The organism is Citrobacter sp. GW821-FHT07H02 (genome assembly GCF_059418505.1).
On the sequence record NZ_JBWKPZ010000002.1, the window covers coordinates 171,658 to 287,000 of the forward strand.

General features: G+C 53.9%; 97 protein-coding genes, 1 tRNA gene, 1 other RNA gene and 1 pseudogene (1 of these 100 running past the window's edge). 55 read left to right on the forward strand and 45 right to left on the reverse strand.

Translation table 11 applies throughout. The features are described 5' to 3' along the window. The 4 genes from xylR to xylF all read right to left on the reverse strand — a co-directional run. Nucleotides 1-541, reverse strand: the 5' portion of a protein-coding gene (gene xylR / locus AC07NP_RS03970) for a D-xylose utilization transcriptional activator XylR (protein WP_494659640.1). It extends 638 nt beyond the left edge of the window; the window shows 541 of its 1,179 coding nt (coding positions 1-541); it begins with the start codon at nt 539-541; its stop codon lies off the left edge, out of view. Between the two features lie 81 nt (nt 542-622). After that, on the reverse strand, nt 623-1,804 hold the full coding sequence (gene xylH / locus AC07NP_RS03975) for a xylose ABC transporter permease XylH (RefSeq protein ID WP_494659641.1): 1,182 nt from the start codon (nt 1,802-1,804) through the stop codon (nt 623-625). Beyond that, the gene (locus AC07NP_RS03980; RefSeq protein WP_494659642.1) at nt 1,782-3,323 is read right to left on the reverse strand and encodes a xylose ABC transporter ATP-binding protein; all 1,542 of its coding nucleotides are present in this window, start codon (nt 3,321-3,323) and stop codon (nt 1,782-1,784) included. Before AC07NP_RS03980 ends, xylH begins: the two co-directional genes overlap by 23 nt. A gap of 101 nt (nt 3,324-3,424) precedes the next feature. After that, nucleotides 3,425-4,417, reverse strand: coding sequence for a D-xylose ABC transporter substrate-binding protein (gene xylF / locus AC07NP_RS03985; protein WP_203361189.1), 993 nt, complete (start codon nt 4,415-4,417; stop codon nt 3,425-3,427). A 370-nt stretch (nt 4,418-4,787) separates the two neighbouring features. Between xylF and xylA the strand changes: the two genes are divergently transcribed. The 3 genes from xylA to AC07NP_RS04000 all read left to right on the forward strand — a co-directional run bounded on the left by xylA (nt 4,788) and on the right by AC07NP_RS04000 (nt 8,167). Next, entirely contained in the window at nt 4,788-6,110 is a 1,323-nt protein-coding gene (gene xylA, locus AC07NP_RS03990) for a xylose isomerase (protein WP_203359615.1), read from the forward strand. Between the two features lie 74 nt (nt 6,111-6,184). Next, nucleotides 6,185-7,639, forward strand: a complete 1,455-nt coding sequence (gene xylB, locus AC07NP_RS03995; RefSeq protein ID WP_494659643.1) for a xylulokinase — start codon at nt 6,185-6,187, stop codon at nt 7,637-7,639. 174 nt (nt 7,640-7,813) lie between these two features. Then, nucleotides 7,814-8,167 carry a YiaA/YiaB family inner membrane protein gene (locus AC07NP_RS04000; RefSeq protein WP_494659644.1) on the forward strand — a complete coding sequence of 118 codons (354 nt, stop codon included), beginning with the start codon at nt 7,814-7,816 and terminating at the stop codon, nt 8,165-8,167. A gap of 24 nt (nt 8,168-8,191) precedes the next feature. Here AC07NP_RS04000 and AC07NP_RS04005 read toward each other — a convergent pair whose 3' ends face one another. Continuing rightward, on the reverse strand, nt 8,192-9,187 hold the full coding sequence (locus tag AC07NP_RS04005; RefSeq protein WP_494659645.1) for an acyltransferase: 996 nt from the start codon (nt 9,185-9,187) through the stop codon (nt 8,192-8,194). Between the two features lie 178 nt (nt 9,188-9,365). Here AC07NP_RS04005 and AC07NP_RS04010 point away from each other — a divergent pair, with 178 nt between their 5' ends. The 3 genes from AC07NP_RS04010 to glyS all read left to right on the forward strand — a co-directional run bounded on the left by AC07NP_RS04010 (nt 9,366) and on the right by glyS (nt 12,754). Then, complete coding sequence (locus AC07NP_RS04010; protein WP_494659646.1) at nt 9,366-9,668, forward strand: YsaB family lipoprotein; 303 nt, start codon at nt 9,366-9,368, stop codon at nt 9,666-9,668. 95 nt (nt 9,669-9,763) lie between these two features. After that, nucleotides 9,764-10,675, forward strand: coding sequence for a glycine--tRNA ligase subunit alpha (gene glyQ, locus AC07NP_RS04015; protein WP_006817708.1), 912 nt, complete (start codon nt 9,764-9,766; stop codon nt 10,673-10,675). Nucleotides 10,676-10,684: 9 nt separating this feature from the next. Further along, nucleotides 10,685-12,754: a glycine--tRNA ligase subunit beta gene (glyS, locus tag AC07NP_RS04020; protein ID WP_494659647.1), complete on the forward strand. Its 2,070-nt coding sequence runs from the start codon at nt 10,685-10,687 to the stop codon at nt 12,752-12,754. Nucleotides 12,755-12,811: 57 nt separating this feature from the next. Here glyS and cueP read toward each other — a convergent pair whose 3' ends face one another. From cueP to AC07NP_RS04035, 3 genes are all read right to left on the reverse strand, one after another. Continuing rightward, a complete protein-coding gene (cueP, locus tag AC07NP_RS04025; RefSeq protein WP_203359621.1) occupies nt 12,812-13,351 on the reverse strand; it encodes a copper-binding periplasmic metallochaperone CueP in 540 nt (179 codons plus the stop codon). 173 nt (nt 13,352-13,524) lie between these two features. After that, nucleotides 13,525-13,737 (reverse strand): transcription antiterminator/RNA stability regulator CspE, encoded by a 213-nt coding sequence (cspE, locus tag AC07NP_RS04030; protein ID WP_004126446.1) that lies wholly within the window; start codon nt 13,735-13,737, stop codon nt 13,525-13,527. Between the two features lie 278 nt (nt 13,738-14,015). Next, entirely contained in the window at nt 14,016-14,306 is a 291-nt protein-coding gene (locus tag AC07NP_RS04035; RefSeq protein WP_494659648.1) for an HTH-type transcriptional regulator, read from the reverse strand. A gap of 427 nt (nt 14,307-14,733) precedes the next feature. Here AC07NP_RS04035 and AC07NP_RS04040 point away from each other — a divergent pair, with 427 nt between their 5' ends. Further along, complete coding sequence (locus AC07NP_RS04040) at nt 14,734-15,444, forward strand: DUF3053 domain-containing protein (protein ID WP_494659649.1); 711 nt, start codon at nt 14,734-14,736, stop codon at nt 15,442-15,444. Nucleotides 15,445-15,522: 78 nt separating this feature from the next. On the opposite strand, the gene ghrB is transcribed toward AC07NP_RS04040, so the two are convergent. The 3 genes and pseudogenes from ghrB to AC07NP_RS04055 form a co-directional block, all read right to left on the reverse strand. After that, on the reverse strand, nt 15,523-16,497 hold the full coding sequence (ghrB, locus tag AC07NP_RS04045) for a glyoxylate/hydroxypyruvate reductase GhrB (RefSeq protein WP_494659650.1): 975 nt from the start codon (nt 16,495-16,497) through the stop codon (nt 15,523-15,525). A gap of 22 nt (nt 16,498-16,519) precedes the next feature. Beyond that, nucleotides 16,520-16,633: pseudogene (locus AC07NP_RS04050) on the reverse strand (hypothetical protein); the annotation flags it as partial. Between the two features lie 200 nt (nt 16,634-16,833). After that, entirely contained in the window at nt 16,834-17,496 is a 663-nt protein-coding gene (locus AC07NP_RS04055) for an OmpA family lipoprotein (protein ID WP_203359625.1), read from the reverse strand. 157 nt (nt 17,497-17,653) lie between these two features. Here AC07NP_RS04055 and AC07NP_RS04060 point away from each other — a divergent pair, with 157 nt between their 5' ends. Beyond that, complete coding sequence (locus AC07NP_RS04060; RefSeq protein ID WP_494659651.1) at nt 17,654-19,987, forward strand: molybdopterin guanine dinucleotide-containing S/N-oxide reductase; 2,334 nt, start codon at nt 17,654-17,656, stop codon at nt 19,985-19,987. Here AC07NP_RS04060 and AC07NP_RS04065 read toward each other — a convergent pair. Then, nucleotides 19,956-20,396, reverse strand: coding sequence for an N-acetyltransferase (locus AC07NP_RS04065; RefSeq protein ID WP_494659652.1), 441 nt, complete (start codon nt 20,394-20,396; stop codon nt 19,956-19,958). The two genes, AC07NP_RS04060 and AC07NP_RS04065, sit on opposite strands and share 32 nt — an antisense overlap. Continuing rightward, nucleotides 20,374-20,955: a DNA-3-methyladenine glycosylase I gene (gene tag / locus AC07NP_RS04070; protein WP_203359628.1), complete on the reverse strand. Its 582-nt coding sequence runs from the start codon at nt 20,953-20,955 to the stop codon at nt 20,374-20,376. The genes AC07NP_RS04065 and tag overlap by 23 nt, the downstream gene beginning before the upstream one ends. A 156-nt stretch (nt 20,956-21,111) precedes the next feature. Here tag and AC07NP_RS04075 point away from each other — a divergent pair, with 156 nt between their 5' ends. The 11 genes from AC07NP_RS04075 to AC07NP_RS04125 all read left to right on the forward strand — a co-directional run bounded on the left by AC07NP_RS04075 (nt 21,112) and on the right by AC07NP_RS04125 (nt 33,409). Next, a complete protein-coding gene (locus AC07NP_RS04075) occupies nt 21,112-21,816 on the forward strand; it encodes an autotransporter domain-containing protein (protein ID WP_494659653.1) in 705 nt (234 codons plus the stop codon). 253 nt (nt 21,817-22,069) lie between these two features. Beyond that, nucleotides 22,070-23,272 (forward strand): L-lactate MFS transporter, encoded by a 1,203-nt coding sequence (locus tag AC07NP_RS04080; RefSeq protein WP_192614153.1) that lies wholly within the window; start codon nt 22,070-22,072, stop codon nt 23,270-23,272. Nucleotides 23,273-23,549: 277 nt separating this feature from the next. Beyond that, the gene (gene eptB, locus AC07NP_RS04085) at nt 23,550-25,241 is read left to right on the forward strand and encodes a kdo(2)-lipid A phosphoethanolamine 7''-transferase (protein ID WP_494659654.1); all 1,692 of its coding nucleotides are present in this window, start codon (nt 23,550-23,552) and stop codon (nt 25,239-25,241) included. Between the two features lie 91 nt (nt 25,242-25,332). Further along, nucleotides 25,333-25,409, forward strand: a tRNA-Pro gene (locus AC07NP_RS04090). Between the two features lie 32 nt (nt 25,410-25,441). Continuing rightward, a non-coding RNA gene (locus tag AC07NP_RS04095) (RtT sRNA) lies at nt 25,442-25,574 on the forward strand. Nucleotides 25,575-26,318: 744 nt separating this feature from the next. Continuing rightward, nucleotides 26,319-27,926, forward strand: coding sequence for a dipeptide ABC transporter periplasmic-binding protein DppA (gene dppA / locus AC07NP_RS04100; RefSeq protein ID WP_494659655.1), 1,608 nt, complete (start codon nt 26,319-26,321; stop codon nt 27,924-27,926). 161 nt (nt 27,927-28,087) lie between these two features. Beyond that, a complete protein-coding gene (gene dppB, locus AC07NP_RS04105) occupies nt 28,088-29,107 on the forward strand; it encodes a dipeptide ABC transporter permease DppB (RefSeq protein WP_192614156.1) in 1,020 nt (339 codons plus the stop codon). Nucleotides 29,108-29,116: 9 nt separating this feature from the next. Further along, on the forward strand, nt 29,117-30,019 hold the full coding sequence (gene dppC, locus AC07NP_RS04110; RefSeq protein WP_494659656.1) for a dipeptide ABC transporter permease DppC: 903 nt from the start codon (nt 29,117-29,119) through the stop codon (nt 30,017-30,019). Between the two features lie 10 nt (nt 30,020-30,029). Then, complete coding sequence (gene dppD, locus AC07NP_RS04115) at nt 30,030-31,013, forward strand: dipeptide ABC transporter ATP-binding protein (RefSeq protein WP_494659657.1); 984 nt, start codon at nt 30,030-30,032, stop codon at nt 31,011-31,013. After that, on the forward strand, nt 31,010-32,014 hold the full coding sequence (gene dppF, locus AC07NP_RS04120; RefSeq protein WP_494659658.1) for a dipeptide ABC transporter ATP-binding subunit DppF: 1,005 nt from the start codon (nt 31,010-31,012) through the stop codon (nt 32,012-32,014). The genes dppD and dppF overlap by 4 nt, the downstream gene beginning before the upstream one ends. Nucleotides 32,015-32,194: 180 nt before the next feature. Continuing rightward, on the forward strand, nt 32,195-33,409 hold the full coding sequence (locus AC07NP_RS04125; protein WP_494659659.1) for a sigma-54 interaction domain-containing protein: 1,215 nt from the start codon (nt 32,195-32,197) through the stop codon (nt 33,407-33,409). A gap of 42 nt (nt 33,410-33,451) precedes the next feature. Here the strand turns inward: AC07NP_RS04125 and AC07NP_RS04130 are convergent, their stop codons facing one another. Then, nucleotides 33,452-34,750, reverse strand: coding sequence for an aromatic amino acid transport family protein (locus tag AC07NP_RS04130; protein ID WP_494659660.1), 1,299 nt, complete (start codon nt 34,748-34,750; stop codon nt 33,452-33,454). Between the two features lie 129 nt (nt 34,751-34,879). Next, nucleotides 34,880-36,076 carry a methionine gamma-lyase gene (gene megL, locus AC07NP_RS04135; protein WP_494659661.1) on the reverse strand — a complete coding sequence of 399 codons (1,197 nt, stop codon included), beginning with the start codon at nt 36,074-36,076 and terminating at the stop codon, nt 34,880-34,882. 435 nt (nt 36,077-36,511) lie between these two features. Between megL and AC07NP_RS04140 the strand changes: the two genes are divergently transcribed. Continuing rightward, entirely contained in the window at nt 36,512-36,619 is a 108-nt protein-coding gene (locus AC07NP_RS04140; RefSeq protein ID WP_494659662.1) for a type I toxin-antitoxin system toxin Ldr family protein, read from the forward strand. Nucleotides 36,620-36,701: 82 nt separating this feature from the next. Here AC07NP_RS04140 and bcsG read toward each other — a convergent pair whose 3' ends face one another. From bcsG to bcsE, 3 genes are read right to left on the reverse strand one after another with little or no spacing between them, the layout of a single operon-like run. Then, a complete protein-coding gene (gene bcsG / locus AC07NP_RS04145) occupies nt 36,702-38,381 on the reverse strand; it encodes a cellulose biosynthesis protein BcsG (RefSeq protein WP_494659663.1) in 1,680 nt (559 codons plus the stop codon). Further along, on the reverse strand, nt 38,378-38,569 hold the full coding sequence (gene bcsF, locus AC07NP_RS04150; RefSeq protein WP_192614165.1) for a cellulose biosynthesis protein BcsF: 192 nt from the start codon (nt 38,567-38,569) through the stop codon (nt 38,378-38,380). The genes bcsG and bcsF overlap by 4 nt, the downstream gene beginning before the upstream one ends. Then, a complete protein-coding gene (bcsE, locus tag AC07NP_RS04155; RefSeq protein ID WP_494659664.1) occupies nt 38,566-40,125 on the reverse strand; it encodes a cellulose biosynthesis c-di-GMP-binding protein BcsE in 1,560 nt (519 codons plus the stop codon). The genes bcsF and bcsE overlap by 4 nt, the downstream gene beginning before the upstream one ends. A 289-nt stretch (nt 40,126-40,414) precedes the next feature. Between bcsE and bcsR the strand changes: the two genes are divergently transcribed. The 9 genes from bcsR (at nt 40,415) to AC07NP_RS04200 (ending at nt 56,173) form a co-directional block, all read left to right on the forward strand. Continuing rightward, nucleotides 40,415-40,603 carry a cellulose biosynthesis protein BcsR gene (bcsR, locus tag AC07NP_RS04160; protein ID WP_162382606.1) on the forward strand — a complete coding sequence of 63 codons (189 nt, stop codon included), beginning with the start codon at nt 40,415-40,417 and terminating at the stop codon, nt 40,601-40,603. Between the two features lie 11 nt (nt 40,604-40,614). Then, nucleotides 40,615-41,367: a cellulose biosynthesis protein BcsQ gene (gene bcsQ, locus AC07NP_RS04165; protein WP_494659665.1), complete on the forward strand. Its 753-nt coding sequence runs from the start codon at nt 40,615-40,617 to the stop codon at nt 41,365-41,367. Next, on the forward strand, nt 41,364-43,982 hold the full coding sequence (gene bcsA / locus AC07NP_RS04170) for a UDP-forming cellulose synthase catalytic subunit (protein ID WP_494659666.1): 2,619 nt from the start codon (nt 41,364-41,366) through the stop codon (nt 43,980-43,982). Before bcsQ ends, bcsA begins: the two co-directional genes overlap by 4 nt. Nucleotides 43,983-43,992: 10 nt before the next feature. After that, nucleotides 43,993-46,344, forward strand: a complete 2,352-nt coding sequence (gene bcsB, locus AC07NP_RS04175; RefSeq protein WP_494659667.1) for a cellulose biosynthesis cyclic di-GMP-binding regulatory protein BcsB — start codon at nt 43,993-43,995, stop codon at nt 46,342-46,344. Nucleotides 46,345-46,350: 6 nt separating this feature from the next. Continuing rightward, nucleotides 46,351-47,457 (forward strand): cellulose synthase complex periplasmic endoglucanase BcsZ, encoded by a 1,107-nt coding sequence (gene bcsZ / locus AC07NP_RS04180; protein ID WP_494659668.1) that lies wholly within the window; start codon nt 46,351-46,353, stop codon nt 47,455-47,457. Next, nucleotides 47,439-50,921, forward strand: a complete 3,483-nt coding sequence (gene bcsC, locus AC07NP_RS04185) for a cellulose synthase complex outer membrane protein BcsC (RefSeq protein WP_494659669.1) — start codon at nt 47,439-47,441, stop codon at nt 50,919-50,921. Before bcsZ ends, bcsC begins: the two co-directional genes overlap by 19 nt. 81 nt (nt 50,922-51,002) lie before the next feature. After that, entirely contained in the window at nt 51,003-53,009 is a 2,007-nt protein-coding gene (gene hmsP, locus AC07NP_RS04190; protein ID WP_494659670.1) for a biofilm formation regulator HmsP, read from the forward strand. A 157-nt stretch (nt 53,010-53,166) separates the two neighbouring features. Then, nucleotides 53,167-54,453 (forward strand): dicarboxylate/amino acid:cation symporter, encoded by a 1,287-nt coding sequence (locus AC07NP_RS04195; RefSeq protein WP_203359647.1) that lies wholly within the window; start codon nt 53,167-53,169, stop codon nt 54,451-54,453. 223 nt (nt 54,454-54,676) lie between these two features. Further along, nucleotides 54,677-56,173: a M16 family metallopeptidase gene (locus AC07NP_RS04200; protein ID WP_494659671.1), complete on the forward strand. Its 1,497-nt coding sequence runs from the start codon at nt 54,677-54,679 to the stop codon at nt 56,171-56,173. Between the two features lie 97 nt (nt 56,174-56,270). On the opposite strand, the gene kdgK is transcribed toward AC07NP_RS04200, so the two are convergent. Continuing rightward, nucleotides 56,271-57,200: a 2-dehydro-3-deoxygluconokinase gene (gene kdgK, locus AC07NP_RS04205; protein WP_203359649.1), complete on the reverse strand. Its 930-nt coding sequence runs from the start codon at nt 57,198-57,200 to the stop codon at nt 56,271-56,273. 232 nt (nt 57,201-57,432) lie between these two features. Between kdgK and pdeH the strand changes: the two genes are divergently transcribed. The 3 genes from pdeH (at nt 57,433) to AC07NP_RS04220 (ending at nt 61,500) form a co-directional block, all read left to right on the forward strand. Beyond that, complete coding sequence (gene pdeH, locus AC07NP_RS04210) at nt 57,433-58,200, forward strand: cyclic-guanylate-specific phosphodiesterase (RefSeq protein ID WP_494659672.1); 768 nt, start codon at nt 57,433-57,435, stop codon at nt 58,198-58,200. A gap of 121 nt (nt 58,201-58,321) precedes the next feature. Further along, nucleotides 58,322-60,370: an AsmA family protein gene (locus tag AC07NP_RS04215; RefSeq protein ID WP_494659673.1), complete on the forward strand. Its 2,049-nt coding sequence runs from the start codon at nt 58,322-58,324 to the stop codon at nt 60,368-60,370. Nucleotides 60,371-60,903: 533 nt separating this feature from the next. Further along, entirely contained in the window at nt 60,904-61,500 is a 597-nt protein-coding gene (locus AC07NP_RS04220) for a hypothetical protein (RefSeq protein ID WP_203359652.1), read from the forward strand. Nucleotides 61,501-61,567: 67 nt separating this feature from the next. Here AC07NP_RS04220 and AC07NP_RS04225 read toward each other — a convergent pair whose 3' ends face one another. The 3 genes from AC07NP_RS04225 to AC07NP_RS04235 form a co-directional block, all read right to left on the reverse strand. Then, nucleotides 61,568-62,890 carry an MFS transporter gene (locus AC07NP_RS04225; RefSeq protein WP_203359653.1) on the reverse strand — a complete coding sequence of 441 codons (1,323 nt, stop codon included), beginning with the start codon at nt 62,888-62,890 and terminating at the stop codon, nt 61,568-61,570. Between the two features lie 273 nt (nt 62,891-63,163). Further along, a complete protein-coding gene (yhjD, locus tag AC07NP_RS04230) occupies nt 63,164-64,192 on the reverse strand; it encodes an inner membrane protein YhjD (protein ID WP_494659674.1) in 1,029 nt (342 codons plus the stop codon). Nucleotides 64,193-64,272: 80 nt separating this feature from the next. Further along, nucleotides 64,273-65,172 carry a LysR family transcriptional regulator gene (locus tag AC07NP_RS04235; protein ID WP_494659675.1) on the reverse strand — a complete coding sequence of 300 codons (900 nt, stop codon included), beginning with the start codon at nt 65,170-65,172 and terminating at the stop codon, nt 64,273-64,275. A gap of 119 nt (nt 65,173-65,291) precedes the next feature. Between AC07NP_RS04235 and AC07NP_RS04240 the strand changes: the two genes are divergently transcribed. After that, nucleotides 65,292-66,050 carry an SDR family NAD(P)-dependent oxidoreductase gene (locus AC07NP_RS04240; protein WP_494659676.1) on the forward strand — a complete coding sequence of 253 codons (759 nt, stop codon included), beginning with the start codon at nt 65,292-65,294 and terminating at the stop codon, nt 66,048-66,050. Between the two features lie 63 nt (nt 66,051-66,113). Here AC07NP_RS04240 and AC07NP_RS04245 read toward each other — a convergent pair whose 3' ends face one another. Then, entirely contained in the window at nt 66,114-66,641 is a 528-nt protein-coding gene (locus AC07NP_RS04245; RefSeq protein ID WP_494659677.1) for a GNAT family N-acetyltransferase, read from the reverse strand. Nucleotides 66,642-66,905: 264 nt separating this feature from the next. On the opposite strand from AC07NP_RS04245, the gene AC07NP_RS04250 reads away from it, so the two are divergent. After that, nucleotides 66,906-68,492 (forward strand): STY4199 family HEPN domain-containing protein, encoded by a 1,587-nt coding sequence (locus AC07NP_RS04250; RefSeq protein WP_494659678.1) that lies wholly within the window; start codon nt 66,906-66,908, stop codon nt 68,490-68,492. 9 nt (nt 68,493-68,501) lie between these two features. Here AC07NP_RS04250 and AC07NP_RS04255 read toward each other — a convergent pair whose 3' ends face one another. The 3 genes from AC07NP_RS04255 to AC07NP_RS04265 all read right to left on the reverse strand — a co-directional run bounded on the left by AC07NP_RS04255 (nt 68,502) and on the right by AC07NP_RS04265 (nt 72,694). Further along, a complete protein-coding gene (locus tag AC07NP_RS04255; RefSeq protein WP_494659679.1) occupies nt 68,502-70,151 on the reverse strand; it encodes an alpha,alpha-trehalase in 1,650 nt (549 codons plus the stop codon). 276 nt (nt 70,152-70,427) lie between these two features. Then, the gene (gene gorA, locus AC07NP_RS04260) at nt 70,428-71,780 is read right to left on the reverse strand and encodes a glutathione-disulfide reductase (RefSeq protein WP_301700358.1); all 1,353 of its coding nucleotides are present in this window, start codon (nt 71,778-71,780) and stop codon (nt 70,428-70,430) included. Between the two features lie 71 nt (nt 71,781-71,851). Beyond that, nucleotides 71,852-72,694: a 23S rRNA (adenine(2030)-N(6))-methyltransferase RlmJ gene (locus AC07NP_RS04265; RefSeq protein ID WP_494659680.1), complete on the reverse strand. Its 843-nt coding sequence runs from the start codon at nt 72,692-72,694 to the stop codon at nt 71,852-71,854. Between the two features lie 292 nt (nt 72,695-72,986). On the opposite strand from AC07NP_RS04265, the gene prlC reads away from it, so the two are divergent. Then, nucleotides 72,987-75,029: an oligopeptidase A gene (gene prlC / locus AC07NP_RS04270; protein WP_494659681.1), complete on the forward strand. Its 2,043-nt coding sequence runs from the start codon at nt 72,987-72,989 to the stop codon at nt 75,027-75,029. 7 nt (nt 75,030-75,036) lie between these two features. Then, complete coding sequence (rsmJ, locus tag AC07NP_RS04275; protein WP_494659682.1) at nt 75,037-75,789, forward strand: 16S rRNA (guanine(1516)-N(2))-methyltransferase RsmJ; 753 nt, start codon at nt 75,037-75,039, stop codon at nt 75,787-75,789. Nucleotides 75,790-75,944: 155 nt separating this feature from the next. Here the strand turns inward: rsmJ and AC07NP_RS04280 are convergent, their stop codons facing one another. Continuing rightward, nucleotides 75,945-77,147, reverse strand: a complete 1,203-nt coding sequence (locus AC07NP_RS04280) for an NAD(P)/FAD-dependent oxidoreductase (protein ID WP_494659683.1) — start codon at nt 77,145-77,147, stop codon at nt 75,945-75,947. A gap of 219 nt (nt 77,148-77,366) precedes the next feature. Here AC07NP_RS04280 and AC07NP_RS04285 point away from each other — a divergent pair, with 219 nt between their 5' ends. Further along, nucleotides 77,367-77,870 carry an RrF2 family transcriptional regulator gene (locus tag AC07NP_RS04285; protein ID WP_494659684.1) on the forward strand — a complete coding sequence of 168 codons (504 nt, stop codon included), beginning with the start codon at nt 77,367-77,369 and terminating at the stop codon, nt 77,868-77,870. A gap of 35 nt (nt 77,871-77,905) precedes the next feature. Here AC07NP_RS04285 and dtpB read toward each other — a convergent pair whose 3' ends face one another. Together dtpB and uspA are read right to left on the reverse strand one after the other, a co-directional pair. Beyond that, nucleotides 77,906-79,378, reverse strand: coding sequence for a dipeptide/tripeptide permease DtpB (gene dtpB / locus AC07NP_RS04290; protein WP_494659685.1), 1,473 nt, complete (start codon nt 79,376-79,378; stop codon nt 77,906-77,908). 280 nt (nt 79,379-79,658) lie between these two features. Next, a complete protein-coding gene (gene uspA / locus AC07NP_RS04295; protein ID WP_125400568.1) occupies nt 79,659-80,093 on the reverse strand; it encodes a universal stress protein UspA in 435 nt (144 codons plus the stop codon). 391 nt (nt 80,094-80,484) lie between these two features. Between uspA and uspB the strand changes: the two genes are divergently transcribed. After that, a complete protein-coding gene (gene uspB / locus AC07NP_RS04300) occupies nt 80,485-80,820 on the forward strand; it encodes a universal stress protein UspB (RefSeq protein WP_162383686.1) in 336 nt (111 codons plus the stop codon). Between the two features lie 76 nt (nt 80,821-80,896). Here uspB and pitA read toward each other — a convergent pair whose 3' ends face one another. Further along, entirely contained in the window at nt 80,897-82,393 is a 1,497-nt protein-coding gene (pitA, locus tag AC07NP_RS04305; RefSeq protein WP_203359667.1) for an inorganic phosphate transporter PitA, read from the reverse strand. A gap of 230 nt (nt 82,394-82,623) precedes the next feature. Between pitA and AC07NP_RS04310 the strand changes: the two genes are divergently transcribed. The 8 genes from AC07NP_RS04310 to AC07NP_RS04345 all read left to right on the forward strand — a co-directional run bounded on the left by AC07NP_RS04310 (nt 82,624) and on the right by AC07NP_RS04345 (nt 92,440). After that, nucleotides 82,624-83,823: a BaiN/RdsA family NAD(P)/FAD-dependent oxidoreductase gene (locus AC07NP_RS04310; RefSeq protein WP_494659686.1), complete on the forward strand. Its 1,200-nt coding sequence runs from the start codon at nt 82,624-82,626 to the stop codon at nt 83,821-83,823. A gap of 264 nt (nt 83,824-84,087) precedes the next feature. Next, complete coding sequence (locus AC07NP_RS04315; RefSeq protein WP_494659687.1) at nt 84,088-85,563, forward strand: MFS transporter; 1,476 nt, start codon at nt 84,088-84,090, stop codon at nt 85,561-85,563. Continuing rightward, complete coding sequence (locus AC07NP_RS04320; protein ID WP_494659688.1) at nt 85,560-87,104, forward strand: FGGY family carbohydrate kinase; 1,545 nt, start codon at nt 85,560-85,562, stop codon at nt 87,102-87,104. The genes AC07NP_RS04315 and AC07NP_RS04320 overlap by 4 nt, the downstream gene beginning before the upstream one ends. Beyond that, nucleotides 87,101-88,780: a glycerol-3-phosphate dehydrogenase/oxidase gene (locus tag AC07NP_RS04325; RefSeq protein WP_494659689.1), complete on the forward strand. Its 1,680-nt coding sequence runs from the start codon at nt 87,101-87,103 to the stop codon at nt 88,778-88,780. Before AC07NP_RS04320 ends, AC07NP_RS04325 begins: the two co-directional genes overlap by 4 nt. Beyond that, entirely contained in the window at nt 88,777-90,333 is a 1,557-nt protein-coding gene (locus AC07NP_RS04330; protein ID WP_494659690.1) for an FAD-binding oxidoreductase, read from the forward strand. Before AC07NP_RS04325 ends, AC07NP_RS04330 begins: the two co-directional genes overlap by 4 nt. Next, nucleotides 90,333-90,908, forward strand: coding sequence for a glycerol-3-phosphate responsive antiterminator (locus tag AC07NP_RS04335; protein ID WP_203359673.1), 576 nt, complete (start codon nt 90,333-90,335; stop codon nt 90,906-90,908). Before AC07NP_RS04330 ends, AC07NP_RS04335 begins: the two co-directional genes overlap by 1 nt. 17 nt (nt 90,909-90,925) lie before the next feature. After that, entirely contained in the window at nt 90,926-91,240 is a 315-nt protein-coding gene (locus AC07NP_RS04340) for a putative quinol monooxygenase (protein WP_494659691.1), read from the forward strand. Between the two features lie 33 nt (nt 91,241-91,273). After that, entirely contained in the window at nt 91,274-92,440 is a 1,167-nt protein-coding gene (locus AC07NP_RS04345; RefSeq protein ID WP_494659692.1) for an iron-containing alcohol dehydrogenase, read from the forward strand. Nucleotides 92,441-92,480: 40 nt separating this feature from the next. Here AC07NP_RS04345 and nikR read toward each other — a convergent pair whose 3' ends face one another. The 8 genes from nikR to AC07NP_RS04385 all read right to left on the reverse strand — a co-directional run bounded on the left by nikR (nt 92,481) and on the right by AC07NP_RS04385 (nt 99,675). Continuing rightward, the gene (gene nikR, locus AC07NP_RS04350; RefSeq protein WP_203359676.1) at nt 92,481-92,882 is read right to left on the reverse strand and encodes a nickel-responsive transcriptional regulator NikR; all 402 of its coding nucleotides are present in this window, start codon (nt 92,880-92,882) and stop codon (nt 92,481-92,483) included. Nucleotides 92,883-92,897: 15 nt separating this feature from the next. Beyond that, on the reverse strand, nt 92,898-93,695 hold the full coding sequence (gene nikE, locus AC07NP_RS04355) for a nickel import ATP-binding protein NikE (RefSeq protein WP_203359677.1): 798 nt from the start codon (nt 93,693-93,695) through the stop codon (nt 92,898-92,900). Further along, on the reverse strand, nt 93,692-94,456 hold the full coding sequence (gene nikD / locus AC07NP_RS04360) for a nickel import ATP-binding protein NikD (RefSeq protein ID WP_494659693.1): 765 nt from the start codon (nt 94,454-94,456) through the stop codon (nt 93,692-93,694). Before nikD ends, nikE begins: the two co-directional genes overlap by 4 nt. After that, nucleotides 94,456-95,289: a nickel ABC transporter permease subunit NikC gene (gene nikC, locus AC07NP_RS04365; protein WP_494659694.1), complete on the reverse strand. Its 834-nt coding sequence runs from the start codon at nt 95,287-95,289 to the stop codon at nt 94,456-94,458. Before nikC ends, nikD begins: the two co-directional genes overlap by 1 nt. Further along, nucleotides 95,286-96,230, reverse strand: coding sequence for a nickel ABC transporter permease subunit NikB (gene nikB, locus AC07NP_RS04370; RefSeq protein WP_276293581.1), 945 nt, complete (start codon nt 96,228-96,230; stop codon nt 95,286-95,288). The genes nikC and nikB overlap by 4 nt, the downstream gene beginning before the upstream one ends. Continuing rightward, nucleotides 96,230-97,804, reverse strand: coding sequence for a nickel ABC transporter substrate-binding protein (nikA, locus tag AC07NP_RS04375; RefSeq protein ID WP_494659770.1), 1,575 nt, complete (start codon nt 97,802-97,804; stop codon nt 96,230-96,232). The genes nikB and nikA overlap by 1 nt, the downstream gene beginning before the upstream one ends. Nucleotides 97,805-97,983: 179 nt before the next feature. Then, entirely contained in the window at nt 97,984-98,571 is a 588-nt protein-coding gene (gene acpT / locus AC07NP_RS04380; RefSeq protein WP_494659695.1) for a 4'-phosphopantetheinyl transferase AcpT, read from the reverse strand. Nucleotides 98,572-98,625: 54 nt separating this feature from the next. Next, nucleotides 98,626-99,675, reverse strand: a complete 1,050-nt coding sequence (locus tag AC07NP_RS04385) for an AI-2E family transporter (protein ID WP_494659696.1) — start codon at nt 99,673-99,675, stop codon at nt 98,626-98,628. A gap of 91 nt (nt 99,676-99,766) precedes the next feature. On the opposite strand from AC07NP_RS04385, the gene AC07NP_RS04390 reads away from it, so the two are divergent. Then, entirely contained in the window at nt 99,767-101,026 is a 1,260-nt protein-coding gene (locus AC07NP_RS04390) for an MFS transporter (protein ID WP_494659697.1), read from the forward strand. A 3-nt stretch (nt 101,027-101,029) separates the two neighbouring features. Here the strand turns inward: AC07NP_RS04390 and AC07NP_RS04395 are convergent, their stop codons facing one another. Together AC07NP_RS04395 and AC07NP_RS04400 are read right to left on the reverse strand one after the other, a co-directional pair. Continuing rightward, nucleotides 101,030-101,587, reverse strand: a complete 558-nt coding sequence (locus tag AC07NP_RS04395) for a DcrB family lipoprotein (RefSeq protein ID WP_192614221.1) — start codon at nt 101,585-101,587, stop codon at nt 101,030-101,032. Between the two features lie 72 nt (nt 101,588-101,659). After that, the gene (locus tag AC07NP_RS04400; RefSeq protein ID WP_192614222.1) at nt 101,660-102,325 is read right to left on the reverse strand and encodes a 7-cyano-7-deazaguanine/7-aminomethyl-7-deazaguanine transporter; all 666 of its coding nucleotides are present in this window, start codon (nt 102,323-102,325) and stop codon (nt 101,660-101,662) included. Nucleotides 102,326-102,559: 234 nt separating this feature from the next. Here AC07NP_RS04400 and tusA point away from each other — a divergent pair, with 234 nt between their 5' ends. Continuing rightward, a complete protein-coding gene (tusA, locus tag AC07NP_RS04405; RefSeq protein ID WP_162380688.1) occupies nt 102,560-102,805 on the forward strand; it encodes a sulfurtransferase TusA in 246 nt (81 codons plus the stop codon). Between the two features lie 103 nt (nt 102,806-102,908). Here the strand turns inward: tusA and zntA are convergent, their stop codons facing one another. Both zntA and AC07NP_RS04415 read right to left on the reverse strand, forming a co-directional pair. Continuing rightward, nucleotides 102,909-105,110, reverse strand: coding sequence for a Zn(II)/Cd(II)/Pb(II) translocating P-type ATPase ZntA (gene zntA / locus AC07NP_RS04410; RefSeq protein ID WP_494659698.1), 2,202 nt, complete (start codon nt 105,108-105,110; stop codon nt 102,909-102,911). A gap of 76 nt (nt 105,111-105,186) precedes the next feature. Next, nucleotides 105,187-105,813: a lysoplasmalogenase gene (locus AC07NP_RS04415; RefSeq protein WP_192614224.1), complete on the reverse strand. Its 627-nt coding sequence runs from the start codon at nt 105,811-105,813 to the stop codon at nt 105,187-105,189. 141 nt (nt 105,814-105,954) lie between these two features. Between AC07NP_RS04415 and AC07NP_RS04420 the strand changes: the two genes are divergently transcribed. Then, the gene (locus tag AC07NP_RS04420) at nt 105,955-106,323 is read left to right on the forward strand and encodes a DUF2500 domain-containing protein (RefSeq protein ID WP_301700399.1); all 369 of its coding nucleotides are present in this window, start codon (nt 105,955-105,957) and stop codon (nt 106,321-106,323) included. Nucleotides 106,324-106,347: 24 nt separating this feature from the next. Here the strand turns inward: AC07NP_RS04420 and AC07NP_RS04425 are convergent, their stop codons facing one another. After that, nucleotides 106,348-106,623, reverse strand: coding sequence for a DUF1145 family protein (locus AC07NP_RS04425; RefSeq protein WP_192614226.1), 276 nt, complete (start codon nt 106,621-106,623; stop codon nt 106,348-106,350). A 10-nt stretch (nt 106,624-106,633) separates the two neighbouring features. Further along, entirely contained in the window at nt 106,634-107,209 is a 576-nt protein-coding gene (rsmD, locus tag AC07NP_RS04430) for a 16S rRNA (guanine(966)-N(2))-methyltransferase (protein WP_494659699.1), read from the reverse strand. Nucleotides 107,210-107,359: 150 nt separating this feature from the next. Between rsmD and ftsY the strand changes: the two genes are divergently transcribed. The 6 genes from ftsY to AC07NP_RS04460 all read left to right on the forward strand — a co-directional run bounded on the left by ftsY (nt 107,360) and on the right by AC07NP_RS04460 (nt 114,480). After that, on the forward strand, nt 107,360-108,946 hold the full coding sequence (gene ftsY / locus AC07NP_RS04435) for a signal recognition particle-docking protein FtsY (protein WP_494659771.1): 1,587 nt from the start codon (nt 107,360-107,362) through the stop codon (nt 108,944-108,946). 2 nt (nt 108,947-108,948) lie between these two features. Continuing rightward, nucleotides 108,949-109,617, forward strand: a complete 669-nt coding sequence (gene ftsE, locus AC07NP_RS04440) for a cell division ATP-binding protein FtsE (protein WP_192614228.1) — start codon at nt 108,949-108,951, stop codon at nt 109,615-109,617. Continuing rightward, nucleotides 109,610-110,668: a permease-like cell division protein FtsX gene (gene ftsX, locus AC07NP_RS04445; protein ID WP_203359690.1), complete on the forward strand. Its 1,059-nt coding sequence runs from the start codon at nt 109,610-109,612 to the stop codon at nt 110,666-110,668. Before ftsE ends, ftsX begins: the two co-directional genes overlap by 8 nt. 252 nt (nt 110,669-110,920) lie before the next feature. After that, nucleotides 110,921-111,775, forward strand: a complete 855-nt coding sequence (rpoH, locus tag AC07NP_RS04450) for an RNA polymerase sigma factor RpoH (RefSeq protein WP_045448525.1) — start codon at nt 110,921-110,923, stop codon at nt 111,773-111,775. A gap of 129 nt (nt 111,776-111,904) precedes the next feature. Then, the gene (locus AC07NP_RS04455; protein ID WP_494659700.1) at nt 111,905-113,170 is read left to right on the forward strand and encodes a 4-aminobutyrate--2-oxoglutarate transaminase; all 1,266 of its coding nucleotides are present in this window, start codon (nt 111,905-111,907) and stop codon (nt 113,168-113,170) included. Nucleotides 113,171-113,376: 206 nt separating this feature from the next. Continuing rightward, the gene (locus AC07NP_RS04460; protein WP_494659701.1) at nt 113,377-114,480 is read left to right on the forward strand and encodes a branched-chain amino acid ABC transporter substrate-binding protein; all 1,104 of its coding nucleotides are present in this window, start codon (nt 113,377-113,379) and stop codon (nt 114,478-114,480) included. Nucleotides 114,481-114,565: 85 nt separating this feature from the next. Here the strand turns inward: AC07NP_RS04460 and panM are convergent, their stop codons facing one another. After that, nucleotides 114,566-114,949: an aspartate 1-decarboxylase autocleavage activator PanM gene (panM, locus tag AC07NP_RS04465; protein WP_494659772.1), complete on the reverse strand. Its 384-nt coding sequence runs from the start codon at nt 114,947-114,949 to the stop codon at nt 114,566-114,568. Nucleotides 114,950-115,343 lie beyond the last annotated feature (394 nt).

Below are 115,343 nucleotides of genomic sequence, written 5' to 3' on the forward strand. Positions count from 1 at the left end.
GGGTTTGCAGCCAGTCCGCCAGGCGATTTTGCGCGTGCTGCCAGTTTTCTGGCGCTGTCTCCAGCCCCTGATAGACCACGCCGCGGTATTTCTCTTCCGCCACTAACTGACAAAACGCGTATTCACGTTCTGCTGCCCAGCGTTTACCGCTGGAGGCGGGCAGGCCATAGAAGGCAAAGCGGTTAATCCCTTTTTCTTTCAGGTGCAGAAAGGCGCTTTCCACCAATGCGAAGTTATCCGTGGCGACGTAATGGACCGGAGGGTAATGTTCAGGAAGATGGTAGGAACCGCCGACGCCGACGATGGGAACGTCAACGTCAGCAAGCAGACGGGCAATCTCATCGTCGTCGTAGTCGGCGATGACGCCATCTCCCAGCCACTCTTTGATGTTATCAATCCGGGCACGAAAGTCTTCTTCAATAAAGATATCCCACTCGGATTGCGACGCTTGCAAATATTCACCGACACCTTCGACGACCTGACGGTCGTAAGCTTTGTTGGCGTTAAATAACAGCGTGATACGATGACGTTTATCAAACATGGTTCTTTTCCTGCTGAATCATGCATAAAAACAATGCCGGTAGATATTTACCGGCATTGAAACTTCCCCATTTTCTTACATTCAGGCACGGCGTTTGGTTGCTGAGTCCATCCATACTGCCAGCAACAGAATCGCTCCCTTCACGATATACTGCCAGAAAGTGGGAACATCCATCATACTCATTCCATTGTCGAGAGAGGCCATAATAAATGCACCCATAACGGCACCGGCGACACTCCCAATACCGCCCGCCAGACTGGTTCCCCCAATCACACACGCGGCAATCGCATCCAATTCCGCAATATTCCCGGCGGAAGGGGAGCCCGCGCCAAGTCGTGAACTGAGGATCAGTCCGGCAATCGCCACCATCAGGCCATTAATGGCGAAGACTGCGAGCTTGGTACGCTCGACGTTAATGCCAGACAGACGTGCGGCTTCGATATTGCCGCCGATGGCGTAAATGCGGCGACCAAAGGCGGTGCGCGTTGCCATAAACATGCCACCGAGCAACAACAGCGTCAGCAACAGCACCGGCGTCGGGACACCGCGATAATCATTCAGCAGCCAGATCGCGCCTAATACGATAATGGCCGTCAACGCCTGGCGACCGACAACCGACGTCGGGACGGGAGATTCAAGACCTAACGCCTGACGGCGCATACGCCCACGCCATTGCCAGCCGATAAACGCCATTAACCCGAGTGCGCCGATGATAAAGCCAGTACCATCAGACAAGTAACTTTGGCCAATCTGCGACATGGCGGCGCTGGTGGGTGAGACGGTTGTGCCGTTGGTGATCCCGATGAGAATACCGCGGAAAGCCAGCATGCCGGCAAGCGTCACAATAAACGAAGGGACTTTGCGGTAGGAGACCCACCATCCGTTCCAGGTGCCGAGAAGCAAACCCAGAGCCAGCGTGACGATCACCGTCAGCGGTAATGGCCACCCGAGCCAGACATCGCAGATTGCCGCGACGCCGCCCAATAAGCCCATCATCGAGCCGACCGAGAGATCGATTTCGGCGGAGATAATCACGAACACCATACCGACTGCCAGGATACCCGTGATCGCGGTTTGCCGCAGCAGGTTAGAGACGTTACGGGCGCTCAGATAGGCGCCCTCTGTGGTCCACGTGAAAAACAACATGATAACGATAATCGCCGCAATCATGACGAAGACTTGTAAATTAAGCGATTTGATTCCGGGGAAGCCGCCTGCCCGTGGGGCCGCAAGTTTCGCTTCAGACGGGGTGTTTTTCGACATGCTGTTCGCTCCTCAATGCGGCTTCCATGACCTGCTCCTGAGTCAGGTTATGATTCACCAGGTTAGCTTTCAGTTTTCCTTCATGCATCACCAGGATGCGATCGCTCAGTCCGAGCACTTCGGGTAATTCGGAAGAGATGACAATGACGGCGATACCTTGCTGCACAAGCTGGTTAATAAGCTTGTAGATTTCATATTTAGCGCCGATATCAATTCCCCGCGTGGGTTCATCAAGGATGAGAATGCGGGGATTTAACAGGAGACAACGTGCCAGAATCGCTTTTTGCTGATTGCCCCCGCTCAAACGACCAATGGCCAGATCGGGAGAGGAGGTTTTGACTTTGAGCTGCTGGAGAGATTCCAGAATGCATTTTTGTTCAGCGGCATCATCGAGATGGCTCAGTGTCCCGGTAAAGGTATCGAGGGCCGCCAGCGTGATGTTTTTTCCCACCGCCATCACGGGAACAATGCCGTCTCTTTTACGGTCTTCGGGAACCATGGCAATACCCTGAGCAATGGCTTGCTGGCAGTTACGAATATCTACCGGCTTGCCCTCAATGAATATTTTCCCCTCCCAACGGCCTGGCCAGACGCCAAACAGACACTGAACGGCTTCGGTACGCCCGGCTCCAACGAGTCCGGCAATGCCCAGAATTTCACCGCGCTTAAGGGAAAAGGAAATATCGTTAACCCGCTTAATATGGCGGTTCACGGGATGCCAGGCGGTGAGGTGCTCAACCCGTAAAATCTCCTCTCCCATTGTGTGCGGTTCACTGGGATAGAGCGCGGTTAGCTCACGACCGACCATCATGGTGATAATATCGTCTTCACTCATGCCAGTGGCATCACGGGTGCCAATATGCTGACCATCGCGAATAACGCAAATCGTATCCGAAATGGCTTTAACCTCATTGAGTTTGTGTGAAATGTAAATGCAGGCAATATCATGCTGTTGCAGATCGCGAATGATATTCAGCAGGATGGCGGTTTCCTGCTCGGTGAGTGAGGCCGTGGGTTCATCCAGAATGAGCAGGCGGACCTGTTTGTTCAGCGCCTTGGCGATTTCGACCAGTTGCTGTTGTCCCAAACCTAAATCACCGACTCGTGTATCGGGCGAAATGGACAAACTGACCTGTTCTAATAATTTTTGGCAACGCAGCGTCATCATGTCGTAATCCAACAGGCCATGACGCGTGATTTCGCTGCCAAGAAATATATTTTCCAGAACCGTCAGATGTTTAACCAGGGCTAATTCCTGGTGAATAATGGCAATACCTTTGCGTTCGGTGTCGCGAATATGGTTGGCCTGAATGGTTTCTCCCGCAAAAATGATCTCGCCTTCGTAAGACCCGTGCGGATAAATACCGCACAGCACCTTCATTAATGTCGATTTCCCGGAACCATTCTCGCCGCATAATGAAACGATTTCGCCAGCATTGACCCTGAGGCTCACGTTATCAACTGCCTTCACGACGCCGAATGTCTTGGTAATGCTCTTCATTTCAAGTAGATATGGCATAACTGCTCCACATAAGCCAATGAGAGAACCCTGCGTGTATACCTGTCGTTATTGTGCTGCAACGTCGGTATCGCCCTCTGATGGTTCAGAGGGCGTAACGCTTAAAGCTCGCTTTTCTTGTGGAACCCGTCTTTGATGACCGTTTCGGTAATATTGTCTTTGTTCACATCAATAGGTGTAAGGAGTCGGGAAGGGACATCTTTCAAACCATTGTTCAGCGTGGTATCTGCCTTGGGCTGTTGATCATTCCCCAATTCGACAGCGATTTCCGCAGCAGTGTTGGCGAGCAGGGTGATCGGTTTATACACCGTCATCGTTTGCGTTCCCGCCATAATGCGTTTGATACCGGCAAGGTCCGCATCCTGCCCGGAAATAGCGACTTTTCCTGATAAACCTTGCGCACTTAACGCCTGAACCGCACCGCCCGCCGTTGCGTCATTTGAGGCGACGACAGCATCAATTTTGTTATTGTTGGCGGTCAACGCATTTTCCATAATCTTCAACGCATTTTCAGGCAACCAGCCGTCAACCCATTGATCGCCGACGACCTTAATTTTGCCTTCGTCAATATACGGTTTTAATACTTTCATTTGCCCGGCGCGGAACAGTTTTGCATTATTATCGACAGGTGATCCTCCCATCAGAAAATAATTTCCCTGGGGTACAATATTGACCAGTGATTGAGCCTGTAATTCGCCTACTTTTTCATTATCAAAAGAGATATAAAAATCGATATCGGCATCGTTGATCATGCGGTCATAAGCCAGGACTTTTATCCCTTCTTGTTTCGCCTCTTTGATGACGTTGCTTAAGACTTGTCCGTTGTAAGGAATTATCACGAGGACGTCTACGCCACGGTTGATCATGTTTTCAATCTGCGACATTTGGGTTTCTTCATTCCCATTTGCAGACTGTACAAATACTTTTGCACCGAGCGATTCCGCTTTGCTGACGAAAATATCGCGATCTTTCTGCCAGCGCTCCAGGCGGAGATCATCAATCGCCATACCGATTTTAACTTCTTTGGCATGACCCGCGACGCTGGTGAGTAAAAGGGATGTGCAGACAGTCAGTAAAATATTTTTTATCTTCATCTTCATAATCGTGATGCCTTTTGTAGGAGAGGACGGCAGTAAAAGTAACAATCACAGCGTAAGACGTAGCAGATTTTTAACAGTTAATGCACGGAAGGCAATTATAGATTTTTATCTTCCGATTACGATTTTTGGTTTATTTCGTAATTTATGACCGGGATCTTATTTTAAATGAATTAGCGATTAACTTGCATTTAAGTTTGATATGTAACGTTTTTTTGATTGTTTGACTTTTATTTTGCGAAGTGGCGCACACTTGTGAATTATCTCAATGGCAGTGTGAAATAACATAATTGAGCAATGGTCAGGGAGTGCCCAATATTACGACATTATCAATCACCCGCCGCATTACCTGATTATGGAGTTCATTATGCAAGCCTATTTTGACCAGCTTGATCGTGTTCGTTATGAAGGCACCAAATCGACTAATCCATTAGCATTTCGTCACTATAATCCGGACGAAATCGTGTTGGGCAAACGCATGGAAGATCATTTGCGTTTTGCGGCGTGCTACTGGCATACCTTCTGTTGGAATGGCGCCGATATGTTTGGCGTTGGGTCGTTTAATCGTCCATGGCAGCAACCTGGCGACGCGATTGAACTTGCGAAGCGCAAGGCTGATGTCGCGTTTGAATTCTTCCACAAACTGAATGTGCCGTATTACTGTTTCCACGATGTGGATGTCTCACCTGAAGGCGCTTCGTTACAAGAGTACAAAAATAACTTTGCGCAAATGGTTGATGTTCTGGCGCAAAAGCAAGACCAGAGCGGCGTGAAGCTGTTGTGGGGGACGGCGAACTGCTTTACCAATCCTCGTTACGGCGCGGGCGCAGCCACTAACCCCGACCCGGAAGTCTTTAGTTGGGCAGCAACCCAGGTGGTGACGGCAATGGATGCCACCCATAAATTGGGTGGGGAAAACTACGTACTGTGGGGCGGTCGTGAAGGCTACGAAACCCTGCTGAATACCGACCTGCGGCAGGAGCGCGAGCAAATTGGTCGCTTTATGCAGATGGTGGTTGAGCATAAACACAAAATTGGCTTCCAGGGCACGCTGCTGATCGAACCCAAACCGCAGGAACCCACTAAACACCAGTATGACTATGATGTTGCTACCGTCTACGGCTTCCTCAAACAGTTCGGTTTGGAAAAAGAGATCAAAGTTAACATTGAAGCTAACCATGCCACGCTGGCGGGACACTCTTTCCATCATGAAATTGCCTCTGCTATCGCGCTGGGTATTTTTGGTTCCGTCGATGCCAACCGTGGTGATGCGCAACTGGGTTGGGATACCGATCAGTTCCCGATCAGCGTGGAAGAAAATGCACTGGTGATGTATGAGATCCTGAAAGCGGGCGGCTTTACCACTGGCGGCCTGAATTTTGACGCCAAAGTGCGTCGTCAGAGCACCGATAAATACGATCTGTTCTACGGCCACATTGGCGCAATGGACACCATGGCGCTGTCGCTGAAGGTGGCGGCGCGTATGCTTGAAGACGGTGAACTGGATAAACGCGTGGCGAAACGTTATGCCGGATGGAATGGCGAGCTGGGTCAGCAAATCCTGAAAGGTCAGTTATCACTCAGTGAGCTGTCGCAGTATGCTGAACAACGTAATCTGGCGCCGGTTCATCAGAGCGGCCATCAGGAGTTGCTGGAAAATCTGGTGAATCAATATCTGTTCGACAAGTAACCGGCTTCATTAGCTGCCCGTAAGCCCGGTAAGCGAGAACGCCACCGGGCATTTCTTTTAAAGGAATCATCGCTATGTATATCGGGATTGATCTGGGTACCTCCGGTGTGAAGGCCATTCTGGTGAATGAGCAAGGGGAGGTCGTTGCCTCACAAACAGAGGCGCTTACCGTCTCCCGGCCTCATCCATTATGGTCGGAGCAGGATCCTGAACAGTGGTGGCAGGCGACCGATCGTGCGGTAAAAGCGTTGAGTCAGCAGCACACCTTGAGCGGCGTGAAAGCCGTGGGTATCGCGGGACAGATGCATGGTGCCACGTTACTTGATAAACAACAGAAAGTATTACGCCCGGCGATTCTGTGGAATGACGGTCGCTGCGGCGAAGAGTGTGTATTACTTGAAAAACAAGTGCCAGCATCGCGCACCATTACCGGCAACCTGATGATGCCTGGTTTTACCGCGCCTAAAGTATTGTGGGTTCAACGCCACGAGCCGGAGATTTTTCGTCAGGTCGCCAGCGTGTTGCTGCCGAAAGATTATCTGCGACTGCGGATGACCGGTGAGTTTGGCAGCGATATGTCTGATGCTGCGGGTACGATGTGGCTGGATGTGGCGAAGCGTGACTGGAGTGACGTCATGCTTGAAGCGTGTGGGCTGACCCGTGCGCATATGCCCGCTTTATACGAAGGGAGCGATATCACCGGTACGCTGTTGCCAGAAGTGGCGCAGTCATGGGGGATGTCTGCGGTGCCCGTTGTGGCAGGCGGAGGCGATAACGCAGCCGGTGCTGTTGGCGTCGGGATGATGAATGCCGATCAGGCGATGCTCTCCCTGGGCACATCCGGCGTGTATTTTGCGGTGAGCGACGGCTTTCTCAGCAGACCCGAAAGCGCAGTACACAGTTTTTGCCATGCGCTGCCCGGACGCTGGCATTTAATGTCCGTCATGCTGAGCGCCGCCTCTTGCCTGGACTGGGCGGCAAAATTAACCGGGATGGCAAATGTTCCTGCGCTGATCGCCGCTGCGCAACAGGCGGACGATAACGTCGAACCTGTCTGGTTCTTGCCCTATCTTTCCGGTGAGCGTACGCCACACAACAATCCGCAGGCTAAGGGGGTGTTCTTTGGTCTGACGCATCAGCATGGCCCGGCAGAGTTGGCGCGGGCGGTACTGGAAGGTGTCGGTTACGCGTTGGCCGATGGCATGGATGCGGTACATGCGTGTGGCGTGCAACCCAGCAGCATTACGTTGATTGGCGGCGGTGCCCGCAGTGAATACTGGCGGCAGATGCTCTCTGATATCAGTGGATTGCAATTAGATTATCGCACCGGTGGCGATGTGGGACCGGCACTAGGGGCGGCGCGTCTGGCACAAATTGCAGTGAATCCCGAAAAACCGTTATCCGATTTGCTGCCGCAGCTCCCGTTGGAACAGGCGCATTATCCGGATGCACAGCGCCATGCGCGCTATCAACAGCAGCGTGACACTTTCCGCCGCCTCTATCAGCAACTCTTGCCGCTGATGTCTTAACCCGCAATCCCTTTCGGTTCGTGTCGGAAGGGATTCGCCATATCTATTAATTCATTGAATATATATAGAAATTAATATGTATGTTTTCTGATTTTCACGGTATGGCCACGCCATCGTCTTTCTCATCTCTATTTCTTGCCTTAATGTGAATCACCAAAGCATAAGGAGAGTGATATGGACGATAACATTGTGCGCAGGAAGCGGGCAGTGGGGTTACTACTGCTGGTCTGTGGAGCGCTGGTCTATCTGGCAGGACTATGGCCTGTTTGCCAAACGTTGTGCCAAAAAGGCTATTTTTTGGGCGTTATCGTCATGATGGGCTTTCCTGTGCTGATTCATTATGATCAGACCGACAGCGAACGTCTGCTTACTCACTGCAAATATTTGTTATTGTTTGGTTCGGGAATGCTGTTCGTTGGGTTATGGAATATTGAGTTGTCACCGGTGATGAAAGTGACCTGCCTGTTGGCGGTGGGAGTGTGTCTGTATGGCACGGACATGTACGCGTCATATTGTGAAAGTGAATGATGGCCGAAGCCATCATTTGTCAGCTTAGCTGACCAGCCTGCGCGTATCCACTCGCTGCAATAGCATGGAAAGTAGCAAGCTCCCTGCCAGCGTGATACTGAAAATCCAGACGATATCCAGCGGCGGCCACTGTTTCATTTCAATCCCATTGGTGCGCAACGCATGGATAATGAGCGCGTGGAATCCATAAATGCCGAGTGAATGACGCGAGATCAGCCCCAGAACCGGAACGGTTTGTTTATTCAACGTATTCTTGACCAGCGTCAGCAGCGACATCGCGAAAACAAACACCGCAGGTCCGCAATAGACATACCAGGTATCGGCAAAATTTCCTCGCCAGCGAAGTTCATACAACGTGCCGCGAGAAATCACCACCACGGCAGTAATACAAAGCAGCGCGCTTATTACGGTGAGCGCTTTTTTTTGCGTGTCCATCATGCCAATGGCCCGACCGAGCATGCCGTACAGGATGTAATAGAAGGTGTCGCCATTGATATATAAATTAATCGGTAGCCACTCAAATCCCCCTATTTTCTGCGTCACGGTATTGGGATTCGCGATGATGCCAATCATTACCATCAGTACCAGCAACATTTTTCCACTGACATTTTTGACCTGTATCAGCGGTGATACCAGGTAGATAACGGCGATCGCGAAGAAAAACCATAAATGGTAGAACACCGGTTTTTGCAGCAGATTTTTCAGCGAGAGTTCTGCGTTGATAGAGGTAAACAACACGATATATGCCAGCGCCACGCCGCTGTAGAACAACAGGCAGAGCGCAATACGTAAAAAATGACGTGGCTGGGCGCTACGTTCCCCAAAAAAGAGAAAACCTGAAATCATAAAGAAAAGCGGAACGCTCACGCGTGAAGCAGAGTTCAGGATATTCGCAAGATCCCAATTCATCGGGCTGACGCTTTGCGCATTCGTGACATACCAGGTGGTGGTATGAATCATGACCACCATTAAACACGCTATCCCGCGCAGATTATCAATCCAATATATTTTGGGCTGCATCAGTGCCTCTGTTGCTGTTCTAAAAATAGTCTGACTGGTGATTTGCCGGTGTATCTCACTGGAATAATCTGAGTTTATACGCTAAAGCTTGTGATGCGTTGGCGAGATTCGCAAAATGCGCTGGCTACGCGAACGTTAATAATAATAAGACAGACCGGCATATAAGGCGGTAATAAAAATGATGATGAAGTCTCTCTTCCCGGCCATGTTGACTCTGGTGCTGGCGGGATGTGCTGGCGAGCAACCGCCGGTGCAAAAAGCGCAGAAGCTCAAAGTAAGCCCCTTGAGAACGCTGGATATGGAAGCGTTGTGCAAAGGTCAGGCGGCAAAGCGCTACAACACAGGCCCGCAAAAAATTGATGTTACCGGCTTTGAACAGTTTCAGGGCAGTTATGAAATGCGTGGCTATACCTTCCGCAAAGAGGGTTTTGTCTGTTCTTTTGACGCGGACGGGCAGTTTTTACACCTTTCCATGCGTTAAGCCCTGCCTTTTTCCCGTTTCGTACTGTATATCTTGCAGTCAGCGGGTATACTGATCCCTTCCTTTAAATCCACACGTATCCAGCACGAAATAATATGCAAAAGTTTGATACCAGGACCTTCCAGGGCTTGATCCTGACCTTACAGGATTACTGGGCTCGCCAGGGCTGCACCATTGTTCAACCATTGGACATGGAAGTCGGCGCGGGGACTTCTCACCCAATGACTTGCCTGCGTGCGCTGGGGCCAGAACCGATGGCGACTGCCTATGTGCAGCCTTCACGTCGTCCGACCGATGGCCGCTACGGCGAAAACCCGAACCGTTTACAGCACTACTATCAGTTCCAGGTGGTCATCAAGCCATCTCCGGACAACATTCAGGAGCTGTACCTCGGTTCCCTGAAAGAGCTGGGAATGGACCCGACCATCCACGACATTCGTTTCGTGGAAGATAACTGGGAAAACCCGACGCTGGGTGCCTGGGGTCTGGGCTGGGAAGTGTGGCTGAACGGGATGGAAGTGACTCAGTTCACTTACTTCCAGCAGGTGGGCGGTCTGGAGTGTAAACCGGTGACCGGCGAGATCACCTACGGTCTGGAACGTCTGGCGATGTACATTCAGGGCGTAGACAGCGTTTACGACCTGGTCTGGAGCGACGGCCCGCTGGGTAAAACCACCTACGGCGACGTGTTCCATCAGAACGAAGTGGAGCAATCCACCTATAACTTCGAATACGCGGACGTGGACTTCCTGTTCTCCTGCTTCGAGCAGTATGAGAAAGAAGCTCAACAGCTGCTGGCGCTGGAAAACCCACTGCCGCTGCCTGCCTACGAGCGTATTCTGAAAGCCGCTCACAGCTTCAACCTGCTGGATGCGCGTAAAGCCATCTCCGTCACCGAGCGTCAGCGCTATATTCTGCGCATTCGCACCCTGACCAAAGCAGTGGCAGAAGCTTATTATGCTTCCCGTGAGGCCCTTGGCTTCCCGATGTGCAACAAAGACAAGTAAGAGGCGGCCATGTCTGAGAAAACTTTTCTGGTGGAAATCGGCACTGAAGAGCTGCCACCAAAAGCCCTGCGCAGCCTGGCGGAGTCCTTTGCTGCGAACTTTACCGCGGAGCTGGATAACGCCGGCCTCGCACACGGCAACGTTGAGTGGTTTGCTGCTCCGCGTCGTCTGGCGCTGAAAGTCGCGAATCTGGCTGAATCACAGGCAGACCGCGAAGTTGAAAAACGCGGCCCGGCGGTTTCTGCGGCGTTCGACGCTGAAGGTAAACCGAGCAAAGCGGCAGAAGGCTGGGCACGTGGCTGCGGGATAACCGTAGATCAGGCTGAGCGTCTGACCACCGACAAAGGCGAATGGCTGCTCTATCGCGCCCACGTGAAGGGCGAAAGCACCGAAGCGCTGGTGCCGAACATGGTGGCAACCTCGCTGGCGAAACTGCCGATCCCTAAACTGATGCGCTGGGGTGCAAGCGACGTCCACTTCGTGCGTCCGGTGCATACCGTGACTCTGCTGCTGGGCGATAAAGTCATTCCGGCAACGATTCTGGGCATTCAGTCCGATCGCGTGATTCGCGGTCATCGCTTTATGGGCGAGCCGGAATTCACCCTCGACAACGCCGATCAGTATCCTGAAATTCTGCGTGAGCGCGGCAAAGTCATCGCGGATTACGAAGAGCGTAAGGCGAAGATTAAAGCGGATGCAGAAGACGCTGCACGTAAGATTGGCGGTAACGCTGACCTGAGCGAAAGCCTGCTGGAAGAAGTTGCCTCGCTGGTGGAGTGGCCGGTTGTCCTGACCGCGAAATTCGAAGAAAAATTCCTCGCGGTGCCGTCTGAAGCGCTGGTACACACCATGAAAGGTGACCAGAAGTACTTCCCGGTTTACGCGAACGACGGCAAACTGCTGCCGAACTTTATCTTCGTCTCCAACATTGAGTCGAAAGATCCGCAGCAGATCATCTCCGGTAACGAGAAGGTGGTGCGTCCGCGTCTGGCTGATGCTGAGTTCTTCTTCAACACCGACCGTAAAAAACGTCTGGAAGATAACCTGCCGCGTCTGCAAACCGTGCTGTTCCAACAGCAACTGGGTACGCTACGTGACAAGACTGATCGTATTCAGGCGCTGGCAGGCTGGATTGCCGGACAGATTGGCGCTGACGTAAACCACGCGACCCGCGCGGGCCTGCTGTCTAAGTGCGACCTGATGACCAACATGGTCTTCGAGTTCACCGATACTCAGGGCGTGATGGGCATGCACTACGCGCGTCACGATGGCGAAGCGGAAGATGTGGCCGTGGCGCTGAACGAGCAGTATCAGCCGCGTTTCGCGGGTGATGAACTGCCGTCAAACCCGGTGGCATGTGCTGTGGCGATTGCCGACAAGATGGACACCCTGGCGGGTATCTTCGGTATCGGTCAGCATCCGAAAGGCGACAAAGACCCGTTTGCGTTGCGTCGTGCTGCGCTCGGCGTGTTGCGTATCATCGTTGAGAAGAACCTGAATCTGGATCTGCAGACGCTGACCGAAGAAGCGGTGCGTCTGTACGGCGACAAGCTGACGAACACCAACGTGGTGGATGACGTTATCGACTTTATGCTGGGCCGTTTCCGCGCCTGGTATCAGGATGAAGGCTACACCGTCGACACCATTCAGGCAGTGCTGGCGCGTCGTCCGACCCGTCCGGCAGACTTCGATGCGCGTATGAAGGCGGTTTCGCACTTCCGTACTCTGGAAGCGGCATCTGCACTGGCTGCGGCTAACAAGCGTGTATCCAACATTCTGGCGAAATCCGACGAAACGCTGAACGAGCGTGTGAACGCCGCGACCCTGAAAGAGCCAGAAGAAATTAAGCTGGCGATGCAGGTTGTGGTGCTGCGCGATAAGCTGGAGCCGTTCTTCGCGGAAGGCCGCTATCAGGAAGCGCTGGTTGAACTGGCTGAACTGCGTGAGCCGGTCGATGCCTTCTTCGAGAAAGTGATGGTGAACGTCGAGGATAAAGACTTGCGTATTAACCGTCTCTCTATGCTCGAAAAACTGCGTGAACTGTTCCTGCGCGTTGCGGATATTTCGCTGCTGCAGTAAGCGTTTGCTCTGATGCAAAAAAACCTGCCGAATGGCAGGTTTTTTTATGCAGAAGGGTTAGCGCAGCTGCAACGAAGTCAGGCAGGTTTGGCTGTCATTCATGGTCTTAATAGGATGAACCGCTTTCTTGCCGTTGTAGCTCACTTCAATGGCGCCCTCCATCTTGCGTGGCAGCCACACGCCGACAAAGCCGTTCTGATGGCTTTTCATCTCTTTTTGGACGACAACGTCACCCTTGTTATCCGTTACTTTCACGTTAAATGTTGTGTTCGGCATCTCTCCCCGACAGCCGGAAAGGCTGTGGTTGAAGCAGGGATGCGTTTGCTGTTCATAAGGCGCAAAGGAGAGATAGAACTTATCACCCAGCGGTAACGTGTATGTCTGGTCTCCGTCCGATAACTTCAGCTCGGTACTGGTTATGGATGCAGAGTAAGGCAGCGGGCGGTTTTGCGGAGACTGATCAATGGTTTCGACGATCTGTTCAACGGATTTACCGGCAAGCCCATGCTCTGCAAGGAATGTGGATTCTGACGTCGCGGCGAATGCGGCGCTGCTGGTGAGTAATCCCAGGCATAACAAGAGTGAGGATTTCGGCATAGCTTCAATTCCATGTGAAAAACAGGGATTTCACTATAATGCTTGCCCTAAGGGGAGGGTCAAAGGTAACGCAGGTAAAGTAATGCAAAGACGGGTGAGAGAAGGACTGTGGGATTCAGATAAAAAAAATCCCCGCCATCTGGCAGGGATCTTGAATTCTGAGCTTTTTAAGCTTACAGGCTGGTTACGTTGCCAGCTGCCGGGCCTTTAGCGCCGCTTTCGATGGTGAAGGAAACTTTCTGACCTTCATCCAGAGATTTGTAACCTTCGTTCTGGATAGCAGAGAAGTGTACGAACACGTCTTTAGAGCCATCGTCAGGAGTGATGAAGCCGAAGCCTTTATCAGCGTTGAACCATTTTACGATACCAGTCATTTTACCGGACATAGTGTATTACCTTTTAAAAAATAAGTTTGCCTTTCGGCGATATGGCGTGCTTTACAGATTTTTTAAGCGTTAAGGAAATGCGCACTACGAGGGGTATCAACGATAACTCTTGAAGGGGACTTGCCTTACTAAACTGCTTTAATGGTCTGTACGTCAAACCGTTGAGTGCATTAACTCATGTAATGCGTATTGATGCAACTTTTATTTTCTCTTTTTGGAAACTAAGCGGGAAAACGGTCCCGATGCAGGACCGTTAAGTGAGGGAGTTTGCAGGTCGCTCACTCCATCAATTGCTTACTTAATCTCGGGTTCGCCTGGATGAGACGCATCAGTTTTAACTCGGTGGCAGAAGGCTTTACGCGTTTTGACTCCCACTCTTGCACCGTAGCAACTGTCACGCCCAACGCTCTGGCGAACTCATCTGTTTGCAACCCGGTTCCTCTTCGCAGTTGTTCAAATTCGGTGAAGGGACTGGGCTTATGCGTCAGGGTCATCTTTTGATATTCATCTTTAAAAACAATCTGTTCCAGGCTGCTCAGTAGCTCAGGCATGGGATCTTTATATTCCATTGATAACTCCTATAAATCACACAGCGGGATCGTGAATTTCATCGAAGCTCATTAAGAATAGTCGGGAAAAATAGGGCGGGGAGAAAGACACAGTGTGTTATCCCGAAGTGGATTCGTTTCAGCACAAGTCCGACGCGGATCAACCGTTTTCTAATGGCCTGATATCGGTCGAGATCTGCACAGTATCAGCAACATTTGTAAAGATTACGAAATTCTTACTATATCGCGAAGGTGGGGTCAGGGACCTGGTTCCCGGCAGCGCAGGATCAGCTTTCCGCGTCTCGTTGTATTGCAGCCTTCACTTGTGTAATTTTCCGCTACAAGATTACGTGGAAAGGGTATCTTGCAAGCCTGACCTGGACTATCCTTGTGAGCGTCAGGCACGCGGGTGTCGTTGTGCGCATTTATGGGTGAAAGGAGTATTAAAATGGCGACAGGTAAGTCCTGCTCTCGCTGGTTTGCGCCTGTTGTGGCGTTATTAATGGTAGTTAGCCTGAGCGGGTGTTTTGATAAAGAAGGCGATCAGCGCAAAGCGTTTATCGATTTCCTGCAGAATACTGCAATGCGTAGCGGGGAGCGTTTACCGACGCTGACAGCCGATCAGAAAAAACAGTTTGGTCCCTTTGTTTCTGATTACGCCGTTCTGTATGGCTTTTCGCAGCAGGTAAATCAGGCGATGGATGCGGGTCTGCGCCCGGTCGTTGATAGCGTCAATGCAATCCGCGTTCCTCAGGATTACTTAACCCAACGTGAACCGCTGCGTCAGGCAAATGGTTCGTTAGGTGTGCTTGCCCAGCAGTTGCAGAACGCAAAATTGCAGGCAGATGCTGCGCATAGCGCGCTGAAACAGGCTGACGATCTGAAACCTGTTTTCGATAAGGTTTACAGCAAAGTCGTTACCGCACCGGCAGATGCGTTGCAGCCGCTGATCCCAGCCGCGCAAATTTTTACGCAGCAACTGGTACAGGTCGGCGATTTTGTGGCGCAGCAAGAGGCGCAGGTGAGCTTTGTGGCGAACGGCATTCAGTTCCCTACATCTCAACAAGCCAGCCAGTACAACACGCTGATTGGCCCGCTGGCATCCCAGCATCAGGCATTTACTCAGGCCTGGACGGCTGCGGTGAACGCGACCGAATAAACGATTAATGCCCGAGAGGATCGGGCATTGAACCCGTTGATATGAAAAAGAGGCGAGCGATTCGCCTCTTTTTTATTACTACCTTGCGACTTGCGGGTTAACGCAATTCTTCTCTACCTTGCCTTGCAGCGCATCGATTAAATTATCCACGGCGCAGGCGGCCATGTTATAGCGCGTTTCATGGGTCGCCGATCCGATGTGCGGCACCGCCACCACGTTCGACAGAGACAGTAACGGTGAGTCTACCGGCAACGGCTCTTGCTCAAACACATCCAGGCCTGCTGCGTGAATCACGCCGTTTTGCAGAGCGGCAATCAGTGCGTTTTCATCGACAACCGGGCCACGCCCTGCGTTGATGAAAATGGCGGAAGACTTCATTTTGGCAAATTGTTCTGCACCAAACAGATGATGCGTTTCTTCTGTTAGCGGCAGGATCAGGCAAACAAAATCAGATTCCTGTAACAGTGTGTCGAGGTCGCAATAGCGCGCGTTAAAACGATCCTCCGCCTCCTGATGGCGGCGACGCGCGTTATAAAGAACCGGCATGTTAAAACCGAAATGGGCACGCTGCGCCAGTGCCAGACCAATGCGGCCCATGCCAACGATCCCCACTGTTTTGTGGTGAACATCGGTACCAAACCAATCCGGGCCAATACTGTTCGTCCATTCGCCCGCCTTCACGCGCTCTGCGACGTCCACCACGCGACGTGCCGTGCTCAGGATCAGCGCCATCACCGTATCGGCAACGGTTTCTGTCAGCACGGTGGGCGTGTGCATCAGCAGTACATTGCGTGCATTCAGGGCATCCACATCAAAATTGTCATAGCCTACTGAAATAGTTGATGTTGCGCGTAGGTTCGGCATCTTCTCCAGCAATGTGCTATTGACGGCTTCATTGGAACCCAGCAGGCCTTCTGCCGTGGCAAAGGCTGTGGCGTGTTGTTCTACCGTCTCCGGACGCAGGTTTGGCACCTGCGTAACGGTGAAGTGTGCTTCCAGGCGATGCAGTAAATCGTCAGGCAACGCTTTGTAGAGAATAATGGACGGCTTCATGCAAATCTCCGTGAGTTAAAATTTACGCGTGGCGTGCGCCAACCGGCAGCTGATGATTATTTGCGGGTTTAACGATTAGAGTTAGCCATACTGGGGTAAAAAGCGCCACTCCCATAAACATGTAAGAGACGGAAGGCGTGCAGCTTTTGCTGCGTCGCTGATGGTGGGACGCGCTGATGTTGCCATAGGAGATTCCCACGCCTGAAAGAGAGAACACCTTAGCGCGTAAATTTGGCTCATCAAGTATTTTGCCCGGCAGCGGGATGCTTACCGGGCTTGCGAATGTCTACCCGAGGCCGGACAAGACGCTGGCGCGTCGTTTTCCGGCAACAAAAATTACTGAATCGGGCTTAAGGTGATTTCGACGCGGCGGTTCTGCGCTTTGCCTTCTGCGGTGCTGTTGCTGGCAATTGGGTTTGCCGGGCCCATACCGCTGGTGCGGATACGGTTAGCTTCAACACCCTGGGTGATCAGCGAGCTGGCCACTGAGTCTGCGCGCTGTTGTGACAGACGCATGTTCAGGTCCTGGCTACCGGTGCTGTCGGTGTAACCAAGGACGTTGACTGCCGTTTTATTGTACTCTTTCAGTACCATCGCGACGCCTGTCAGAGTATTGGCACCCGCTGGTTTCAGGTTGGCGCTGCTGCTGTCGAAGGTTACGTTGTTTGGCATATTCAGGATGATGTTATCGCCACTACGCGTCACACTCACGCCTGTTCCCTGCATTTTCTCGCGCAGTTTTGCTTCTTGCGCGTCCATGTAGTAGCCAATACCGCCACCTAATGCAGCTCCCGCCGCGGCGCCAATCAGTGCGCCTTTACCGCGATCCTTCTTGGATGAGGAGAGGGCGCCGACGCCAGCGCCAACCAGCGTACCAATACCTGCGCCAATACCGGCTTTACCCGCTTCGCGCTCACCGGTGTAAGGGTTTGTTGTGCAGCCTGATACCGCCAGGGCGCCGCTCACAATGGCAGCAATCACAAATACACGTTTCTTCATCTTAATTCCTTAATGACTTTTTATTCTTTACCACAGCGACCGTGGCGATTGATTATGACGCGTGAACATGAAGAAAATTCCAGGGAAGACTCTTAAATTTGTAAGTAACATTGAACGGAACAATAAAAAAGCCGCCACACCTGCAGGAGCGTCTCACTTGTCCAACGCATCATCACGCTATTCAGTACTCACCGCTGCTCACTGGGGACCCGTTCTGGTCGAGACGGATGGTAACACCGTCTTTTCGTCCCGTGGAGCATTACCTACGTCACATCCTAACTCGCTGCAAACCGTCGTGCGCGATCAGGTCCACAGTAAAACCCGGGTCCGTTTCCCGATGGTGCGTAAAGGATTCCTCGCCTCGCCAGAATGCCCGCAGGGCGTGCGCGGACAGGATGAATTTGTCCGTGTCAGCTGGGATGAGGCGCTGGATCTGATTCACGCGCAGCACAAACGCATTCGCGACAACTATGGCCCGGCGTCGATTTTCGCGGGCTCGTACGGCTGGCGCTCGAACGGCGTACTCCACAAAGCGGCGACATTGTTGCAGCGGTATATGGCACTTGCTGGCGGGTATACGGGGCATCTGGGAGATTATTCTACCGGCGCGGCGCAGGCCATTATGCCGTATGTGGTCGGTGGAAATGAGGTCTATCAGCAGCAAACCAGTTGGCCGATGATTCTGGAACACAGTGATGTGGTGGTGTTGTGGAGCGCTAACCCGCTGAATACGCTTAAAATTGCGTGGAATGCGTCGGATGAACAGGGCATCGCCTATTTTGATGCGCTGCGTAAAAGCGGTAAACGACTGATCTGTATCGATCCCATGCGATCGGAAAGCGTCGATTTCTTTGGCGATAAAATGGAGTGGATCGCCCCGCATATGGGCACGGATGTCGCACTGATGCTGGGTATTGCGCATACGCTGGTCGAAAACGGCTGGCATGATGAAGCCTTTCTGGCGCGCTGCACGACCGGATATGAGCGCTTCGCTGACTACCTGCTGGGCGCGAGCGACGGGACAGCGAAGACGGCGGAGTGGGCAGCAGAGATTTGTGGCGTATCGGCAGCGAAAATTCGCGAACTGGCAGAAATTTTTCATCAAAACACCACCATGTTGATGGCCGGTTGGGGCATGCAGCGCCAGCAATTTGGCGAGCAAAAACACTGGATGATCGTCACGCTTGCCGCCATGCTTGGGCAGATTGGCACGCCCGGCGGCGGTTTTGGTCTGTCTTATCACTTTGCCAATGGCGGTAACCCGACGCGACACGCGGCGGTACTGGCTTCCATGCAAGGAAGCCTCAAGAGCGGGATCGATGCGGTGGATAAAATTCCGGTAGCGCGCATCGTGGAAGCGCTCGAGAACCCCGGCGGGTTTTACCAGCATAACGGTATGGACCGCCACTTCCCGGACATTCGCTTTGTCTGGTGGGCGGGCGGGGCGAACTTTACCCATCACCAGGACACGAATCGCCTGATTCAGGCCTGGAAAAAGCCGGAACTGGTGGTGATCTCCGAATGTTTCTGGACGGCGGCGGCAAAGCACGCGGATATTGTGTTGCCAGCCACGACCTCCTATGAACGCAACGATTTAACCATGACCGGGGATTACAGCAACCAGCACCTGGTGCCCATGAAGCAGGTTGTGCCACCGCGTGATGAAGCACGCAATGATTTTGATGTGTTTGCTGCGCTGTGCGAGCGCTGGGAAGCGGGCGGCTATGCGCGTTTCACCGAAGGAAAAAGCGAGCTGGAGTGGCTGGAGACGTTTTACAACATTGCCGGGAAACGCGGCGCCAGTCAGCAGGTAACGCTGCCCCCATTTGCATCGTTCTGGGCCGAGAACACTTTCATTGAAATGGCGGAATTCCCGGCCAATGCGCAGTTTGTTCGCTTCGCCGATTTTCGTCGTGATCCCAGGGCTTATCCGCTAAAAACAGACAGCGGCAAAATTGAGATCTACTGCCAGCGAATTGCCGGTTACGGTTATGCCGATTGTCCGGGACATCCGACGTGGCTGGCACCGGACGAATGGCACGGTAACGCTGAAGCGGATCAACTGCAGGTTTTATCTGCGCATCCGGCGCATCGCTTACACAGCCAGCTCAACTACAGCTCACTGCGCGAGCAGTACGCGGTGGCCGGGCGCGAGCCGATCACACTGCATCCACGGGATGCTCAGGCGCGGGGCATTGCCGATGGCGATACGGTGCGGGTCTGGAATCAGCGTGGACAAATCCTTGCGGGCGCGGTGGTAACGGAAGGGATTAAGCCTGGCGTTATGTGTATTCACGAAGGCGCGTGGCCAGACCTGGATAACACAGCGGGGGGAATGTGCAAAAATGGCGCGGTAAACGTGTTGACCAAAGATCTCCCCAGCTCGCGGCTGGGGAATGGTTGTGCAGGTAACACCGCACTGGCACGGGTGGAGAAGTACACCGGTCCGGCGTTGACGCTTACGGCGTTTGATCCGCCCGCCAACTCATGATCCAGGTCGGATGCCGGGTATCTTCCTGCCATGCGCTGTCTTCAATACGAAAACCCATCGCATGGTAGAAATTCACGGCAGACTGATTTTTCTGGTAGACCTCCAGACTGAGAACCGGAAAGCGCTGTTGAACGAACTGAACCAGCGCTTTACCGATCCCGCTTCTGATGGCCTCTGGCGCGACAAACAGCGCGCCCAAAAATCTCGCCTCCATGACGCTGGCGAAACCTTTCAGAATGCCGTCTTCTTCCCATACCCAGGTTTGCGCAGCAGGCAAATAGACATCGCGCACTAAATGCTCGCTCTCATGCCAGTAGCGCGCTTCAATGAACGGGTGGGCGTAAAGGGTGCTCTTCATCCATAGCGCCAGTAGCGACGCCATATCGTTACTCTGAGACTCGCGAATCATGAGGTTCTCCCGGATGGCAAAAACAGCCGGTCACATGGTCATTGACCAGTCCGCACGCCTGCATAAAGGAGTAGCAGATAGTGGTTCCGACAAACTTAAACCCACGTTTTTTTAACGCCTTAGAGAGCGCATCGGAGGCGGGGGTGGATGTGGGTATCTCACTCAGTTCGGCGGCACGCGTCACCTGTGGCGGGTTATCAACAAACGACCAGACAAAATCGGCAAACGATTCACCGTTTTGCTCCATGGCAAGGTAAGCCCGGGCATTGCCGATGATGGCCTGAATTTTTCCACGATGGCGAATGATGCCGGCATCCTGAAGCAGGCGTTCGACGTCCTCTTCCTGCATGGCCGCTACGCGAACGGGATCAAACTGATAAAAATTAGCGCGATAGTTTTCACGCTTTTTCAACACGGTTATCCAGGACAACCCAGCCTGTTGCCCTTCCAGGCAGATCATTTCGAACAGTTTTTTGCCATTGGTTTCGGGGACGCCCCATTCCTTGTCGTGATAAGCAATGTAAAGGGGATCCTGACTGACCCAGCCACAACGCTGCATATTCTTCCTCGCTTTTGACTACCGTAAATATTTCATTCGGCTCGCCTTGACGCGCCAGCTAAAAAGACAATATTTAATACAGGGCTAAGTTGCCCGATATCCTTCACACAATGACAATAATATCGCCGAATTCGGCTCTTCTCTGGAGTCGCGTTGATGATTATAAAAAAATGCAGTGGTCGCCGGGCGTTATGCGTGATGGCGAGCGTAGTAGTCTGTTCGTTTTACATCAACACAGCTTATGCCTGGCAACAAGAATATATCGTTGATGCCGTTTCGGGTCATACGACAGAACGTTATACATGGGATAGCGATCACCAACCAAGTTATAACGATATTCTGGCAGAACGTATTAGCGCTGCTCAGCATTCGCCTGGGCTGGTGGTCAGTCTGGCGGATGAATCGCCGGTAGAGTCGACCAGCGGTATGAGCATGGGCTGGAACATCCCCGTTTCGGAGCGGGTCACCACAGGGCCCATTGCCGCCCTGCATTACGACGGCTCGACTACCACGGCGTACAACGAATTTGGCGATAGCGTGACGACGCAAACGCTGACCGATCCCTTGTGGCATGCCAGTGTCAGTACGCTAGGCTGGCGAGTTAATTCGCAGTTCGGCGATGTGCGGCCCTGGGCGCAAATTAGCTACAACCAGCAATTCGGGGAAAATATCTGGAAAGCGCAATCGGGGTTGAGCCGAATGACAGCCACAAGCCAGGAGAATAACTGGCTGGATGTAACCGTGGGCGCGGATATGTTGCTGAACCCTCATATGGCGGCCTATGCGGCGCTCTCGCAGGCGGAAAATAGCGCGAATACCAGTGACTATCTTTACACCATGGGGGTAAGCGCCAGATTCTGATCAATATGGATACGTAATTAAAACAATTTATTCACACGGCGCATTCAATATTTACACCGTTCTCATCGATAGTGTGTACTAACTGACTCAAAAAAAATCAGCACATCGCTTATTTGTCTCGTCATTCATTCCGCAATCCAGGCATTTCATTCCGTTCTGATGGCATTTCATGCCGTTTTTTCCCTGCATAAAAAGCACTTCGTTATTGTGGTCAGCAGTGAATGACTCCATTTGTTTATGCAGGAAGACGGCCATGAAAAATTCTGATTATCAGCGCACCCGTTGGTTAACGCTTATCGGCACCATCATTACACAATTTGCGTTAGGCTCTGTTTACACCTGGAGCCTGTTTAATGGCGCGCTCTCTGAAAAACTGAATGCGCCCGTCAGTCAGGTCGCGTTCTCATTCGGTCTGTTGAGCCTGGGCCTGGCGATCTCTTCCTCCGTTGCCGGGAAGCTTCAGGAACGTTTCGGCGTGAAACGCGTCACGATGGCTTCAGGGATTATGCTGGGCGTGGGGTTCTTCCTGACCGCTCACTCTGACAACCTGATCATGCTTTGGCTAAGTGCCGGTGTGTTGGTCGGCCTGGCGGATGGCGCAGGATACCTGTTAACCCTCTCCAACTGCGTGAAGTGGTTCCCGGAGCGCAAAGGTCTGATTTCTGCTTTTGCGATTGGTTCTTATGGTCTGGGCAGCCTGGGCTTCAAATTTATCGATAGCCATCTTCTGGCAAGCGTCGGTCTGGAAAAAACGTTCATGATTTGGGGCGCGATTGCGCTGGTGATGATTGTCTTTGGCGCCACGCTGATGAAAGACGCACCGAATCAGGAAGTTAAAGCGAAAAACGGCGTAATGGAGAACGACTACACGCTGGCGGAATCCATGCGCAAACCTCAGTACTGGATGCTGGCAGTGATGTTCCTGACAGCTTGTATGAGCGGTTTGTATGTTATTGGTGTGGCGAAAGATATTGCTCAGGGTCTGGTGCATATGGACGTTGCGACGGCGGCAAATGCAGTGACCGTCATCTCTATCGCCAACCTGTCTGGTCGTCTGGTGCTGGGTATCCTGTCTGACAAAATGTCCCGTATCCGGGTGATCACAATCGGCCAGGTCATTTCACTGGTGGGTATGGCGGCCCTGCTTTTCGCCCCGCTGAATGAGGTGACGTTCTTTGCTGCTATCGCCTGTGTTGCTTTCAACTTTGGCGGCACGATCACGGTGTACCCATCACTGGTCAGCGAGTTCTTCGGCCTGAATAATCTGGCGAAAAACTACGGTGTTATTTATCTGGGCTTTGGTATCGGCAGTATCTGCGGTTCGCTGATTGCGTCCCTGTTCGGTGGGTTTTACGTCACCTTCTGCGTTATCTTCGCGTTGTTGATTCTCTCTCTGGCGCTTTCCACGACGATTCGCCAGCCGAAACAAGAACGACTCGAAGCGGTGCATGCGTAACCCTCGGACCTGATAAACACGTTGAAAAGGCCAGTGTAATGACTGGCCTTTTTTCGTATTCCCCGCCTGCCATCACTGATAATTTGTGCATTGATTCTTGCATTTTTGTAAATCTATGCTTTGATCACACACTTTGTAGACACTTTTTCCTCTTCTTGTGGTCTACTTAGCCGCGCTTGTAGATTGTCCTGATACTACTACTTCCGCATTTTCACCTGTCCGGTCTGTTTGACCGTTGCGCAGGCAGTTTTAATCCCGACTCCCAGGGTTTGTTTGCATGAGATACATTAAGTCGATAACGCAGCAAAGGCTTAGCTTCTTGCTGGCGCTTTATATCGGTCTGTTTATGAATTGTGCTGTATTTTACCGTCGCTTCGGTAGCTACGCGCAAGAATTTACCGTCTGGAAAGGACTCTCTGCGGCTGTCGAGTTGGCGGGCACTGTTCTCGTCACGTTCTTTTTGTTACGCCTTCTCTCGCTGTTTGGCCGACGAGCCTGGCGTGTACTCACTACGCTGGTCGTGCTCTTTTCCGCTGGCGCCAGTTATTACATGACCTTCCTGAATGTGGTCATCGGCTACGGCATTGTGGCCTCTGTCATGACTACCGATATTGACTTATCGAAAGAGGTTGTGGGGCTGCATTTCATTCTATGGTTAGTGGCGGTGAGCATCCTGCCGCTGTTTTTTATCTGGAGCAACCGCTGCCGCTACACGCTACTGCGCCAGTTGCGCACGCCGGGTCTGCGCGTTCGCAGCGTGGCCGTTGTCGTGCTTTCCGGGGTGATGGTCTGGGCGCCGATTCGTTTGCTTGACGTACAGCAGAAGAAAGTTGAGCGGGCGACGGGGGTCGATTTACCCAGTTATGGCGGCGTGGTGGCAAACTCTTACCTGCCATCAAACTGGTTATCCGCGTTGGGTCTGTACGCCTGGGCGCAGGTGGATGAATCCTCCGATAATAAGTCGTTAATGAACCCTGCCAAGAAATTCACCTACGTTGCGCCAAAAGACATTGATGATACGTATGTGGTGTTCATCATTGGCGAAACGACGCGCTGGGATCACATGGGTATTTTCGGCTATGAACGAAATACCACGCCGAAGCTGGCTCAGGAGAAAAACCTGGCGGCATTCCGTGGTTACTCATGCGACACCGCGACAAAACTCTCCCTGCGTTGCATGTTCGTGCGTCAGGGCGGGGCGGAAGATAATCCGCAACGTACGTTGAAAGAGCAGAACATTTTTGCGGTGCTTAAGCAGTTAGGTTTCAGCTCAGATCTGTATGCGATGCAGAGCGAGATGTGGTTCTACAGCAACACGATGGCCGATAATATCGCCTATCGTGAGCAGATTGGCGCCGAGCCGCGCAACCGTGGCAAGACTGTCGATGACATGCTGTTGGTTGAGGAAATGCAGCAGTCATTAAAGCGTAATGCTGACGGTAAGCATTTGATTATTCTGCATACCAAAGGGTCGCACTTTAACTACACCCAGCGCTATCCGCGTAGCTATGCGCAATGGACGCCGGAGTGTGTCGGGGTGGATAACGGCTGTACCAGAGCCCAGATGATCAACTCTTACGATAACTCAGTGACTTACGTTGACCATTTTATTACCAGCGTTTTTGACCAGTTGCGCGATAAGAAAGCCATTGTGTTCTATGCAGCGGATCATGGTGAGTCGATCAATGAGCGTGAGCATCTGCACGGTACGCCGCGTAATATGGCGCCGCCAGAGCAGTTCCGCGTGCCTATGCTGGTCTGGATGTCCGACAAGTATCTTGAGAATCCGCAACATGCGCAGATGTTTGCTCAGTTGAAGCAGGAAGCCGAAATGAAGGTGCCGCGTCGTCATGTTGAACTCTACGACACCATTATGGGTTGCCTCGGCTTTACCTCGCCAGATGGCGGAATCAATGAGAACAGTAACTGGTGCCGTATTCCTGAAGCGGGGAAAGCCGCAGCGAACTAACCGCGCTGCTGACTTTCTCGCCTATTAGATGGCATTTTGATACTAAGGGATTGACGGGCGCGCACCTCAGCAGTAATATGCGCCCCGCATTCGGTGATTGGCGCAGCCTGGTAGCGCACTTCGTTCGGGACGAAGGGGTCGGAGGTTCGAATCCTCTATCACCGACCAAATTTAAAAAGCCTGCTCTTGAGCAGGCTTTTTTGCATCTAAAGCCAGTGAGGATGAGAACCTCCGGGGGAAGAGGTTCGAGCCGAGCGAAGCGAGACAACGTTGCGTCAGCAACGGCCCGCAGGGCGAGCCACGCAGTGGCGAGTAATCCTCTATCACCGACCAAATTCAAAAAGCCTGCTCTTGAGCAGGCTTTTTTGCATTCGTAGGCCTGATAAGCGAAGCGCCATCAGGCAAAAACACCACATCGTACCCGGCATTGCCGGATGGCGGCGCAAGCGCCTTATCCGGCCTACGGGCGAAGTGTCACCAGGCAATTTGCGCGCCTAATCCCGCCTGTGACCGATCTGCACTATTGCGACAAAAACGCGCCCCAATTCTCACTGAGTGTTAACGATTTTGTGACATATTCCATTGTCTTTTTTGATATGTGCTTGAATCTTTTTCGGGTGTTACTTATGGCTGAACCCAGCATTTTCCGCTGTGCGCTTTAACGTTCATGATATTAATCGCTCAGATATGCAGCATCTCGTCAGAAATTTTTCATAATATGCACAAACGTTAACCACCAAATGTTGCGAAGTATGAAGAGATTAATTCTGGCGTTGTCCGCGTAGCACAAATTTCTCTGCTGAAAATAGTGGTCCGAAGTTTTTTTAATCTTTGTTTGTGAATTCTCACCATTGTTGTAAATCGTGGTTAGCTGTATTGACGTTTTCACATTCTGTTGACAGATTGTAGGGCATGAGGGGCATTTCATGGAGAATCCGCACTGCAACTCAGTCGTTTATGTGAACGGAATCCCCATCCTCTTAACGCCGACCCGGCCGGGTAAAAAACAAAAAAGGCCAGGCGGTGCAGCCCACTGCAAAGGGTAAAACAACAAAACATCACAATTGGAGCAGAAGAATGAGTATTTCCTTGAAGAAGTCAGGGATGCTGAAGCTTGGTCTGAGCCTTGTGGCTATGACTGTCGCAGCAAGTGTACAGGCTAAAACTCTGGTTTATTGTTCAGAAGGATCTCCTGAAGGGTTCAACCCGCAGTTGTTCACCTCTGGCACAACCTATGACGCCAGCTCAGTACCTATCTATAACCGTCTGGTAGAATTTAAAATCGGTACGACCGAAGTCATTCCTGGCCTTGCTGAAAAGTGGGAAGTCAGCGAAGACGGTAAAACCTATACCTTCCATTTACGCAAAGGCGTGAAGTGGCAGGACAACAAAGAATTTAAACCGACGCGTGACTTTAATGCTGATGACGTCGTGTTCTCCTTTGATCGTCAGAAAAATGCACAGAACCCGTACCACAAAGTCTCTGGCGGCAGCTATGAATACTTTGAAGGGATGGGTCTGCCTGACCTGATTAGCGAAGTGAAGAAAGTCGACGACAGTACCGTTCAGTTCGTGCTGACGCGTCCGGAAGCGCCGTTCCTTGCTGACCTGGCAATGGACTTCGCCTCTATTCTTTCCAAAGAATATGCAGACAACATGCTGAAAGCCGGTTCGCCGGAAAAAGTCGATCTGAACCCAATCGGTACCGGTCCGTTCCAGTTGCTGCAGTACCAGAAAGACTCCCGTATTCTCTACAAAGCGTTCCCGGGCTACTGGGGCACCAAGCCGCAGATCGATCGTCTGGTTTTCTCCATCACGCCTGACGCGTCTGTGCGTTACGCCAAACTGCAGAAGAACGAATGCCAGGTGATGCCGTACCCGAATCCGGCGGACATCGCGCGCATGAAGCAGGACAAAAGCATCAACCTGATGGAGCAGGCGGGTCTGAACGTCGGCTATCTCTCCTTCAACACCGAGAAAAAACCGTTTGATGATGTGAAAGTCCGTCAGGCGCTGACCTATGCGGTAAACAAAGACGCGATCATTAAAGCGGTGTACCAGGGTGCTGGCGTTGCGGCGAAGAACCTGATCCCGCCAACCATGTGGGGCTATAACGACGACGTTAAAGACTACAGCTATGACCCGGAAAAAGCCAAAGCGCTGCTGAAAGAAGCCGGTCAGGATAAAGGCTTTACCGTTGAGTTGTGGGCAATGCCAGTACAGCGTCCATATAACCCGAACGCTCGCCGTATGGCCGAGATGGTTCAGGCCGACTGGGCGAAGATTGGCGTTCAGGCCAAGATCGTGACCTACGAGTGGGGCGAGTATCTGAAACGCGCCAAAGCGGGTGAACACCAGGCCGTAATGATGGGCTGGACCGGCGACAACGGGGATCCGGATAACTTCTTCGCCACCCTGTTCAGCTGCGCCGCGGCGAAAGACGGTTCCAACTATTCTCGCTGGTGCTACAAGCCGTTTGAAGACCTGATTCAACCGGCACGCGCGACCGACGACCACAACAAGCGTATTGAGCTCTACAAGCAGGCTCAGGTAGTGATGCATGACCAGGCACCTGCGCTGATCGTTGCTCACTCCACCGTGTATGAGCCAGTGCGTAAAGAAGTCAAAGGCTATGTGGTTGATCCATTAGGCAAACACCACTTCGAAAACGTCTCTGTCGAATAATTAAAAGCAACGCCGGGAGGCGCTACGCACCGTTAAGTCGGTCCGCGTACCGCACCCGGCAGTAATGCTTTATCTCCTTCTCGCATGAGGGGGAGATAAGATTTGTGAGCAATACAGACGCACTGTCACCAGGCGGCGCGTCATTAGAGAGAATCCGGGTTATGTTGCAGTTCATTCTCCGACGTTTGGGACTCGTCATCCCCACGTTTATCGGTATCACTCTTCTCACCTTTGCCTTCGTTCATATGATCCCCGGCGATCCGGTGATGATCATGGCGGGTGAGCGTGGTATCTCCCCTGAGCGTCACGCTCAATTGCTGGCAGAACTCGGTCTTGATAAACCGATGTGGCAGCAGTACCTCCATTACATTTGGGGGGTTATGCATGGTGATTTGGGCATCTCGCTGAAAAGCCGCTTACCGGTGTGGGAAGAGTTCGTCCCTCGCTTTAAAGCGACGCTGGAGCTGGGTGTCTGCGCCATGATTTTCGCGACTGCGGTCGGGATTCCGGTCGGGGTACTCGCCGCCGTCAAGCGCGGTTCCATTTTCGATCACACCGCCGTTGGCCTTGCGCTGACCGGTTACTCCATGCCTATTTTTTGGTGGGGCATGATGCTGATTATGTTGGTCTCCGTGCACTGGAACCTGACGCCGGTTTCCGGGCGGGTGAGCGATATGGTGTTCCTTGACGACACCAATCCGTTGACCGGCTTTATGCTGATCGACACGGCCATCTGGGGTGAAGAGGGCAACTTTATTGATGCGCTGGCGCATATGGTCCTGCCTGCCATGGTGCTTGGCACCATCCCACTGGCGGTGATTGTGCGTATGACACGTTCCTCGATGCTGGAAGTGCTGGGTGAGGATTACATCCGTACCGCGCGCGCCAAAGGGCTCACCAGGATGCGCGTGATCGTCATTCACGCCCTGCGTAACGCCATGCTGCCTGTCGTGACCGTGATTGGTTTGCAGGTGGGGACGCTACTGGCAGGGGCGATCCTGACCGAAACTATCTTCTCGTGGCCTGGACTTGGGCGCTGGCTGATTGATGCGTTGCAACGTCGTGATTATCCGGTGGTACAAGGCGGCGTGTTGCTGGTGGCGACGATGATTATTCTCGTCAACCTGCTGGTCGATCTGCTGTACGGCGTGGTGAACCCGCGTATTCGTCATAAGAAGTAAGGGGCCATCATGTCACAGGTTACTGAAAATAAAGTTATTACTGCACCGGTGCCGATGACCCCGCTGCAGGAGTTCTGGCACTATTTTAAACGCAACAAGGGTGCCGTTGTCGGTCTGGCGTATGTCGTCATCATGATCCTGATTGCCGCCTTTGCAAACTTCCTCTCCCCCTATAATCCGGCAGATCAGTTCCGTGATGTGCTGCTGGCACCGCCTGCATGGCAGGAAGGCGGCACGATGGCGCACCTGCTGGGGACTGACGACGTGGGCCGTGATGTGCTGTCACGTCTGATGTACGGCGCGCGTTTATCGCTGCTGGTCGGCTGTCTGGTGGTGGTGCTGTCGCTGATCATGGGCGTCGTGCTGGGACTGGTGGCGGGATACTTCGGCGGTATCGTCGATAACATCATTATGCGCGTGGTCGATATCATGCTGGCCCTGCCAAGCCTGCTGTTGGCGTTGGTATTGGTGGCGATTTTTGGCCCTTCAATTGGTAATGCCGCGCTGGCGCTGACGTTCGTGGCGTTGCCGCACTACGTTCGTTTAACGCGCGCTGCGGTGCTGGTCGAGGTGAACCGCGATTACGTTACTGCTTCCCGCGTGGCGGGTGCTGGCGCGATGCGTCAGATGTTCGTCAATATATTCCCTAACTGCCTTGCGCCGTTGATCGTTCAGGCGTCGCTCGGTTTTTCTAACGCCATTCTCGATATGGCCGCCCTTGGCTTCCTGGGTATGGGCGCGCAGCCGCCGACGCCGGAGTGGGGCACCATGCTCTCCGACGTGTTGCAGTTCGCGCAAAGTGCCTGGTGGGTCGTGACCTTCCCGGGTCTGGCGATCCTGCTGACGGTGCTGGCATTTAACCTGATGGGTGACGGTCTGCGTGACGCGCTCGATCCCAAACTGAAGCAGTAAGAGGTTCGAGATGGCGTTATTAAATGTAGACAAATTATCGGTGCACTTCGGCGACGAAGGTACACCGTTTCGCGCCGTAGACCGTATCAGCTATAGCGTAAATCAGGGTGAAGTGGTCGGTATTGTGGGTGAGTCCGGCTCGGGTAAATCGGTCAGTTCGCTGGCGATCATGGGACTGATTGATTATCCCGGTCGGGTGATGGCGGAAAAGCTGGAGTTTAACGGCCAGGATCTGAAGCGGATCTCTGAGAAAGAGCGCCGCAACCTGGTTGGCGCCGAAGTGGCGATGATTTTCCAGGACCCGATGACCAGCCTTAATCCTTGTTATACCGTGGGTTTCCAGATTATGGAGGCCATCAAGGTGCATCAGGGCGGCAACAAGAAAACCCGTATTCAGCGTGCGATAGACCTGTTAAACCTGGTCGGCATTCCCGACCCGGCCTCGCGCCTGGACGTCTATCCGCACCAGTTGTCCGGTGGGATGAGCCAGCGTGTGATGATTGCGATGGCCATCGCCTGTCGGCCAAAGCTGCTGATTGCCGATGAACCGACCACCGCGCTGGATGTGACTATCCAGGCGCAAATCATCGAGCTGCTGCTGGAACTGCAGCAGAAAGAGAACATGGCGCTGGTGTTGATTACCCATGACCTCGCGCTGGTGGCGGAGGCTGCGCACAAAATCATTGTGATGTATGCCGGTCAGGTGGTGGAAACGGGCAATGCGCATGATATCTTCCGCGCCCCGCGACATCCGTATACTCAGGCGCTGTTACGCGCATTGCCTGAATTTGCGCAGGACAAGGCGCGGCTGGCCTCGCTGCCGGGTGTGGTGCCGGGAAAATACGACCGCCCGAACGGCTGTCTGCTGAATCCCCGCTGCCCGTATGCGACGGACAAATGCCGTGGCGAAGAGCCGGAACTGATGCAACTGGGTGAAGGTCGCCAGTCGAAATGCCACTACCCACTCGATGATGCCGGGAGGCCAACACTATGAGTACGCACGAGGCCACCTCGCAGCAACCGCTGTTGCAGGCAATCGATCTGAAGAAATACTATCCGGTGAAAAAGGGGCTGTTTGCCCCTGAACGGCTGGTAAAAGCGCTGGATGGCGTTTCGTTTACCCTTGAGCGCGGTAAAACCCTGGCGGTGGTGGGCGAGTCAGGCTGTGGGAAATCCACGCTTGGTCGCCTGTTGACGATGATTGAAACCCCGACCGGCGGTGAGCTGTATTATCAGGGGCAGGATCTGCTCAAGCACGATCCGCAGGCGCAGAAACTGCGTCGGCAGAAAATCCAGATCGTGTTCCAGAACCCGTACGGTTCTCTGAACCCGCGTAAAAAGGTGGGACAGATTCTGGAAGAACCGCTGCTGATTAACACCTCACTCAGCAAAGAGCAGCGCCGTGAAAAAGCGCTGGCGATGATGGCGAAAGTCGGTCTTAAAACCGAGCATTATGATCGCTATCCGCACATGTTCTCCGGCGGTCAGCGGCAGCGTATCGCCATCGCACGCGGGCTGATGCTCGATCCGGATGTAGTGATTGCTGATGAACCGGTCTCCGCGCTGGACGTTTCCGTGCGCGCGCAGGTACTGAATCTGATGATGGATTTGCAGCAGGATTTGGGGCTCTCTTACGTCTTTATTTCGCACGACCTGTCGGTGGTGGAACACATTGCCGATGAAGTGATGGTGATGTATTTAGGTCGCTGCGTGGAGAAAGGGACGAAAGAGCAGATCTTCAGCAATCCTCGCCATCCGTATACGCAGGCTCTGCTTTCAGCAACGCCGCGTCTGAACCCGGACGATCGCCGCGAGCGCATCAAACTGACCGGCGAACTGCCAAGCCCGCTGAATCCGCCGCCGGGGTGTGCCTTCAATGCTCGCTGTCGTCGTCGCTTCGGTCCCTGCACCCAGTTGCAGCCGCAGCTTAAAGACTACCGTGGTCAGCTGGTGGCCTGCTTCGCTGTTGATCAGGATGAAAACCCGCAGCAATAACTGCCGGGTATCCCCTCATAACCGGAGCCTTGTGCTCCGGTTTTTTTATATTTTATTTTTGAGTCCACAATGTGAGTCCATAGGCAGAAGATAATTCCGCGTAGGTTAGAATGTATGCAGATTTCGTAATGTCACAGAATTATCGGTTAAATCGCAGTTGCTGAATGAAATGGAGCAAACGTGGTCACGATACGTTGGGATATCAGGACAATCGATCGTCTGTCCATGGTTGAGGATGTCCTCAAGGAGTTCTCCTGCTGCGACATTAATATTATCTCGATGAAAGTCACGGCAGGCAGGATCCTGATTAAATCCTGGTGTCGCCATTTGCAGGATATTTCCAGCGTGCAGAAACGGTTATGCCAGCGCGCAGACATTATCAATGTTGCTTACCTTTCCGAAGATATGACTGAGCGATCGTCGTCAGAACTGGCACGCCCGCGCTATTTCTCCGATATTATTTGCAGCAGTCCGGGCATGCAGTCGCTGATTGAAAAAGCGATAAAAATTGCCGACAGCAAATATACGGTGTTGATCCGGGGTGAAACCGGAACCGGTAAGGAATTGCTGGCGCGCGCCATTCATAATTCCGGGCAACGTCGTTTTTATCCTTTTATCCCCGTGAACTGTTCCGCACTTCCTGAAACGCTGATGGAGAGTGAATTTTTCGGCTATGAAAAAGGGGCATTCAGCGGTGCTGATAGCAAAGGGAAAAAAGGGCTCTTCGAGATGGCGGACCACGGTACGCTTTTTCTGGATGAGTTCGGTGAAATGCCGTTGAATCTTCAGGTTAAATTGTTGCGTGTGTTGCAGGACGGTGGCATTCGCCGGGTGGGTGGTTCACACGTTATTCCGGTTAATGCGCGTATTATTGTCGCTACCAACGCTAACCTGGAAGAGATGGTTGAACTGCGCCAACTGCGCGCCGATCTTTATTATCGTATTAATGTCCTTTCGCTCACTATCCCTCCGCTTCGCGAGCGTCCGGAGGATATCGCCTTGCTGATCCGCCACTTTGTCCATAAATATGCAAAGGAATTTCAGCGGCGGCTTATTCTGGACAGAGCCTGTTTTTCATTTTTACTTCGTCATCGCTGGCCGGGTAATGTCAGAGAACTGGAAAACGCCATCATCCGGCTGATGCTAATGTCTGAGTGTGATGTGATAACGACGGAGGATTTACGCCTGGTGAGTTTGCCGGTTGATGAATGCCCAAATATAACGCAGGGAACGGCATTCCCGTTTAAAGAGCAGGTTCAGCATGCAGAGCGCAAAATCATTGAGCAGATGGTCGGCGAGAACGTCTCGTCACGGGATATTGCAAAAGCGCTTGGCGTCTCGCATACCACCGTGCTGAATAAGATCCGTAGTTATCAACTTGAGGATGTTCATTAAGCGCCGCCATTCGCAGGAGCCACTGACGGCGCTTAACCCGAATTATTCAATCAGCTTCAATAGCGGTGAAAGGCACAGCAGGATCCCGTACAGCAAAATCAGCCAGGTTCGCAGGCCGCGCAGTTTTTCCAGTTGCTTGACTTTATAGATCAGGAAGAAAGGAATGATACAGGAAACAATTCCATAGAGCGGGCTACCCAACTGGAAGAATAAAAGTACCGAGACGCGGAAAGAGACCCAAATAACCAGTGTGATGACAATAAAAGTACAAATACCCAGGGTGAGCGTCAGTGGGCTAATTTTCTCAACGTTAATTACGCGACTCAGTAAATTAAGGATAATGCCTTTCATCGCTTCATGAAAACCGAGATAAATACCAAAAAAGGCCGTTAGCACTGCGAAGATATTTAATATCGTAGAGGTGATGTGAATAATTTTCCCCGGAATCACCTGCGCCGCCAGCGCCAGTGCGGAGATATTTTGTTCAAAAGCGGAAACGGCTTCTTCGTGGCTAATCGAAAACGTAAACGAGAAGGAGAAGAATAAAATAACCGCAATCAGAGTGATGTAGCTAATACGGTGCGTACGGATCGCCATTCGGGTTGCCAGAACCCGGTCGGCCTCGCGTTTGCGGTAGGCGATATTCATCGGGTTTAGCACCTGAATAAATACCGCAGAGAAAAAGCAAAAAGGAACCGTCAGCAAAACGTCGCGGAAGAAGACCGACGCCTGTGGAAATGCCGTTATGTTACTGAAATTCCAGTGTGGAACCATGGCGAAACCAAACACGACAATGATGCCGACTTTCACCACCACCATCGGCCCTGAGATTTTAAACAGTAACTTTTCGCCGCCGGAGGCAATGGCGACAAGGAGGGCAAAGATCGCCACTTTGTAGAGGATGGATTGCGAGAGGTCTGCATCTGTCAGACCAAATGTTTTAATATACGATGCGCTGTCAAATACAACGGATAACGAGTAGATAAAAATACCGTGGATAATCATCAGGAAGTAAATTACTCCCAGAAATACACCCCAGTTTTTACCCAGATAGTGGCTGATAATATCGGTGTAATCGTTACAGGTTTCACTTTCAGATAATGTCTTTAAATAAATATCCTGCACAATATAGGTCGCAGGATAGGCAATAATAAAGGCGACGATAAATACCCAGATTCCGGTCAAACCGATTTGCACGGGCATCAGGACGGTTCCCGCGCCAATGGCCATACCGATGCATAATAACACCCAGCCAAAATCATATTTTGTAAACGGTAATTTTTTTGAGGATGGCGTAATGGTTGCTTTATTGTTACTTAATTGTATTGTGTTGTCCTGCATAGAGCCCCCTGCCCAAAATACACATCATCCTCCGGGGCGCTTCATGGCGAAGGATGAGGCGTATAGCCAGGCTGTTTGTGCCTTGATTTCATCCCCCTGGACCGGTGATGTCGGCCCAGGGCGTCATGGTCAGAACGTTGCCTTTCTGATGGCATTTTCAAGGTCGTTAATAATATCTTCGGGATCTTCAAGACCCACAGAAAGACGGATAAGTCCGTCGGTAATACCTGCTTTTAGCCGTTCCTCTGGTGCAACAGGCGAATGTGTCATAGACGCAGGATGCTGAATGAGGGTTTCGGTATCACCGAGACTGACCGCGAGGAGGCACAATTCTACAGAATTGATCATTCGTCTGCCAGCCTCGATTCCGCCTGCAATTTCAAAGCTAATAATGCCGCCCGGCAGGCTCATTTGCCGCTTACCAAGATCGTACTGCGGGTGCGATGGCAACCCGGGATAGTAAACACGCGTAATTGCCGGGTGATTTTCCAGAAAACGGGCAATTTTTAGCGCGTTTTCGCAGTGGCGTTCCATGCGGATACCCAGCGTTTTAATCCCGCGTAGCGTGAGCCAGGCGTTGAAGGGGCTCATACAGCCGCCGGTGATGTCTTTAAGACCGACAAAACGAGCCTGGTCGATAAATGCCTGCCCACCGACGATAACGCCGCCAATGACATCGCCATGACCGTTAATGTATTTCGTGACGCTGTGCACCACGATGTCCGCGCCCAGCTGCAGCGGTTGCTGGCAATACGGCGACATGAAGGTATTGTCCACGACCAGCAGCGCGCCATGCTGATGCACAATCCCGGCGACCGTTTCAATGTCGACCAGTGAGAGTGTCGGGTTGGCGGGCGTTTCGATATAGACAACCCGGGTTTCGGGGCGTATCGCTGCACGAATTTCATCGGGGTTGGCGGCATCGACAAAACTCACATTGATGCCGAACTTCGGCAGACTGTGCGACAGGAAGGCATGGGTGCAGCCATAAATCGCGCTGGCGGAAACGATATGGTCGCCTTGCTGGCACAGTGTAAGCAGCGTGGTGGTGATTGCCGAAATACCCGAGGCCGTTGCCAGCGCCGCTTCGCCTCTTTCGAGCACCGCCAGTTTTTTCTCCAGCGCATCGGTTGTCGGGTTGCCAAGGCGAGTGTAAATGTACCCGGACTCTTCGAGAGCAAAACGGGCGGCGCCTTGCTCGGCGCTGTCAAAAACAAATGTTGAGGTCTGAAAAATCGGTGTACTGAGCGCACCCGTGGAAGGATCGGGTTGTTGCCCCGCGTGAACGATCTGGGTGTTGAATCCGTAAGTACGACAGTCAGTCATGATATCTCCTTTGATTCGAAACAAAACAGCTCATACTCATATAGCAATCGCTGTGCCATGAAATGAGTTCTTTAATATCAGTGTATTAGTGGATTATATGCCGGGGCGGGTGTCAGGAAAGTTGCCAACTGGCAAGAATCTTTCCAGTGGTGGAGTGACTGTTCGTCATGAAAATCCCGTAAATGCGAGGCGTCACGCAGTGTGGGGAGCGCGGGATGATAAGAAGTGGGGGTTGCCGTAGAATCCGCGTTAAGCCGGGCTTGCCCGGTGAGGCGCAATGTTGCGGGGGCTTGATCCCCGGCGGCATCGGTTGCTGGAAAGAGAAAACCCCCGCACGTTGTTCGGTATAAACCTGGCAACAAAACGGGGGCTAACTTGACTCCAGACAAGTTGAGAATAGCCGCGAACAGTTGCCATTGCAACACAGGCGGTTTTATGACGCTCATGCAACTGAGCACGGCCTTCTGGCACGATCTGGCGGCTCCGATCATCGCTGGCATTATTGTCAGCCTGATCGTGAACTGGCTACGTCACCGGAAGTAATGTGCCTTGTGGGCGTCTGCCTGCCGTGATGGCAACGTGCGCCCGAACCAGGCCGCAGGGGAGACTCTGCGGCCTTTTTCGTTTACTGCGGATAAGGGACCCAGTCGCCGCCGTTGAGGCGTACGTACGGTTTACCCTGATACTGAATCACCACCGCGTTGGCGTTCTCGGAGACCGGTGCGGTCTGCGGCAGTCCACCCGTCAGCTGGTTCCAGTTAACGTTGTCTTCTGTAAACAGCTTCCCGTCAAGCGCGCGCACCACCAGTTCGGAGATCGCCTGGTAGCTGCTCGGCTGGTTTATATCGATCGGTGCGCCCTGGTGAGGGGCTTTCATCCCGAAGAATTTCACCGCAGCCGGTACGTTGGTAATGGAAGGGCTCGGGATATCACGCAGACCGGAGACCTGCATTCTGTCGCCCTTCAGCGCGCCGCCGTGTTCCGGCACCATCACTACCATTACTTTACGGCCAGATTTTTCCAGCTCAGTGAAGAAGGCATCCATCTCATCGAACAGTTTTTGGGCGCGAACTTTGTAATCCGCCGTTTTGCTGACGCCAGGGAAGTGGTTTCCGTCGTGCAGCGGCAGGGTGTTGTAGAACGTCGCGCTCCGTGAGTTTTGATCTTTCTCGGTGGTTTCCAGCCAACGATCGAGAACTGCGGTATCGTCATAAACCGGGGAGCCATCAAAGCCCAGAAGGGTGACAGGCAGACCTTTCTGGTCCATAAGCTCGCTCTGCATACCGCCATTCTCACGAACTTCTTTCAGGAAGCCGCCAAACTCGCCGTTATGCCCCATCATCAGGTGTTGTGTGAAACCCAGCTTCGACAAATTATCGAACAGGTAGCAGTCATTACCCGCGGGTTGATACAAGTTCGTATGCGAAGGCTGACCGCAGCTGGCGCGCAGCAGGCGAATTGCCGCCGGGCCGCTGTAAGAGGTCGCGGAGTTAAAGTGTTTGAACAGGATGTCGAAATGCGCCCACAGCGGATGCGACGCCAGTCCTGCGGCTTCAACATCAGACCAGGAGAGCGAACAGATGTTGATCACCAACAGTTCGAACGGTTGAGCATCTGCAGGAAGTGAGCTTGGGAACGTCGTTTTCCGTTTCGCTTCGGCATTGTAGAAGGTATTCAGCCAGGCACTCAGATTCGCAGTGGTTGGCGGTGCCGTCTGGGCCGGAATATCACCCACGACTGGCGTATCGCCCGCAGTGGCTACGGTCGCTGCCGCCGAGCCGCCGGTGGTCGTGACCGTACTGGTGGGTTGATCTGCTGGCCACAGAGAGAAGTTCGGCCCCGCCAGCGTCAGAACGTTAAGCCAAACGAGGATCGCGACGACGAAAACCGTCACCCGAATCCACTGCGACAGGAACAGCCAGGCGATCAGCAGAACGAATATCGCGCCAATCATCTGCCAGTTGATAAAACGGGTCACCAGATCAAGCATATAGTCGGCGCTAAATCCGGCAACCTGCGAACCCTGGCTCATAATGCTTTCCGGGCCGGGTAGCCAGGTATCATGCCAGAAAAGCGCAAAACCAATCGGAATAGCAATCCAGTGGCGAATGCGATGCAAACTGTACTTTGGTATTGGCATGAGCAAAAAAGCCATGAATACCAGGTTCTGTAATGGGTGGAAATTGAGATAGCCAGCCCAAAGCAGACCGAATTTCACCAGGAAGTAAAAATTCCAGCCAGAAAGCCCACGCCAGTATTGCCATAACGGCGAAGGTATTGATGAGGATTGAGTATACTGAGTCATTTGTTGTCTGCCTTGACTTTCGAAGCGCGGCGCAAGGTTCCGGCTGGTTTTACATAGCGAGGTTTGGCAAATAAAAGCCGGGCTGTGTCCCGAATACGGCGAAGCGAATGGCGTGCCAGATAGCCCAGCGGGAAGAAAATCAGTGCGCAGAAGACAATGATTTGAATGATATCATTGATATTCATCATGATGTTCGCTCCACGGCATCATCCTGCAGTCGCAATGGTTTCGGAATACGCCGCCAGACTCGCCCATCGTGTTCAGCGTTCAGTACGGGGTTCGGCCCTTGTGTTAGCGGCAGCGGTTTGCCCCACATCTCTGGCGACAGTAAGCGCATTTGCACCAGTTCGGCGCTGATCAGGCTGTCTTCGAACCAGACCATACGGTTGGAGAAAATATCGCCTGTCGGCAGCGGGAAAATATGGTTCAACGCGGTGTCCAAATCATTAACCCGGCAGAACGACAGAAACAGCACCAGACGGTTGCCGCCAATGGTCATGATGTCGCCGGTGCGGTTGGGACGGCATAATGTGAGTGCCTGCTCGACACGGATGCCAGGCACCGGTCGCAACGCCACCATGACCCCTTTCCCATCTGCGGGAAGCAGCGTATTGGCCATCATGTTATGCACTGCTTCGCAGAAGACATCCCATTTTTGAAAGCCACGCAGTTTTAGCGGTTGTGTCATGGAGAGAAGCGTGGTGATGTCTTCCGGTACGTAGCGGCTAAATTGTTGCCCCTGAACGCTTTCAATTAACGTCAGGCAGCGGGAGAGCGGCGCGTTCCACGGAACGACCATGTTGGCGCCGCAGCCTAATAACAGACGTTCGTCGGTGGCGCGTAAACTGGCGGTGTTTTCCCGCACAATGATTTTCAGCGCGCTGCCTCGCTGGCGACGCAGGGTATGGATGCTGCGCGCCATCGGTTCAATCTGGCTATTCTGGGCCAGAGAGAAAATGATTGTCGCCGCCTGAGCGGTACGCGCTTCGTTGAATAAGGTTTCGTTATTGTCGAAAAGCATCCAGTGCTCAGAGAGCGGAGGAGCGCCTTCGAGTACGGCAACGTTGCTGAGGATCCGTTTTTCATCGCTACGAGGCTGGATCGCCGCTTCTTCCTGCTGAGCCAGTTCCCAGCGATTATTCTGATGGCGCAAAGTGAGTTGCTGACGTGCGCTGACCCCTTTTTCATTGCACCAGTATGCGATATCGAACAGATGCTGATCGCCCTGAAAACGTAAACTGGCGAGACCGAAAAGTGAGCGATATTCTCCCATCAACAATGATGACTGTTTGTCATTATTGCTCCCAGGGTTAATGACCAGCAGTGAACAGTGATGGCGTTGGGTCCATTTATTCATTTTTTCCAGCCACTGACGCAACCGCTCGGAGGATATATTTTGCCACGCGTTATTTGCGCAAATAAGGATAAAAAGATAATGAGTGGGTTGGAGGGAACAAAGTAAATCGCGGGGCAAGGAGAATAGTCCCTTTTCAGAGTTCGGCATGGAAAATAACTGAATTTTTTCCGGGCCGTGAGCCTCATCTAATTTGACCGATTTTTCCTGATCGTTCCCCATGCAAATGACCGCGACTTTCGCGTTGCCCGTTTGAGACGCAATCGTTTGATTCACCATGCTGAGGGCGTCTTCATTGCGATCAGCGTTAAGCCACCAGACACCGCCGGCTGGCATATGGCGCAGTTCATCCCATAATGATGAGATACCGATAGAAAATACGGGGTCCACAGTGTCCCTCTTGTCACTATTTTATCTGCTTATCAGTTTACTAGCGAAAGCACAGAAATAAACCTAACATTGAAATTAAAACGCATCAGATTTAGCATGTAAATCCATCCGTCAGGCAGGAAGCCTTGCGACATCGGTCTCTGAGTTTTCATTTTCATTATAAATTGCGCACCAGGAAGTTCAAAAAATGAACAATTCTCTGTGCTGAAGATTAACGATGGGAAGGGACGGAATGCTGCCAGAAAAATGTCTGAAGCGTGGCGAGTATATTCAAAAGGGATAAATCAGAATGTATAACAATGAACCAGGTACTCAGTCTGATTCAGCTTTGGGCTATACCTTCCAAAATGATTTTCTGGCCTTAAGTCAGGCATTTTCGCTGCCTGAAATAGATTACACCGATATTTCCCAACGCGAGCAGCTCTCTGCGGCGATTAAACGCTGGCCGTTGCTGGCTGAATTTGCGCAACAACAATAAGGGAGCCGTGGATGGCTATTCTGGGATTGCAGGGCGTGCGCGGTGGTGTGGGTACCACGTCGATCACTTCGGCACTCGCCTGGGCGTTGCAGATATTAGGGGAAAACGTACTTGTCGTGGATGCCAGTCCCGATAATTTGTTGCGCCTGTCATTCAACGTGGACTTTGTTCATCGTGAAGGGTGGGCGAGGGCGATACTGGATAACCGCGACTGGCGTGATGCCGGAATGCGCTACACCTCGCAACTCGACCTGTTGCCATTTGGTCAACTGAGTGCGCAAGAGCGTGAAAACCCTCAGGAGTGGCAGGATAGACTGGGCGGTGTTTGCGAGGGGATCTCCGCGCTGAAAGAGAGTGGACGCTATTCATGGATTTTGCTGGACCTGCCCTCTGACACCTCACCGGTAACCCGCCAGTGGGTGAATCTTTGCGATCATACGCTGGCCGTAGTGAAAGCAGACACCAACTGCCATATCCGTCTTCACCAGCAGGCGCTGCCTACTGGCGCGCATATTCTGATTAATGACTTACGTATTGGCAGCCAGTTGCAGGATGACCTGTACCAGATTTGGCTGCAAAGCCAGCGTCGTCTGCTGCCGATGATCATTCATCGGGATGAAGCGATGGCGGAGTGCATGGCATCGAAACAGCCGCTGGGAGAATATCGCAGTGATTCGCTGGCGGCAGAAGAGATCCTGACGCTGGCAAACTGGTGTCTGTTGCATTATGCCGATCATAAAACGCCTGTCGGGAGCCCATCATGAGTCTCCTGTCCCGGTGGTTGCTCATTCCGCCGGTTAGCGCGCGCCTGAGCGAGCGTTATCAGGGGTATCGTCGTCATGGTGCTTCATGTTTCAGCGCCGCGATGGGCTGTTTTTGGGTGATTCTGGCATGGGTGTTTATCCCGCTTGAACATCCGCGCTGGCAGCGTATTCGCGGTCAGCATAAAGCGCTGTATCCGCATATTAACGCCACCCGTCCGCGCCCTTTGGATCCTGCCCGCTACGCCATTCAAACGCTCTGGCTGATGGCAACCTCACAGCGAAAAGAAAATAAAGAACCGCGCTGGCGGTCCTTTGCCCGTTTCCAGGGTGTACGTGGCCGCTATCATCAATGGATGGATGCGTTACCTGAGCGCGTGAGTCAACGCACTCACCACCTGGACTCGCAGAAAGAGTTAGGGCATCTCAGTACTGGGGCACGTCGATTCATTCTCGGCATTATCGTGACGTTTTCGCTGATTTTAGCGGTGATTTGTATTACCCAGCCGTTTAACCCGCTGTCGCAGTTTATCTTCCTGATTCTGCTGTGGGGCGTGGCGTTGTGGGTGCGCCGACTGCCGGGACGTTTCTCGGCTCTGATGCTGATTGTGTTGTCGCTGACGGTGTCTTGCCGTTATATCTGGTGGCGCTACACCTCGACGCTGAACTGGGATGACCCGGTGAGTCTGGTCTGCGGTCTCGTTTTACTGTTTGCCGAAACCTACGCCTGGATAGTACTGGTGCTGGGTTACTTCCAGGTGATTTGGCCGCTTAATCGTCAACCTGTCCCGCTGCCAAAAGATATGGCGCAATGGCCGACCGTCGATATCTTTGTGCCTACATACAACGAAGATCTCAGCGTCGTGAAAAACACCATTTATGCGTCACTGGGTATCGACTGGCCAAAAGATAAGGTGACGATCTGGATTCTGGATGATGGCGGGCGAGAAGAGTTCCGCCAGTTTGCTCAGACCGTCGGGGTGCAATACATCGCCCGTACCACTCATGAACACGCGAAAGCCGGGAACATTAACAACGCGCTGAAGTATGCGAAGGGCGAGTTTGTATCGATCTTTGACTGCGACCACGTGCCGACGCGCTCGTTCCTGCAAATGACGATGGGCTGGTTCCTCAAAGAGAAACAGCTCGCGATGATGCAGACGCCGCACCATTTCTTCTCGCCGGACCCGTTTGAACGCAACCTGGGACGTTTTCGCAAAACGCCGAACGAAGGGACGCTGTTCTATGGGCTGGTACAGGATGGCAACGATATGTGGGATGCCACTTTCTTCTGCGGTTCGTGCGCGGTGATCCGCCGTAAACCGTTAGATGAGATTGGCGGCATCGCGGTAGAAACTGTGACCGAAGACGCCCATACTTCGCTGCGTTTACACCGCCGTGGTTATACCTCTGCGTATATGCGTATTCCGCAGGCGGCAGGGTTGGCGACAGAAAGTCTGTCGGCGCATATCGGGCAGCGTATTCGTTGGGCGCGTGGGATGGTGCAAATCTTCCGTCTGGACAATCCGCTCACCGGTAAAGGCTTAAAACTGGCGCAACGGTTGTGCTATGTGAACGCCATGTTCCACTTTTTGTCCGGTATTCCCCGGCTTATCTTCCTCACGGCGCCGCTGGCCTTCTTGCTGTTACACGCCTATATCATCTATGCCCCTGCGCTGATGATTGCGTTGTTCGTGTTGCCGCACATGGTCCACGCCAGCTTGACCAACTCGAAGATTCAGGGGAAATACCGCCACTCGTTCTGGAGTGAAATCTACGAAACGGTGCTGGCCTGGTATATCGCCCCGCCGACGATGGTGGCGTTGATCAACCCGCACAAAGGGAAGTTTAACGTAACGGCAAAAGGCGGGTTGGTCGAAGAAGAGTACGTGGACTGGGTTATCTCCCGGCCTTATATCTTCCTGGTCTTGCTCAACCTGTTGGGCGTAGCGGTAGGCGTCTGGCGTTACTACTACGGCCCTGAAAACGAAATACTCACCGTGATCGTCAGCCTGGTATGGGTTTTCTACAACCTGATTATTCTCGGCGGCGCGGTGGCCGTCTCCGTGGAGAGCAAACAGGTCCGACGGGCGCATCGTGTTGAAATCTCAATGCCTGCCGCGATTGCCCGTGAAGATGGTCATCTGTTCTCGTGCACCGTACATGACTTCTCCGACGGCGGTCTGGGGATCAAGATCAACGGGCGGGCGCAGGTGCTGGAAGGGCAGAAGGTGAATTTATTGCTCAAACGCGGCCAGCAGGAATATGTCTTCCCAACGCAGGTCGTGCGCGTGCTGGGTAATGAAGTGGGGCTGCAACTGATGCCATTGACCACGAAACAACATATTGATTTTGTACAGTGCACGTTCGCCCGGGCAGACACCTGGGCGCTTTGGCAGGACAGCTTCCCGGAAGATAAACCTCTGGAAAGCCTGTTGGATATTCTGAAGCTGGGCTTCCGTGGTTATCGGCACCTCGCCGAGTTTGCCCCGTCTTCCGTCAAAGTAATTTTCCGGTCTCTGACGACGCTGATTTCCTGGATTGTGTCGTTTATTCCACGTCGCCCAGAGCGGGGCGTGGCGGTACAACAGCCGGATCAGGTTATGGCTCAACAATGATGATAACGCGATGAAAAGAAAACTTTCCTGGATTTGTGCAGTGGCAATAGGGATGAGCGCTTTCCCTGCTTTCATGACGCAGGCGACGCCTGCAATGCAACCACTGGTAAATGCTGAGCCAGAAGAGGCGCCAGCTGTGCCTGCGCCGGCAGATGAAAATCAGCCTGTCGGGCAGGTGATGCCGGGTGTGGCAGGGGCAAACGCGCCTATAGTCGCGCAGAATGCGCCTTCCCGTGACGTGAAGCTCACCTTTGCGCAAATTGCGCCGCCGCCGGGCAGCATGGTTCTGCGCGGCGTCAATCCGAACGGGGGGATTGAGTTCGGGATGCGTAGCGATGAAGTGGTTTCGAAAGCGGTGTTGAACCTCGAATACACCCCTTCGCCGTCGCTGTTCCCGATACAGTCTCAGCTAAAGGTTTACCTGAACGATGAATTGATGGGTGTATTGCCTATCACCAAAGAGCAACTGGGTAAAAAAACGCTGGCCCAGATGCCGATCAACCCGTTGTTTATCACCGATTTTAACCGGGTGCGTCTGGAGTTTGTCGGGCACTACCGTGATGTCTGCGAAAACCCGGCCAGCAGCACGTTGTGGCTGGATGTCGGTCGCAGCAGCGCACTAAATCTGACCTACCAGACGCTGCCGGTAAACAACGATCTCTCGCACTTCCCGATCCCGTTCTTTGACCCGCGAGATAATCGTCCTGTTACCTTGCCAATGGTATTTGCACAATCACCGGACCGGGAACTGCAACAGGCGGCGTCGATCGTCTCTTCCTGGTTTGGTTCGCGTTCGGGCTGGCGCGGCCAGCAATTCCCGGTGATGTATAACAAACTGCCGGATCGTAATGCGATTGTCTTTGCCACTAACGACAAACGTCCTGACTTCCTGCGCGAGCATCCGGCGGTGAAAGCGCCGGTTATCGAGATGATGAACCATCCGGATAACCCGTATGTGAAACTGCTGGTGGTCTTTGGCCGTGATGACAAAGACCTGTTACAGGCAGCGAAAGGGATCGCTCAGGGGAATATTCTGTTCCGTGGCGATAGCGTAGTGGTCAATGAAGTGAAACCGCTGCTGGCACGTCAGCCCTATGACGCGCCGAACTGGGTACGTACTGACCGCGCGGTGACCTTTGGTGAGCTGAAAACCTATGAGGAGCAGTTACAGTCAACGGGGCTGGAGCCTGCGCCGATCAACATGTCGCTGAACCTGCCGCCGGATCTTTATCTGTTACGCAGTACCGGTATTGATATGAACCTCAACTACCGTTACACCACGCCGCCGCAGAAAGACAGTTCGCGGATGGATATCAGCCTGAATAACCAGTTCCTGCAAGCGTTTAGTCTGAACAGCGCGCAGGAAAGCAATCGCCTGTTGCTGCGTCTGCCTGTCCTGCAAGGGCTGCTGGACGGCAAAACAGATGTCGCGATCCCGGCGTTGAAACTGGGTGCGATGAACCAGCTGCGCTTTGACTTCCAGTATATGAACCCGATGCCGGGGGGATCGGTTGATAATTGCGTCACTTTCCAGCCGGTACAGAACCATGTCGTGATCAGCGACGATTCCACTATCGACTTCTCGAAGTATTACCACTTTATCGCGATGCCGGACCTGCGTGCTTTCGCGAATGCGGGTTTCCCGTTCAGCCGTATGGCTGACCTGTCCGAAACCATCATGGTCATGCCGAAAACCCCGAACGAAGCGCAGATGGAAACGCTGCTGGATGTGACCGGGACGATAGGGGCGCAAACAGGATTCCCGTCCATTAACCTGAACATCACCGACGATAGCAGCCAGATTCAGGGCAAAGACGTTGACATCATGTTAATCGGCAGCATCCCCGATAAGCTGAAAGATGATAAGCGAATCGATCTGCTGGTGCAGGCGACGCAGAGCTGGGTAAACACCCCGACGCGCCAGACTGCATTCCCGAGCATTATGCCGGATATGGCCGATCGCGCGGCGGATGTGCGTACGACCCTGACCTCCTCTGGCCCTATGGCGGCCGTGGTGGGCTTCCAGTCGCCGTTTAACGATCAGCGAAGTGTGATTGCGTTGTTGGCCGATAGCCCACGCGGTTATACGTTACTGAACGAAGCGATGAACGACAGCGGAAAACGGGCGGCGATGTTTGGTTCTGTTTCAGTGATTCGTGAGTCCGGTGTTAACAGCCTGCGGGTAGGGGATGTTTACTACGTCGGGCATTTACCGTGGTTTGAACGTCTGTGGTATGCCCTGTCGAATCACCCGGTACTGCTGGCCATTCTGGCGGCGGTGAGTGTCGTGCTTCTGGCCTGGGTGCTGTGGCGTCTGCTGCGTATCATTAGCCGCCGCCGTCTTGATCCGGACAATGAGTAATTAACGATGAACGCGCTTCGTGGATGGACGTTAACGGTGTTAATGGTGGCCGCCGTGAATGTGCAGGCAGCCTGCACATGGCCTGCCTGGACACAGTTCAAAAAAGATTACATCAGCCAGCAAGGGCGGGTAATCGATCCCAGTGATGCGCGTAAAATCTCCACCTCGGAAGGGCAAAGTTACGCGTTGTTCTTTGCCCTCGCCGCGAATGACCGCCCGGCGTTTGATCTTCTGCTGGACTGGACGCAGAACAACCTGGCGCAAGGTGCTTTGCAGGAGCATCTACCTGCCTGGCTCTGGGGGCAAAAAGACCCGAAAACGTGGAGCGTACTAGACAGTAACTCCGCGTCTGACGCCGATGTCTGGATTGCCTGGTCTTTACTGGAAGCTGGCAGACTGTGGAAAGCGCCGCGCTATACCGACATCGGCACTGCGCTGTTAAAACGGATTGCCCGTGAGGAAGTGGTCACCGTGCCGGGGCTGGGCTCCATGCTGTTGCCAGGTAAAGTGGGTTTCGCGGAAACGGCAAGCTGGCGTTTTAATCCCAGCTATTTACCGCCGCAACTGGCGCAGTACTTTACCCGTTTTGGCGCACCGTGGACCACTCTGCGCGAAACCAATTTTCGTTTGCTGCTGGAAACGGCCCCGAAAGGCTTTTCGCCGGACTGGGTGCGTTATGAGAAAAACAAAGGCTGGCAGTTGAAGCCGGAAAAAACGCTGGTCAGCAGCTACGATGCCATTCGCGTCTATATGTGGGCGGGCATGCTGCATGATGGCGACCCGCAAAAAGCGCGTCTGCTCGCGCGATTTAAACCGATGGCTACCCTGACAACAAAAAACGGCCTTCCGCCGGAGAAAGTGGACGTCGCCAGCGGCAAAGCGCAGGGCAATGGCCCGGTAGGCTTCTCTGCCGCTATGCTGCCTTTCCTGCAAAACCGCGATGCGACAGCGGTGCAGCGACAGCGTGTGACCGACGACTTTCCTGGCAGCGATGCCTATTACAGCTACGTGCTGACCCTATTTGGACAAGGCTGGGATCAGCATCGTTTTCGCTTCACCCTTCGTGGTGAGTTACTACCTGACTGGGGCCAGGAATGCGCAAGTTCACACTAAGTTTACTCAGTATATCGCTCGGCCTGACGTTAATGCCGATGGTTCATGCTGCGCCTTCCGCGCAACAGCAACTGCTGGAGCAGGTGCGGCTCGGCGAAGCCTCGCACCGTGAAGATCTGGTTCGCCAGTCTTTGTACCGTCTGGAACTGATGAACCCGAATAATCCGGACGTGATTGCCGCCCGTTTTCGCTATTTACTGCGTCAGGGCGATATCGCAGGGGCACAGAAGCAGCTTGACCGACTCTCCCAGTTAGCGCCGAGCTCCACCGCGTATAAATCGTCCCGCACGACCATGCTGCTCTCCACGCCGGAGGGAAGACAGTCCTTGCAGGAGGCGCGCCTGCAGGCCACCACCGGGCATCCGGAAGAGGCGATTGCCGCTTACGATAAGCTGTTCAAGGGAAATCCGCCGGACGGTGAACTGGCCGTCGAATACTGGACGACGGTGGCGAAATTACCCGCACGACGCAATGACGCCATTAATCAGCTCAAAAAAATCAATGCCAGCAACCCGGGCAACAACGGTTTACAAAACTCACTGGCGCAGCTGATGTTTGACAACGGACGGCGCGAAGAAGGGTTTGCGGTATTAGAACAGATGGCGAAATCCAGCAGTGGACGCAACGCGGCGGCGGATATCTGGTATAAGCAGATCAAAGATTTACCGGTGAGTGAATCCAGCGTGCAGGCACTGCAAAAGTACCTGACGGTGTTCAGCGAAGGCGACAGCGTCAATGCGGCGCGCGGTAAGCTGAATGATCAACAAAAACAGCTGGCCGATCCCGCTTTCAGAGCAAGAGCCCAGGGGATGGCCGCAGTTGACGCCGGACAAGGCGGCAAAGCAGTGACGGAATTACAGCAGGCGGTCAGCGCAAACCATAACGACAGCGAAGCCGTTGGCGCGCTGGGTCAGGCCTATTCACAGCGTGGCGATCGCGCGCGCGCCGTGGTGCAATTTCAGAAAGCCCTTGAGATGGACCCGCAAAGCAGCAGCCGTGATAAGTGGGAAAGCCTGCTCAAAGTCAACCGTTACTGGCTGTCAATTCAGCAGGGTGACGCCGCCCTGAAAGCCAATAATCCAGACCAGGCAGAGCGTCTTTATCAGCAGGCGAGAAACATTGATAACGCCGACAGCTATGCGGTGTTGGGGCTGGGTGATGTGACGATGGCGCGTAAAGATTACGCCGCCGCCGAACGGTACTATCAACAAACGCTGCGCATGGACAGCAGCAACAGCAACGCGGTGCGCGGGTTAGCGAATATTTATCGGCAGCAATCCCCGGAGAAAGCCTCGGCATTTATCGCCTCGCTCTCCACCAGCCAGCGTCGCAGTATTGATGACATTGAGCGCAGCCTGGAAAACGATCGCCTGGCGCAGCAAGCAGAAGCGCTGGAAAATCAGGGGAGCTGGGCACAAGCCGCTGAACTTCACCGTCGCCGACTGGCAATGGATCCGGGCAGCGTCTGGATCACTTATCGTTTATCACGCGATTTATGGAGCGCCGGGCAGCGCAGTCAGGCCGATGCGCAAATGAGCGCGCTGGCGCGCCAGAAGCCCAATGACCCGGAACAGGTTTACGCCTACGGACTTTACCTCTCCGGTAACGATCAGGATCGTGCGGCTATGGCGCATATTAACAGCCTGCCGCGCAGTCAATGGAACAGCAACATTCAGGAACTGGCAGACCGGTTGCAAAGCAATCAGGTGCTGGAAACCGCTAATCGTCTGCGTGACAGCGGCAAAGAGCGGGAAGCGGAAGAGTTACTCCGACAGCAACCCGCCTCCACACGTATTGATTTAACGCTTGCCGACTGGGCGCAGCAGCGCCGGGAATACACAACCGCACGCGCGGCGTATGAGGCGGTTCTGGCTCGCGAGCCGAATAATGTTGATGCCCGTCTTGGTTTGACGGAAGTCTATCTCGCTCAGGGGGATAAAGCGGCGGCACGCGCCGAACTGGCAAAACTGCCGGCGACTGGAGCTGGAGAAACGTCGTCCATCAATATGCAGCATCGTATCGCGCTGGCGCAGATGCAGTTGGGCGACACTGCGAGCGCGCAGCAGACGTTCAATAAAATTGTACCGCAGGCGAAATCGCAGCCGCCGTCAATGGAAAATGCGATGGTGCTGCGTGACGCTGCCGCGATTCAGGCGCAGGCGGGCGAACCAGAGCAGGCGCTCGACACCTACAAAGATGCGATGGTCGCTGCGGGGATCACGCCAACACGTCCCGAGGATAACGATACATTTACCCGTTTGACGCGCAACGATGAGAAAGACGACTGGCTGAAACGCGGCGTACGTAGCGATGCGGCGGATTTATATCGTCAGCAGGATCTTAACGTCACCCTTGAGCATGATTACTGGGGATCGAGCGGCACCGGCGGGTATTCTGACCTGAAAGCGCACACCACCATGCTGCATGTGGATGCGCCGTATTCCGACGGACGCATGTTCTTTCGTACCGATATGGTCAACGTGAACGTGGGTAGCTTCTCTGATGATGCTAACGGGCAATACGATGACAACTGGGGCACGTGTACCTTGTCCGACTGTAGCGGCAGCCGCAGTCAGTCGGATCGTGGCGCCAGCGTCGCCGTGGGTTGGGCGAATGACACCTGGAGCTGGGATATTGGCACCACGCCAATGGGCTTCCAGGTTGTTGATGTCGTGGGCGGCGTGAGTTACAGCAACGACATCGGTCCGTTGGGATACACCCTTAACGCGCACCGTCGTCCTATCTCCAGTTCCCTGCTGGCCTTTGGCGGGCAGAAAGATGCGCCAAGTAATACCAACAAAACATGGGGCGGTGTCCGTGCGGATGGGGGCGGAGTCAGCCTCAGCTATGACAAAGGCGAAGCGAACGGCGTCTGGGCATCGCTGACTGGCGATCAGCTCACCGGGCAGAATGTGGAAGACAACTGGCGCGTGCGCTGGATGACCGGTTACTACTACAAGATCATTAACGAGAATAATCGTCGTGTCACCATCGGTCTGAACAACATGATTTGGCACTACGACAAAGACCTGAGCGGATACTCGCTGGGTCAGGGCGGTTACTACAGCCCGCAAGAGTATCTCTCATTCGCCGTACCGGTGATGTGGCGCCAACGCACAGAGCACTGGTCGTGGGAGCTGGGCGGTTCCGTGTCATGGTCGCATTCGCGCACCAAGACCATGCCGCGTTACCCGCTGATCAATTTGATCCCAGAAGATTTTCAAGATGAAGCCCGCACCCAGACCAACGATGGCGGTAGCAGTCAGGGCTTTGGCTACACGGCGCGGGCGCTGATTGAACGTCGCATCACCTCTAACTGGTTTATCGGAACGGCGATAGATATTCAGGAGGCGAAGGACTACACCCCGAGCCATTTCTTGTTGTATGCGCGGTATTCTGCCGCAGGCTGGCAGGGCGATATGGATTTGCCGCCACAGCCGCTGGTGCCTTACGCCGACTGGTAAGTTTTCAGATACCGCCTCTCTTAATGCCGTCACGATCGGGTATACTCTGGCGGCTTTTAAAGATATCCCTGGAGAGTCAATTTGCGCGTCAGTCGCTCGTTAACAATTAAGCAGATGGCAATGGTTGCGGCTGTTGTCATGGTGTTCGTTTTTATATTTTGCACCGTTTTGCTGTTTCATCTGGTACAGCAGAACCGCTATAACACGGCTACGCAACTGGAAAGCATCGCTCGCTCTGTTCGGGAACCTTTGTCTGCGGCAATACTCAAGGGCGATATCCCCGAAGCGGAATCTATTCTTGTCAGTATTAGACCTGCCGGGGTGGTCAGCCGCGCCGATGTCGTATTGCCTAATCAGTTTCAGGCGCTGCGCATCAGCTTTATTCCTGAGCGCCCGGTGCCGGTCATGATCACGCGCCTGTTCGAGCTGCCGGTACAGATTTCGCTGCCGGTTTATTCGCTTGAACGCCCGGCCAACCCACAGCCGCTGGCGTATCTGGTGCTCCAGGCCGACTCGTTCCGCATGTATAAGTTTGTCATGAGTACCGTCTCCACGTTAGTGACCATTTACTTACTTTTGTCGCTGGTGCTCACGGTGGCCATCTCCTGGTGTGTGAACCGCCTGATTTTGCACCCGCTGCGTAACATTGCGCGTGAGCTCAATAACGTTTCGCAAGAAGACCTGATTGGGCATCAGTTGACGCTGCCGCGCCTGCATCAGGATGATGAAATTGGCATGCTGGTGCGCAGTTACAACCTGAACCAGCAGATTTTGCTGCGTTACAACGAAGAACAAACGGACAACGCGATGCGTTTTCCGGTTTCAGAGTTGCCGAATAAAGCGTTCCTGATGGGGATGCTGGAGCAGGTGGTGGCGCGCCAACAGACGACGGCATTGATGATCGTGACGTGCGAAACACTGCGGGATACCGCTGGCGTGCTTAAAGAGACGCAGCGGGAAATCCTGCTGCTGACGCTGGTGGAAAAGATGAAATCCGTGCTGGCGCCGAGAATGGTGCTCACCCAGGTGAGCGGTTACGACTTTGCGATCATCGCGCACGGCGTCAAAGAGCCGTGGCATGCGATAACATTAGGTCAGCAAGTACTCACTATTATTAATGAGCGACTGCCGATCGAAAGCATACAACTGCGTCCCAGTTGTAGCATTGGCGTTGCGATGTTTTATGGCGATCTGAGTGCGGAACAGCTGTACGGTCGCGCGGTGTCCGCCGCCTTTACCGCGCGGCGAAAAGGCAAAAATCAAATTCAGTTCTTTGATCCGAAACAGATGGAGCTGGCGCAGCAACGCCTGACTGAAGAGAGCGATATTCTTAGCGCGCTGGATAATCACCAGTTCTCCATTTGGTTACAGCCGCAGGTGGAGATGTCCAGTGGCAAGGTGCTGAGCGCAGAAGCGTTGTTGCGTATGCAGCAGCCGGATGGAAGCTGGGAACTGCCTGAAGGGTTGATTGAACGCATTGAATCCTGTGGCCTGATGGTGACGGTCGGCCATTGGGTGCTGGAAGAGTCCTGTCGTCAGCTTTCGGCCTGGCAAGAGCGCGGTCAGATGATGCCGCTTTCCGTGAATCTCTCCGCGTTGCAGCTTATGCACCCGAGTATGGTGTCGGATCTGCTGGAGTTGTTAAACCGTTACCGCATTGAGCCGGGCACATTGATTCTGGAAGTGACAGAAAGCCGCCGGATTGACGACCCTCATGCCGCAGTGGCGATCTTACGCCCATTACGTAACGCAGGCGTCCGTATTGCGCTGGACGATTTTGGTATGGGATACGCGGGGTTACGCCAGCTACAACACATGAAGTCGCTGCCGGTCGATGTGCTCAAAATCGATAAAATGTTTGTTGAAGGGCTACCGGAAGATAACAGCATGGTTACCGCAATTATCCTGATGGCGCGTAGCCTCAATTTACAGATGATTGCAGAAGGCGTGGAGACGGAAGCGCAGCGTGACTGGCTGGCAAAAGCGGGTGTCGAAGTGGCGCAAGGTTTCTTATTTGCCCGTCCTGTTCCTGCTGAAGTGTTTGAAGATCGTTACCTGAAAGACGTATCGCCTGATTACAAAAGTTAAAAAAGGTCGGGCTTGTGCGAGCCAGTTCAAACTTTTTAACATTTTTGTTTCAATTATGATCCAGGTACATTTCTGTCATGTTGTCGGGGTGTTATTTTAAGGCCGCAGGTCAATCATAACCTTACAAGGCCTGTGGTTTTTACTTCAAGGACACCCTATGAAAACCTCTCTGTTCAAAAGCCTTTACTTTCAGGTCCTGACAGCAATCGCCATTGGTATACTCCTTGGCCATTACTACCCTGAATTAGGCGCTCAAATGAAACCGCTTGGCGACGCGTTCGTTAAGCTCATTAAGATGGTCATCGCTCCTGTCATCTTCTGTACTGTCGTGACCGGCATTGCAGGCATGGAAAGTATGAAAGCCGTTGGCCGCACAGGTGCGGTTGCGCTGCTGTACTTTGAAGTCGTCAGTACTATCGCGCTGATCATCGGCCTCATCATTGTTAACGTGGTGCAACCTGGCGCCGGGATGAACGTCGATCCGGCAACTCTGGATGCCAAAGCTGTCGCGATTTACGCTGAGCAGGCGAAGGACCAGGGGATCGTGGGCTTCCTGATGGATATCATCCCAGGTAGCGTTATCGGTGCATTTGCCAGCGGTAACATCCTGCAGGTCTTGCTGTTTGCCGTGATGTTCGGTTTTGCTCTCCATCGCCTGGGCAGCAAAGGACAGATGATTTTCAACGTGATTGAAAGCTTCTCGCAGGTCATCTTCGGCATCATCAATATGATCATGCGTCTGGCGCCTATCGGTGCGTTTGGCGCGATGGCCTTTACCATCGGCAAATACGGCGTGGGGTCGCTGGTGCAGTTAGGGCAGTTGATCATCTGCTTCTATATCACCTGTATCCTGTTCGTGGTGGTTGTACTGGGTGGGATCGCCCGTGCAACCGGCTTCAGCATTTTCAAATTTATTCGCTACATCCGTGAAGAGCTGCTGATTGTACTGGGGACCTCTTCTTCCGAGTCTGCGTTGCCGCGTATGCTCGACAAGATGGAAAAACTGGGCTGTCGGAAGTCGGTCGTCGGGTTGGTTATTCCAACCGGCTATTCATTCAACCTGGATGGCACATCCATCTATCTGACCATGGCGGCGGTGTTTATCGCGCAGGCGACGAACAGCCATATGGATATTTTCCATCAGATAACGCTATTGGTGGTGTTGCTGCTCTCCTCGAAAGGGGCCGCAGGGGTTACCGGAAGTGGCTTTATCGTTCTGGCTGCCACCATCTCCGCCGTCGGGCATTTACCGGTTGCGGGTCTGGCGCTGATCCTCGGTATTGACCGCTTTATGTCTGAAGCTCGTGCGTTGACCAACCTGGTCGGTAACGGCGTGGCGACAGTCGTGGTCGCCAAATGGGTGAAAGAACTGGACCACAAAAAACTCGACGATGTGCTGAATAATCGTGCGCCGGAAGGCAAATCGCACGAAATATCCTCTTAATCTCGCCTCTAATGCCCGCAGTCCCTTCCAGGACTGCGGGTGTTTGCGCATAATTGACCCCTGCACCAGAATCGCCTTATCGGGCGGCTTCGGTTTTTTTACACTTCATCCGTGACATTTCCATGTTCTTGCGGTCTAACACGAAGTGTTTTTAACGTCATATTCAGATAAGCCTTTTTCAGGATTGTCTTTTTATTACCAGGATTGTTGATCAGGGGTTCACATGCAGGGCACAAAAATTCGACTTTTAGCAGGCGGTTTGCTGGTGATGGCCACTGCCGGCTATGTGCAGGCTGATGCGCTCCAGCCCGATCCAGCATGGCAACAGGGGACGCTGGCAAATGGTTTACAGTGGCAAGTGTTAGCCACTCCGCAGCGCCCCAGCGACCGAATTGAGGTTCGCCTGCTGGTCAATACCGGTTCTCTCGCTGAGAGCACACAACAGAGCGGTTTCAGCCATGCTATCCCGCGTATTGCGCTGACGCAAAGCGGCGGCCTGGAGGCCGCGCAAGCACGTTCACTTTGGCAGCAGGGGTTTGATCCTAAACGCCCGATGCCGCCAGTTATCGTTTCCTACGATTCCACGCTGTATAACCTCAGCTTGCCGAATAGCCGTAACGATCTGCTTAAAGAAGCACTCTCTTACCTGGCCACTGTCTCAGGTAACCTAACGATCACGCCGGAAACGGTGAATTACGCGCTGAGCAGCGAAGATATGGTCACGACCTGGCCGATGGACACCAAAGAAGGGTGGTGGCGCTATCGTCTGAAAGGGTCGGCATTGTTAGGCCATGACCCCGCAGACCCGCTGAAACAGCCGGTCGATGCGGCGAAAATTGAAGATTTCTACCAGAAATGGTACACCCCGGACGCGATGACGCTGATTATTGTCGGCAACGTTGATGCGCGTTCGGTTGCAGAGCAAATCAATAAAACCTTTGGCGAATTAAAAGGTAAGCGTGAAACACCTGCGCCAGTACCGACCCTTTCACCGTTACGTGCGGAAGCGGTCAGTATCATGACGGATGCCGTACGCCAGGATCGTCTTTCCATTATGTGGGACACGCCGTGGCAACCTATCCGCGAATCTTCCGCATTGCTGCGCTACTGGCGTGCTGATTTAGCCCGTGAAGCGCTGTTCTGGCATGTTCAGCAAACGTTGAGCAAGAACAACGCGAAAATTGGTCTGGGCTTCGACTGCCGGGTACTGTTCCTGCGCGCCCAGTGCGCGATCAACATCGAGTCAGCCAACGACAGGCTGAATGCGAATCTGGGGATGGTGGCGCGTGAGCTGGCGAAAGTTCGCAACGATGGCCTGCCGGAAGAGGAATTTAACGCGCTGGTGGCGCAAAAGAGTCTGGAATTGCAGAAGCTGTTTGCGACCTACGCGCGTACCGATACTGACATCCTGATTAGCCAACGCATGCGTTCGCTGCAAAATCAGGTGGTGGATATCGCCCCTGAGCAGTATCAGAAACTACGCCAGGACTTCCTCAACAGCCTCACTGTTGAAATGCTGAATCAGGATCTTCGTCAGCAGTTATCGCAGGATATGGCACTGATTCTGCTGCAACCGAAAGGCGAGCCAGAGTTCAACATGAAGGATTTACAGGCAACATGGGATCAAATCATGGCACCTGTAGCCTCAGCGGCAGCCACGACCAGCGTAGAAATGGATGAGTCGCATCCTGAAGTGACCGATATCCCGGCGGCACAGTAGGCAGGATAAGGCGTTAACGCTGCCATCCGGCGATGGTGTGATGCCTGATGGCGTTACACTTATCAGGCCTACGCTCTTGTAGGCCTGATAATGAGCATTACTGAGGCATTGCGTCGCGTGGGATGATTGCCCCGCGATGCTGGATGACGGTGCTGGCGGTCAGATGTCCGCGTTTTGCTGCATCAACCGCAGTGCCGCCAGTCAAACGCACAGCCAGATAGCCTGCGCTGAAAGAGTCGCCCGCAGCGGTAGTGTCAATCACCTTCTCTTTCGGCAGTTTCACCGCTGCGACGTCAATCAGTTCTTCACCTTGAATTGAGACCAGGCAAGAGTCCGCACCGCGTTTTACCACCACTTCCTGTACGCCCGCCGCATGGGTGCGTGCAAACACGTCCTCAACCGGTTTTACACCCCACAGCGCGTCTTCATCATCCAGCGTCAGGAAGGCGATGTCGGTGCATTCCAGCATTTGCTGGTACACCTGCTGCGTCTCTTCAATACTTGCCCACAGGCGAGGACGGTAGTTGTTGTCAAAAATGACTTTTCCGCCGTTGGCGCGACACTCGCGCAGCAGGGTCAATAACTTCTCGCGGCTGGTTGGACTCAGGATTGCAAGACTGATGCCGCTCAGATACAGGTAATCGAATGTCGCCAGCTCCTCGCAGATCGCGGCAGACTGCTCGCTCTCCAGCCAGAATTTCGCGGCGGCTTCATTACGCCAGTAGTAGAACGTGCGCTCGCCAGTGCTGTCGGTCTCAATGTAGTAGAGACCCGGCAGACGGTTCTCCATGCGTTGCGTCAGGGAGGTGTCGACGTTTTCACCCTGCCAGGAATCCAGCATTTGCTGGCTGAAATTATCAGTGCCCAGCGCTGTGACATAGTGAACGGATAATGCCGCAGAATCGACCTGGCGGGCGATATAAACGGATGTATTCAACGTGTCGCCACCGAATCCGCGCTGAACATCGGCGCCTTTCTGTGACAGCTCAATCATGCATTCGCCAATCACGGCAATCTTTTTGGACATAGTCGTGAACCTGCTCTGAAAATAATAGCGGTAGTGTGCGCTGTGGGTGTTTAGTGGTCAACCATATTAAAACAACGTTCCATTATTTTTTTGAGCCAACGCGTATTCTGTGATGATTTTTTGACGATCTGTTTTTTATTTTGCAAGGGACTGAACATAAAGTTCTCCGCTTAAGCGCCGATAACCTTTGACGAGTCCGGGCAGTCACACTCTCACACACAGGACATCTGAGATGATAAAGCAGGTTATCCAGCAGCTAAGCATTCCTGATGCAAGCATCGAAAGCTTGCAGGAGCGGCGCTTTTGGCTGCAGTGCGAGCGGGCTTATACCTACCAACCGATTTATCAGACCAGCGGGCGATTGATGGCTGTTGAACTGCTGACGGTGGTGACACATCCTGATAATCCCGCCCAACGTCTGGCCCCGGATCGCTATTTTGCCGAAGTGACGGTGCGACACCGTATCGATGTTGTCAAAGAGCAACTCGCTCTTCTGGAAAAGAATGAACGATTTTTCAGGCATCATGACTTACTGGCCTCGGTGAACGTCGATGGCCCAACGCTTATCGCCATGCGCCAACAGAGCGATATCCTGCATACGATTGAACGTCTGCCCTGGCTGCGCTTCGAGCTGGTAGAGCACATTCGCCTGCCAAAAGATTCATCGTTCGCCTCAATGTGCGAGTTTGGCCCGCTCTGGCTGGATGACTTTGGGACTGGAATGGCAAACTTCTCCGCGCTCAGTGAAGTGCGTTACGACTACATAAAAGTCGCCAGGGATCTGTTTGTTATGCTGCGGCAAACCCCAGAGGGGCGAAATCTGTTCACTTTGCTGCTGCAACTGATGAACCGTTATTGCCGTGGTGTCATTGTCGAAGGCGTTGAAACACTGGAAGAGTGGCGTGATGTGCAGAACTCGCCAGCGTTTGCCGCGCAGGGCTATTTCTTGTCGCGCCCGGTCGCGCTGGACACCCTCGAAGAGGTGATTTTGACGCTGTAATACTGGGCTGTCTCCCGTAATGTCGCGTGGCTGACGCGGTATTCCCGGACACTGCCTGCCTCCTTTTTCGCCTGCTGGACTATCTTTAGGACAGGCAAGGAAAGAAGCGAGGACGTAACCTATGACGAAAGCAGGCAAAATAACGGCTGCAATATCAGGGACTTTCTTGTTGTTGATCGCAGTACTCATCATTCTGATCGCGACATTTGACTGGAATCGCCTCAAACCGACCATCAACCAGAAAGTCTCTACCGAACTCAATCGACCCTTCGCCATACAGGGCGACCTCGGGGTGGTGTGGGAACGCCAGCCGCAGGAAACGGGTTGGCGTAGCTGGATTCCGTGGCCGCACGTCCACGCAGAAGACATTATTCTCGGTAATCCGCCGGATATCCCGGATGTCACCATGGTGCACCTGCCGCGCGTTGAAGCCACGCTGGCGCCTCTGGCGTTATTGACCAAAACCGTCTGGCTTCCGTGGATCAAACTGGTGAAACCGGATGCACGCCTCATTCGCCTGTCTGAACAAAACAATAACTGGACGTTTAATGTGGCGGGCGACGATCGCAGCGATCCGTCTGCACCGCCGTCGGGCTGGTCTTTCCGGCTGGATAATATTCTGTTTGATCAAGGCCGTGTCGCGATCAACGACCAGGTGAGCAAGGCTGACGTCGAGATCCTGGTCGATCCGCTGGGTAAACCACTGCCCTTTAGCGAAGTGACGGGCGCGAAGGATAACAACAACACCGCCAGGGTTGGGGATTATGTTTTTGGCCTGAAGGTGCGGGGACGCTACAACGGTGAGCCGCTTACAGGAACTGGCAAAATTGGCGGTATGCTGGCCTTACGCAGCGAAGGCACGCCGTTCCCGGTGCAGGCCGACTTTCGTTCGGGCAACACCCGCGTGGCGTTGGTGGGCGTAGTGAACGATCCCGGCAGGATGGGCGGAGTCGATCTTCAGCTCAAATTTTCCGGTGATTCGCTGGGCGAATTATACGACCTGACAGGCGTACTGCTACCTGACACCCCGCCGTTTGAAACGGACGGGCGGCTGGTGGCGAAAATCGACGCGGAGAAATCCTCTGTCTTTGATTATCGCAGCTTTAACGGGCGGATTGGCGACAGCGATATTCATGGCTCGCTGACCTATACCACTGGCAAGCCGCGACCAAAACTGGAAGGCGATGTGGAATCGCGCCAGCTTCGACTGGCCGATCTTGGCCCGTTGATTGGCGTGGACTCCGGTAAGGGGAGCCGAACTGAACAACGCAAAGGTGAGAAAGACCTTCAGCCTGCGGGCAAAATCCTGCCTTATGACCGCTTTGAAACCGATAAATGGGATGTGATGGATGCCGATGTGCGTTTTAAGGGGCGGCGCATTGAGCACGGTAGCAGCCTGCCGATTCGCGATCTTTCCACACACATCATCCTGAAGAACGCCGATTTGCGCCTGCAGCCGCTGAAATTTGGTCTGGCGGGCGGCAGCATCGTCTCCAACATTCATCTGGAAGGGGACAAGAAACCCATGCAAGGGCGGGCGGAAATCCAGGCGCGTCGTCTCAAGCTCAAGGCATTGATGCCTGACGTGGAATTAATGCAAAAAACCCTCGGCGAGATGAACGGGGATGCCCAGATTCGTGGCAGCGGGAACTCCGTCGCGGCGCTGTTAGGCAACAGTAATGGCAATCTGAAACTGTTGATGAACGACGGCCTGGTCAGCCGGAATCTGATGGAAATTGTTGGACTGAATGTGGGTAACTTTATTATTGGGCAAATATTTGGCGATGACGAAGTGCGAGTGAATTGCGCGGCGGCGAATCTCGACATTACCAATGGCGTAGCGCGTCCACAACTCTTTGCTTTTGATACGGAAAACGCAGTTATTAACGTCACCGGAACGGCCAGTTTTGCCTCTGAACAACTTGATTTGACTATCGATCCGGAGAGTAAAGGGATTCGTATCATTACCCTGCGTTCACCGCTGTACGTGCGTGGAACGTTCAAGAATCCGCAGGCGGGCGTGAAGGCCGGCGCGTTGATTGCACGGGGCGCGGTTGCCGCGGCGCTGGCAACCTTAGTGACCCCCGCTGCCGCGCTACTGGCGCTGATTTCGCCTTCCGAAGGCGATGCTAATCAGTGTCGGACGATTCTGTCGCAGATGAAGAAGTAGATAAAGGTTAAACAGGCCGTCATATAACCAGGCCTGTTTTCGTTCAGGAATTTTTTTGGCATATCGACAGGAACTCGTGAATGTTTAGATATTTATCCCGCAGTCTGCGATTAATAATATTTCTAATATCTTAGCAATATCACTGTCTACCATATGATAATTTATCGGAGAAAGAATTATTAATGTGTAAAACCGAAGGGTTGATCGTCAGACGCATAATAAGAAAAATTTAGGTGTGCCAGAAAATATGCGCTCACCTTTCTTCGTAAGGCGATGATCATATCTGTCGGAAGATGCAATAGGGTCTTAGTGGTTTTTGGAATAGCAAATTCATTCTAATTTACTATGTATCAGCCGTTGTTTTAACTCTATAGATTAACCAGGTACGCAATTTCTTAAGTGTGGGATACAATTATTTTATTAAATATCAGTGTATTGAAAATGGAATGTGTGTTTGTGGCCTCAGGTTCATAAGCAGATGATAAGGCTACTTATGAACACCTCCGGGAAAATCTGTGACTGGAGATACGTCAATGACAGACCAACACGACAGTTTTCTTAAAGATGAATACTTAAAGCTGCAGGATCAATATGAAGATTATGACCGAAGAGCCTTGCTTATAAAAGGCTGGATAGGTGCAGGATCTATTGCCGGGTTTGCGTTAGGAACCAATGGCGATAAACCCATCACCTTTCTGACACTTTTTTCAATTGCACTGATCGCCTGTTGCTTTTGGTATCTTGAAGCTAAATGGAAAACATTCCAGTACGCTATCGCGAGTCGTATCAGAGTTATTGAAGCGCATTTTCGAAAAGACCCTGATATTTTATTTAAAAACCCCGCACCATTTCAGATTTATAATTGGTGGTTTAAGTCCTATGCAAAGAATAACCCTATTTATAAGTATGAACGATATTATAAGCCGGTAAGCCGTCTTGTTCGCTTAAAAAAGGCCGCCTTTCAGGATTTTGTTCATTTGCCCTATTCCCTCATTATTGCACTGTGCCTGTTAATGGGGTTAATTAACCTGTTTTCCGGTAAGCCAGCACCTTCGCCATGTAAGCCTGTCGTGGTGGTCGCGCAAACATTAACCCCGAACTCCAGCGTTGTGTGCGTACCTGGCTCATAATTCAGAGATAATGTTGCCCCTGGACGATAGCGTCCCGGGGCAACATGTCGCGTATCCGGCACTCACATTACAGCGACTGGTGGCGCGTCTCATGCGTTAACAGGAGTGCTATCAGCGTCAGCCCCGCCATTGATGCCAGGTAAATCCCCACCGCCGCCAGACCGTAGTTTGCCTGCAACCACGCGGCAATGTAGGGGGCGACAGAGGCACCGAGAATCGACGCGACGTTATAGGAGAACGACGCACCGGTGTAGCGTACCTCGGTCGGGAACAACTCCGGCAGCAACGCGCCCATCGGACCGAAAGTCAGCCCCATCAGACTCAATCCCAGCAGCAGGAAGGCGAAGACCAGCACCGGATTACCGGAACCCAGCAGCGGTTTAAAGGCGAACAGTGCAAACAGAATGATCATCGTGGTGATAATGACCATGCTTTTACGACGCCCAAAGGCATCGGCCAGCAGACCCGCAACTGGCACCATCACGCCGAATCCGATAACGGCCATCATCAGCATCCACAATACGTCGTTACGCGACATACCGAGGCCCACAGGGGCGGCAGCGGTACTGAAGGTCATGGAATAGACAGTCATGATATAAAACAGCGTATAGGTCGCCAGCATGATAAATGTGCCAAGCACCGTGACGCGCACATGTTTTGTCAGCAGGGTTCCCAGCGGAATTTTTACCTGTTTTTTGGCGGCGGCGACTTTCGCGAATACCGGCGTTTCGTGCAGAGAGACACGCACATACAGACCAATAATCACCAGCACCGCAGAGAAGATAAACGGTACACGCCAGCCCCAGCTCATGAATTGCTCATCGGTCAGTAACCAGGAGAGCAACAGGAACGTACCGTTGGCAAAGAAGAAACCGATAGGCGCGCCCAACTGAGGGAAGGAGCCGTACAGCGCGCGTTTGCGCGGCGGCGCATTTTCCGTCGCCAGCAGCGCCGCGCCGCCCCATTCACCGCCAAGTCCCAGCCCCTGGCCAAAACGCGCCAGCGCCAGCAACAGCGGGGCGAAAATACCGATCGTCGCGTAGCCGGGCAGCAGACCAATGATGACGGTAGAGATCCCCATTGTCAGCAGTGAAGCTACCAGCGTCACTTTGCGTCCAACGCGGTCGCCAAAATGGCCGAATACGGCGGAGCCAATCGGGCGTGCCACAAAGGCGATGGCGAAGGTGGCAAGTGACTGTAGCGTGGCGGCCGCAGGATCGCCCTGTGGGAAGAAAATATGGGGGAACACGATCACGGCGGCGGTGGCGTAAATGTAAAAGTCGAAAAACTCAATGGCGGTGCCGATGAGTGATGCGATGACGACTTTATTACGCGAATTGACCGGCGTGTGTTCCTGTTCGTTGTCGAGTGTTGTGGCGGTTGCTTGCATAGTATTTTCTTATTTTTTGGCGAACGAATGGCCATATTACGCACAGCAAAAGAGACATTTCAATATGTAACAAAATGGGCTTTTGCTCAGAAAAGCGGCAAAAAGGGGATAATTTTTAGGCCAGCGATTTCGCTTCTATGAAATGCTTCACAGAATTTAAAACTTAGATAATAAAACTGGTTTTTGGTTAAATAAAAGTTAAGGACTGGATTTATATTCTGAAATGGCGAGCGGGGCTGATATTTTTTGTTTTTCATCAGCCCCATGAATGATTTAGCGGTGTGTTTTGCCTGGCATCCGAGGGTCGTCTTTGTATTGCGCGGTGGCAATCCAGGCCGCGCAGAAGAGCGTCAGGCGGGCGAAGAAATAGAAGAACGCCATCAGACCCAGCACCGAGCCAAATGCGGCGCCGGAAGGGGATTTCACCAGTGCGGGCAGTGTCCACGTCATGATGATTTTGATGACTTCAAAGCCGATGGCGGCAATAAATGTTCCGCGAATCAGCGCTTTCTTACGCGGGCGATGGCGCGGCAATCGCCAGAAAATCCAGAAGAACAACAGGTAGTTGGCAAAGATTGAAATGGCCAGTCCGATCAGCCGCCAGGCGGGTTTCAGCCATTCGATACTGTCGAGATACAGCGCCGAAATGATCATCTGCTGGGCGGACCCGGCGATGGAGGTGATGGACAGGGTGACAATCAACGCGACTAACAGGCCAATCAGGGAGATAAAGTCACGCAGGTATTTTATCCAGATTTTTTCCTGATCCTGTGGCGTGCGTTCCCACACGTCCCGCGACTGGGCGCGAATCGCTTCCCGCAGGTTTCCCATCCAGTTGATGCCGGAATAGAGTGCGATCCCCAGACCGACCAGACCGACGGTGGTACGCTGCTGAACGGCGGTATTGATCGTGCTTTTCAGCGTAGCGGCTAAGGTGGGGTCGCTGACATTTTGCAGAATTTTTTCGAAGATATCCTGGAGCAGCGTGGGGTGCGACGCGAGAATAAAACCGGCGGCGGCGAATGACACCATCAGAATGGGGATCATCGACAGAAACGAGAAGTAGGTAATGGCCGCGCCGAACTGGTTTCCCAGTCGGTCATTAAAACGTTCTGCTGCACGGATAAGATGGGCAATCACGGGCTGGCGTTGGATCTTTTGCGCTGTCGTGGTGACGGTTTTCAGCGTCTTGTGGGCTTTGCCGCTTTTCTCTGACGCTTCATGCGCGTCAGTCTCTGTTGTTTGAATCGGGTCGTGCTCCAGTTCCTGATCCGGGCGTTTTACGTCATTTTCCTGCATCATCAGGTCGATAGTCCTTTTTTTGTCTGCTATCGGGTTAGTATAGCCTCTCAGGGCGGCTTCCCGAAAAGTGCGGCCAGACGCTAATCCACATAACCTTTCATCACCCCGGTTAACCACTCCATAAACAGATGAACCCGGCGGGAAAGGTTGCGACGGTGTGGATACAGCAGTGAAACCGGCATGGCGTCGGCACGATATTGCGGTAACACTTCAATGAGCGTTCCTGCACGAAGCGCATCACGCACTCCAACGCGCGGCACCTGAATGATGCCCAGACCCGCCAGGCAAGCCGCATGATAGGTCTCGGTGCTGTTAACCGTTAGTATGCCGCCTGTTTTAATCCACTGCGTCCCATTGACTGTTGCGACTTCGAAACCCTGCGGCCGTGTGCCCAGATTCAGTGAGTAGTGCACCACTGCGTGCGAGGCCAGATCTTCCAGACTCTCCGGATAGCCAAAGCGCGCCAGATACTGGGGGCTGGCGCAATTAATGACCGACAGCTTCCCCAGTGGGCGAGCGATCAATCCAGAATCTTTCAGCGCGCCAACGCGCACGACGCAATCAAAGCCCTCGCGAATTAAATCGACCAGACGGTCGCTGCTGCTGAGTTCCAGTTCAATCCCCGGATACTGATGCAAAAATTGCGGGAGCTGCGGCATGACCAGGTTTTTGGCAACGCCCACCGGCATATCAACCCGCAGTTTGCCGCTGATGCTTTTCGGATCGTGCTGAAACAACCCGTCCAGCTCATCAAGATTGCTCAGCAGATCTTTGGCGCGCTCGTAATAGACCATACCGTCCTGCGTGAGCTGAACGCGTCGCGTAGTCCGGTGCAGTAGCTGCGTCCCAAGCAGGTTCTCCAGCGCCTGAATCTGGCGAGATACGCTACCTTTAGGGAGGCCGGATGTCTCGGCGGCGCGCGAAAAACTCTCCAGTTCCGCGACGCGGATGAACAACTGCATTGCGTGAATTTTATCCATCCCGACCGCCTATTGTTGTTCTGTGTGAAACAGTGATGCGCATCTGGCTATATTTATTGTTTTTCTATCACCTAATAAGCTCTTTCTCAATCTTCACAACAGCTGAAATGAGGTTTCTTATGACACAACGTATCGCATTAGTGACCGGCGGCAGCCGTGGACTGGGTAAAAACGCGGCGTTGAAGTTGGCAGACAAGGGAACGGATATTATTTTCACCTGGAATAGCCAGCAGCAGGCGGCGCTGGATGTTGTCGCTGAAATTGAGCGAAAAGGGAGGAAAGCGGTGGCAATACAGCTGAACGTCAGTGATATTGCCAGTTTTGCGACATTCACCCGTGACGTCAAAACACAACTGAAAAGTGTCTGGAATCGCGAGACGTTTGATTGTTTAGTGAACAATGCCGGTATTGGCCTGTATGCGCCGTTTGCAGACACGCCGGAAGCCATGTTTGATGAATTATTGAGCATCCATTTTAAAGGCCCTTTCTTCCTGACCCAGCGCCTGTTACCGCTGATTAAAAATGGGGGACGGATCCTGAATGTCTCAACGGGGCTGGCCCGTTTTGCCCTGCCGGGGTACGCGGCCTACGCCTCAATGAAAGGGGCGATGGAAGTGCTGACACGCTATCAGGCCAAAGAGTTAGGGGAGCGTGGGATCACGGTGAACAGTATTGCGCCTGGCGCGATAGAAACCGATTTTGGCGGCGGCAGACTGCGAGACAACAAAGAACTGAATGCCTACGTTGCGTCGCAAACCGCGTTGGGACGCGCAGGCTTGCCGGGGGATATTGGTGATGCCATTGTCGCATTGCTCAGTGATGAACTGGGGTGGATGACGGCGCAGCGGATTGAAGTGTCGGGCGGCATGTTCCTGTAAGCGTGGGGTGGATGCGATCCGGCGGGCGAGGTTGTCCGCCGGAGTAGCATCGGCGAGCGAATATCAGCGCCACTCATGCTTTAACAGGCCAAAGAGCCAGTCATCCTGCCACCGTTGCTGTAGCCAGTAGCTTTCGCGCAGCGTCCCTTCCAGCACAAATCCTGTTTTCTCCAGCAACTGGCGAGAAGCCTGATTACCTGCGGTGACGCAAGCTGTCAGTCGCCGCAGACCACCGGCGGAAAAAGCATAGTCGCAGACGGCGCGTAAAGACTCTGTCCCATAACCTTGTCCCTGAGACTCGGGAGCCAGCAGGAACCCGACTTCGGCGCAATCTTTCCCCCGATGAATATAACCATTGATGCCAAGCGGTTTGCCCGTTTCGTTATCGCAAAGGATCAGACACAGCCAGTGAGGGCTTCCAGGATTCCATTCGGGTAATCGGGAGTCGAAGGCCTCGCGAATGTCTGCTTCGCTACGCGCATCGTCCACATAGCGCATTACGTCAGGGTGTTGCTGTAGCGAAAGAAAAAAGGGCCAGTCGGCAGGCTCAATCGGGCGACAGGTCAGGCGAGAGGTTTTCAATACGGGCATGAACGTTCCTCCGAATAATTTTCTCAATGTTCACGTCGTGGTCACTGTTATATATGTTTAACTTGTTATATCTATAAAAACAGATAATTAAAATGAATATTACGAACCCTCTGGAGGTAACACCGTTAGTTTAAGACCGAGATATCCGGGGCGACCACCGGGTTTGGCGTCCCTCCGGGAACCAAATCCCGGTGTTTCCCCTCATTCATCAGCTTAAGTGAACGGTGTTACCCCAGGTGGGCGTTTTTTAAATTAAGGATGATAATGACGATCAGCGTTTTACAGACGACAAGCACTACCTTTGAGCACTGTCTGGGTATTATCCGCCACGCATCGGTAGAAATTTTGCTGTTGTTAGGGGTCCATGCCTCAGAAGGGAAAGATCCGCGCTGGTTTCTCGAACAACTGGATCAGGCCCGTTTGAACCTCGGCGGCTGGAATGCCATCGCAAAGCGACTGCATATGGATGACGCACAACTCAGCCAGTTTACCCTCCGGTTGCGCCATCTCCAGCAATGCGTACCGCAATATGAAAACGGACAGGCCGTAAGTGAGAATCAGCTCATTGCCGCGCTGCGTTTCGTCACCGCGCTGGAACAGTTACGCCAGTGCCAGCCGCTGCTCACATATCTCACTGACGTAGACGCCAGCGATGAAAGCCAACAACGGCGTGCAGAGCGCCAGCTTCGCGCGATTGAGCTGGTTTTAAAAGGGCTGGTGGCGCAGGTCTGGCCGGACAGCCAGTCACTGAATGCGTATTTAAAACAGCACTTTGGCGGTGATCGTCTCAGGCGCTGGATTAAACAGGGTGATGGCCAGGAAGCGCTCAGTGGAATGTGTTTTAGTGAACTGGCGCTGATGGTCGTCGATAAAAAGAGCTTCGCCCGCCACTATGCCGGGGTGTTTAACGACACCTCGGTACTGACGCTGTTTGTTGAACCCCGTGCGACGCTACGGCAATTTCTTGACGATTGTCGACAGGCGCGTAATGGCGTGATTGCCGGAGAACCGCTCACGGCGGCGCAGTTGACGCTGCTCTCCTGCCAGTATCAGCAGATTACCCGCCCGGTACAGCGGGCGTTTGAGCGCGGGCGTACGCGGGTGAATCCCGCCTCGTTGTTGATTGTCGATGACGCGCCACTGGAACAGTATTGGGAACGTGCGCGGCATATTAATCACCAGGCGGGTGGCGAGCTGCAAGAGATCGGTGAAACGATAGAACCCCCGCGCAAACGGCCGCAACGTACCGCTGAAGAGCGGGAACAGCTGATCTCCGGCACCCTGTGGGGCGCCGTTGGCGTCATGGTGCTGGCGATACTGGGGGGCGGAATTTGGTTATTCAGTTCGCAGGAGCCACCAGCTGCGCCGGGCGTTGAGATCGTACAGAATGAGCCGAAACGGGAAACGCCTTCGCCGCGGGAGAGCATCACGCAGAAGGGGATCACCTGGGATGCCTTTAACATGCGGGCGGCTATCGACAGGAATGACACCCATGTCACAACCCTGTTTTTACAGGGCGGGATGAACTGGCAGTTAGCCTGGACCGAGCAGGCTTTCTCACTGGGAAATACTGACGTGCTGCAGCTGTTGCTCCGGTATCCCTCGCAGATGGATGAGCCTAAACCCTGTCGGCGGTTTATCAATACCCTGGGGCACGCCATGTCGAACGGCGCGTCGCTGACCGCCGAACACGCCTTGTATCTGCAACGTTTTTGCACGGTGCCTGCGGTCGTGGCGCGCCAAAAACATGAGGCTGAGCAGGCGACATTACGCGCTCGCGCTGAACCCAGCGCGGACAACAAGAAATGGCTGAAGATTCATACCGCCATTTATAAGGAGATTCGCGGATAGCGGGGGGCGCTACGGCTCCCCGTATAACCCAATCAGGCGACGCACCACGCCGTTGGTCCAGCCGAACCCATCCTGGAGGGGATATTCGCCACCGCCGCCTTCACGCGGCGTGCCGCCCGCGATATGGTATTTTTCAATAAGTTTATGATGATGCTGGTAAAAATGGTTTACCGTTTGTAGCCAGCTACGGGCAATCTCATCACCAAGGGCATCATCGCCATACATCTTGAACCCCTGAATCGCCATCCACTGTAGCGGCGCCCAGCCGTTGGGTTTATCCCACTGCTCGCCGGTTTCGTATTCGGTCGCCATAATCCCACCGGGCGTCAGTAGGCGGCTGCGAACCGCGCTGCTCAGGCGATCGGCCTGTTCATGCGTCGCCATGCCGACATACAGAGGCACAATGCTGGCGGCGGAGAACAGGGCCATCTGCTCGCGCCGCCAGTCGTAGTCCCGATAGCAGCCATTATCGTCATCCCACAGATAGCGGTTCACGGCGGCACGACGCCAGCTTGCCTTCTGGCGAAAAAGGGCCTCAGTGTCCCGGTCGCCTTTTAGCGCAGAAATATTGGCAATGACGCTCTCCAGTTTGAACAAAAAGGCGTTGAGATCGACAGGGATAAACTGGGTGGTGCGAATACTTGCCAGGCGCGCTGTATCGCGCAGCCAGCGGGATGAGTAATCCCAGCCAGAAGCCGCACCGGCACGCAGATCGCGATACACCTCATTGGGAGGGCGACCGGAATGTTTGGCGGTTTCCACATCCTCCAGCCACGACTCGTCACGCGGGGTGTCACGATCGTCCCAGTAACGGTTGAGCAGCGAACCGTCGGGCATCCGGACGACGTGACGATACGCCTGATTGAGCACCAGGGATTCCGCGCCGTCCATCCAGAATGCGTACTCCATCTTCAGATGGTCGAGGTAGCGCCGTGCGCCGCGTACGCCATCTTCTTCGAACAGTTCTACCATCAGGGCAAACACCGGCGGCTGTGAACGACTCAGATAGTAGGTACGGTTGCCGTTCGGAATATGGCCGTAGTTCTCAATCATCCAGGCGAAGTTGTCCGCCATACATTTCAGGAGATCTCCGCGACCGCTTTCCGCCAGCCCCAGCATGGTGAAATAGGAGTCCCAGTAGTAGGTTTCGCTGAATCGCCCGCCAGGCACAATGTACGACTGCGGTAACGCCAGCAGCGAAGACCACGGAATGTGGTCCTGCGGCTCGCGCGTCAGCACGGGCCAGAGCTGGTCGATATGCTCTTTCAGCGAGTTTTCCGGGTTAGAGACATACTCCGTGGAGGACGCGTCCGGCAGCCAGAAGTGGTTTTCCACAAACTGTCGCAGGTTGAAATCACGGTGTCGTCTGACTTTCCGGTATCGGATCAGGATATCGAGCGGATCCATTTTCGGCGCACAGTCCGGGAAGGTTTTGCTGTCGGCAAAGATTCGGGCGGATTGCACATGCTCGAACAGTTCGAGGTATCGATCGGCTGGCGTAAGCGCGTCGGAGGCGGGAAGCCCCTCAATCATCTCGGGTTCCGGCTCTGCCTCGATCATTTCATCCAGCTTTAACTCGTGCGGATCCGTTTCATAAATCAGATCAACCTCGATCGTCATTTCGTCGGAGGGGACGTGTTGCAGTTTCTGGTTGAGCATAATGAGAAGGACCTCCGGATTGCGTCGTAAAAGATACGGGTGTTGCCCGGCTGTTTTTTAAGCGTAGACATTCGCTTCGGTGCGCGGGGTGCAAAGTGTGCGGTGGTTCACATTTATGACTGAGGGGAACGAGTGCGTATATCTCGTGACTTGATGATTTATAAGCTGTTATAGCCAGAGGGATTTACAACAATAGCGGACAAAAATCAGAGCATTCGTTTGAACGCGACTGATGAAGGGTAAAAAAATGCCCCTCCGGGGAGGGGCATTCGACAATTAACGCATCGTAACGAATTCTTCTGACGCGGTGGGGTGGATGGCGACAGTGTTGTCGAAGTCTTTTTTGGTTGCACCCATTTTCAGCGCTACCGCAAAGCCTTGCAGCATTTCATCCATACCGAAACCGATACCGTGGATACCGACAATCTTCTCTTCCGGCCCCACGCAAACCAGCTTCATGCGGCACGGCTGACGGTGAGAGGTCACCGCCGTGTACATCGCGGTAAATGACGATTTGTACACTTTTACCTGATCGTCGCCATACTGCTCGCGCGCCTGGGGTTCGGTCAGACCCACGGTGCCAATCGGCGGGTGGCTGAAGACCACGGTCGGAACGTTGCTGTAGTCCAGATGCTCGTTCGGTTTGTTGTTAAACAAACGCTCAGAGAGACGACGACCCGCTGCCACTGCCACTGGCGTCAGCTCTACGGCGCCGGTGTTATCGCCCACCGCGTAAATGCCATCTACATTCGTATTCTGGAATTTATCGACGACGATGTAACCTTTTTCACTGGTTTTCACGCCCGTTGCCGCCAGATTGAAGTTATCGGTTGCCGGTTCGCGACCGATAGCCCAAATCAGGCAATCAACGGTTTCGCTGCGACCGTCTTCCAGTTGCAGCGTCAGGCTGCCGTCGGCGTTTTTAACCACTGCTTTCGGGATGGCGTTGGTGTGAAGCTGAGGGCCTTCGGCATTCATCACTTCGACCAGCGTCTCGGTGATCATCGGGTCAAAGTTGCGCAGCGGCGCGTGTTTACGCACGAACAGATGCGTTTTAGCGCCCAGACCGTTGATCACACCCGCCAGTTCGACAGCGATGTAACCGGCCCCGACGACCGCAACGCGTTCCGGCAGCGCGGGCAGTTCAAAGAAGCCGTCAGAGTCGATACCGTATTCCACGCCCGGAATGTCCGGGTGGCTCGGGCGACCGCCGGTGGCAATCAAAATATGGTCGGCAGTGATCGTTTCGCCATTCACTTCAATGGTTTTCGCATCAACGAAACGGGCAAAGCCTTTGATCACATCAACCTTATTTTTGCCCAGCACGTTATCGTATGAGGTGTGGATACGGTCGATGTAGGCGCTACGGCTGGCGATTAACGTGTTCCAGTTGAACGCGTTAATGGTGGTGTCAAAGCCGTAATCCGGGCCATACAGGTGGATCGCTTCACGAATCTGCGCGGCATGCCACATCACTTTCTTCGGTACGCAGCCGACGTTCACGCAGGTGCCGCCTAACTCTTTGGCTTCAATCAGCGCACATTTCTGGCCGTACATGGCCGCGCGGTTAATGGAGGCGATACCACCGCTGCCGCCGCCGATAGCGATGTAATCATAGTGTTTGGTCATGACTTTTGTCCTTAATCGTTGATTGCTGCGATTGTAGCGCGAGACTTAAAAGGTTCCACCGATGGCTGTGATTACTCTGGCACTACCCAGTTTACTGAGGTATGACCGGTGCCTGCCGGGACCAGCTTGCTGTGCAACCACGGCAGCACGGAATTCATCTGTTGTTCCAGCTTCCACGGCGGGTTGATCACAATCATGCCGGATGCTGTCATTCCCCGCTGATCGCTGTCCGGGCGGACTGCCAGCTCAATTTGCAGAATACGGCGAATACCGGTGGCTTCCAGCTCTTTGAGCATGCGTTTGATTTGTGCACGCAGGACGACCGGATACCACAGCGCGTAGGTGCCGGTGGCAAAACGTTTATACCCTTCGTTGATCCCGCTGACGACGGCCTGATAGTCCGTTTTCATTTCATAAGGCGGGTCAATGAGGATCAATCCGCGACGGGAAACCGGCGGTAATTTCGCTTTCAACTGTTGATAGCCGTCGGCGCGTGCCACACGGGCGCGTTCATCTTTCTGAAACTCGGAGCGCAGCAGAGGGAAATCGCTCGGGTGCAGTTCGGTCAGTTGCAGGCTGTCTTGCTCACGCAGCAACTGACGGGCAATCAGTGGCGAACCAGGGTAATAACGTAGCTGACCGCTGCGGTTAAAATGCTGCACAACGGAGATGTATGGCTCCAGCTCAGTCGGTAAATCATCCTGCTGCCAGATGCGCGCGATGCCTTCCAGATACTCCCCGGTGCGCTCGGCATGCTCGCCACTCAGTAGATACCGGCCAGCGCCCGCATGGGTGTCCAGATAAAGAAACGGTTTTTCTTTCTCTTTGAGCGACTCGATGATCAGGCTCTGAACGGTGTGTTTAAGGACGTCGGCGTGGTTGCCAGCGTGATAGCTGTGGCGATAACTGAGCATGGGTAAAGGAGTTCCAGGTTAAAAGCGTAGGCACGATAAGCGAAGCGCCATCGGGCGAAAATAGAGCATATCGGCACAGTATACAGAAAAGTCGCCATCGCCGCGAAAGGACAACGCACAGCATTGAAATTCACTACACTTAACCCCATGCTACTGAGTATGACGCGCCGGATGGCGGCTGACGCCTTATCCGGCCTACAAATGATGAAACCTGTAGTCCGGATAAGACGCTTCGCATCCGGCGAAAACGCGTGACGCGTTTCGTTCCCCCTTTTTAACCAGGACTGTGCATATGACGAATCCATTACTAACTCCCTTCGACCTGCCGCCGTTTTCCAAAATTCAGCCCGAGCATGTAGTTCCCGCCGTTACTCAGGCGCTGAATGACTGTCGCGAAAATGTGGAACGCGTGGTCGCGCAGGGCGCACCGTACACCTGGGAAAACTTATGCCAGCCACTGGCGGAAGTGGATGACGTGCTGGGCCGTCTTTTCTCGCCGGTCAGCCATCTGAACTCGGTGAAAAACAGTCCGGAACTGCGTGAAGCGTATGAACAAACCCTGCCGCTGCTGTCTGAGTACAGCACCTGGGTTGGACAGCACGAAGGGCTGTACCAGGCCTATCGCGACCTGCGCGATGGCGATCACTACGCCACGCTCTCCACCGCGCAGAAAAAAGCCGTGGATAATGCGCTGCGTGATTTTGAACTCTCGGGTATTGGTTTGCCGAAAGAAAAACAGCAGCGCTACGGTGAAATCGCCACTCGCCTGTCTGAACTCGGTAACCTTTACAGCAACAATGTCCTTGATGCCACGATGGGCTGGACGAAGTTAGTGACAGATGAGGCCACGCTTGCCGGGATGCCGGAAAGCGCGCTGGCTGCCGCCAAGGCTCAGGCCGAAGCGAAAGAGCAGGAAGGGTATCTGCTGACGCTGGATATCCCGAGTTATCTGCCGGTGATGACCTACTGCGACAACCAGGCATTGCGTGAAGAGATGTATCGCGCCTATGTGACCCGCGCCTCCGATCAGGGGCCGAACGCGGGCAAATGGGATAACAGCCCGGTGATGGAGGAGATCCTCGCCCTGCGCCATGAGCTGGCTCAATTGCTGGGCTTTGAAAGCTTCGCCTTTAAATCGCTGGCCACCAAAATGGCGGAAAACCCGCAGCAGGTGCTCGATTTCTTAACCGATCTGGCGAAACGCGCCCGTCCGCAGGGTGAGAAAGAACTGGCGCAACTGCGTGCTTTTGCAAAAGCCGAATTTGGCGTTGATGAGCTACAGCCGTGGGATATCGCTTACTACAGCGAAAAACAGAAGCAGCATCTGTACAGCATCAGCGACGAGCAACTGCGTCCGTACTTCCCGGAAAACAAAGCGGTTAACGGCCTGTTTGAGGTCGTGAAACGTATTTATGGCATTACCGCGAAAGAGCGTACGGATGTGGACGTGTGGCATCCGGAAGTGCGCTTCTTCGAACTGTATGACGAAAACAACGAACTGCGCGGTAGTTTCTATCTCGACCTGTACGCCCGCGAAAACAAACGCGGCGGGGCGTGGATGGATGACTGTGTGGGGCAGATGCGTAAAGCCGACGGCTCGCTGCAAAAACCGGTCGCTTACCTGACCTGTAACTTCAACCGTCCGGTCAACGGCAAACCGGCGCTGTTTACTCACGACGAAGTGATCACCCTGTTCCACGAGTTCGGTCATGGCCTGCACCATATGCTGACCCGTATTGAAACCGCCGGTGTTTCTGGCATCAACGGTGTGCCGTGGGATGCGGTCGAGCTGCCGAGCCAGTTTATGGAAAACTGGTGCTGGGAGCCGGATGCGCTGGCGTTCATCTCCGGTCACTATGAGACCGGCGAACCGTTACCGAAAGAACTGCTGGATAAAATGCTGGCGGCGAAAAACTACCAGGCGGCGCTGTTTATTCTGCGTCAGCTGGAGTTCGGTCTGTTCGACTTCCGCCTGCATGCCGAATTTAGTCCGGAACAGGGGGCGAAAATCCTGGATACGCTGGCAGAAATCAAGAAACAGGTTGCTGTGGTGCCGGGGCCGTCATGGGGCCGCTTCCCGCATGCATTCAGCCACATCTTTGCCGGGGGTTATGCGGCGGGTTACTACAGCTATCTGTGGGCTGATGTGCTGGCGGCCGATGCCTTCTCCCGCTTTGAAGAAGAGGGGATTTTCAACCGCGATACCGGACAGTCGTTCCTCGACAACATCCTGACCCGTGGGGGTTCTGAAGAACCGATGGAGCTGTTCAAACGCTTCCGTGGGCGTGAACCGCAGCTGGATGCGATGCTTGAGCATTACGGAATCAAAGGTTAGTCCACGAGTGAAAATTTGTTTACTTGATGAAACGGGCGCCGGAGACGGCGCCTTATCTGTTCTTGCTGCCCGCTGGGGGCTGGAACACGATGAAGATAATTTGATGGCGCTGGCGCTGACCACGGAGCATCTAGAGTTGCGTAAGCGCGATGAACCGAAGCTTGGCGGCATTTTCGTGGACTTTGTCGGTGGGGCGATGGCGCACCGCCGCAAATTTGGCGGTGGTCGTGGCGAGGCGGTCGCGAAAGCGGTCGGTATCAAAGGCGATTATTTGCCGGACGTGGTGGATGCCACGGCAGGACTGGGGCGTGATGCCTTCGTGCTGGCGTCGGTGGGTTGCCGCGTGCGAATGCTGGAACGTAATCCGGTTGTGGCGGCGCTGCTTGATGACGGTCTGGCGCGTGGCTATGCCGACCTGGAAATCGGTCCGTGGCTGCAAGAACGGTTGCAGTTGATCCACGCCTCCAGCCTGACGGCGCTGACTGACATTACCCCGCGCCCGCAGGTGGTTTATCTCGACCCGATGTTTCCGCACAAGCAGAAAAGCGCGCTGGTGAAAAAAGAGATGCGCGTGTTTCAGTCGCTGGTGGGGCCGGATTTAGACGCCGACGGGCTGCTGGAACCTGCGCGGCAGCTGGCGACAAAACGTGTGGTGGTGAAGCGCCCGGACTACGCGCCACCGCTTGCGGATGTCGCCACCCCCAACGCGGTGGTCACCAAAGGGCACCGGTTTGATATCTATGCGGGGACGGCGGAATAGATTTGTCTCCGCCGAACCGATCGCGCCGTCTTCTGTAGGCGGGATAAGGCGCTTGCGCCGCCATCCAGCAATGGCACAAAAGTTGCCTGATGGCGCTACGTTTATCAGGCCTGGAGCACCGTGCTCGTTGTCCGCCTGATAAGGCGTTGACTTAGCTACACAAATGGCGCGTACGGATCCGCCATCTCAAACGCCACTGTTCTCTCTGCCTTCGGCGGGTAAATCAGCTCGCGGGTAATCGACATCTTCAGCGTCTTGGCCTCTTCGCGCGTCAGTTTCACCTGCTGATCCCAGCCTTCGGTATAGACCGCGCCCCAGGCGCCGAGATCCAGACAGGTGACATACATCTCCTGGCGATACGGCGACGGTTCCACATTCAACAGGCTGGCCGCCGCGTTGTTCCCGGCGAATTTACCCAACAGAATTGCGTGCTGACAGGTCATCAGCGCGTGGTTGCCTTTGTCATCGGTGGCGGCACAGGCGACATCGCCGGTGGCGTAGATATTGTCATAGCCTTCCACCTGCAGATTCGCATTCACATGCAGACGGCCCTGACGATCGCGCGGGGCGTTAATCTGCGCCGTCAGGTCGCTTGCCTGGACACCCACGGTCCAGATAACCGTCGAAGCGGCGATTCTCTGCCCCTCTTTCAGCGTCACGCCCGAGGCATCAACCGATTCCACTTCCGCATTCACCAGCCACTCGACGCCCAGTTCGGCGGAGGCGTCGATGATGATATTGCGCAGTTCTTCGCTGTAGCGCGAACCAGGCTGTGGGCCGCGTTCAACTACGACTACTCTGGTCTTAGCATTTGAGCCGAGGATTTCGCGCAGGCGACCCGGCAGTTCCATCGCCATCTCAATACCCGTGAAGCCGCCGCCGCAAACCACGACCGTATTGCGCGCCTCGCTTTCTGGCTGGTGGGCCAGTGATTTCAGCTGTTTCTCTAAAATGGCGGCGCTTTCCAGTTGATCAAGGTCGAAGGCATGCGCCTCTACACCCGAGACAAATGAACGGTTTACGTGGCTGCCGCTCGCCAGAATCAGGCGATCATAGTGGTGCTGATGGGTTTCGCCGTTGGCATCTTTCCAGCTCACACTGTGCGAGTCAGGATGGATGTTTGATACGGAGCCGCGCAGGAATTTCACACCGGTGACGTCAAACAGCGGCTGTAACGGAGAGACCAGCGTTTCAACGTGACTCTCATAAAAACGTGGACGTACGCGAAGCTCTGGCTGTGGCGCAATCACTGTAATATCAATGGCCTGGTTGGCATGTTTGTCTGCCAGACGCGCCGCGCTCAGGGCGGCCCACATGCCCGCAAAACCGGCACCTACGATCAGAATTTGTTTACGCATTGCTCTTTCACTCTGTTAACTCCGATTAATTGACTCGGATTTTATTGGTCGTAGTTATGAAATGCAATGCGAAAAGTGATAGCGCTGATTGTTTTTCGTTTATGACATTGATTAATAATTATTTATTTCTTAAGTAGAGCCTGTCTGAAAGGAACGGTATGGCATGGCGAGGGTGAAATAGCTACAATAACTCAGAATTATTTTGGCTGAGATTAGAGAATGGCATTTTACAGTTCCGGGGTTGAGTACGGCATCCATAGCCTGATGTGTATGGTCGATAGCAAAGGTGATGCCCGCGATATGAGCGTACGGGAGATTGCCGCGCTGCAAAGTGTCCCCTATGACTACCTGGCCAAAATCTTTACGCGTCTGTCAAAGGCCGGACTGGTGCGCAGCATTGAAGGTAAGGGCGGTGGATTCCAGCTGGCCAGGCCTGCTGAACACATCACGGTACTTGATGTAGTCAACGCGATTGATGGTGACAAACGTATTTTCGAATGCCGTGAAATTCGTCAGCGACTGGCTGTGTTCAATGAGCAACCGCCGGAATGGGCGTGCGAAGGCATTTGTGGTGTGCGGTCGGTGATGGATATGGCGCAACAGCGGATGGAAGAGGCGCTCAGCCAGCATACGATCCTCGACCTTGCGCGCAAAATGTACCGCAAAGCACCGGAGACGTTTGTGGTTGAAGTTCAGGAGTGGATTGCCGCGCGGAAAAGTTAACCTCAGCCAGCGTTGGCTGACTGAGGTTATTGCCGTTATTTGCTGCTATCCGGCGTATTGATCATCCGGTTTAGCCACGGCACCATAATTGCCATCACTATCGTTACGGCCATAGTAACCAGCCCGATTTTACTGAACACACCTGTGTAGATAGGCAGCGTCTGCAACGGATCGGTAATGTTCTCCGGTACGGCAGTGAATGTTGCCACATATCCCCCCATCAGGAAGGCTGCGGCCTGCGTCAGGAACCACATCCCAAGGATAAAGCCCATCAGGTGTTGCGGCACCAGGGCGGCAACCATGGCCAGCCCCAGGGCGCTAATCAGCAATTCACCCAGACTCTGGAACAGATAAACCAGCACGATAAACCACGGTGACGTCAGCCCCTGCGCATCGGCAAACCACATCCCCGCCGCAGCGGCAGTCAGAAAGCCCAGCGCACACAGGAACATACCGAGCGTAAATTTCATCGGCATGGTCAGGTCTTTGCCTTTGCTCCCCAGACGGGTGTAGATGGCCGCCAGCACCGGACTGGCGAGCACGACCCAGAACGGGTTCAGCGCCTGGAAGCTGACCGGGTTAATGGTGATGCCGAGGATCTCATGGTGTACGTTGTTGATAGCAAAGAAGTTAAGCGAAGTCGGCATCTGTGCGTAAAGAATATAAAACAGCACCGCTTCCAGCATCAAAATGAAGGCGACAAACATCTTGTTGCGCCCGGTTTTATCCAGCTTGAACGCTTCGCGGAAGAAGATAATCGTAACGACAAGCGACAGCACGATCAGCACCAGGTTGGCGATTTTGACGTTGTGCATCAGCCAGGCGCACAGGAACACCATCGCCACCGTACCGACTAATACATACAGCAGATTACGCAGAATCAACGGCTTGTGGTCTGGCTCTGAACCGATATCTTTCACCATACCGCGACAGGCGAAATAGACCAGCAGAGCGATGATCAGACCTGCGCCGCACAGGTTGTAGGTGACGGCATAGCCAAATTTTTCGGCAATGACCGGCGCCAGCGACAGCGACAGCAGGGAACCGATGTTAATCGACATATAAAACAGGGTGAAGGCGCCATCAAGACGGGCATCCTTCGGTGGATAGCATTTAGATAGCAGGCTTGCCGGGTTCGCCTTAAATAACCCGTTACCGACGGCAATGGTGCCAAGTGCAATAAAGATCAGATCGGGGTTGAGCAGTGACATCCCGGTCATGAAGTAACCCAGCGCCAGGACGATCGCGCCGAGCACCAGCGTACGTTTGGTTCCCAACAGGTGATCGCCAACGTAGCCACCAATAGAAATCAGGCCATAGACCAGTGCGGCAAACGCGCCAAAGGTAATGAACGCCTGTTCCTGAGAGAATCCAAGCTGTTTAACAAAAAATACCGCCAGGATGCCCTGAACGCCGTAATAGCCAAATCGTTCCCATAATTCTACAAAAAAGATCATGAAGAACGGACGAGGTTGCTGCAGCAAACCCGTAGGTGCAGTTGTATTCATATTCCTTCGCCTTTCAATGCCATCCTGAAAAGTATGAACGCGTATGCTAAAACGCGCCGAAAAAGTCTGACTCTGTTATAGACTGCGGTCATTAACCGGATGTGTAGAGTATTATATTGAGTGGTTTCGATCTAACTAGATGATCACACTATTTATGATTTATGGGCTGGAGTGATGTACTAACCATTTAAAAAACAGAAATAAAAACGCCCGCATAAGCGGGCGTAGTGTATCGACGATTTACCGGATAAGGCGTCAGATACCCTCCGGTACAGAACGCTTATTCTTCTTCGTCACGCAGTGGAACAATCAGCATGTCAACGTGAACGGTGTTGATCAACTGGCGTGCGGAAGACATCAGCTTGCTCCAGAAGTCCTGGTGGTGGCCGCAGACGACCAGATCCATGTCGTATTTCTTGATAGCATCAACCAGCACCTGACCCAGATCGCCGCTGCCGCTCAGTGTTTCAGTGATCGGATAGCCCGCATTGCTGGACAGCTCGGTCAGCGCATGGTGGGTTTCTTCAGAAATGCGTTTCTGCATATCGCCGAGATTGACGTCGATAAGCCCGGTGTACAGGTCAGAGTAGTTCACGTCCACGTGGATGAGGGAGACTTTCGCGTTGTAAGGACGCGCCATAGAAACCGCTTTCTCTACCAGAACTTTGCTTTCCGGGGAAAGATCAACCGCGATAAGAATGTGTTTGTAAGCCATAGTGTTACTCCTTCCATAAAGTTGTCGATGACTAGCCAGCTAGCGTTTCTTTGCCGTCGCGTCACCCGCGTCCTGCGAACTATATGCGCGGGGCTAGCCCAGCCGTAAAGATGGATCGTTTAGACTATCATTACATTATAGCGACCAGGATAATCCGTCAATCCGCCTTGGTTGCCAACCAGTTAAACAAATTTTTCTGTTAAATGCATTGATAGCGGTTAACGTTCTGGCAAAAAAATTAACTGATCTCCTACAATATTTAAAGAGCCGTTCGGATGCAGAGTATCCTCATCATGGCTTGGTAGGACTTTTTCATTGAACTGTCTGGCAGGGTATCGGGAAGCGATTGTCCCGGAGAGGAGCTCCGTGGGTGGGTCGCCGGGGAGGTGGTATGATAAGCACCGTCGCATTATTCTGGGCTTTATGTGTCGTTTGCATTGTGAATATGGCGCGTTATTTCTCGTCATTACGTGCACTGTTAGTGGTACTCCGTGGTTGCGATCCATTGCTCTATCAATATGTCGATGGAGGGGGGTTTTTTACCTCGCATGGCCAACCCAACAAGCAAATGCGTCTGGTGTGGTATATCTATGCCCAACGCTATCGGGATCATCACGATGATGAGTTTATTCGCCGTTGTGAACGTGTTCGCGGCCAGTTCATCCTCACCAGCGCGTTATGCGGTCTGGTGATTATCAGTATGGTAGGGTTGGTGATTTGGCATTGAGCCATTTGGGCGTATCGCACAGGCAAAAAAAAGCGGGCCAGTTTCCTGGACCCGCTTTTTTTACAGACTAACCCGCTTAGATAAGCTTCAGGGAGAGCCAGTACAGCCCCCCGGAAAGCACAATCGCTGCAGGCAGGGTAAAGACCCAGGCCATCAGAATACTGGTAACCGTTTTACGCTGCAGACCGCCACCGTCAACGACCATCGTCCCCGCAACAGAGGAAGAAAGTACGTGGGTGGTGGAAACAGGCATACCGGTGTAACTCGCCAGACCGATAGATACAGCGGCAGTCATCTGCGCAGACATCCCTTGCGCATACGTCATACCTTTCTTACCGATCTTCTCGCCGATAGTGGTTGCCACGCGACGCCAGCCAATCATCGTACCAAGACCCAGCGCCAGTGCGACGGCCATGATAATCCAGACCGGTGCGTACTCAATGGTGCTCAGCATATCGGTTTTCAGTTTCTTCAGCAGACGCTTGTCGTCGTTGCTTACGCCAGGCAGTTTCACCACTTTATCGGTGGTGTCAGAGATGCACAGCATAATGCGACGCAACTGACCACGTTGGTCAACGCTTAACTTGTCGTAAGTTTCCAGATTCGCCAGCATGCCCTTCACGCGATCGAGCGCATTCAGGGTGTTTGCCGGGTGGCAGTGGAACTCAGTCTGTGTCGTTGTCGCGGTTTCCACAGGCGGAACCTGCTGATCAACGCCGGTCACTTTTTTCAGCATATCAGGATGCTGCTGGAAGTAAGTTTCGACGTTGTTGATGGCGTCACGGGTACGGGTGATTTCATAGCCGGAAGCGTTCATATTGACCACGAAGCCCGCAGGCGCCACGCCAATCAGAACCAGCATCACCAGACCAATGCCTTTCTGTCCATCATTAGCGCCATGGGAGAATGCGACGCCGATAGCAGACAGAATAAGAGCGATACGCGTCCAGAATGGCGGCTTTTTCTTGCCGTCTTTCTTTTCACGTTCCGCTGGGGTCAGGTGAATACGCGCCCGCTTTTTGGTGCCGCTCCAGTAGCGACGTAACAAAAAGATCAGACCGCCAGCAAACACCAGGCCGACAATGGGGGAAATAATCAAAGAACCGAAAATATTGATCACTTTCGGTATGTTAAGTGCATCCACTACCGATGTGCCGGTCATCAAAGCATTGGTCAAACCAATACCAATGATGGCGCCAATCAGCGTGTGAGAACTGGAGGCCGGAAGACCAAAGTACCAGGTACCCAGGTTCCAGATAATTGCCGCCAGAAGCATGGAGAACACCATGGCGAGGCCATGTGAGGAACCCATGTTAAGCAGCAGATCCGTTGGCAACATATGCACAATGGCATACGCTACGCTGAGACCGCCCAGCAAAACACCAAAGAAGTTGAAGACCGCCGCCATGATAACCGCGAGTTGCGAACGCATTGCGCGGGTATAAATCACGGTTGCGACTGCGTTTGCCGTATCATGGAAGCCGTTAATCGCTTCGTAGAACAGCACAAAAGCCAGAGCAAGCAATAGTAAAAGCCCGGTATGCAAATCCAGGCCAGCAAACAAATGTAGCATAGGACGTTACGCCATTTTGAGGACATGAACGCGGCGCATTATCAGGGACTTTGGCGACGCGGGCAAAGTGAAATATAGACTTTTTTTGATTTGTCTCCTGAATTGTTTTCCCCCACTAAAGAATTATCTTATAGATTTCAAATAAATAATTGTTTTTCACGATCTTGTCGCTGGTACGGTCACTGAGGAAACTTTACAATTCACGCCCAGATTTAAGAGAGGATCGCAAAGTGGAAAGGTTTGATACCGTTATTATAGGCGCTGGCGCGGCGGGTATGTTCTGCGCCGCACAAGCAGGGCAACGGGGTAACCGCGTGTTGCTCATTGATAATGGTAAAAAGCCGGGACGTAAAATCCTCATGTCCGGCGGGGGACGCTGTAACTTTACTAATCTTTATGTGGAACCCGCGGCGTATTTAAGTCAAAACCCTCATTTCTGTAAATCAGCGTTGGCGCGCTATACCCAGTGGGACTTTATCGATCTGGTCGGTAAACACGGAATCGCCTGGCATGAGAAAACGCTCGGCCAGCTATTTTGCGACGATTCTGCCCAACAAATCGTCGACATGCTGGTGGCAGAATGCGAGAAGGGTGGCGTCACCCTGCGGTTGCGCAGTGAAGTGCTCAGCGTTGCCCGTGATGATGAGGGGTTCACCTTTGAGCTGAACGGTATGACGGTCAGCGCGGCAAAACTGGTGATTGCCAGTGGCGGACTCTCGATGCCGGGCCTGGGGGCTACGCCGTTTGGTTATAAAATTGCCGAGCAGTTTGGCCTGAATGTGCTGCCGACGCGCGCGGGTCTCGTTCCCTTTACATTGCATAAACCGTTGCTGGAACAGCTCCAGGTGCTGTCAGGCGTTTCCGTATCTTCTGTTATAATGGCGCAGGACGGCACGGTATTTCGTGAAAATCTGCTCTTTACGCACCGCGGACTTTCAGGTCCGGCCGTTTTGCAGATTTCGAGTTTTTGGCAGCCCGGAGAATTTGTCAGCATTAATTTATTGCCTGATATCGATCTGGACGCTTTCCTCAATGAGCAGCGTAGCGCGCACCCGAATCAGAGTCTGAAAAACACTCTGGCGATGCAGTTGCCGAAACGACTGGTGGAATGTCTGCAAGCGTTAGGGCAAATCCCCGAGATCTCTCTGAAACAGCTCAACGTACGCGACCAACAACTGCTGGTGGAGACGTTAACGGAATGGCGCGTGCAGCCTAACGGCACGGAAGGATACCGTACGGCGGAAGTCACGCTGGGCGGCGTCGATACCAATGAGCTTTCCTCCCGCACGATGGAAGCGCGTAAGGTGCCAGGTCTCTACTTTATTGGCGAAGTGATGGACGTGACCGGCTGGCTGGGCGGGTATAATTTCCAGTGGGCATGGTCGAGCGCCTGGGCCTGTGCGCAGGATTTAGCACCAGCCCACGCGTAACCCAGCATAAGCGACAGGTAAACGGTGGAAGGCGTTGTCTCTATCGTTTTACCTGATTGTTTTGTTAATTAATCATTAACAATTGTGCTACATATCACAAAATAACGTTCCAGCTGAAAAGTCGCTTTGACACGCTTTTCCTTCCCTTCTAGAGTGAAACTTACAGATTTTAGATAAGAGACTATCTGTGCTATTAAGATGGTCTCTTATTGCTTTTTTTTAGCTATTGGCGACCTTCTTCCTAATATTATGAAGGGGAACGCCATGTCCGCATGCTCATTCTCACATCCTGTAAAAATCCGTGGTGTTGATGATGTTATTAATTTCATCGATGCCAGGACGCATATTGTCGGCAGAGCCAGTGTTATTTGGTGGTTAGCATTAGGTGGCCTTTTTCTTGATGCGTTTTCAAATTCGGCACTCAGTGCTGGATTAAACCCAATGACGCGTAATTTACATCTCAGTGCAACGGAAGTCGCGCTGTTGACCTCTTTTTCATCGTGGGTTGCTATCTTATTTAATCCGATTGGCGGCTGGATTGCCGATCGCTGGGGTCGGGTTCCTCCGTTGATCATCGCCAAGCTGATGGCCGTTATCGGAGCGCTGCTGGTGATGTTCTCCGCTGATTTTGGCACGATAATACTGGGGCGCTTCTTCGTTGGCGTCTCTTATGGAATGGATTTTGCCGTCGCGATGGCGATGCTGGCCGAATTCACCCCCGCGAAACTCAAGAGCCGATTAAACACCTGGCAAGGGGTCTGGTATGTCGCTGTGTGTTTAAATCTGGCACTGGCCTTAATGTTTTATTCATGGAATGTTGGTGATGCTATCTGGCGTTATTCTATTGCCGTAACCGCATTATGTGGATTAATTATCCTGTTTTTCCAGTTCCGCTATTTGGTTGAAAGTCCGATATGGTTAGCAAGAAAATCACGCCTTTCTGAAGCAACGGTAGCCATGAATAAAATATACGGTGATCAATTTATTCTGGCGCCAAAGGCAGAACAAAAACCTGTTATTGGGCAAGCGCAGAAAGGTGTTAAAAATGTTCTGCTGATTTTTCGTGGTGTTTATTTACCCCGTACAATTCTGGCCTCTACGGTACAAGTGTGCCAGTCGATACAATATTTTGGTGTCGGCTGGTATTTACCCGTGATCAGCGCGGCGATGTTTGGTAAAAACTTTGTCTACGCAACTTTATGTTCACTATTTTTTAACGTGTTCGGGATTGTCGGAGGATTTCTGTCGCCCGTGATTGGCCGTCGTCTTGGTTTGCGCCGGGCCTCTGCAATGGGTTTCGCCGTCGCGTTCCTCGTCCTGCTCACGCTGGGGCTATTCAGTGACAGCATGCCGCTGTGGGCCTCTTTGTTGGTACCCGCGTTATTTATCCTTTGCCACTCGGGTGGTCCCGGCGCGAACGGGAAGAGCCTGTCATCGCTGTCGTTTCGTAGCGAATTACGCGCTGGCGCAAACGGTGTGGTCGGGGCTCTGGGGGCCATCGGCGCGGCGCTGGGGCTGTTTATCTTCCCCGTATTCCGCGAGCTGTATGGCCTGCAAACGACGTTCTTAATCATGTCGGTCGTTCCCCTTTTTGCCAGTGTCGTCTGCTTTGTCATCCAGTGGGACCCAACGCGTACGGCGATTCAACCGGATAACGAGCCGGGCGCGCCGCAATTTGAATCGCGTACCTCCCCCTATCCTGAGTCAATGGCACCGGAGTCCAGCAGGAGTTCTAAATGACAGAATATAAAGAGGTAATTTTGGCGATTGATGAGGGAACGTCGGGCACGCGTGCTGCGGTAGTCACCCAGAACAGTCAGGTTCACTGCCTGGAATATCAAACGCTGCAGGTGAGTAGCCCACGGCATGGCGTTGTTGAACAAGACGCTGATGAAATTCTGTGCGCTACCGTTGACGTTTGTCGCAAAGCGATTGCCAGCGCGCAACAGCAGAATATGCGTATCGTGGCGCTGGCGATTGCTACCCAGCGTTCAACGGCGGTGCTCTGGGACTCGCAAACAGGAAAAGCGCTAACCCCTGCGATGGTCTGGCAAGATTCGCGTTTTACGGATGTTCTTGCCGAACTGGCCCCGGAGTGGGATGCGAAACTGATCCCGCAGATTGGCCGCCCGGTGGGGATTCGTTCACCTTATCTGTGGGCAGCGCACCATATTGCGAATACGCCCGCGGTGGCGAAGGCGCATCAGGCGGGAACATTAGTTTTTGGCACTGTCGACAGCTGGCTGCTGTGGCATCTGGCGGAAGAAAAAAAATGCGTCACGACGCCAACGAATGCGACGTCAGCAGGCGCTTACCGTCTCAAAGACCACCAGTACCACGCTGAATGGCTCCATACCCTTAATTTTCCTGCCTTATTGCTGCCTGAGCTACGTGACGACGCCGATAACTTTGGCGCAACGAGTCAAAAAATTCTGGGCATTCACGTTCCTATTCTTGCCTGCGCGGGCGATCAGTTTGCCGGTGCGATTGGGCTCGGCTGCACAGAGCGTGGACACGCTTTCTGTATGCATGGCACCGGCAGTTTCGTCGATCTGATGGTGGGGCCGCAGGTTCCGGCGCTGAACCCTGTCTGTGAGAGTACGCTCACGATGACCGCGCGCCGTCAGAAGGGACTTTCGCATTACTCCGTCGAAACCTTTGTGCCAACCACCGGTTCGGCGCTGAATTGGGTGTGCGAAAAGCTGCACTGGTTTGACTCGCCGGAACAGATCAGCGAGCTGGCGTCGCAGGTGACAGACTCCGGCGGCGTCAGTTTCATTCCGGCGTTAACCGGGCTGCGGGTGCCGCATCTCCAGCCGCAGGCGCGCGCATCGCTTAACGGCATCTCTATTTCCACGACACGTTCGCAGGTGGCGTACGCCGTCCTGGAAGGCATCGCGCATTCGGTAGCGGCCTGTATGCGGGCCAATGAAGCGGCGACCGGGATCGCGGTAAAAGAACTGGTGGTCGGGGGCGGTCTCTCCAACAGCGACACATTGCTGCAAATTCAGGCCGACCTGAGCGGAGTTCCTGTTCGCCGGATGGCGGAAACTGCAAGGGCCAGTCTTCGCGGCGCTGCCTTTTTGGCAGGCTCTGCCGGCCTGCTGTGGGATTCGCTGTCCGATGCCTGCGCCACGCTAAAAACGGCGCAACTGTTTGAACCCCGCATTGACGATCGCTGCCGTGAACAGAAGCTCGCCCAGTGGGAGTCCCGCATTGTGCTCGAAATGGAGACGGCTTCCCGTCACACCTCTGCTACTCAGGAGTCCACCCGCTCATGAAGTTTTTCCCCTCGCGAAAACCAAATAAATCCCGCAGTGAAATGTACGGCGCACAACCGCTACGCCTTCACCGCGCTGAACAACTGGGCATGCTGGAGAGCGATACCTTCGACATTCTGATTGTTGGCGGTGGCGTGACCGGCGCTTATGCCGCGCTCGATGCCAGTTTGCGCGGCTATCGGGTGGCGCTGGTCGAAAAGAGCGACTTTGCCTCCGGCACGTCGTCGAAGTCATCAAAAATGGTCCACGGCGGGTTGCGCTATATCGAACAAGGGAACCTGGGATTGGTTCGCCATTCTCTCCTTGAACGCCAGCGTATGCGCCGAAATGCGCGCCACCTGGTGCAACGGCTTCCATTTTTGTTTCCCGTGCTCGACAAAAACGGCGTCTTTGATAAGCGGCTGTCTTCGGCGTTCGAAAGTCTGCTCTGGACCTACGATCTTGCAGGCGGATGGCGTGAAGGCATCCTGCATCAAAAATTAACGCCAGCGGAGGTGCTTTCGCACTGCCCGACGCTGAAAGAGGAGCAGTTGTCCGGCGGGTTTATGTATTTCGATGCCCGCGTGGACGATGCCAGGCTGACGCTCGCGTTGATCCGCACGGCGGCTTTTCATGGCGCGGTGGTGACTAATCATGCCGAGGTGATCGCCACCACGCACGACCCGCATGGCAAGGTGAACGGGGCCATGATACATGCCGATAGCCGGGAGATTCATGTCAAGGCGCGGGTGGTCATTATGGCTACCGGCGTCTGGCTGCGCGACTGGAGTGGGCTGAAGAAAGGCGAGGCGTCGCCGCTGCATATCCGTCCTGCAAAGGGAGTTCACGTCGCGATTCCGTGGATGAAGATTCGTAACGACTGCACGGTGACGATTCCGGTCGCCGGGCGCAGTCGCCGCGCCACCATTACGCGCTGGGGCAACGTTTCTTATCTGGGAACGACAGATGAAGATTACCAGGGCGATCTCAATGATGTGCACTGCAATCGTTCTGAACTGGACTTTCTGTTAGAGGGGGCAAATTCGGCGCTGAAAACAGATCTTCGCCCCGAGGATGTGGTGGGGAGTATTGCCGGTTGTCGCCCTCTGGTCGGCACGGCTGGCGGGAAGACGGTGGAGATGAAACGTAACCATGAAATTACCGTCGCTCCGGATGGGCTGATCACGATTGTTGGCGGCAAGCTCACCACATCGCGTCATATGGCGGAAGAGACGATTGATGTGGCCAGCAAAATCCTGGGGCGTAAAAAAGCCTGTTCAACGAAAACGGCGTACCTGTTAGGGGCGGCGGGGTACGACTCGCAGGCCATTCTGGCGTCCGGCGGGCTTTCCGCACATTTGGGCGAGCGCTATGGCACGGAGGCCCATTTCGTGAGCGACATTATCCAGAGCGATCCCCGCTTGCTCACTCCTATCGTTGAAGGGCTTCCGTACACCGAAGCTGAGGTGGTGTATGCCGTGCGCCACGAGCTGGCCAGCACCGTGGATGATGTGCTGTCGCGGCGAATTCGCGCGCGCTTAATGGCCCGGGATGCGTCGGCCAACGCCGCCGGGCGTGTCGGTGAAATTCTGCAAAAAGAACTCAAGCTGCAACCGGAACAGGTCGCAGAACAGGTCGCCAGCTATCGGGCGGCAATTAAACATGAAAAATCCGAACTGATGGGGACATCTGAATGATCAGCAAAGAAGCGATAAAACGAGGCTATAACCGGGGCAATTACACTGTTGGCGCACATACGCGTCCGGGATGGGCAACCGAAATCGACAGCAGTAACGGTGCAAAAGGGATGCAGATTGATCCCATCGTCATGAGCGAGGCGGTCATTGACCGGCTGCGGGTGATTGCCGATGAGGTGATGACGACAGAGGCTGATGTCATCACCTGGACCCGCGACTGGTGGGCGGGCTCCATGATTGCGGAAACGCAAGGCGCGCCCGCCACGCCAAAAGGGGCGATTGTTCGCGTCTCTACGGTGGAACAGATTCAGGACGTGATGCGCCTTGCGAGCGAATCCGCCATTCCGGTCACGGTGTCGGCAGGGCGTAGTAATGTCACGGGGGCGGCTCTGCCGTTGCGCGGCGGGATCGTGCTGGATGTGTGCGAACTCAATAAATTGATCGGTTTTGATAAAGAGAGCCAGATTGTTGAGGTCGAAGCGGGCATGTTTGGCGACATTTTCGAGCAAACGATCCAACAAGAGTATGGCATGACCCTTGGACACTGGCCGTCATCCTTCGGGATCAGCACCGTGGGGGGATGGGCAGCTTGTCGCGGCGCAGGCCAGCTCTCCACTCGCTACGGCAAAATCGAAGATATGGTGTTTGGCATGGATGTCGTGCTCGCGGATGGACGCTTAATCACCGTCGGCGGTTATGCGCGAAGTGCGACGGGGCCGGATTTACAACAGATGTTTATCGGCTCGGAAGGCACGCTGGGCGTGATTGTCCGCCTGCGTTTGAAACTGCATCGCCTGCCTGATTATGGCCGTGCAATTGCCTGGGGTTTCTCCAGTTTCGCCAGCGGGTTAGACGCCTGTCGCGAAATCCTACAGCATGGCGCGAACCCTGCCGCGCTTCGCCTGTACGATAATCTGGAAAGCGGCGTGCAGTTTGGCCTGCCTGACACCAATGTCCTGCTAATTGCAGATGAAGGCGAACCGGAAATTGTTGATGCCGTGCTGGCAATCAGCGAGCGCGTTTGCCAGCGTAGCGGGCAAAAACTTGATGGCGATACGCTGTTCGAGCGTTGGCTGGACACCCGGTATCTGACCGGAAAAAGTGCCGAAGGCTTCAAGAAAAGCCCAGGGCTGGTGGCGGATACGCTGGAGATGGTCGGCCCCTGGCGCGATCTCAGTATCGTCTATGATGATGTGGTGGCGGCGATTAACGCGGTACCGGGGACGCTGGCCGGTTCTGCGCATCAGTCTCATGCCTATGTCGATGGTGCCTGTCTCTATTTTTCATTACGTGGGGACGTGGCCGTCGAGCAACGTGCCGCCTGGTACCGTGCGGCGTGGGATGCGGCGAATGCCGTATTAATTAAACACAACACGTCACTCAGCCATCACCATGGCGTGGGACTGCTTCGCTCACCTTATATGCAGGCATCGTTGGGCGAAACGCTCACCGTTCTGGCTGATATTAAGAAAGCGCTCGATCCGCAAAATATCCTTAATCCGGGAAAACTGGGGTTGAGCGCCACACTTTCACCCCATCAGGCAGGTGAGTAATGATCAAAAATCTTGGCGCGCTTCTGGCGCGCCAGCCCGTCATCATGGCGATATACGGTATTGAGCAGTTGAAAACCGCGCTCTCCAGTACGGCCGAAGTGTGCATTATCGCCAATATTGACCTCATTAAGCTGCAACCGGTCATCGAAGTGCTCTCGAAGGCGGGGAAGTACGTCATCGTGAATATCGACAGTTGCAACGGCTTGTCGCAGGACAAAGGCGGCATCGATTATGTCGCTGAAACCGGTGCGATGGGGCTGCTCTCAACGCGTTTGCAAACGGTGCAACGGGCGAAGAAATGCGGGTTGGTCACAATGCAAAAAATCTTTGTGACTGACCGCTCTGCATGGTCACGAAGTCTGCATGCGGTTGAGCAAAGTGAACCGGATTATGTGCAACTGATGCCGGCGCAGATGTTGCCGCTCCTGTCACAAACCGATCGCAATGTACTGCCGCCGATTGTGGCCTCCGGGTTTGTATCTAATGAAGAACATGCCCGAACCGCCTTACAACACGGCGCTGTCGCTGTTTCAAGCAGTGACAGCGCGTTGTGGAATCTGAATATTCAACGTTAGAAAAGCGGGAGTCAGGAATGGGGAATACGCATCTACAGGTGATTGCCTGGTATTTTGTCCGCGAATCAATGGGCGATAAGGTTGATGAGGCGCTCAGGGCGCTTGCTGACGCAACACGTCAGGAACCTGAAAACCTCTCGTATGAATTTTTCCGCTCGACGGAAGATCGCGATCGCTTTGTTATTCTGGAAACCTACCGCAGCGCCGACGGCCTTGAACTTCACCGACAAACGGACCACTTCCAACGGATTGGCGTTGGGGTCATCACGCCACTTCTGCTGCGTAAAGAGGTGAAAAGTTTTCTCGTCAATGCCGACGATCCGCGAGGTTAAAAAGCACACATTGTGCAAGCAAGGAATACCTGAATGAATAATGTCATTAAGCCTTTTGAATTTGCGACCGTGGCGGAAATCATTGTTGAGTGGGCGGGCGCGGAGCGACTCGGAGAGATACTGCAAACGCGTTTGCGTGCCCGCAATGCGCTGTTAGTGACCGATCCCGGCCTGGTGAAAGCGGGGGTTCTCCCACCGGTTCTGTTTAGCCTGCGGGAAGCCGGTTTTCAGGTCACCCTTTATGACCAGGTTCAGGCCGATCCTCAGGAGTGTATTGTCCGCAAGGCGACGCGTGTGGCGCGGGAGCATCACTGCGACATGGTGATTGGCCTGGGCGGCGGCTCCTCCCTGGATGTGGCTAAACTGGCGGCCGTATTAATCCCCTCAGAACAAGAAGTACAGGATCTGTATGGCATTGGGAAAGTGAGCGGGCAGCGTCTGCCGCTGGTGCAGATCCCGACCACCGCAGGTACCGGTTCTGAAGTGACCAATATTGCGATTCTCACCACCGGTGAAAACAGCAAAATGGGGGTTGTCGATAGACAGCTCTATTGCGATCTGGTGCTGCTGGATGCGCAACTGACGCTGGGTTTACCCCGTGTTCATACGGCTGCCGCAGGAATCGATGCCATGGTACACGCCATTGAGGCGTATACCGGTAAGCATAAGAAAAACCCGATTTCGGATGCGCTTGCCCGTGAGGCGTTACGCTTGATAAGCCGCCATCTGGTCACCGCGTGCCATGACGGACAACACCGTGAAGCGAGGGAGAGTGTCCTGTTGGGCGCGTTGCTGGCGGGTCAGGCTTTTGCTAACTCGCCCGTTGCCGCCGTGCATGCACTGGCGTATCCGCTGGGCGGGCGGCATCACATCCCTCACGGCCTCTCGAATGCGCTCATGTTGGTTCTTGTGCTGCGGTTTAATGCTGCGGTGGCGGCGCCGCTCTATGCGGAACTGGCCGCGGTGGTTGGGGTCGGGGGAACCGGCAATGTCGAACAGGATGCGCAGGCGTTTATCGACGAGATGCAACGGATTATCGCGGCAAGCGGCGCGCCGCAGCGGCTTCGTGATGTTGATATTCAGCAGGGGGATCTGCCTGTGCTGGCGCATGACGCGATGCAGCAAACGCGCTTGCTGGTGAATAATCCGCGGAAACTGAGTGAAGATGACGCGCTGCAGCTTTATCAGCAGGCATTCTGAGACGAAAACACGCCCGACGATTCACCTGTCGGGCGGGATGTCACTCTTCCTTCGGCAGACACTGCAAATGACCATGACGCACGCCGCGCTGGGCGATGACGTCATCGGCAAAATGTTGGACGTCGCCCATGTCGCCTTTCAGGACGGCAATCTCCAGACAGTCGTCGTGATTGATGTGCACATGCAAGGTGGCAACGGACAAATCATGGTGGTGGTGCTGGGTTGAGACAATGCGGCTGGCTAAATCGCGCTTCTCGTGCTCATAAACGTATGAAAGCACTGCGAAACCCTGGGTGCCGTGCTCTTGTGTCGTCTCCTGCGACAACGCGCCGCGCAGAATATCGCGGATCGCTTCCGAGCGGTTATTGTAGCCACGGCGCTGACTCAGGCTGTCCAGCGTTTCCAGTAAATCGTCATCGAGGGTGATGGTGACACGTTGCATCTGAGTTAAACCTTATTATTTCCGGCTGCGGCGCACGGGGAATGCGGGAAGTACCGCATTTTGTAGCACACGTCCGGCGTCCGTGGAAAACGTTAATGCGTCGCCCACATCCTGCGTCTCCACAATTTTGCCGTCTTCCATCACCATCACGCGATGGCAAAAGCGTTCTACCAGACGTAAATCGTGCGTGATAAACAGACAGGCGGTGCCGAACTGCTGCTGCAATTTTTTGAGCAAGCGGATCACGCCCGCCTGCAACACCAGGTCGAGGTTAGAGACCGCCTCATCAAGAATCAGCAGTTTGGGTTCAACCGTCAGTGCCCGCGCCAGGCACACGCGCTGGAGCTGTCCGCCGCTGAGCTGCGGCGGCCGCTTGTCGAGTACGCTGTCGTCCAGATCCACCGCGTTGAGCATTTCACTGGCGCGGGCCATTTGCTCAGACTTGTTCAGCGACAGCAGATGACGCATCGGTTCGCGCAGGATCTCACGGACGGTTTTGCGCGGATTTACCGCGCTGATGGAGTCCTGAAACACCATCTGAATATCACGGCGAAACGCTTTTTGCGCCGCACGGTTAAGCTGGGATAACGGTTTTCCCTGCCAGCACACCTCACCCTGCGTCGGGGATTCTAAACCGACCAGCAGACGCGCGAGGGTGCTTTTGCCACAGCCGCTACGGCCAAGCAGTGCCACGGTTTCACCCTTTTTCAGGTGCAATGACACCTCTTTCAACACCGCCTGATGCTGATGTTTGCCGCTCAGGTTTGAGTGCGCATACTGGTGCGAAAGGTCAGAGACGGTGAGTAATGTCATGATGCCAGCTCCATACCGTACAGGGCGAGATGCGCCGACACCAGATTACGAGTGATGTTGTGCTTTGGTGCGTTGAACACGGTTTCGACGTCGCCCTGTTCCACGATATTCCCGTTGTCCATGACCGCCACATCGTCCGCCAGCCGCGCGACGACGCCCATATCATGGGTGACCAGCAGCATACCGGGCGCCCGGCGTTGCATAATGCTCTCCAGCAGGTCGAGAATGCGCGCCTGCGCGACAACGTCCAGGTCAGTGGTCGGTTCGTCGGCGACGATAAACGGCGCGTCGCACAGCACCGCCATCGCGATCATCATGCGTTGTAACATCCCGCCGCTCATCTCGAACGGATACAGTTTCAGGACGCGCTCCGCGTTCTCAAGCCCCACGGCCTCCAGCGTCTGGATAAGCGTGGCGTCGTCAGCGGGTTTACCTAATGCCAGACAGGTTTCCCGCGCGTGGGTCGCCATGGTGTGCAGCGGATTAAACGCGCTACGTGGGTTTTGCATAATGGTAGCGATTTTGACGCCGCGCAGGTCGCAGGGGGAAATTGGTTTACCATCCGCCAGCAGGGAGCCCGCCGTTTGACGTACACCCGGAGGCAGAATACCCAGCGCCGCCGCGCAGGTCAGCGATTTTCCGCTGCCGCTGCCGCCTACCAGCGCCAGTACCCGCCCGCGTTTGAGCGACAGTGAAACGCCATGCACCAGCGGTCTGTCCGCTGCCAGGGTAATATTCTGTAATTCAATCTGTTGCGGCATCAGTGAGCATGCTCCGTGTCCAGATGGGGATCGAGATGATCGCGCAGTGCGTCACCCACCAGGTTAAAGGCCATCACGCTGATAAACAGCGCCAGACCCGGCCAGAACATTTGTAATGGCTGAGTCCAGATATACTGGCGGGCATCGTTAATCATCACGCCCCATTCCGGGGTTGGCGCGGTGACGCCGAGGCCGAGGAATGACATCCCGGCAACGTGCAGCATCATGTGGCCAATATCCAGCGTCGCCAGCACCAGCAAAGAGGGGATCACCGCCCCGGCCAGATGGTCGACAAACACCCGTACATGACCCGCACCGGAAAGGCGCGACGCGAGCACAAATTCGCGCTGGCGCAAAGAGATGACCAGACTGCGCACCATGCGTGCGTACCATGCCCAGTGTGAAAGCGCGATGGCAATGATGACGTTGGTCAGTCCCGTCCCCAACACGCCCACCATAAAAAAGGAGAGGATCGAGGTAGGGAAGGTCATAAACATATCCGCGATGCGCATGGTGATTTGATCAACACGACCGCCGATCAGCCCGGCGCTGCCGCCAACGGCAAGCCCCAGCGCCAGCACTAGCAGCAGGCAGGCCATCACCGAACCCAGCGAGACCCGCGTTGCCGCCAGCAGACGAGAAAAAATATCACGACCCAGATGGTCGGTGCCCAGCCAGTGCTGGCTATCCGGGGAGAGCAGACGCGACGATAAATTAATGGCCTGCGGATCGTACGGCAGCCACCACTGGCTGGTGAGCGCAATTATCGCCAGCAGGGCGATAATGATCATTGCCAGGCGCACCGACCAGCGCGAAGAGAGGAAAAAGTTCACGAATGCGCTCCTTCATGGCGGCGAATGCGCGGGTCCAGCGCAGCGTTCAGTAAATCCACAATCAGATTACAGACGACAAAAACCACCACCATCATCAGTGTAAAGCACTGAATAACGGGGTAGTCCCGGTTAAAAATCGCCGAAACCGCATAGCGCCCGACCCCAGGCCAGGCAAAGATGTTTTCGATAATCATGGTGCCGCCAATCAGCTCGCCAATGTGCATGCCCACCGCCGTAATCATCGGCAGCGACGCGTTACGCAGAATATGACGACGTTCCGTTTGTTTCTCGTTCAGACCGCGCAGACGCGCCCAGGTGACGTGCCGTTGTCCGGCGACCTCGAGCATGCTGGCGCGCAGCAGACGGGCGTTGATTGCCAGCGACATAAAGGCTATCGACACGGCAGGCAAAACGATGTGCTGCCAGCCGCCGTAACCCATCGCGGGTAGCCATTGCAAATAGACGGAGAAGAACATCACCAGCAGAAAGGCGAGCCAGAAGTTAGGCATCGATACGCCGAGAAAGGCGATGAAACGCACGGCAAAATCTGGCAGACGGTCGCGGTGACGCGCCGCCCAGATGCCGAGCGGTACGGAGGTGAGCAGGATCAACACCAGCGCTGCGCCCGCCAGTTGCAGTGTGGCGGGCAGGAAGTTGAGTACGTCATCCAGCACCGGACGCTGAGTGGCGAACGAGATGCCGAAATCCAGATGCAGCGCTTTCCACAGCCAGGTTCCGTACTGGACGGCCAGCGGCTGATCCAGTCCCAGCATGACCCGCGTAGAGGCGACCATTTCCGGCGTCGGCGGCAGGTTAGAGAGACGCAAATAGTCGAGTGCCGGGTCGCCAGTACCCAGGCGCAGCATCAAAAAGATAATCACCGAGGCGGCGAAAACCATCGGGATCAGCAGCAGAATACGCCGCAAAACATAACGTAACATCAGGGTTTCACCGCGCTTATCTGTTCAAATGGGATTTCAGTGGCGATAGGGGCATAAGGGATGGTTCCCAGCGCCGGTTTCGCGACCACCATCATGGAGATGTAGCTGATCGGGAGATAGACCGCGTCGTTGTGCAGGCGGGTCAGAATGTCGCGGTACAACGCCTGGCGCTTGTTCTCGTCGGTGGTGGAAAGCACCTCGCCAATCTCTTTATCGATCAGCGGTTTGTCTGCCAGTCCTTGCTGTGCCTGAAAATCAGCATGTGAGGGAACGCGCATTGAACTCATAAAGGCATGCGGATCGTACGGCGCGCCCCAGGTGCGGTTGAAAACCATGCCGAAGCGCCCGTCGCGCTGGCGGGCGTAAATACTGCTCTCTTCTTCACCGATAAGTAGAACATCGACGCCAACCTGACGCATATCAGCCTGAATGATTTCGGCCATCGATTTGCTCAGCGCATCGGTGCCGATAAACGACAGTTCAATGCGCAGCGGCTGGCCGTTTTTCTCGCGAATCTCTTTCCCTGCGGGCAGAACCCAACCGGCTTTTTCCAGCAGGGATTTGGCCTGCTGCGGGTCATATTCGCGTGGTTTCAGACCAATGTCGGCGTAAGGCACAGAGGGCGAAAACAGCGTATTTGCCACCTGTTGTGTGCTGTACAGCGCATTGTCGATGAGGGATTTTTTGTTCACGGCATGATTCAGCGCTTCGCGTACTGCTAGCTCGTTGGTGGGGGCTTTAGCCGAGTTGAGCGCCAGCATCACGGTTTCAATCGGTTGTGAAAGCTGGGTGTGGTAAGCCGGTGTCTGGCTAAACCGGGCGAACGTGTCGAGGGGCAGCAATCCTTCGTTACCGTAAAGCAGATCGATATCACCGGTTTCAAAGGCCACGGCGCGAGTGGTCGGGTCCGGGATCACCTTGACGGTGATCTGCCGAATCTGGGGTTTTTCTCCCCAGTAATGGTCGTTACGTACCAGCACGTCGTATTGATTGAGCTTCGATTCTTTGAGTATCCACGGACCCGTGCCGATGGGCGCTTTAATACCGTTCATCGTTTCGTTGTTTTTAAATTGCGATGGGGCGATAAAGCGGAAAGGACGCGGCAGGGCAAGTTCCTGCAAGAAGGGGTAGTACGCGCTTTTCAGCGTGATTTGCAGCTCGGTTTTGCTTAACGCTTTGACGTCGGTTATCTGATTGGTCAACTCCAGCCAACTGTGGCGTTGGCGGTTATCTAATACCGTGCGGAAATTCTCCGCCGCAGCGTGTGCATCAAAGATTTCACCATTCGAGAATCTGACGTCATCGCGCAGGGTAAACACCCAGGTTTTGCCGTCTGCCGAGTGGGTCCAGCTTTTTGCCAGCCACGGTTTCACGGAACCGTCTGCCTGATATTTCACCAACGGTTCATACACCATGCTCTGGGCGAACATTTGATTAGGCGTGTAAAGATGTGGGTTGAGTGGCCCCACATTTACCGGCCATGCGGTGGTTATCTCGTCAGGTGCGGCGGCGTGTGCGAGGAATGACGCACAGGCCAGCAGCGCAAATACAGTGCGGCGCAATCTGGTCAAAATGGTGGTCCCGATTGATGAATAGAAGTACGACTAATTGGGTATGACGATTCTAGGGATTCATCATACTTTTGACGTGTTCTGGATCAATAGATGGGCAACCAGAAGGGAAAAGTACACAAAAATCGTAGAGTAAATAGGGAGAAACGGGCGCGGGATGCCCGTGTTTCTCAGGCGTTGTGTCAGGCAACCGCGTCCAGTCGCTGTACTGATGCGGCGGTTACCTGAAACGGTGTAGGGGTGCATACGGCCAGGCTCAGTGCGTCAAGCTGGCAGTGGCTGACCGACAAGGCAGAAGCGAGTGTGCTGTCGACGCTGACGATTTGCCAGGCGGTGCCGCCGCGCTGTTTCACCATCGCTTCTTTACGCGTCCAGATGCGCCAGAACGCGGCCAGTTGCTGGTCCGGATGCTCTGCTTCCATCTCGGCATGTTCTCCGAGACTGAATACCGCATTCGCCAGCGCCCGCCAGTTATGGTGCGGGCGGATGATTTCGAGATCGCAACCCACCTCGCCTTCATCACTCAGCAGCAAAACGATGTCATCGCCGCTGTGGCTCAGGTTGAACCACAGCGGGGTCTGGGCTGAAAACGCCGGTTTTCCCTGTTCGCCGTAAACAATCTCGGGCAAGGGTGAAAGCGCGTGGGATAGCAGCACACGACCCGCCAGCCAGCGGGCACGACGCTTGCCTTGTGGGGCTTGAGCGTACAGCGAAGGCGGTAACGCGCCTTTGCTCAGAGTCGACACTTTTCCCAGAACGATCCGGTACATATCAGGACCAACGTTTAATAATAATGGAATTTACACAGTGTATCATTTGTCATCTTATCCCGGTAATCGACTCTTGGGCCGTCCAGGCCCCAGTAATATCGCCAGTTTGCTGCCGCCTTTGGTGGTTTCCATCCAAATTTTGCACACGCTGGTTAAGGGAACAGAAAGTAACATACCTACCGGACCTAATAACCATCCCCATACCAGTAATGAGAGGAATACCACGAGAGTGGACATTCCCAGGCGATGCCCCATGATGCGCGGTTCCAGGATATTACCAATAACCATATGGACCACTAAAAAGAGCGCCCCCACCAGGATGCATTCATAAAACCCGTTAAATAACAGCGCCTGGATCATCGGCGGCACCGCAGAAATAACGGAACCAATATTGGGGACATAGTTCAGCAGGAAGGCCAGCACGCCCCACATGAGTGCGAACTGAATCCCCATTAGCGCAAGCCCCAGCCAGATAATGGCGCCGGTCCATAAACTCAGCAGCGTTTTCAGCGCCAGATAGTGTGAGACGCCTTTTAACGCCCGATGCAGACCGGCAATGTGGATCTGCGGATTGTTCAGCGCAAAACGCAGTTTGTAGGGGACGTGGCGGACTTCAAACAGCATGAACACGACGGTCATCACCAGCAGAATAATGCTGGCCATCGCGCCTGACAGCCCGGTCATCAACGCCGTGGTGAAGGTCATCAGCTTGTCAGAATCAATGCGTTGCAGCATACGCTCCGGCGACAAATGGAGATTGAGAAACGGCACCATCTCTTGCAGATGCAGGAGTTTGCGCGTCAGCTCTTTGTTGTATTTCGGCAGCATAGCAATGAACTCATTCACCGAGGAGGCCAGCACGCCGATCACCGCAGTGAGAACGATGAGCATCACCACGACCACCAGTGTAATCGCCAGCGGACGATGCAAACCCCGACGGATGAACCAGGTGACCAGCGGGTTCAGAACAATGGCGAAAAAGAGCGCCAACAGGAGTTGCACAATGATATCCGCTGCGGCATGAATACCGGCCAGAATGACCACTAACGCTGCCAGTTTTAGCAGAATGTGCAAACCCGTTTTGTCAGGCTGAGGGGTCGTCATGTCTACGTCCTTCTTGTGTTCCGTTTGCTAAGTGTAGCGGCTGGCTTGCTGCTGCTAATCTGAATCTTGCTGCTGATTTTCGTGGCCGGGCATGATAGAAATGAAACACTGTTGTAAGAACGTGGTGGATCCCATGCCAGAACCCGTCGCTGAACCGGCGCTCAATGGATTACGTCTTAATCTACGCATCGTCTCGGTTGTCATGTTTAACTTCGCCAGCTATCTGACCATCGGCCTGCCGCTCGCGGTACTGCCTGGCTATGTTCATGATGTGATGGGATTTAGCGCCTTCTGGGCGGGACTGGTCATCAGTCTGCAATACTTTGCGACCCTCCTGAGTCGGCCCCATGCCGGACGTTTTGCCGATCTCCTGGGACCGAAAAAAATCGTGGTATTCGGTCTGTGCGGCTGTTTTTTAAGTGGCCTGAGTTATTTTTTGGCAGGCGTCACCAGCGGTTGGCCGATAGCGAGCTTACTGCTGTTGTGTCTGGGACGGCTGATCTTAGGTATCGGCCAAAGCTTTGCGGGCACTGGCTCCACGCTGTGGGGCGTAGGGGTAGTGGGATCGTTGCACATTGGGCGGGTGATTTCGTGGAACGGGATTGTCACCTATGGGGCAATGGCGATGGGGGCGCCGCTCGGTGTGCTGTTCTACGCCTGGGGAGGTTTGCAAGGGCTGGCGCTGACGATTATGGGCGTCGCCTTGCTGGCGGTGTTGTTTGCGCTTCCACGTCCAGCAGTGAAAGCCAGTAAAGGCAAACCTTTGCCGTTTCGCGCCGTTCTCGGACGTGTCTGGCTGTACGGCCTGGCCCTGTCGCTGGCGTCTGCCGGATTTGGCGTGATCGCCACCTTCATCACACTGTTTTATGACGCCAAAGGCTGGGATGGTGCGGCATTCGCCCTCACACTGTTTAGCTGTGCGTTTGTCGGCACGCGTCTGTTGTTTCCCAATGGCATCAATCGGATCGGCGGTTTAAATGTGGCGATGATCTGTTTTGCGGTGGAAATCGTCGGGCTGCTGCTGGTGGGGATGGCGGTACTGCCGTGGATGGCGAAAATCGGCGTATTGCTGGCAGGGGCCGGGTTCTCGCTGGTTTTCCCGGCACTGGGCGTGGTGGCGGTGAAAGCGGTGCCGCAACAAAATCAGGGTGCAGCGTTGGCAACCTATACGGTGTTTATGGATTTATCGTTGGGCGTCACCGGGCCACTGGCCGGGCTGGTTATGACATGGGCGGGTGTGCCGGTTATCTATCTGGCGGCGGCGGGACTGGTGGCGGTTGCGTTTTTGTTGACCTGGCGGTTAAAAAAACGGCCCCCGGCAACAATGCAGGAGGCCGTATCATCGTCTTAACCGTTACTGAATGACCAGCGTGTTAATGATGTTTTCAGCGGCAGTTTGCGCTTTTTGCTGATCGTCTGCAGGCAGTGTGATCTGCATGGTCAGCAGTTGGTCGCCCACTTTACCCAGCACGACGGAAGAGTAAGCGGTCTGGCCTTTCGCCGAGATAATGCTGTCTAACTGCTGGAACGTGTGGCCCTTCAGCTCGATAGATTTGTTGGTCACGACCTGCAATTGCGGGTCGCGGCTACGCTGTTGCTCTTCCAGACGTTTCGCCAGCACGGCCAGCTCTTCTTTGGTGTCGTCGCCCACAATCACAATGACGGCTTTCTGGCCAGTGGCGTCAGAATAGACGTGCATATTGTTGGCCTGAGTCCCCAGCTTGCCGCTCTGATCGGTCATCTCTGCCGGCAGTGAGAAACTGAGTTTGCCATCCATCAGGCTGACAGGTTGTCCGGTTGCGTTACTTTCCGCTGTGGCACCCTCTGCCGGAGCTTTCGTATCGCTGTTATCACAGGCCGCAAGCCCCATAACCAGCAGGCCAATACCGACATATTTAACCAGATTGCGCATTGACTTCTTCCTTTCGATAAACGGCCATAACGGCTCATTCACCCATCTTATCACAACTCGGAAAATGAACCTTTAACTCGTCTGCAATGCCGAGATTTCAGATTTATCTGCCAGCCTTTTCAGCAACATATTCAGCAATACGCCATACATCGGCAGGAAGAAAACAAGGCTGATCAGCACCTTGAATGCGTAGTCGACGAGGGCGATTTCCATCCAGTGCTCGGCCATAAACGCGTCCGGGCTACGCCAGAAAGCGATAAAGAAGAAGGCGAGCGTATCACTGACGTTACCAAACAGCGTCGATGCTGTCGGCGCCAGCCACCAGCGACGATTCTGGCGCAGGCGATTAAAGACATGCACATCCAGAATCTGCCCCAGCGCGTAAGCCATAAAACTGGCGGCGGCAATACGGGCGACAAACAGGTTGAAGTGCAACAGCGCGCCAAATCCCTGCCAGGAGCCCATATAGAACAGCGACGAGATGACATAGGAGATCAGCAGCGCCGGGATCATTACGGCAAAGATGATTCGACGTGCCAGCGGCGCGCCAAAAATACGCACGGTCAGATCGGTGGCGAGAAAAATAAAGGGAAAGCTGAACGCGCCCCACGTGGTGTGGAAACCAAAAATGGAAACCGGGAGCTGCACCAGATAGTTACTGGAGGTGATCACCAGCAAATGGAATAGCGATAGCCAGAACAACGCGTTTACGCGCTGCGTTTGAGAGAACTGCGTCATATTGTACCTTTTTAATTAAATTGGGGTGAGGGAACCCATTTCGTGCGACACGCTATTTTACTGGCCCCAATCAAAGGGCTGCGCCAATAACGCGTCTTAACATTTTCAAGCCGCCGCATGATACTGCTTTAACTACGCAATGCAATGGTTGTTTTTTACGCAATCGTTAACCTGATTGGCTTACTCGCAAACTGGGGGTAAACTACCGCCGTTTTTTGCGTAAATGAGACGATAATGACCGATCTGCTTTCTACCCCCGACCATACGCTTGATGCTCAGGGACTGCGCTGCCCGGAACCCGTGATGATGGTGCGTAAAACGGTACGCAACATGCAGACAGGTGAAACGCTGTTGATTGTCGCCGACGATCCGGCAACGACCCGCGATATTCCTGGTTTTTGTACCTTTATGGAACATGAACTGTTAGCGAAAGAGACGGAATCACTGCCGTATCGCTATTTGATCCGTAAAGGACAGTAAGCGGTGCCGGATGGCGCTTACGCTTATCCGGCCTACAAAGAATAATACTCCACGTGCAGCCCGTAGGCCGGATAAGGCAACGCCGCCATCCGGCACAAACACATTAGCCTTTTCGCAACAGCCGCAGTGCGTTCGCCGTCACCAGCACCGTCGCCCCCGTATCAGCCAGCACCGCCAGCCAAAGGCCGGTTATCCCCAGCAGCGTGGTGACGAGGAAAATCCCTTTTAACCCCAGCGCAATGGCGATGTTCTGCCGAATATTGGCGTGGGTCGCGCGCGCCAGTTGAATCATCTGCACCAGCCCGCGCAGGCGGTTATGGGTCAGGGCGGCATCGGCGGTTTCCAGCGCAACATCCGTACCGCTTCCCATTGCGATGCCAATCGTGGCCGCTTTCATGGCGGGGGCGTCGTTAATACCGTCGCCAACCATCGCCAGCGGCGACTGCTGGTTAAGGGCAGAGACGGCCTTGACCTTATCTTCTGGCAGCAGCCCGGCTTTAAATTCCAGCCCAAGTTCACTGGCGATGGCGGCCGCGGCACGCGGATTATCGCCGGTCAGGATCACACCATTTACCCCTAACGTTTTGAGTTCGCTAACGGCGGTGTGGGCATCCTCACGCAACGTATCCTGTAGCGCAATCACGCCAAGTACCGTCTCGTTACGCAGCACCAGAACCACCGTTTGTCCGGCGTTTTCCAGTTCATTGATCTGCCCGGCAAAGGCGTCGGCAGGTTGTTTACCCGCCGCGCAAATCAGCACGCGCTCGCCGTTGACCAACGCTTCAATGCCGGAACCGACCAGTGCTCGTTGAGACTGCGCGGCGGGAATACTCAGCTTGCGCGTTTGGGCTTCAGCGACGATGGCTTGCGCCAGCGGGTGCGTCGCCCCTTGTTCCACCGCCGCCGCCAGCGCCAGCAGGTCAGACTCGCTGATTTCTGCTGCCGGATGGATAGCCGTAACACGGGGTTTCCCGATGGTCAGCGTACCGGTTTTATCAAAGGCGACATGGGTGACTCTGCCCAGTTGTTCCAGCGCCGCCCCCCCTTTGATCAACGCGCCACGGCGTGCCGCCGCGGCCAGTCCGGAGGTAATGGCCGCGGGTGTTGAGATAACCAGCGCACACGGGCAGCCAATCAGCAGCAGCGTCAGTCCTTTATAAATCCACTCCTGCCACGAGGCGGCGAACAGCAACGGCGGAACGAGGGCGACCAGCAGCGCGATGGCCATGATCGCCGGGGTATAAATTCGGCTGAAGCGATCGATAAAACGTTCGATCGGCGCGCGGCGTTCTTCAGCCTCTTCAATCAGCTTCAGAATGCGGTCAATCGCACTGGCGCCAGGTTCAGAAAGCACTTCGAGCGTAACAAGACGGTCAACGCTGGTAGCGCCCGCGGGCACTTTTTCGCCTGTTGCCCGTTCAACCGGGATGGATTCACCTGTCAGCGCGCTCTCATCAAAACTGGCGAAACCGGAAACCAATTTACCGTCGGCAGGCAAGCGGCCGCCGGCGGCAACTTCAATCGTATCCCCCGGTTGCAGGGTAGCGATCGCCACCTCTTCACGCTGTCCGTTACGGATGCGCGTGGCGGTTTCTGGCTTGAGCGCCATCAGCGCGCTGACCCCTTTACGGGCGCGGCTGGCAGCCCAACCTTCCAGGCGCTCGCCAATCAGGAACAGCAGCAGCACCATTGCCGCCTCTGCGGTTGCGCCAATAAACAGCGCGCCAATGGCGGCGACGCTCATCAGCGTTTCAATGGCGAAGTAGCTGCCGGTTTTCATCAGGCGCAGCGCCTGGCGGGCAATCGGGTAGAGACCGACCAGCGTGGTGGCGATAAACGCGACCTGGCCAAAAGGATGGTTGAACTGCTCCAGCCCCCAACTGATAGCCATCATGATAATCAGCGTAATCAACGGCAGGTTTTCTTTAAACCGGGACTCAGGGGTGTCTTCCGGTGCCTGTTCGTCGCGCAGGGTGTAGCCCGCGTTTTGGACGGCGCTTTCAATTTGCTGACGCAGATCGGGGTCTGCGTCTACCACCAGTTTTTCCGTCGCGAAGAGAACCTGAACCTGATTGACGCCGCTCACCTGGCGTACCGCATTCTCAACTTTTCGCGCGCAGGCGGCGCAATCCATACCCGCGACTTTCCAGGTATAACGGGTGCCTTTAATAGCGTCGGAAACAAGGGGGGCAGGGGTGCTACACGTCCCTTCACAGCAGCAGTCATCTGACTTCTGTGGCGCGGGAGCAAGGGTAAAGGATGAAAATTGTGGTGCCTTTTTGCCATCAGTTTCGGGTGTCGACATGGCATCCTCCGGTCGATGATAATTTTCTCATTAACCGGAGGATACACTCTGGAGTCGACTCCAGAGTCAAGCGTTATTAGAGATAAAGTGAGCGAACGATCAGGAAGTGCCCCGCGAAGTAGCAGGCGGCGGCAATCGCGTTATCCGCACGGAAGCGATAGCGATAGTGGCTCCCCAGCCAGACAATATTGCTAATGAACAACAATGCCGCCCCCATAAACGCAGAAAATGCCGGAGCGGTGGGGCGGAAGAACCACAGTTCACCGGCCAGCCAGACCATCACCAGCGTCATCGCGATAAACGTACACACCGGTAAGCGTAACTCTTCCAGGCGCGTCCAGATGACGGCGATCAGCAGCGCGCCCAACACCAGCAGTACCAGCGGCAGCGGCCAGAAGAAAGAGAGTGTCATCTGGCTGGCGAAGTAGATGGTGTACAGCAGGTGTGACAGGAAGAACGCGCCAATGGCATACAACAGACGCTGGCGAGGCAGCAGTGTCAGCGCATCGCCCACCAGTGTGGCACACAGCCCCGCGAGTACCAGGTAGCTGACGGCACTGAACATCGGCGCTTGCCAGGCAAGTAACAGCAGGAGTAATAGAGTGACGGGTTTAAAGACCCAACGTTGCCACGCAGGCCCACGATAAGAAGCATCCACAAATAACCATGCGGAAAGACAGACAGCGATAAACGACCAAAGCATCTTAGTTCCTTGAATTCGTTATTTTTTCGCAAGCGATATGCTCACGGCCATAGTGTCCAGTGTAGAGGCGGGTACAGGCGGATGACAACACCATAACAGGCAAGGTATGCTTATTTCCGTATTTTCTGATGGGTTAAAAACATGAGTAAGCCACCTCTTTTTTTCATTGTTATCATTGGGTTGATTGTCGTTGCTGCGTCGTTTCGCTTTGTTCAACAGCGGCGCGAAAAAGCGGATAACGAGAGCGCGCCGTTACTGCAAAAGGCGGTGGTGGTCAGTAATAAACGCGAAAAACCGATCGATGACCGACGCTCGCGCCAGCAGCAGGTCACCCCGGCAGGCACGAGTATGCGTTATGAGGCGAGCTTTAAACCGCAGAGCGGCGGTCTGGAACACACCTTCCGTCTGGATGCGCAGCAATATCATGCGCTGACCGTGGGAGACAAAGGCACGCTGAGTTACAAAGGAACGCGCTTTGTCGATTTTGTGGGTCAGACAGAGGCCCGGTAACAGTGGCGCCACCGGGCAAAAAAATCACTTCTTCATCTGTGACTTCAGTTTTTTCTGCCAGACCAGCAGTTCAAACACACCGAACAGGAAAATGCGGATTTTTTCACCGGTAGTCATTTGCGGCCCCTCTTTCGGCAAGGTGCTTTTTAGCAACGCGAGCTGCATACCGTGCATCAACGCCATAAAGATCAGCGCGACGTTCACGAAGATATTGAGTGGCCGTGGGAAAGGTTGTACTACGTTAAGCAACAAAAATGCCCAGACGCAGAGCATCAACAACCGTCCCAGATTAATCAACATTACGTTCTCCTTATTTTTCTCTTTGATATAAACGGTATGCGACTTGCCCGGCCACTTTTTCGCGATACAGCGACCAGTTTTCCGGGACGGGCGGCAGACCGTTTTCGACTTCGCTTTCGATATAAATATAGGCTTCATCAGCCAGCCAGCCGTGCGTTTCCAGTAACGTTAGCGTCTCTTCCAGCAGTCCTTTACGAAAGGGCGGATCGACGAAGACCACGTTGTGCGGTGTTCCGGTTTGGGCAAGGTGCGCCAGGGTGTTGGCGTTGATGACCCGGGCATTGCTGGCTTTCAGCGTCGCCAGATTTTTTTGCAACTGTTGGGAAACCGCGCGATCCATCTCCAGTAGCGTCGCGCCTGCCGCATAGCGGGACAGTGCCTCCAGCCCCAGTGCGCCGCTGCCCGCAAAACAGTCCAGACACTGGGCGTCGACCATGACGGGCGCCAGCCAGTTGAACAGCGTTTCGCGGACCCGGTCCGTCGTCGGGCGCAGACCCGGGCTGTCCGGAACCGGGAGTTTACGACCTCGCCATTGTCCGCCAATAATCCGGATTTGACCGCTGCCTGAGTGATTCGGTTTTTTCATGTCAATAATGGTCCAATCCGCGGCTGATACGTAATACCAGGCGGTGATGTGAATTAAGTTAAGTGATAGACTATTTCATCATTTTTATAGCTGCTATGTACATAGCGTTGACGCTGTGCCATGAAGCAACAGCGGGGAGTATGGTCGCAAATGGCGAAAGAGAAAAAACGTGGCTTTTTTTCCTGGCTGGGCTTTGGTCAAAAAGAGCAGGCGCCGGAAAACGAGACAGAACTAAAAAGCGAAGAACAACAACAGGTTACTGATGAGGTTGTTGCGACTGAAGAGCAGCAGCACGCCGCGGAACCGCACAAAGACGCTGAATCGGAAGCCTTTGCCGCTGAAGTGGTGGAAGTCACTGAGCAGGTTGCCGAAAGTGAAAAACCGCAGCCGGAGCCAGCCATTGTTGAGGACGCGCCGGTCGAATCCGACGTTGAACCACAACCAGAAATCGTAGAAACGCCCGCTGCGATCGTCGAAGAACTGGTTGTTGAAACACCCGCTCCGACCGTTGCTGTCGCCGATGTTATCGAACATGAAGCGCTGCCGTTGCCGGAAGAGGTGAAAGCCGAAGAGATTTCACCGCAAGAGTGGCAGGCGGAAGCGGAAACCGTCGAAATCATTGAGGCGGTCGAGGAAGCAGAGGAAAACGAACCCGAATTAACCGACGAAGAGCTGGAAGCGCAGGCGCTGGCCGCCGACGCGGAAGAAGAAGCGGCAGAAGAAGTCGAAGAGACAGAAGAGCCGGTTGTTGACGCCGCAGAGGTACAAGAAGAGACGCCGGTTGAAGAGAGCGCTCAGGAACAGGAAAAACCGACCAAAGAAGGTTTCTTTGCGCGCCTGAAACGCAGTCTGCTAAAAACCAAAGAAAACCTCGGTTCCGGATTTATCAGTCTGTTCCGTGGAAAGAAAATCGACGATGATCTCTTCGAAGAGCTGGAAGAGCAGTTGCTGATCGCTGACGTCGGGGTGGAAACCACCCGCAAGATTATTGCTAATCTGACCGACGGCGCGAGCCGTAAGCAACTGCGCGATGCCGAAGCGCTCTACGGGTTGCTCAAGGATGAAATGGGCGAGATCCTGGCGAAAGTCGAAGAACCGTTGAATGTAGAAGGCAAAACCCCGTTTGTTATTTTAATGGTTGGCGTGAACGGCGTGGGTAAAACCACCACTATCGGTAAACTGGCGCGTCAATTTGAACAACAAGGCAAATCCGTGATGCTGGCGGCAGGGGACACCTTCCGCGCCGCGGCGGTGGAGCAGTTGCAGGTTTGGGGGCAACGTAACAACATTCCGGTGATTGCTCAGCACACTGGCGCAGATTCCGCCTCCGTGATCTTTGATGCGATTCAGGCGGCGAAGGCGCGTAACGTTGACGTGCTGATCGCCGATACGGCAGGTCGCTTGCAGAACAAAGCGCACCTGATGGAAGAATTGAAGAAAATCGTTCGCGTCATGAAGAAACTGGATGAAGACGCGCCGCATGAAGTTATGCTGACTATCGATGCCAGCACCGGGCAGAATGCGATAAGCCAGGCCAAACTGTTCCACGAAGCGGTGGGGTTGACCGGTATCACTCTGACCAAGCTGGACGGAACGGCGAAAGGGGGAGTTATCTTCTCGGTTGCCGATCAGTTTGGCATTCCTATCCGCTATATTGGTGTGGGCGAACGTATCGAGGATTTACGTCCGTTTAAAGCGGGCGATTTTATAGAGGCACTTTTTGCCCGAGAGGATTAACAATGATTCGCTTTGAACATGTCAGCAAGGCCTATCTCGGTGGGAGACAAGCGCTGCAAGGGGTCACATTCCACATGCAGCCTGGCGAGATGGCGTTCCTGACCGGTCACTCAGGTGCGGGGAAAAGTACCCTGCTGAAGCTGATCTGTGGGATTGAGCGGCCAAGCGCCGGGAAAATCTATTTCAGCGGGCATGACATCACGCGTTTGAAAAACCGTGAAGTGCCGTTTCTGCGCCGTCAGATCGGGATGATTTTCCAGGATCACCACCTGTTGATGGACAGGACGGTCTTCGACAACGTGGCGATCCCGCTGATTATCGCGGGCGCCAGCGGAGACGACATTCGTCGTCGCGTGTCGGCGGCACTGGATAAAGTCGGCCTGTTGGACAAAGCGAAGAACTTCCCGATTCAACTTTCCGGCGGTGAACAGCAGCGTGTGGGCATCGCCCGGGCGGTGGTGAATAAACCGGCAGTGTTACTGGCGGATGAACCGACCGGGAACCTGGATGACGCGCTGTCGGAAGGGATCTTACGTCTGTTCGAAGAGTTTAACCGCGTCGGGGTGACGGTACTGATGGCAACGCACGACATTGGGCTTATTTCCCGCCGTTCGTATCGGATGCTGACCCTGAGCGATGGACATTTGCATGGAGGCGAGGCCCGTGAATAAGCGCGACGCGATTAATCAAATCAGGCAATTCGGTGGTCGACTGGACCGCTTCCGTAAATCTGGCGGTGCGTCCCCAGACGGTGGCCGCAATGCGCCAAAGCGTGCGAAGTCTGCGCCAAAACCGAACTCGCGTAAAACCAACGTCTTTAACGAACAGGTTCGCTACGCGTTCCAGGGGGCGTTACAGGATCTGAAAAGCAAACCACTGGCGACGTTTCTGACGGTGATGGTTATCGCGATCTCCCTGACCCTGCCAAGCGTGTGCTACATGGTTTACAAAAACGTGAACCATGCGGCGACACAATATTACCCTTCTCCGCAGATAACCGTATATCTGCAAAAAACGCTGGATGATGACGCAGCTGCAGGGGTGGTGGCGCAGTTGCAGGGCGAGCAGGGCGTGGAAAAAGTGAATTACCTGTCGCGAGATGACGCGCTGGGCGAGTTCCGTAACTGGTCCGGATTTGGCGGCGCGCTGGACATGCTGGAAGAGAACCCGCTGCCGGCCGTGGCGGTGGTGGTGCCGAAACTCGACTTTCAGGGAACGGACTCGTTGAATACGCTGCGCGATCGGATTTCGCAAATTAACGGTATCGACGAAGTGCGCATGGATGATAGCTGGTTTGCTCGTCTCGCCGCGCTGACTGGTCTGGTTGGCCGGGTATCGGCGATGATAGGCGTACTGATGGTGGCGGCGGTCTTCCTCGTCATCGGCAACAGCGTGCGCCTGAGCATCTTTGCCCGTCGCGACACCATTAACGTACAGAAATTGATCGGCGCGACAGACGGTTTTATTCTGCGTCCGTTCCTGTATGGCGGTGCGTTGCTGGGCTTCTCTGGCGCATTCCTTTCTCTGATTTTGTCAGAAATTTTGGTGATGCGACTGTCGTCCGCCGTGACCGAAGTGGCGCAGGTTTTCGGAACGAAATTTGATATCAACGGGTTATCGTTCGACGAGTGTCTGCTGTTGTTGCTGGTGTGCTCAATGATTGGCTGGGTGGCAGCCTGGCTTGCCACGGTACAACATTTACGTCACTTTACTCCTGACTAAAAAAACCGTGATATAATCTTTCCCTGCAATGAATTCCCGTTCGCAGGGAAAGAGCTTCAAAAAAATCTCCTGTCCCTGCCCCCGTATTTTTCAAAACGGTGTCACATTTTGTGCGTAGTTTATTCACAGCGTTGCATTGAACTTGTGGATAGAATCACTGTCTGATAAAAATGTGAATGATATTCTCGTTGCTCATAAGCTCTGGCATGATTGTTGTTGTAACGCCGGAAGATAAAGATTGAGAGGATTTGAATGACCAAAGAAATGCAAAATTTAGCTTTAGCCCCTGTTGGTAACCTGGAGTCTTACATCCGGGCTGCGAACGCGTGGCCGATGTTGTCGGCAGACGAGGAGCGGGCACTTGCTGAAAAGCTGCATTACCAGGGCGATCTGGAGGCAGCGAAGACGCTGATTCTGTCTCACCTGCGCTTTGTTGTTCATGTTGCTCGTAACTATGCGGGCTATGGCCTGCCGCAGGCGGATCTGATTCAGGAAGGTAATATCGGCCTGATGAAAGCCGTGCGCCGTTTTAACCCGGAAGTGGGTGTGCGCCTGGTCTCCTTCGCCGTGCACTGGATCAAAGCTGAGATCCACGAATATGTTCTGCGTAACTGGCGTATCGTCAAAGTGGCGACCACCAAAGCGCAGCGTAAGCTGTTCTTCAACCTGCGTAAAACCAAGCAGCGTCTGGGCTGGTTTAATCAGGATGAAGTCGAAATGGTGGCGCGCGAGCTGGGTGTTTCCAGCAAAGACGTTCGCGAAATGGAATCCCGTATGGCGGCGCAGGACATGACGTTTGATATGTCCTCGGACGATGAATCCGACAGCCAGCCGATGGCACCGGTGCTCTATCTGCAGGACAAATCGTCTAACTTTGCCGACGGCATTGAAGACGACAACTGGGAAGAGCAGGCGGCAAACCGTTTGACCGACGCTATGCAGGGGCTGGACGAACGTAGCCAGGACATCATTCGTGCACGTTGGCTGGATGAAGACAACAAGTCTACCTTGCAGGAACTGGCCGATCGCTACGGCGTTTCCGCAGAACGTGTGCGCCAGCTTGAAAAGAACGCCATGAAAAAACTTCGCGCCGCTATCGAAGCGTAATTCCCGCGAAGTCCCCGAAAAACCCTGGATGAATATCCGGGGTTTTTGTTTTTTTAACGCCTGTTCTGGCAAATTTTCTCCCCCTGGCAAACACTTACCGATGGGTTTTGCGCATCTTAGGGGATGAAAATGAAAAATAACGAACTGAATGAACGGCGTTTACAGGCGACGCCGCGCGGTATCGGCGTAATGTGCGATTTTTATGCCGACAGAGCAGAAAACGCGACGCTGTGGGACGTGGAAGGCAATGAGGTGATTGATTTTGCCGCCGGTATTGCGGTGCTTAACACCGGTCATCGACACCCAAAAATAATCGCTGCCATTGAGAAGCAGCTTCAGTCATTCACCCATACGGCTTATCAAATCGTTCCTTATGAAAGCTACGTCCGGCTTGCGGAACGCATCAACGAACGTGTCCCCATCAACGGGCCGGTAAAAACCGCCTTTTTCTCTACCGGGGCGGAAGCGGTAGAGAACGCGGTGAAGATTGCCCGTGCCTACACAAAACGACCAGGACTTATCACCTTTGGCGGCGCCTTCCACGGGCGAACCTTTATGACCATGGCGCTGACCGGAAAGGTCGCTCCCTACAAAATTGGCTTTGGACCGTTCCCCGGGTCGGTGTATCACGCGCAGTATCCTAATGCGGTGCACGGGGTTAGCACCGCTGATGCGCTGCAAAGCCTGGAGCGCATTTTCAAAGCGGATATTGCGCCCGATCAGGTGGCGGCGGTAATCCTTGAGCCGGTACAGGGTGAAGGGGGCTTTAATGTCGCGCCGGGTGAATTTATGCACGCGCTGCGCGCACTGTGCGATACCCACGGTATTCTCCTGATTGCCGATGAGGTGCAGACCGGTTTCGCCCGTACGGGCAAACTGTTTGCGATGGAGCATTACAGCGTGCAACCCGATCTCATCACGATGGCGAAAAGTCTGGCTGGCGGGATGCCGCTGTCGGCGGTTGCCGGACGCGCCGATATTATGGATGCGCCAGCGCCAGGCGGACTCGGCGGCACCTACGCCGGAAATCCGCTGGCCGTTGCTGCCGCGCATGCCGTACTGGATGTGATTGAAGAAGAGAAGCTGTGCGCGCGTGCCGTCGCGTTGGGCCAACATCTGGTTGAGGCGCTCAACTCGGCCAAAGCGAATTGTCCGCATATTGCGGATATTCGTGCGCAGGGCTCCATGGTGGCGGTGGAGTTTAACTGCCCGTCTTCCGGTCAGCCGTCTCCTGAATTTACCCGCCAGGTACAGAGTAAAGCGTTGGCGCAAGGACTCTTGCTGCTCAGTTGCGGCGTTTACGGCAATGTGATCCGCTTTCTCTACCCGCTGACTATCCCCGACGCGCAATTTCGCAAAGCGCTGGAGATTATTACGCACTCGCTGACACGATAAACCTGCGCCGCCCATTGCGGCGGCCACTTTTTTTGTCATCAACTTGTTATCTGACTGTCAAATTAGCTATTCCAAAATCGTAAAAATCGGGTATGTTTTAGCAGAGTGTGCTGAAAAAGCGCGAACTGCACACCTATAATTGAAATAAAGCGCTAAACAACAACATCACAACACACGTAATAACCACAATAATGGGGATTCTCAGGATGAATATGAAGGGTAAAGCGTTATTGGCAGGATGTATCGCCCTGTCTTTGAGCAATATGGCGTTTGCTAAGGATATTAAAGTCGCAGTCGTCGGCGCAATGTCGGGGCCGGTCGCGCAGTATGGCGATCAGGAATTTACAGGTGCGGAGCAGGCGATTGCCGATATCAACGCGAAAGGTGGCATTAAAGGCGACAAACTGGTCGTCGTGAAATATGATGATGCCTGTGACCCGAAACAAGCGGTCGCGGTCGCCAACAAAGTGGTTAACGACGGCATTAAGTACGTTATTGGTCACCTGTGCTCTTCATCCACTCAGCCTGCGTCTGACATCTATGAAGACGAAGGCATTCTGATGATCACGCCAGCGGCAACCGCGCCGGAACTGACCGCGCGTGGCTATAAATTGCTTCTGCGTACCACCGGTCTGGATTCTGACCAGGGACCGACAGCGGCGAAATACATTCTGAATAGCGTGAAACCGAAGCGCATCGCGATCATTCACGATAAACAGCAATACGGTGAAGGTCTGGCGCGCGCCGTTCAGGACGAGCTGAAAAAAGGTAACGCCGACGTCGTATTCTTTGACGGTATTACGGCTGGCGAGAAAGATTTCTCTACGCTGGTGGCGCGTCTGAAGAAAGAGAATATCGACTTTGTCTACTACGGCGGTTACCACCCGGAGATGGGGCAGATCCTGCGTCAGGCTCGCGCGGCGGGTCTGAAAACGCAGTTTATGGGACCAGAAGGGGTGGCGAACGTCTCCCTGTCTAACATTGCCGGTGAATCTGCCGAAGGGATGTTGGTAACGAAGCCGAAGAACTACGATCAGGTTCCGGCGAACAAACCGATTGTGGATGCCATCAAGGCGAAGAAGCAGGATCCGAGCGGTGCGTTCGTATGGACCACCTATGCGGCGCTGCAATCTCTGCAGGCAGGCCTGAATCAGTCTGAAGATCCGGCTGAGATCGCCAACTACCTGAAAGCGAACACCGTAGAAACCGTGATGGGTCCGCTCTCCTGGGATGAGAAAGGCGACCTGAAAGGCTTTGAGTTCGGCGTCTTTGACTGGCACGCCAACGGTACGGCGACCGACGCTAAATGACGGCATTGCCCGGTGACGCTTTGCTTACCGGGCCTACAACGTGCCATCTCCAGGCCGGGTAAGGCGCAGTCGCCACCCGGTTTTTTTACCGCTTCTCCCAGCCATTCTCCTGGGCCGTAAAGCCCAACGCCTGCATAAACGCCGCCATCACAACCCGGTCCTCAACGCCGACATCCGCCATCCACCAGGAGACGACGTTCGGGTTATCGCGCAGCACTTCTTCGACCAAATATTGCCCCACGCCACGGCGTCGTGTGACTTCGCGTATACGCAATGAATCCAGCGCGCCTTGCGTTGTCCCGAGAGTGACCCGCACTGCTCCCAGTAGACGCTCATTAAAGCGCGCGGCGTAGATCCGGTGCGTTTCATCAAGTGTTAAGGAGGAGGCTGAATATTCCGGCCAAATTTTGCCCAGATCGATGCGATCCTGGGCGCTGAAGTTTTCTAAACGAATGATGGTCAGCTTCATCAACAGCATGTCCAAATCTCAAAATATAGGGACAGTTTACCGAAATAATTTCCCCGGAGGCTTTCTCTTTTTTCTATCATTTGTTAGGTGATTAATGTTTTGACAGCGAAAAGTACAGTTTGAAACATTAGAGAATGAAAATTAGGCAGAATAATTCCCTGAAAGGCAGTGTTTTATTCCGCCCTTTGTATCGTTATTTTATGCTGACAACGGCGTTTTTTTTTGTTTATCTATAGTGAAAAGCAGAATATTATCTTTTCTTAATCGACTGAAAAATAGAGATTTTAATCTGTATTTGCTTAAAAGGCATCGCTAAACCATTAATGGGATTGATAAAAGTAGCGAAGTTCAAAAAAAGCACAGACTGCTTTTTGACCATATAAATACAAACTAT

What these genes read in the sequence shown, in the direction of transcription:
- xylH (WP_494659641.1), bottom strand. Translation starts at nt 1,804, where the DNA reads ATGTCGAAAAACACCCCGTCTGAAGCGAAACTTGCGGCCCCACGGGCA.
- AC07NP_RS03980 (WP_494659642.1), bottom strand. Translation starts at nt 3,323, where the DNA reads ATGCCATATCTACTTGAAATGAAGAGCATTACCAAGACATTCGGCGTC.
- xylF (WP_203361189.1), bottom strand. Translation starts at nt 4,417, where the DNA reads ATGAAGATAAAAAATATTTTACTGACTGTCTGCACATCCCTTTTACTC.
- xylA (WP_203359615.1), top strand. Translation starts at nt 4,788, where the DNA reads ATGCAAGCCTATTTTGACCAGCTTGATCGTGTTCGTTATGAAGGCACC.
- xylB (WP_494659643.1), top strand. Translation starts at nt 6,185, where the DNA reads ATGTATATCGGGATTGATCTGGGTACCTCCGGTGTGAAGGCCATTCTG.
- AC07NP_RS04000 (WP_494659644.1), top strand. Translation starts at nt 7,814, where the DNA reads ATGGACGATAACATTGTGCGCAGGAAGCGGGCAGTGGGGTTACTACTG.
- AC07NP_RS04005 (WP_494659645.1), bottom strand. Translation starts at nt 9,187, where the DNA reads ATGCAGCCCAAAATATATTGGATTGATAATCTGCGCGGGATAGCGTGT.
- AC07NP_RS04010 (WP_494659646.1), top strand. Translation starts at nt 9,366, where the DNA reads ATGATGATGAAGTCTCTCTTCCCGGCCATGTTGACTCTGGTGCTGGCG.
- glyQ (WP_006817708.1), top strand. Translation starts at nt 9,764, where the DNA reads ATGCAAAAGTTTGATACCAGGACCTTCCAGGGCTTGATCCTGACCTTA.
- glyS (WP_494659647.1), top strand. Translation starts at nt 10,685, where the DNA reads ATGTCTGAGAAAACTTTTCTGGTGGAAATCGGCACTGAAGAGCTGCCA.
- cueP (WP_203359621.1), bottom strand. Translation starts at nt 13,351, where the DNA reads ATGCCGAAATCCTCACTCTTGTTATGCCTGGGATTACTCACCAGCAGC.
- cspE (WP_004126446.1), bottom strand. Translation starts at nt 13,737, where the DNA reads ATGTCCGGTAAAATGACTGGTATCGTAAAATGGTTCAACGCTGATAAA.
- AC07NP_RS04035 (WP_494659648.1), bottom strand. Translation starts at nt 14,306, where the DNA reads ATGGAATATAAAGATCCCATGCCTGAGCTACTGAGCAGCCTGGAACAG.
- AC07NP_RS04040 (WP_494659649.1), top strand. Translation starts at nt 14,734, where the DNA reads ATGGCGACAGGTAAGTCCTGCTCTCGCTGGTTTGCGCCTGTTGTGGCG.
- ghrB (WP_494659650.1), bottom strand. Translation starts at nt 16,497, where the DNA reads ATGAAGCCGTCCATTATTCTCTACAAAGCGTTGCCTGACGATTTACTG.
- AC07NP_RS04055 (WP_203359625.1), bottom strand. Translation starts at nt 17,496, where the DNA reads ATGAAGAAACGTGTATTTGTGATTGCTGCCATTGTGAGCGGCGCCCTG.
- AC07NP_RS04065 (WP_494659652.1), bottom strand. Translation starts at nt 20,396, where the DNA reads ATGATTCGCGAGTCTCAGAGTAACGATATGGCGTCGCTACTGGCGCTA.
- tag (WP_203359628.1), bottom strand. Translation starts at nt 20,955, where the DNA reads ATGCAGCGTTGTGGCTGGGTCAGTCAGGATCCCCTTTACATTGCTTAT.
- AC07NP_RS04075 (WP_494659653.1), top strand. Translation starts at nt 21,112, where the DNA reads ATGATTATAAAAAAATGCAGTGGTCGCCGGGCGTTATGCGTGATGGCG.
- AC07NP_RS04080 (WP_192614153.1), top strand. Translation starts at nt 22,070, where the DNA reads ATGAAAAATTCTGATTATCAGCGCACCCGTTGGTTAACGCTTATCGGC.
- eptB (WP_494659654.1), top strand. Translation starts at nt 23,550, where the DNA reads ATGAGATACATTAAGTCGATAACGCAGCAAAGGCTTAGCTTCTTGCTG.
- dppA (WP_494659655.1), top strand. Translation starts at nt 26,319, where the DNA reads ATGAGTATTTCCTTGAAGAAGTCAGGGATGCTGAAGCTTGGTCTGAGC.
- dppB (WP_192614156.1), top strand. Translation starts at nt 28,088, where the DNA reads ATGTTGCAGTTCATTCTCCGACGTTTGGGACTCGTCATCCCCACGTTT.
- dppC (WP_494659656.1), top strand. Translation starts at nt 29,117, where the DNA reads ATGTCACAGGTTACTGAAAATAAAGTTATTACTGCACCGGTGCCGATG.
- dppD (WP_494659657.1), top strand. Translation starts at nt 30,030, where the DNA reads ATGGCGTTATTAAATGTAGACAAATTATCGGTGCACTTCGGCGACGAA.
- dppF (WP_494659658.1), top strand. Translation starts at nt 31,010, where the DNA reads ATGAGTACGCACGAGGCCACCTCGCAGCAACCGCTGTTGCAGGCAATC.
- AC07NP_RS04130 (WP_494659660.1), bottom strand. Translation starts at nt 34,750, where the DNA reads ATGCAGGACAACACAATACAATTAAGTAACAATAAAGCAACCATTACG.
- megL (WP_494659661.1), bottom strand. Translation starts at nt 36,076, where the DNA reads ATGACTGACTGTCGTACTTACGGATTCAACACCCAGATCGTTCACGCG.
- AC07NP_RS04140 (WP_494659662.1), top strand. Translation starts at nt 36,512, where the DNA reads ATGACGCTCATGCAACTGAGCACGGCCTTCTGGCACGATCTGGCGGCT.
- bcsG (WP_494659663.1), bottom strand. Translation starts at nt 38,381, where the DNA reads ATGACTCAGTATACTCAATCCTCATCAATACCTTCGCCGTTATGGCAA.
- bcsF (WP_192614165.1), bottom strand. Translation starts at nt 38,569, where the DNA reads ATGATGAATATCAATGATATCATTCAAATCATTGTCTTCTGCGCACTG.
- bcsR (WP_162382606.1), top strand. Translation starts at nt 40,415, where the DNA reads ATGTATAACAATGAACCAGGTACTCAGTCTGATTCAGCTTTGGGCTAT.
- bcsQ (WP_494659665.1), top strand. Translation starts at nt 40,615, where the DNA reads ATGGCTATTCTGGGATTGCAGGGCGTGCGCGGTGGTGTGGGTACCACG.
- bcsA (WP_494659666.1), top strand. Translation starts at nt 41,364, where the DNA reads ATGAGTCTCCTGTCCCGGTGGTTGCTCATTCCGCCGGTTAGCGCGCGC.
- bcsB (WP_494659667.1), top strand. Translation starts at nt 43,993, where the DNA reads ATGAAAAGAAAACTTTCCTGGATTTGTGCAGTGGCAATAGGGATGAGC.
- bcsZ (WP_494659668.1), top strand. Translation starts at nt 46,351, where the DNA reads ATGAACGCGCTTCGTGGATGGACGTTAACGGTGTTAATGGTGGCCGCC.
- bcsC (WP_494659669.1), top strand. Translation starts at nt 47,439, where the DNA reads ATGCGCAAGTTCACACTAAGTTTACTCAGTATATCGCTCGGCCTGACG.
- AC07NP_RS04195 (WP_203359647.1), top strand. Translation starts at nt 53,167, where the DNA reads ATGAAAACCTCTCTGTTCAAAAGCCTTTACTTTCAGGTCCTGACAGCA.
- AC07NP_RS04200 (WP_494659671.1), top strand. Translation starts at nt 54,677, where the DNA reads ATGCAGGGCACAAAAATTCGACTTTTAGCAGGCGGTTTGCTGGTGATG.
- kdgK (WP_203359649.1), bottom strand. Translation starts at nt 57,200, where the DNA reads ATGTCCAAAAAGATTGCCGTGATTGGCGAATGCATGATTGAGCTGTCA.
- pdeH (WP_494659672.1), top strand. Translation starts at nt 57,433, where the DNA reads ATGATAAAGCAGGTTATCCAGCAGCTAAGCATTCCTGATGCAAGCATC.
- AC07NP_RS04215 (WP_494659673.1), top strand. Translation starts at nt 58,322, where the DNA reads ATGACGAAAGCAGGCAAAATAACGGCTGCAATATCAGGGACTTTCTTG.
- AC07NP_RS04220 (WP_203359652.1), top strand. Translation starts at nt 60,904, where the DNA reads ATGACAGACCAACACGACAGTTTTCTTAAAGATGAATACTTAAAGCTG.
- AC07NP_RS04225 (WP_203359653.1), bottom strand. Translation starts at nt 62,890, where the DNA reads ATGCAAGCAACCGCCACAACACTCGACAACGAACAGGAACACACGCCG.
- yhjD (WP_494659674.1), bottom strand. Translation starts at nt 64,192, where the DNA reads ATGATGCAGGAAAATGACGTAAAACGCCCGGATCAGGAACTGGAGCAC.
- AC07NP_RS04235 (WP_494659675.1), bottom strand. Translation starts at nt 65,172, where the DNA reads ATGGATAAAATTCACGCAATGCAGTTGTTCATCCGCGTCGCGGAACTG.
- AC07NP_RS04240 (WP_494659676.1), top strand. Translation starts at nt 65,292, where the DNA reads ATGACACAACGTATCGCATTAGTGACCGGCGGCAGCCGTGGACTGGGT.
- AC07NP_RS04245 (WP_494659677.1), bottom strand. Translation starts at nt 66,641, where the DNA reads ATGCCCGTATTGAAAACCTCTCGCCTGACCTGTCGCCCGATTGAGCCT.
- AC07NP_RS04250 (WP_494659678.1), top strand. Translation starts at nt 66,906, where the DNA reads ATGACGATCAGCGTTTTACAGACGACAAGCACTACCTTTGAGCACTGT.
- AC07NP_RS04255 (WP_494659679.1), bottom strand. Translation starts at nt 70,151, where the DNA reads ATGCTCAACCAGAAACTGCAACACGTCCCCTCCGACGAAATGACGATC.
- gorA (WP_301700358.1), bottom strand. Translation starts at nt 71,780, where the DNA reads ATGACCAAACACTATGATTACATCGCTATCGGCGGCGGCAGCGGTGGT.
- AC07NP_RS04265 (WP_494659680.1), bottom strand. Translation starts at nt 72,694, where the DNA reads ATGCTCAGTTATCGCCACAGCTATCACGCTGGCAACCACGCCGACGTC.
- prlC (WP_494659681.1), top strand. Translation starts at nt 72,987, where the DNA reads ATGACGAATCCATTACTAACTCCCTTCGACCTGCCGCCGTTTTCCAAA.
- AC07NP_RS04280 (WP_494659683.1), bottom strand. Translation starts at nt 77,147, where the DNA reads ATGCGTAAACAAATTCTGATCGTAGGTGCCGGTTTTGCGGGCATGTGG.
- AC07NP_RS04285 (WP_494659684.1), top strand. Translation starts at nt 77,367, where the DNA reads ATGGCATTTTACAGTTCCGGGGTTGAGTACGGCATCCATAGCCTGATG.
- dtpB (WP_494659685.1), bottom strand. Translation starts at nt 79,378, where the DNA reads ATGAATACAACTGCACCTACGGGTTTGCTGCAGCAACCTCGTCCGTTC.
- uspA (WP_125400568.1), bottom strand. Translation starts at nt 80,093, where the DNA reads ATGGCTTACAAACACATTCTTATCGCGGTTGATCTTTCCCCGGAAAGC.
- uspB (WP_162383686.1), top strand. Translation starts at nt 80,485, where the DNA reads ATGATAAGCACCGTCGCATTATTCTGGGCTTTATGTGTCGTTTGCATT.
- pitA (WP_203359667.1), bottom strand. Translation starts at nt 82,393, where the DNA reads ATGCTACATTTGTTTGCTGGCCTGGATTTGCATACCGGGCTTTTACTA.
- AC07NP_RS04315 (WP_494659687.1), top strand. Translation starts at nt 84,088, where the DNA reads ATGTCCGCATGCTCATTCTCACATCCTGTAAAAATCCGTGGTGTTGAT.
- AC07NP_RS04320 (WP_494659688.1), top strand. Translation starts at nt 85,560, where the DNA reads ATGACAGAATATAAAGAGGTAATTTTGGCGATTGATGAGGGAACGTCG.
- AC07NP_RS04325 (WP_494659689.1), top strand. Translation starts at nt 87,101, where the DNA reads ATGAAGTTTTTCCCCTCGCGAAAACCAAATAAATCCCGCAGTGAAATG.
- AC07NP_RS04330 (WP_494659690.1), top strand. Translation starts at nt 88,777, where the DNA reads ATGATCAGCAAAGAAGCGATAAAACGAGGCTATAACCGGGGCAATTAC.
- AC07NP_RS04335 (WP_203359673.1), top strand. Translation starts at nt 90,333, where the DNA reads ATGATCAAAAATCTTGGCGCGCTTCTGGCGCGCCAGCCCGTCATCATG.
- AC07NP_RS04340 (WP_494659691.1), top strand. Translation starts at nt 90,926, where the DNA reads ATGGGGAATACGCATCTACAGGTGATTGCCTGGTATTTTGTCCGCGAA.
- AC07NP_RS04345 (WP_494659692.1), top strand. Translation starts at nt 91,274, where the DNA reads ATGAATAATGTCATTAAGCCTTTTGAATTTGCGACCGTGGCGGAAATC.
- nikR (WP_203359676.1), bottom strand. Translation starts at nt 92,882, where the DNA reads ATGCAACGTGTCACCATCACCCTCGATGACGATTTACTGGAAACGCTG.
- nikE (WP_203359677.1), bottom strand. Translation starts at nt 93,695, where the DNA reads ATGACATTACTCACCGTCTCTGACCTTTCGCACCAGTATGCGCACTCA.
- nikD (WP_494659693.1), bottom strand. Translation starts at nt 94,456, where the DNA reads ATGCCGCAACAGATTGAATTACAGAATATTACCCTGGCAGCGGACAGA.
- nikB (WP_276293581.1), bottom strand. Translation starts at nt 96,230, where the DNA reads ATGTTACGTTATGTTTTGCGGCGTATTCTGCTGCTGATCCCGATGGTT.
- acpT (WP_494659695.1), bottom strand. Translation starts at nt 98,571, where the DNA reads ATGTACCGGATCGTTCTGGGAAAAGTGTCGACTCTGAGCAAAGGCGCG.
- AC07NP_RS04385 (WP_494659696.1), bottom strand. Translation starts at nt 99,675, where the DNA reads ATGACGACCCCTCAGCCTGACAAAACGGGTTTGCACATTCTGCTAAAA.
- AC07NP_RS04390 (WP_494659697.1), top strand. Translation starts at nt 99,767, where the DNA reads ATGATAGAAATGAAACACTGTTGTAAGAACGTGGTGGATCCCATGCCA.
- AC07NP_RS04395 (WP_192614221.1), bottom strand. Translation starts at nt 101,587, where the DNA reads ATGCGCAATCTGGTTAAATATGTCGGTATTGGCCTGCTGGTTATGGGG.
- AC07NP_RS04400 (WP_192614222.1), bottom strand. Translation starts at nt 102,325, where the DNA reads ATGACGCAGTTCTCTCAAACGCAGCGCGTAAACGCGTTGTTCTGGCTA.
- tusA (WP_162380688.1), top strand. Translation starts at nt 102,560, where the DNA reads ATGACCGATCTGCTTTCTACCCCCGACCATACGCTTGATGCTCAGGGA.
- zntA (WP_494659698.1), bottom strand. Translation starts at nt 105,110, where the DNA reads ATGTCGACACCCGAAACTGATGGCAAAAAGGCACCACAATTTTCATCC.
- AC07NP_RS04415 (WP_192614224.1), bottom strand. Translation starts at nt 105,813, where the DNA reads ATGCTTTGGTCGTTTATCGCTGTCTGTCTTTCCGCATGGTTATTTGTG.
- AC07NP_RS04420 (WP_301700399.1), top strand. Translation starts at nt 105,955, where the DNA reads ATGAGTAAGCCACCTCTTTTTTTCATTGTTATCATTGGGTTGATTGTC.
- AC07NP_RS04425 (WP_192614226.1), bottom strand. Translation starts at nt 106,623, where the DNA reads ATGTTGATTAATCTGGGACGGTTGTTGATGCTCTGCGTCTGGGCATTT.
- rsmD (WP_494659699.1), bottom strand. Translation starts at nt 107,209, where the DNA reads ATGAAAAAACCGAATCACTCAGGCAGCGGTCAAATCCGGATTATTGGC.
- ftsY (WP_494659771.1), top strand. Translation starts at nt 107,360, where the DNA reads ATGGCGAAAGAGAAAAAACGTGGCTTTTTTTCCTGGCTGGGCTTTGGT.
- ftsE (WP_192614228.1), top strand. Translation starts at nt 108,949, where the DNA reads ATGATTCGCTTTGAACATGTCAGCAAGGCCTATCTCGGTGGGAGACAA.
- rpoH (WP_045448525.1), top strand. Translation starts at nt 110,921, where the DNA reads ATGACCAAAGAAATGCAAAATTTAGCTTTAGCCCCTGTTGGTAACCTG.
- AC07NP_RS04455 (WP_494659700.1), top strand. Translation starts at nt 111,905, where the DNA reads ATGAAAAATAACGAACTGAATGAACGGCGTTTACAGGCGACGCCGCGC.
- AC07NP_RS04460 (WP_494659701.1), top strand. Translation starts at nt 113,377, where the DNA reads ATGAATATGAAGGGTAAAGCGTTATTGGCAGGATGTATCGCCCTGTCT.
- panM (WP_494659772.1), bottom strand. Translation starts at nt 114,949, where the DNA reads ATGAAGCTGACCATCATTCGTTTAGAAAACTTCAGCGCCCAGGATCGC.